The sequence below is a fragment of the Nonomuraea phyllanthi genome, from assembly GCF_006334985.2.
Lineage (GTDB): Bacteria > Actinomycetota > Actinomycetes > Streptosporangiales > Streptosporangiaceae > Nonomuraea > Nonomuraea phyllanthi.
The window spans coordinates 113,101-228,443 of record NZ_VDLX02000018.1 but is presented as its reverse complement, the minus strand read 5'-3'; the positions used below and the strand labels follow the sequence as shown (position 1 = coordinate 228,443).

99 protein-coding genes (2 of these 99 only partly in view) are annotated in these 115,343 nt (G+C 73.2%); 42 read left to right on the top strand and 57 right to left on the bottom strand.

Going from position 1 to position 115,343, the window contains the following annotated elements:
• Positions 1-422, bottom strand: the 5' portion of a protein-coding gene (locus FH608_RS38490) for a hypothetical protein (protein ID WP_139635317.1). Its footprint begins 337 nt before the window's first position; the window shows 422 of its 759 coding nt (coding positions 1-422); the start codon lies at positions 420-422; its stop codon lies off the left edge, out of view.
• Between the two features lie 288 nt (positions 423-710).
• Between FH608_RS38490 and FH608_RS38485 the strand changes: the two genes are divergently transcribed.
• The 4 genes from FH608_RS38485 (at position 711) to FH608_RS51890 (ending at position 3,870) form a co-directional block, all read left to right on the top strand.
• The gene (locus FH608_RS38485; RefSeq protein WP_139635316.1) at positions 711-1,274 is read left to right on the top strand and encodes a hypothetical protein; all 564 of its coding nucleotides are present in this window, start codon (positions 711-713) and stop codon (positions 1,272-1,274) included.
• 98 nt (positions 1,275-1,372) lie between these two features.
• Complete coding sequence (locus FH608_RS38480) at positions 1,373-1,990, top strand: copper resistance CopC family protein (protein ID WP_193318861.1); 618 nt, start codon at positions 1,373-1,375, stop codon at positions 1,988-1,990.
• Complete coding sequence (locus FH608_RS38475; protein ID WP_139635314.1) at positions 1,980-2,969, top strand: hypothetical protein; 990 nt, start codon at positions 1,980-1,982, stop codon at positions 2,967-2,969. The genes FH608_RS38480 and FH608_RS38475 overlap by 11 nt, the downstream gene beginning before the upstream one ends.
• A 259-nt stretch (positions 2,970-3,228) precedes the next feature.
• Complete coding sequence (locus tag FH608_RS51890; RefSeq protein WP_193318860.1) at positions 3,229-3,870, top strand: hypothetical protein; 642 nt, start codon at positions 3,229-3,231, stop codon at positions 3,868-3,870.
• Between the two features lie 42 nt (positions 3,871-3,912).
• Here the strand turns inward: FH608_RS51890 and FH608_RS38465 are convergent, their stop codons facing one another.
• From FH608_RS38465 to FH608_RS38425, 9 genes are all read right to left on the bottom strand, one after another.
• Positions 3,913-4,506 carry a pentapeptide repeat-containing protein gene (locus FH608_RS38465; protein WP_139635313.1) on the bottom strand — a complete coding sequence of 198 codons (594 nt, stop codon included), beginning with the start codon at positions 4,504-4,506 and terminating at the stop codon, positions 3,913-3,915.
• A 17-nt stretch (positions 4,507-4,523) separates the two neighbouring features.
• Entirely contained in the window at positions 4,524-5,684 is a 1,161-nt protein-coding gene (locus tag FH608_RS38460) for a cation:proton antiporter (RefSeq protein WP_139635312.1), read from the bottom strand.
• A gap of 8 nt (positions 5,685-5,692) precedes the next feature.
• On the bottom strand, positions 5,693-6,175 hold the full coding sequence (locus FH608_RS38455) for a cation:proton antiporter regulatory subunit (protein WP_139635311.1): 483 nt from the start codon (positions 6,173-6,175) through the stop codon (positions 5,693-5,695).
• A 33-nt stretch (positions 6,176-6,208) separates the two neighbouring features.
• Entirely contained in the window at positions 6,209-7,243 is a 1,035-nt protein-coding gene (locus FH608_RS38450) for a fatty acid desaturase family protein (protein ID WP_226900267.1), read from the bottom strand.
• A 118-nt stretch (positions 7,244-7,361) separates the two neighbouring features.
• Positions 7,362-8,495 carry an FAD-dependent monooxygenase gene (locus FH608_RS38445; protein ID WP_139635309.1) on the bottom strand — a complete coding sequence of 378 codons (1,134 nt, stop codon included), beginning with the start codon at positions 8,493-8,495 and terminating at the stop codon, positions 7,362-7,364.
• A 24-nt stretch (positions 8,496-8,519) separates the two neighbouring features.
• The gene (locus FH608_RS38440; protein WP_139635308.1) at positions 8,520-10,112 is read right to left on the bottom strand and encodes an MFS transporter; all 1,593 of its coding nucleotides are present in this window, start codon (positions 10,110-10,112) and stop codon (positions 8,520-8,522) included.
• A 59-nt stretch (positions 10,113-10,171) separates the two neighbouring features.
• Entirely contained in the window at positions 10,172-11,572 is a 1,401-nt protein-coding gene (locus FH608_RS38435) for an FAD-binding oxidoreductase (protein WP_139635307.1), read from the bottom strand.
• Between the two features lie 17 nt (positions 11,573-11,589).
• Positions 11,590-11,853, bottom strand: a complete 264-nt coding sequence (locus FH608_RS38430) for a hypothetical protein (protein ID WP_139635306.1) — start codon at positions 11,851-11,853, stop codon at positions 11,590-11,592.
• Positions 11,854-11,896: 43 nt separating this feature from the next.
• Positions 11,897-12,820 (bottom strand): hypothetical protein, encoded by a 924-nt coding sequence (locus tag FH608_RS38425; protein WP_139635305.1) that lies wholly within the window; start codon positions 12,818-12,820, stop codon positions 11,897-11,899.
• Positions 12,821-13,089: 269 nt separating this feature from the next.
• On the opposite strand from FH608_RS38425, the gene FH608_RS38420 reads away from it, so the two are divergent.
• Positions 13,090-14,760 (top strand): exo-alpha-sialidase, encoded by a 1,671-nt coding sequence (locus FH608_RS38420; protein ID WP_193318859.1) that lies wholly within the window; start codon positions 13,090-13,092, stop codon positions 14,758-14,760.
• Here the strand turns inward: FH608_RS38420 and FH608_RS38415 are convergent.
• Positions 14,751-15,392 (bottom strand): DUF4142 domain-containing protein, encoded by a 642-nt coding sequence (locus FH608_RS38415; RefSeq protein ID WP_139635303.1) that lies wholly within the window; start codon positions 15,390-15,392, stop codon positions 14,751-14,753. The genes FH608_RS38420 and FH608_RS38415 overlap by 10 nt on opposite strands.
• 194 nt (positions 15,393-15,586) lie before the next feature.
• Between FH608_RS38415 and FH608_RS38410 the strand changes: the two genes are divergently transcribed.
• Positions 15,587-16,567: an acetylxylan esterase gene (locus FH608_RS38410; RefSeq protein WP_139635302.1), complete on the top strand. Its 981-nt coding sequence runs from the start codon at positions 15,587-15,589 to the stop codon at positions 16,565-16,567.
• A gap of 57 nt (positions 16,568-16,624) precedes the next feature.
• On the opposite strand, the gene FH608_RS38405 is transcribed toward FH608_RS38410, so the two are convergent.
• Positions 16,625-16,912 carry a HesB/IscA family protein gene (locus FH608_RS38405; RefSeq protein ID WP_139635301.1) on the bottom strand — a complete coding sequence of 96 codons (288 nt, stop codon included), beginning with the start codon at positions 16,910-16,912 and terminating at the stop codon, positions 16,625-16,627.
• A 123-nt stretch (positions 16,913-17,035) separates the two neighbouring features.
• On the opposite strand from FH608_RS38405, the gene fxlM reads away from it, so the two are divergent.
• Positions 17,036-18,208, top strand: coding sequence for a methyltransferase, FxLD system (gene fxlM, locus FH608_RS38400; RefSeq protein WP_193318858.1), 1,173 nt, complete (start codon positions 17,036-17,038; stop codon positions 18,206-18,208).
• Positions 18,209-18,355: 147 nt separating this feature from the next.
• Entirely contained in the window at positions 18,356-18,631 is a 276-nt protein-coding gene (locus tag FH608_RS38395; protein ID WP_139635299.1) for a hypothetical protein, read from the top strand.
• A 15-nt stretch (positions 18,632-18,646) separates the two neighbouring features.
• On the opposite strand, the gene FH608_RS38390 is transcribed toward FH608_RS38395, so the two are convergent.
• Together FH608_RS38390 and FH608_RS38385 are read right to left on the bottom strand one after the other, a co-directional pair.
• Positions 18,647-22,672: a hypothetical protein gene (locus FH608_RS38390; RefSeq protein ID WP_139635298.1), complete on the bottom strand. Its 4,026-nt coding sequence runs from the start codon at positions 22,670-22,672 to the stop codon at positions 18,647-18,649.
• 112 nt (positions 22,673-22,784) lie between these two features.
• Entirely contained in the window at positions 22,785-23,291 is a 507-nt protein-coding gene (locus tag FH608_RS38385; protein WP_139635297.1) for a methyltransferase family protein, read from the bottom strand.
• 100 nt (positions 23,292-23,391) lie between these two features.
• Between FH608_RS38385 and FH608_RS38380 the strand changes: the two genes are divergently transcribed.
• Positions 23,392-24,342 carry a MerR family transcriptional regulator gene (locus FH608_RS38380; RefSeq protein ID WP_139635296.1) on the top strand — a complete coding sequence of 317 codons (951 nt, stop codon included), beginning with the start codon at positions 23,392-23,394 and terminating at the stop codon, positions 24,340-24,342.
• Between the two features lie 87 nt (positions 24,343-24,429).
• On the opposite strand, the gene FH608_RS38375 is transcribed toward FH608_RS38380, so the two are convergent.
• On the bottom strand, positions 24,430-24,621 hold the full coding sequence (locus FH608_RS38375; RefSeq protein ID WP_139635295.1) for a DUF1918 domain-containing protein: 192 nt from the start codon (positions 24,619-24,621) through the stop codon (positions 24,430-24,432).
• A 183-nt stretch (positions 24,622-24,804) separates the two neighbouring features.
• Between FH608_RS38375 and FH608_RS38370 the strand changes: the two genes are divergently transcribed.
• The 4 genes from FH608_RS38370 to FH608_RS38355 are packed head-to-tail and all read left to right on the top strand — an operon-like array spanning position 24,805 to position 27,898.
• Positions 24,805-25,896, top strand: a complete 1,092-nt coding sequence (locus FH608_RS38370) for a zinc-dependent alcohol dehydrogenase (protein WP_139635294.1) — start codon at positions 24,805-24,807, stop codon at positions 25,894-25,896.
• Between the two features lie 11 nt (positions 25,897-25,907).
• Positions 25,908-26,537, top strand: coding sequence for an HAD family hydrolase (locus tag FH608_RS38365; RefSeq protein ID WP_193318857.1), 630 nt, complete (start codon positions 25,908-25,910; stop codon positions 26,535-26,537).
• Between the two features lie 21 nt (positions 26,538-26,558).
• Complete coding sequence (locus tag FH608_RS38360) at positions 26,559-27,098, top strand: GNAT family N-acetyltransferase (protein ID WP_139635292.1); 540 nt, start codon at positions 26,559-26,561, stop codon at positions 27,096-27,098.
• Between the two features lie 38 nt (positions 27,099-27,136).
• A complete protein-coding gene (locus FH608_RS38355) occupies positions 27,137-27,898 on the top strand; it encodes an SDR family NAD(P)-dependent oxidoreductase (RefSeq protein ID WP_139635291.1) in 762 nt (253 codons plus the stop codon).
• Positions 27,899-27,989: 91 nt separating this feature from the next.
• Here the strand turns inward: FH608_RS38355 and FH608_RS38350 are convergent, their stop codons facing one another.
• The 8 genes from FH608_RS38350 to FH608_RS38315 are packed head-to-tail and all read right to left on the bottom strand — an operon-like array spanning position 27,990 to position 36,785.
• Positions 27,990-29,420: an aldehyde dehydrogenase family protein gene (locus FH608_RS38350; RefSeq protein WP_139635290.1), complete on the bottom strand. Its 1,431-nt coding sequence runs from the start codon at positions 29,418-29,420 to the stop codon at positions 27,990-27,992.
• Positions 29,417-30,640 (bottom strand): P1 family peptidase, encoded by a 1,224-nt coding sequence (locus FH608_RS38345; protein WP_139635289.1) that lies wholly within the window; start codon positions 30,638-30,640, stop codon positions 29,417-29,419. Before FH608_RS38345 ends, FH608_RS38350 begins: the two co-directional genes overlap by 4 nt.
• Entirely contained in the window at positions 30,640-31,812 is a 1,173-nt protein-coding gene (locus tag FH608_RS38340; RefSeq protein WP_139635288.1) for a M20 family metallopeptidase, read from the bottom strand. The genes FH608_RS38345 and FH608_RS38340 overlap by 1 nt, the downstream gene beginning before the upstream one ends.
• On the bottom strand, positions 31,809-32,633 hold the full coding sequence (locus FH608_RS38335) for an ATP-binding cassette domain-containing protein (protein WP_139635287.1): 825 nt from the start codon (positions 32,631-32,633) through the stop codon (positions 31,809-31,811). Before FH608_RS38335 ends, FH608_RS38340 begins: the two co-directional genes overlap by 4 nt.
• Positions 32,602-33,531, bottom strand: coding sequence for an ABC transporter ATP-binding protein (locus FH608_RS38330; protein ID WP_139635286.1), 930 nt, complete (start codon positions 33,529-33,531; stop codon positions 32,602-32,604). The genes FH608_RS38335 and FH608_RS38330 overlap by 32 nt, the downstream gene beginning before the upstream one ends.
• Complete coding sequence (locus FH608_RS38325; RefSeq protein ID WP_139635285.1) at positions 33,518-34,351, bottom strand: ABC transporter permease; 834 nt, start codon at positions 34,349-34,351, stop codon at positions 33,518-33,520. Before FH608_RS38325 ends, FH608_RS38330 begins: the two co-directional genes overlap by 14 nt.
• Positions 34,348-35,286, bottom strand: a complete 939-nt coding sequence (locus tag FH608_RS38320) for an ABC transporter permease (protein WP_139635284.1) — start codon at positions 35,284-35,286, stop codon at positions 34,348-34,350. Before FH608_RS38320 ends, FH608_RS38325 begins: the two co-directional genes overlap by 4 nt.
• Positions 35,283-36,785, bottom strand: coding sequence for an ABC transporter substrate-binding protein (locus tag FH608_RS38315; protein WP_139635283.1), 1,503 nt, complete (start codon positions 36,783-36,785; stop codon positions 35,283-35,285). Before FH608_RS38315 ends, FH608_RS38320 begins: the two co-directional genes overlap by 4 nt.
• Before the next feature lie 86 nt (positions 36,786-36,871).
• Here FH608_RS38315 and FH608_RS38310 point away from each other — a divergent pair, with 86 nt between their 5' ends.
• The 6 genes from FH608_RS38310 (at position 36,872) to FH608_RS38290 (ending at position 42,659) form a co-directional block, all read left to right on the top strand.
• A complete protein-coding gene (locus tag FH608_RS38310) occupies positions 36,872-37,624 on the top strand; it encodes a FadR/GntR family transcriptional regulator (RefSeq protein ID WP_139635282.1) in 753 nt (250 codons plus the stop codon).
• Between the two features lie 138 nt (positions 37,625-37,762).
• Entirely contained in the window at positions 37,763-38,728 is a 966-nt protein-coding gene (locus FH608_RS38305; protein WP_139635281.1) for an adenylate/guanylate cyclase domain-containing protein, read from the top strand.
• 114 nt (positions 38,729-38,842) lie between these two features.
• Positions 38,843-39,322, top strand: a complete 480-nt coding sequence (locus FH608_RS38300; protein WP_139635280.1) for a SigE family RNA polymerase sigma factor — start codon at positions 38,843-38,845, stop codon at positions 39,320-39,322.
• A complete protein-coding gene (locus tag FH608_RS51885) occupies positions 39,319-40,323 on the top strand; it encodes a hypothetical protein (RefSeq protein ID WP_193318856.1) in 1,005 nt (334 codons plus the stop codon). The genes FH608_RS38300 and FH608_RS51885 overlap by 4 nt, the downstream gene beginning before the upstream one ends.
• A 5-nt stretch (positions 40,324-40,328) precedes the next feature.
• Positions 40,329-41,084 carry an aminotransferase class IV gene (locus FH608_RS38295; RefSeq protein WP_193318855.1) on the top strand — a complete coding sequence of 252 codons (756 nt, stop codon included), beginning with the start codon at positions 40,329-40,331 and terminating at the stop codon, positions 41,082-41,084.
• 57 nt (positions 41,085-41,141) lie between these two features.
• A complete protein-coding gene (locus FH608_RS38290) occupies positions 41,142-42,659 on the top strand; it encodes an acyl-CoA synthetase (RefSeq protein WP_139635278.1) in 1,518 nt (505 codons plus the stop codon).
• Between the two features lie 9 nt (positions 42,660-42,668).
• Here the strand turns inward: FH608_RS38290 and FH608_RS38285 are convergent, their stop codons facing one another.
• The gene (locus tag FH608_RS38285) at positions 42,669-43,073 is read right to left on the bottom strand and encodes a hypothetical protein (RefSeq protein ID WP_193318854.1); all 405 of its coding nucleotides are present in this window, start codon (positions 43,071-43,073) and stop codon (positions 42,669-42,671) included.
• 2 nt (positions 43,074-43,075) lie between these two features.
• Positions 43,076-44,062 (bottom strand): LysR family transcriptional regulator, encoded by a 987-nt coding sequence (locus FH608_RS38280; RefSeq protein ID WP_264372938.1) that lies wholly within the window; start codon positions 44,060-44,062, stop codon positions 43,076-43,078.
• Between the two features lie 63 nt (positions 44,063-44,125).
• Here FH608_RS38280 and FH608_RS53230 point away from each other — a divergent pair, with 63 nt between their 5' ends.
• Complete coding sequence (locus FH608_RS53230; RefSeq protein WP_226900266.1) at positions 44,126-45,724, top strand: MFS transporter; 1,599 nt, start codon at positions 44,126-44,128, stop codon at positions 45,722-45,724.
• A 47-nt stretch (positions 45,725-45,771) separates the two neighbouring features.
• Here the strand turns inward: FH608_RS53230 and FH608_RS38265 are convergent, their stop codons facing one another.
• Positions 45,772-46,692, bottom strand: coding sequence for a MerR family transcriptional regulator (locus tag FH608_RS38265; protein ID WP_226900265.1), 921 nt, complete (start codon positions 46,690-46,692; stop codon positions 45,772-45,774).
• A 63-nt stretch (positions 46,693-46,755) separates the two neighbouring features.
• Between FH608_RS38265 and FH608_RS38260 the strand changes: the two genes are divergently transcribed.
• A complete protein-coding gene (locus FH608_RS38260; protein ID WP_139635276.1) occupies positions 46,756-47,541 on the top strand; it encodes a maleylpyruvate isomerase family mycothiol-dependent enzyme in 786 nt (261 codons plus the stop codon).
• Positions 47,542-47,588: 47 nt separating this feature from the next.
• Here FH608_RS38260 and FH608_RS38255 read toward each other — a convergent pair whose 3' ends face one another.
• From FH608_RS38255 to FH608_RS38240, 4 genes are read right to left on the bottom strand one after another with little or no spacing between them, the layout of a single operon-like run.
• Positions 47,589-48,329: an amino acid ABC transporter ATP-binding protein gene (locus FH608_RS38255; protein WP_139635346.1), complete on the bottom strand. Its 741-nt coding sequence runs from the start codon at positions 48,327-48,329 to the stop codon at positions 47,589-47,591.
• A gap of 29 nt (positions 48,330-48,358) precedes the next feature.
• Positions 48,359-49,267, bottom strand: coding sequence for an amino acid ABC transporter permease (locus FH608_RS38250; protein ID WP_139635275.1), 909 nt, complete (start codon positions 49,265-49,267; stop codon positions 48,359-48,361).
• Position 49,268: 1 nt separating this feature from the next.
• A complete protein-coding gene (locus FH608_RS38245) occupies positions 49,269-50,234 on the bottom strand; it encodes an ABC transporter substrate-binding protein (protein WP_226900264.1) in 966 nt (321 codons plus the stop codon).
• 13 nt (positions 50,235-50,247) lie between these two features.
• Positions 50,248-51,816, bottom strand: a complete 1,569-nt coding sequence (locus FH608_RS38240) for an amidohydrolase (RefSeq protein ID WP_139635274.1) — start codon at positions 51,814-51,816, stop codon at positions 50,248-50,250.
• A 113-nt stretch (positions 51,817-51,929) separates the two neighbouring features.
• On the opposite strand from FH608_RS38240, the gene FH608_RS38235 reads away from it, so the two are divergent.
• Complete coding sequence (locus tag FH608_RS38235) at positions 51,930-52,805, top strand: LysR family transcriptional regulator (protein WP_139635273.1); 876 nt, start codon at positions 51,930-51,932, stop codon at positions 52,803-52,805.
• A gap of 40 nt (positions 52,806-52,845) precedes the next feature.
• The gene (locus tag FH608_RS38230) at positions 52,846-54,021 is read left to right on the top strand and encodes an amidase (RefSeq protein ID WP_139635272.1); all 1,176 of its coding nucleotides are present in this window, start codon (positions 52,846-52,848) and stop codon (positions 54,019-54,021) included.
• Between the two features lie 11 nt (positions 54,022-54,032).
• Here the strand turns inward: FH608_RS38230 and FH608_RS38225 are convergent, their stop codons facing one another.
• Positions 54,033-55,061 (bottom strand): AsnC family transcriptional regulator, encoded by a 1,029-nt coding sequence (locus FH608_RS38225; RefSeq protein ID WP_139635271.1) that lies wholly within the window; start codon positions 55,059-55,061, stop codon positions 54,033-54,035.
• Between the two features lie 108 nt (positions 55,062-55,169).
• Between FH608_RS38225 and cuyB the strand changes: the two genes are divergently transcribed.
• Positions 55,170-55,886: a cysteate racemase gene (gene cuyB / locus FH608_RS38220; RefSeq protein ID WP_226900263.1), complete on the top strand. Its 717-nt coding sequence runs from the start codon at positions 55,170-55,172 to the stop codon at positions 55,884-55,886.
• Positions 55,887-55,908: 22 nt separating this feature from the next.
• On the opposite strand, the gene FH608_RS38215 is transcribed toward cuyB, so the two are convergent.
• The 8 genes from FH608_RS38215 to FH608_RS38180 all read right to left on the bottom strand — a co-directional run bounded on the left by FH608_RS38215 (position 55,909) and on the right by FH608_RS38180 (position 65,468).
• A complete protein-coding gene (locus FH608_RS38215) occupies positions 55,909-57,519 on the bottom strand; it encodes an RNA polymerase sigma factor (protein WP_226900262.1) in 1,611 nt (536 codons plus the stop codon).
• Positions 57,516-57,878 (bottom strand): YciI family protein, encoded by a 363-nt coding sequence (locus FH608_RS38210; protein WP_139635270.1) that lies wholly within the window; start codon positions 57,876-57,878, stop codon positions 57,516-57,518. The genes FH608_RS38215 and FH608_RS38210 overlap by 4 nt, the downstream gene beginning before the upstream one ends.
• Positions 57,879-57,942: 64 nt before the next feature.
• Positions 57,943-58,764, bottom strand: coding sequence for an aldo/keto reductase (locus FH608_RS38205; RefSeq protein ID WP_139635269.1), 822 nt, complete (start codon positions 58,762-58,764; stop codon positions 57,943-57,945).
• 162 nt (positions 58,765-58,926) lie between these two features.
• Positions 58,927-59,571 carry a response regulator gene (locus FH608_RS38200; RefSeq protein WP_139635268.1) on the bottom strand — a complete coding sequence of 215 codons (645 nt, stop codon included), beginning with the start codon at positions 59,569-59,571 and terminating at the stop codon, positions 58,927-58,929.
• Complete coding sequence (locus FH608_RS38195; protein WP_226900261.1) at positions 59,562-60,731, bottom strand: sensor histidine kinase; 1,170 nt, start codon at positions 60,729-60,731, stop codon at positions 59,562-59,564. Before FH608_RS38195 ends, FH608_RS38200 begins: the two co-directional genes overlap by 10 nt.
• A 133-nt stretch (positions 60,732-60,864) precedes the next feature.
• Entirely contained in the window at positions 60,865-61,656 is a 792-nt protein-coding gene (locus tag FH608_RS38190; RefSeq protein ID WP_139635267.1) for an ABC transporter permease subunit, read from the bottom strand.
• Positions 61,653-62,558: an ATP-binding cassette domain-containing protein gene (locus FH608_RS38185; protein ID WP_139635266.1), complete on the bottom strand. Its 906-nt coding sequence runs from the start codon at positions 62,556-62,558 to the stop codon at positions 61,653-61,655. The genes FH608_RS38190 and FH608_RS38185 overlap by 4 nt, the downstream gene beginning before the upstream one ends.
• An 84-nt stretch (positions 62,559-62,642) precedes the next feature.
• The gene (locus FH608_RS38180) at positions 62,643-65,468 is read right to left on the bottom strand and encodes a hybrid sensor histidine kinase/response regulator (RefSeq protein ID WP_139635265.1); all 2,826 of its coding nucleotides are present in this window, start codon (positions 65,466-65,468) and stop codon (positions 62,643-62,645) included.
• Positions 65,469-65,640: 172 nt separating this feature from the next.
• Here FH608_RS38180 and FH608_RS38175 point away from each other — a divergent pair, with 172 nt between their 5' ends.
• The 7 genes from FH608_RS38175 to FH608_RS38145 all read left to right on the top strand — a co-directional run bounded on the left by FH608_RS38175 (position 65,641) and on the right by FH608_RS38145 (position 71,774).
• Positions 65,641-66,327, top strand: a complete 687-nt coding sequence (locus FH608_RS38175) for a response regulator (RefSeq protein WP_139635264.1) — start codon at positions 65,641-65,643, stop codon at positions 66,325-66,327.
• Entirely contained in the window at positions 66,324-67,151 is an 828-nt protein-coding gene (locus FH608_RS38170) for a glutamate ABC transporter substrate-binding protein (RefSeq protein ID WP_226900260.1), read from the top strand. The genes FH608_RS38175 and FH608_RS38170 overlap by 4 nt, the downstream gene beginning before the upstream one ends.
• A gap of 109 nt (positions 67,152-67,260) precedes the next feature.
• Positions 67,261-68,004 (top strand): amino acid ABC transporter ATP-binding protein, encoded by a 744-nt coding sequence (locus tag FH608_RS38165; protein WP_193318853.1) that lies wholly within the window; start codon positions 67,261-67,263, stop codon positions 68,002-68,004.
• Positions 68,005-68,013: 9 nt separating this feature from the next.
• The gene (locus FH608_RS38160) at positions 68,014-68,847 is read left to right on the top strand and encodes a glutamate ABC transporter substrate-binding protein (protein ID WP_139635263.1); all 834 of its coding nucleotides are present in this window, start codon (positions 68,014-68,016) and stop codon (positions 68,845-68,847) included.
• Between the two features lie 4 nt (positions 68,848-68,851).
• Positions 68,852-69,520: an amino acid ABC transporter permease gene (locus tag FH608_RS38155; protein WP_139635262.1), complete on the top strand. Its 669-nt coding sequence runs from the start codon at positions 68,852-68,854 to the stop codon at positions 69,518-69,520.
• Complete coding sequence (locus FH608_RS38150; RefSeq protein WP_139635261.1) at positions 69,517-70,311, top strand: amino acid ABC transporter permease; 795 nt, start codon at positions 69,517-69,519, stop codon at positions 70,309-70,311. The genes FH608_RS38155 and FH608_RS38150 overlap by 4 nt, the downstream gene beginning before the upstream one ends.
• Positions 70,312-70,388: 77 nt before the next feature.
• A complete protein-coding gene (locus FH608_RS38145; RefSeq protein WP_139635260.1) occupies positions 70,389-71,774 on the top strand; it encodes an amidase in 1,386 nt (461 codons plus the stop codon).
• Here FH608_RS38145 and FH608_RS38140 read toward each other — a convergent pair.
• Both FH608_RS38140 and FH608_RS38135 read right to left on the bottom strand, forming a co-directional pair.
• Positions 71,717-73,069: a 6-phospho-beta-glucosidase gene (locus FH608_RS38140; RefSeq protein WP_139635259.1), complete on the bottom strand. Its 1,353-nt coding sequence runs from the start codon at positions 73,067-73,069 to the stop codon at positions 71,717-71,719. The genes FH608_RS38145 and FH608_RS38140 overlap by 58 nt on opposite strands.
• Positions 73,070-73,079: 10 nt before the next feature.
• Positions 73,080-73,838, bottom strand: coding sequence for a DeoR/GlpR family DNA-binding transcription regulator (locus tag FH608_RS38135; RefSeq protein WP_139635258.1), 759 nt, complete (start codon positions 73,836-73,838; stop codon positions 73,080-73,082).
• Between the two features lie 151 nt (positions 73,839-73,989).
• On the opposite strand from FH608_RS38135, the gene FH608_RS38130 reads away from it, so the two are divergent.
• The 6 genes from FH608_RS38130 to FH608_RS38105 all read left to right on the top strand — a co-directional run bounded on the left by FH608_RS38130 (position 73,990) and on the right by FH608_RS38105 (position 82,969).
• A complete protein-coding gene (locus FH608_RS38130) occupies positions 73,990-75,180 on the top strand; it encodes a carbohydrate kinase family protein (protein ID WP_139635339.1) in 1,191 nt (396 codons plus the stop codon).
• 5 nt (positions 75,181-75,185) lie between these two features.
• Positions 75,186-76,556: an ABC transporter substrate-binding protein gene (locus FH608_RS38125; protein ID WP_139635257.1), complete on the top strand. Its 1,371-nt coding sequence runs from the start codon at positions 75,186-75,188 to the stop codon at positions 76,554-76,556.
• Positions 76,557-76,558: 2 nt separating this feature from the next.
• Positions 76,559-77,449 (top strand): carbohydrate ABC transporter permease, encoded by an 891-nt coding sequence (locus tag FH608_RS38120; RefSeq protein WP_139635256.1) that lies wholly within the window; start codon positions 76,559-76,561, stop codon positions 77,447-77,449.
• Positions 77,446-78,246, top strand: a complete 801-nt coding sequence (locus FH608_RS38115) for a carbohydrate ABC transporter permease (RefSeq protein WP_139635255.1) — start codon at positions 77,446-77,448, stop codon at positions 78,244-78,246. Before FH608_RS38120 ends, FH608_RS38115 begins: the two co-directional genes overlap by 4 nt.
• Before the next feature lie 21 nt (positions 78,247-78,267).
• Positions 78,268-80,949, top strand: a complete 2,682-nt coding sequence (locus FH608_RS38110) for a sugar-binding protein (RefSeq protein WP_139635254.1) — start codon at positions 78,268-78,270, stop codon at positions 80,947-80,949.
• Between the two features lie 70 nt (positions 80,950-81,019).
• Entirely contained in the window at positions 81,020-82,969 is a 1,950-nt protein-coding gene (locus FH608_RS38105; protein ID WP_226900258.1) for an alpha-glucuronidase, read from the top strand.
• Here FH608_RS38105 and FH608_RS38100 read toward each other — a convergent pair.
• The 7 genes from FH608_RS38100 to FH608_RS38070 all read right to left on the bottom strand — a co-directional run bounded on the left by FH608_RS38100 (position 82,966) and on the right by FH608_RS38070 (position 92,001).
• Positions 82,966-83,652: a DUF624 domain-containing protein gene (locus tag FH608_RS38100; protein ID WP_139635253.1), complete on the bottom strand. Its 687-nt coding sequence runs from the start codon at positions 83,650-83,652 to the stop codon at positions 82,966-82,968. The genes FH608_RS38105 and FH608_RS38100 overlap by 4 nt on opposite strands.
• A complete protein-coding gene (locus tag FH608_RS38095) occupies positions 83,649-85,178 on the bottom strand; it encodes a GH39 family glycosyl hydrolase (protein WP_139635252.1) in 1,530 nt (509 codons plus the stop codon). The genes FH608_RS38100 and FH608_RS38095 overlap by 4 nt, the downstream gene beginning before the upstream one ends.
• A 3-nt stretch (positions 85,179-85,181) precedes the next feature.
• Complete coding sequence (locus FH608_RS38090) at positions 85,182-86,819, bottom strand: ABC transporter substrate-binding protein (RefSeq protein WP_139635251.1); 1,638 nt, start codon at positions 86,817-86,819, stop codon at positions 85,182-85,184.
• A gap of 41 nt (positions 86,820-86,860) precedes the next feature.
• Complete coding sequence (locus FH608_RS38085) at positions 86,861-87,730, bottom strand: carbohydrate ABC transporter permease (RefSeq protein WP_139635337.1); 870 nt, start codon at positions 87,728-87,730, stop codon at positions 86,861-86,863.
• A 2-nt stretch (positions 87,731-87,732) separates the two neighbouring features.
• On the bottom strand, positions 87,733-88,713 hold the full coding sequence (locus FH608_RS38080; protein WP_139635250.1) for an ABC transporter permease: 981 nt from the start codon (positions 88,711-88,713) through the stop codon (positions 87,733-87,735).
• Positions 88,710-91,028, bottom strand: coding sequence for a beta-xylosidase/alpha-l-arabinosidase (locus FH608_RS38075; protein ID WP_139635249.1), 2,319 nt, complete (start codon positions 91,026-91,028; stop codon positions 88,710-88,712). Before FH608_RS38075 ends, FH608_RS38080 begins: the two co-directional genes overlap by 4 nt.
• A gap of 211 nt (positions 91,029-91,239) precedes the next feature.
• A complete protein-coding gene (locus tag FH608_RS38070) occupies positions 91,240-92,001 on the bottom strand; it encodes an IclR family transcriptional regulator (RefSeq protein ID WP_139635248.1) in 762 nt (253 codons plus the stop codon).
• Positions 92,002-92,093: 92 nt separating this feature from the next.
• Here FH608_RS38070 and FH608_RS38065 point away from each other — a divergent pair, with 92 nt between their 5' ends.
• Both FH608_RS38065 and FH608_RS38060 read left to right on the top strand, forming a co-directional pair.
• The gene (locus FH608_RS38065; RefSeq protein WP_139635247.1) at positions 92,094-93,236 is read left to right on the top strand and encodes a pyridoxal-phosphate-dependent aminotransferase family protein; all 1,143 of its coding nucleotides are present in this window, start codon (positions 92,094-92,096) and stop codon (positions 93,234-93,236) included.
• The gene (locus tag FH608_RS38060) at positions 93,233-96,016 is read left to right on the top strand and encodes an FAD-binding and (Fe-S)-binding domain-containing protein (protein ID WP_226900257.1); all 2,784 of its coding nucleotides are present in this window, start codon (positions 93,233-93,235) and stop codon (positions 96,014-96,016) included. The genes FH608_RS38065 and FH608_RS38060 overlap by 4 nt, the downstream gene beginning before the upstream one ends.
• A gap of 37 nt (positions 96,017-96,053) precedes the next feature.
• On the opposite strand, the gene FH608_RS38055 is transcribed toward FH608_RS38060, so the two are convergent.
• Positions 96,054-96,881: a PIG-L family deacetylase gene (locus FH608_RS38055; protein ID WP_139635246.1), complete on the bottom strand. Its 828-nt coding sequence runs from the start codon at positions 96,879-96,881 to the stop codon at positions 96,054-96,056.
• Between the two features lie 161 nt (positions 96,882-97,042).
• Complete coding sequence (locus FH608_RS38050; RefSeq protein WP_139635245.1) at positions 97,043-98,044, bottom strand: helix-turn-helix transcriptional regulator; 1,002 nt, start codon at positions 98,042-98,044, stop codon at positions 97,043-97,045.
• A gap of 123 nt (positions 98,045-98,167) precedes the next feature.
• Here FH608_RS38050 and FH608_RS38045 point away from each other — a divergent pair, with 123 nt between their 5' ends.
• Positions 98,168-101,548 carry a S8 family serine peptidase gene (locus FH608_RS38045; RefSeq protein ID WP_139635244.1) on the top strand — a complete coding sequence of 1,127 codons (3,381 nt, stop codon included), beginning with the start codon at positions 98,168-98,170 and terminating at the stop codon, positions 101,546-101,548.
• Between the two features lie 3 nt (positions 101,549-101,551).
• Here the strand turns inward: FH608_RS38045 and FH608_RS38040 are convergent, their stop codons facing one another.
• Genes FH608_RS38040 through FH608_RS38025 form a run of 4 tightly spaced genes read right to left on the bottom strand, consistent with a single transcriptional unit; the run spans position 101,552 to position 105,364 of the window.
• Positions 101,552-102,562 (bottom strand): LacI family DNA-binding transcriptional regulator, encoded by a 1,011-nt coding sequence (locus FH608_RS38040; RefSeq protein WP_226900256.1) that lies wholly within the window; start codon positions 102,560-102,562, stop codon positions 101,552-101,554.
• A 24-nt stretch (positions 102,563-102,586) separates the two neighbouring features.
• Positions 102,587-103,414 (bottom strand): ATP-binding cassette domain-containing protein, encoded by an 828-nt coding sequence (locus FH608_RS38035; RefSeq protein WP_139635242.1) that lies wholly within the window; start codon positions 103,412-103,414, stop codon positions 102,587-102,589.
• Entirely contained in the window at positions 103,411-104,373 is a 963-nt protein-coding gene (locus tag FH608_RS38030) for an ABC transporter permease (protein ID WP_226900255.1), read from the bottom strand. Before FH608_RS38030 ends, FH608_RS38035 begins: the two co-directional genes overlap by 4 nt.
• A gap of 10 nt (positions 104,374-104,383) precedes the next feature.
• Positions 104,384-105,364, bottom strand: coding sequence for a sugar ABC transporter substrate-binding protein (locus tag FH608_RS38025; protein ID WP_139635240.1), 981 nt, complete (start codon positions 105,362-105,364; stop codon positions 104,384-104,386).
• A 148-nt stretch (positions 105,365-105,512) separates the two neighbouring features.
• Between FH608_RS38025 and FH608_RS38020 the strand changes: the two genes are divergently transcribed.
• Positions 105,513-106,496 (top strand): carbohydrate kinase family protein, encoded by a 984-nt coding sequence (locus FH608_RS38020; RefSeq protein ID WP_139635239.1) that lies wholly within the window; start codon positions 105,513-105,515, stop codon positions 106,494-106,496.
• A 43-nt stretch (positions 106,497-106,539) separates the two neighbouring features.
• Here FH608_RS38020 and FH608_RS38015 read toward each other — a convergent pair whose 3' ends face one another.
• From FH608_RS38015 to FH608_RS38005, 3 genes are read right to left on the bottom strand one after another with little or no spacing between them, the layout of a single operon-like run.
• Positions 106,540-110,970 carry a TIGR02680 family protein gene (locus tag FH608_RS38015; RefSeq protein WP_139635238.1) on the bottom strand — a complete coding sequence of 1,477 codons (4,431 nt, stop codon included), beginning with the start codon at positions 110,968-110,970 and terminating at the stop codon, positions 106,540-106,542.
• On the bottom strand, positions 110,967-112,166 hold the full coding sequence (locus FH608_RS38010; protein ID WP_139635237.1) for a TIGR02678 family protein: 1,200 nt from the start codon (positions 112,164-112,166) through the stop codon (positions 110,967-110,969). Before FH608_RS38010 ends, FH608_RS38015 begins: the two co-directional genes overlap by 4 nt.
• Positions 112,163-113,716 carry a TIGR02677 family protein gene (locus FH608_RS38005; protein WP_139635236.1) on the bottom strand — a complete coding sequence of 518 codons (1,554 nt, stop codon included), beginning with the start codon at positions 113,714-113,716 and terminating at the stop codon, positions 112,163-112,165. Before FH608_RS38005 ends, FH608_RS38010 begins: the two co-directional genes overlap by 4 nt.
• A gap of 292 nt (positions 113,717-114,008) precedes the next feature.
• Between FH608_RS38005 and FH608_RS38000 the strand changes: the two genes are divergently transcribed.
• Positions 114,009-115,343, top strand: partial view of a Na+/H+ antiporter subunit A gene (locus FH608_RS38000; RefSeq protein ID WP_139635235.1) — the start only. 1,416 nt of this gene lie beyond the right edge of the window; 1,335 of the gene's 2,751 nt are visible here — the first part of the coding sequence; the start codon lies at positions 114,009-114,011; its stop codon lies beyond the right edge, outside the window.

Here is a 115,343-nt window from a genome sequence, read left to right as displayed (position 1 = left end):
TCCAGGAAGGCGCGGATCTCGTGCTCCCTGGTCACCGAGACGGTCATGGTGCCGCCGGGGCCGTCGATGTAGCGGGTGCGGGGCAGGAAGAAGTTGCGCGGCGAGAGCCGGTGGACCTTGAAGAAGACGTGCGGGTTGCACCGGCCGGCCTCGTCCACGCCGTCCCTGAAGAGCTCGCCGACGAGGTCGCGCGTGCTGGGCTCCGGCGTGGCCGACTCGCTCGGAGCCGGGGTGGACGGTTCCGGGGTCGGCGTGGCGGAGGGCGTGGCTGACAGGGTCGGGGTCGGGGTGGGTGTCGGGGTGGGCGTGGCGGCCGGTGTGGCGGTGGGCCGCGCGCGCACGCCGTCCGGGCCGGCGGCCTCGTCCTCGCTCGCCGCCGGGATCAGGGTGGCGGCCAGGGCCAGGGAAACGGTGCCGTACATCGCCCTCTTCGTCGTGTGACGAGCCTTGGGCCGGATGGGAGTGGCTGGGGTCCGGGAGCCGGGCGTGAACATGTACCGTTCCTTTCTTCCTGCCGGCGAGCAGGTCGATCAAGATCAGTACCGATGCTCGCAGTCGCCACCAGCCAGTCCACAACGCCACGCCGCACCCGAATCTCCCGTGCGCGGAAAGAGCCGGTGAAAAAGGTCCCTCATCGGGCCATCTCCTCGACGGGGGCGGGGTCCTCCGGAAAGTGAGACTTCCTCCGGAGCATCGGGGAGAATGGCAGCGTGCCCTCCGCCTCGTCCGCGCTCCGCCTCGCGAGGGCCGTCGTGTTCGCGACGGTCTGCGGCGCCGTGTCGGCGGCCGGGCACGCGCTGGCGGGCGGCGGGCTCGTGCCGTTCGAGGTCTACCTGGCCGGCGTGCTGGCGGCGCTCGGGCTGGCCTACCTGATCGACGGGCGCGAACGCGGCCCCGCGGCGGTGCTGACGGCGACCGTGAGCACGCAGATGGTGCTGCACCAGCTCTTCGACCGGCTCGCGCCCGCCTCGGCACCTTCGATGGCGCACGGGCACGCCGCGGCCGCTCCCACCGCCGGCATGGCGCTGGTCCATCTCACGGCGGCGGCGCTGACGGCGTGGTGGCTGCACCGGGGCGAGCGCGCGCTGTGGCTCGTCATCCACCTGTACGGCGCGCCGCCGCCGCTCATCCCGCTCCCCGTCGCCGCCCCGATCGAGGTCGCCGCGCCGGGGCCGGCCCCGGCCGCCTTCACCGTCCCCGCGTACGCCGGGAGGTCCGTCCCCGGCGCGATCACCAGGCGAGGCCCGCCCGCCGGGCCAGGACATGCGGGCTGACGCCCGTGTCCTCCGGCCCGCCCTCCGGGGCGCGTACCCTCTGCCTGTGTCCGGACGGCGCCACGCGCGCCGCCCGGAAGATCGTTATGGAGACCACTATGGCTTTCTCGCCACGCCGCATTCTCGGGGCGGCCTTCGCCTGCGCCCTGTTCCTGCTGTTCACGGCCTCGCCCGCGCTCGCCCACGACTCGCTCAAGAGCAGCTCGCCCGCCAAGGACGCGCAGGTCGACTCGGTCCAGGAGATCGAGCTCGAATACTCCGCCAGCGTCAAGTTCCCGTTCGTCGTCCTGCACGACGCGGCCGGCCAGGAGATCCCGCTGGGCAAGCCGCGGCTCGCCGGTCCGAAGGTGCTCACCGACGTGCCCCAGCCGCTCGCGCCCGGTTCGTACGTCATCGCCTGGCGTGTCGTCTCGTCCGACGGGCATCCCATTGAGGGCGAAATCCCCTTCAGCGTGAAAGGATCAGCTTCTCCATCGGTCTCGTCCTCGTCCACCGGCGAGGGGCCGGCGGCGAACACCCCGCCCCAGGCGGCCGAGTCCGCCGCGGCGCCCACCGCGGCAGGGTCCGCCGCGGCGGCCGCGGAGCGGTCCGCGACGTCCGCGGGCGTTCCCGGCTGGATCTGGGGCGGGCTGGCGGTGCTTGTCGTGCTGGGCGCGCTCGTCCTGATCCGGACCGCGCGCCGCGGCCCGGATCGGGAGGAAGTGGATGCGGATTGAGCAGGCCAGGCAGATCGCCAGGCAGTGGGTGCGTGACGAGGGCGCCGCGCTGCCGGGTTTCCAGGGCGCGTTCCTGACCGGGTCGGCCCTGTGGGCCGACCCGGGCGCGGAGCTCGCCGCGACCTCCGACGTGGACGTCATGGTGGTCGCCGACCAGCCCGCCAACCTGGGCAAGTTCCGCTACGAGGGGATCTTGCTGGAGGTCTCCTCCCTCGCCAGGCTCGGCTCGACGCACGACGTGCTGAGCGACTACCACCTGGCCGGCAGCTTCCACCTCCCGTGCGTGCTGGCCGACCCGTCCGGGCGGCTGACCGAGATCCAGCGGGTGGTCTCGCGCGACTTCGCCGAGCGGCCCTGGATCCTGGCCCGGTGCACCGACGCCATGGACCGGGTGCGCGGGCTGATCAACGGCATCGACGAGCGCGCGCCGCTGCCCGACCAGGTCAACTCGTGGCTGTTCGGCACGGGGGTGACCACGCACGTGCTGCTGGTCGCCGCGCTGCGCAACCCCACGATCCGCCGCCGCTACGTGGCCGTGCGCGACCTGCTGGCCGAGCACGGGCGGCTCGACTTCCACGAGAGCCTGCTCGACCTGCTCGGCTGCGCCGACATGAGCGTCGCCCGGGTCGAGCGGCATCTGGCCGCCCTGGAGAAGGTGTTCGACGCGACGGCCGGCGTGCGGGTGCCGTCGTACCGCTTCGACTCCGACATCACCCCGCTCGCGCGGCCCGTCGCCATCGACGGCACCCGGGAGCTGATCGCCCGGGGGCTGCACAGGGAGGCGGTCTTCTGGCTGGTGGCCACCTACTCGCGCTGCCTGGCCAAGCGGGCGGCGGCCGGCGAGTCCGGCTACGAGGACGCCTTCCGCGAGTTGCTGGCCGACCTGGGCGCCGAGACGCGCAGGGACCGCCGCCGGCGGGGCGACCTCGTGCTGGCGGCGCTGCCGGGCGTCTGGCAGACGGCGATGGCACTGTGCTGAGCCGCCCTAAGGCGGGGGACGGCGATGGCGCTGTGCTGAGCCGCCCATGAGGCGGGCGACGGCGATGGCTCTGTGCTGAGCCGCCGTGAAGCGGGGGCCGCCGGGGGCGACGGTCAGCCGGGCGCCAAGAGATCGGCCGGCCGGGGTGCTGGGATCGCCCGGATGCGGCAAAGCCCGGCTTAACCCCTGCCCGGGGCGGCAAGTTTCTCCCTCGGCGTGGGCGCCGGGCCCTGCCCTGCGACACCGCCGAGGATGCACCGTGCACGACACACTCCGTTTCCGGTCCGTCAGCGCTCGCACCGCCGCGGCCCTGCTGGCCGTGACGCTGGTCACCGGCTGCGGCGGCGGCACGACCGCCGGCCTGACGCCCGCGAGCCAGGCGCCGGAGGCCGCCCAGGGCCCCGGCGACCAGCCGGCGCCCGCCCAGCCGACGCTAGCCCAGCCGACGCTAGCCCAGCCGACGCCGGGCGCCACGGGCGGCACAGCCTGCCCGACGGCGGGCAACACCAGGCGGTTCGCCAAGACCCGCTTCGCGCTGCACGCCGGTCTCGCGCTGGGCGCCTTCCACCGCTACATCTACAAGCCCCTGCGCAGCGGCGGCTTCCGGGAGGGGGCGGAGAAGCGCAAGCGGACGTTCGCCAAGGCGGCGGTGGCGGGTCTCTTCGCCCTGCACGAGCTGAAGGTCGCCAAGAACTTCGCCGAGGCCAACCCGACGCTGTGCAAGGGGGTCGCCGCGGTCAGCAACAGCTTCTCCGCCCTGACCGGCAAGCTGAAGGGCGGCAACGCCACGCCGGCCGACCTCAACGCCAGCAAGGCGGCCATGGACAACCTGCGGAACAGCGCGACGAAGAGCGGCTTCGGGTTCAAGGAGCAGAACGTCACCGTCCCCGGCGCCGGCTGACCGCCCCTTGCGCCGGCCGGCGGGACTAACCGGCCGGCGGGACTATTCGCGCACGTCCAGGCCCAGCGCCGTGGCCACGACCGTCGCCTGGAACGGGTCGATGACCGCGCCCTTGAGCGTGACGGCGTGCGGGTCGAGGGTGCTCAGGTCGCTGCCGCGCAGGTCGCACCGCGTCAGGTCGGCGCCGCGCAGCGACGCCCCCGACAGGTCGGCCCGGCGCAGCTCGGAGCCCTCCAGCCGGGCCCCCGCGAGGTCGGCCTCCCGTAGCCGGGTGCCGCGGAAGGCGCTGCCCCGCAGGTCGGCATGGCTCAGGCCGGTGTAGGACCAGTCGCCGCCCTCGACCTTGAGAAGCCCGTACGTGCAGCCGTCGAACACGCTGCCCGTCAGCTTGCACCCGTCGAACGTGGCGTCGAAGAACGAGCAGCGCGTGAACGTGCAGCCGAGGAAGCGGGCCCCCTCGTGCACCGACACGTTGAAGCGCACGTTGCTGAAGTGGCACTCCTCGAAGGAGCACCCGCGGTCGACCAGCTCGGTCATGTCCACGTCCTGGAACAGCACCCGGCGGTGGCTCTCGCCGGAGATCTCCGTGCTGTCCCAGTCGGTGGACCAGATCGTCTTCTCGGTGGGCTGTGCCATGCGAACAAGCTAGCGGATCAGGCCCGCTTCGCGATGGCCGTGATGAGCGGCTGCACCAGCTTGGCCGCCAGGGGCCCGAAAGCCGCCAGGATGAGCACGTACGCCGCGGCCAGCGCACCGAGGTCGGGATGGGCGCCCGCGCCCACCGCCAGCCCGGCGATGACGATGTTGAACTCGCCGCGCGGGATGAGCGCGATGCCCGCCCGCGCCTGGCCGGCCTTGGCGATGCCCGCCCTCCTGGCGGCGTACGCGCCGGTCAGGAGCTTGGTCACCATGCTGACCAGGGCCAGCAGCGCGGCCAGCCCGGCCACCGGCAGGATCTTGGCCGGGTCGGTCTGGAACCCGAAGAACACGAAGAACACCGCCGCGAACAGGTCACGCAGGGGCGCGAGCAGCGCGTGGGCGTCCTCGGCGAGCTGGCCGGACAGCGCGATCCCGACGAGGAACGCGCCGACCGCGGCCGACACCTGCAGCTGCTGGGCGAGGCCGGCCACCAGGGCGGCCAGCCCGACCACCTTGAGCAGCAGGACCTCGTTGTTCGGGCTGGAGACGAACGCCTCGATGAAGCGCCCGAACTTCAGGGCCACGACGAGCACCACGCTCACGGTCAGGAGCGCGACCCCTACCGCGATGGCCCCGTTCACCAGGCTCAGCCCGGCCAGGATGGTCGTGAGGATCGGCAGATAGACCGCCATCGTCAGGTCTTCGAACACCAGCAGCGACAGGACCGTCGGCGTCTCCCGGTTACCGATCCACCCCAGGTCGGACAGCACCTTGGCGGTGATGCCCGAGGAGGTGGCGTAGGTGACGCCCGCCATGGCCACCGCCGCCACCGGCCCCCAGCCGAGGAGTAATGCGCAGATCGCGCCGGGGGCGGCGTTGAGCACGAGGTCGACGATGCCGGCGCGGGCGTTGCTCGTGAGGCTGGTCACCAGCTCGTCGGCGTTGTACTCCAGGCCCAGCGTCAGCAGCAGCAGGACCACGCCGAGCTCCGCGCCTACGGAGATGAACTCCTCGCTGGTGGCGAGGGGGAGCACGCCGCCGGTCCCGAAAGCGAGGCCGGCGATCAGATAGAGGGGGATGGGCGAGATGCCGACGCGCAGCGCGAAAGCGCCCAGGACTCCAAGACCCAGGAGGACCGCACCGAATTCGAGAAAGAGGATCGCGGTATCGTGCACCCGCGGCCCTACCCGTCCGCCAGGATGCCGGCCACCTCGGCGGTGCTGTCCTCGCTGCCGACGACGACCACGATGTCGGCTTCCCTGAACACGAAGTCCGGCCCCGGGCTGGCGAAGACCTGCCCGGAGCGCACGACGGCGACGATGGAGGCGCTGGTACGGGTCCGCACGCGAGCGTCGCCCATGGGGCGTCCGGCGTAGGGGGAGCCCGCCGGGATGATCAGCTGCACGCTGACGAGGCCCTCGACCTGCTGGTGCAGCTGGTTGAGCCGCTGCACGATGCGGGGTGCGCCGAGGAGCTCGGCCAGCGCGTCGGCCTCCTCGTCGTTGAGCTTGACGACATGGCACACGGAGTCGGGATCCTCGGCGTCGTAGATCACCAGGTCCCGGCGGCCGGTGCGGTGTGAGACGACGCCGACCCGCTGTCCCTTGCGGGTGGTGAAGTCGTGTCTCAACCCGATCCCCGGCAGTGCTGTTTGTTCGACCTCCACCTATCCCACCCGTTCAGATGCAAATATTTCGCGTTAAACCCTACCAACGCGGAGCGGCCGTCCGACCTCGTGCAGATGGCGCATGGCCTGCGTCCACGAAGCGACCAGGCCGCATTCGGCGTAGTCCACGCCGATCGACTCGCAGTACTCGCGGACGATGGGCTGCGCCCTGCGCAGGTTCGCGGAGGGCATGCTGGGGAACAGGTGGTGCTCGATCTGATAGTTGAGGCCGCCCAGGGCGGTGTTGATCAGATGCCCGCCCCGCACGTTCCTGGAGGTCAGGACCTGGCGGCGGAGGTAGTCCAGCTCGTCTTCCGCGGTGAGCACCGGCATGCCCTTGTGGTTGGGCGCGAACGTGCAGCCCAGGTAGATGCCGTAACACGCCAGGTGCACGGCGAGGAACACCAGCGCCTTGCCCGGCGAGAGCACCAGGAACACCCCGCCCAGGTACGCCACGTTGTGCGCGACCAGCAGCAGCCCCTCGGCCTTCCGGTTCTTGAGCGACTCGCGACGCAGCCCTCGGAAGCTGGCCACCTTCAGGTTCAGCGCCTCCAGGGTGAGCAGCGGGAAGAACAGGAACGCCTGCCACCGCCCGATGAAGCGGGACAGCCCGCGAGCCGCGCCGGCCTGGTTGTCGGACCAGAGCAGCACCTCGGGCGAGACGTCGGGATCGTGGTCCTCGTGGTTGGGGTTCGCGTGGTGGCGGGTGTGCTTGTCCATCCACCAGCCGTAGCCGAGGCCGATCGCCAGGTTGCCCACCAGCAGCCCGGCGATCCGCGACGTGCGCCGCGAACGGCAGATCTGGCCGTGCGCCAGATCGTGGGCCAGCAGCGTCACCTGGGCGAACGCCACGGCGAGCAGCACCGCCACGAGCACCTGCCACCAGGAGTCGCCGACCGCGGCGAACAGCGCCCAGCTCCCGGCGAACAGGCCGGCGACGAGGCCGATCCTGGCCGTGTAATAGCCTGGGCGCTTGTCCAGCAGCCCCGCCTGGGCGACACGGCGCGACAACTTCGCGAAGTCGCTGCCCCGCTCTCCCGACGCCCGGGCTGTTTCCACCACAGTCACGATTTGTCTCCGATGCTGGTGAGTTCCGACGCGAATACCCATCAGCATCGCTGCGGCGGAGTCTATGCGAACTCCTGGAGCCACCCATCCCTGTGGTAGTGCTGGCCCTACCCCTCATTTACCGAGGAGCCGCCCACGCGGCCGGCGCGGCGGCGTCGCCGTAGATGTGCAGATCCGCGCGGAAGGCCGCGAGGTAGGCGTCCCGGTCGCGGAAGGTGGCGGCCAGGGCGTCGCCGTAGTCGATCAGCGCCCGGTGGGCCTCCCTGCGGGGCTCGTACCGGGCCGACAGCAGCCGGTCGAGCAGCTCGTCGTCGCCGCCCGCCGCGCAGATGACGTCGGCCAGGATCTCCGCGTCGTGCAGCGTGTAGCTCATCCCCATGCCGGTCATGGGGTGGCAGGCGAACGCGGCCGAGCCCAGCAGCGCCGCGTTGCCCTTGTGGTAGGCCTCCACCCGCAGCGAGGAGACCTTGATCCGCTGCCAGGCCGCCGGCTGGAGCGAGTCGAAGGCGTCGGAACTGTCGGTGACGAACTTCTTCAGCTCGTCCAGCAGCGCGGGGATGCCGTCCTGGAAGATCTCCTTGTCGTCCTCCGGCGGCAGGCCGACGAACACCCTGGCCTGCTCCGCGTTGATCGGGTAGAAGTAGGCCAGCCAGCCCTCCGAGCTGAAGTAGAGCCGGTTGAGCTGGGCGATGCTGGCGGTCAGCGGCACGGTGGCCACCCGCATCAGCAGCCGCTCGTACGGCATCGTGCGCTGCTCGATGGCGAGCGCCCGGCGCACGGCCGACTTCGTGCCGTCGGCGCCGATGACGACGCCGGCCCGCAGCCGCTGCCCGTTCGACAGCGCCAGCTCCTCGACGCGGTCCTCGCCCATCGTGATGTCGTCGATGCTCGCGTCGAAGCAGAACTCGACGCCCTCCATGGCGCAGCACGTGTAGATGAGCTCGACCAGCTCCTGGTAGGGGCGGATGAGGAAGCCGCCGTCCGGGAAGCGGCACTCCTGGATGGGGTCGCCGTCGTGGTAGTAGCGGATCAGGTCGCGCCTGAGGCCATGGCGCCCGACGAAGTCGGCCAGCCCGTGCCGGGCCAGCACGCGCAGCCCTGGAGGCTTGAGGAAGTCAGCGCCCGCGCTGGGGATCGAAGGTCCCTGCTCGATGACGACGACGCGCTGTCCGCGGCGGCCCAGCAGCAGGGCCAGGAAGCAGCCGCCGAGCCCGGCGCCGACGATGGCTACGTCGCACGATGTGGTTGCCATGACGAGAGCCTTTCCATGGTTGTTCTAGTTCGAGTGCCCGTGGGTGGAGGCGAGCGGACCCGGCTCGGCCGCCCTCGGCTGCGGCACGCTTCCCGTGGCGGGACTCATCCCGGGCCCCATGGGGGGCGTGCGGGTCTCGACGGGCAGCAGCGCGTCGGCCTCGGCCGCCACGGTGGCGAGGGTCATGCGCAGCTCCAGCAGCATCCGGCGCGGCACCTTCACCATGACGTCGCCCGGGTCGGTCTTCAGTCTGGTGATCTTGGTGAGGGCCAGGGCGCCCATCAGCACCGAGATGGCCACGCACAGCGCCAGCGCGCCGGCCAGTCCCGCGAACGGGCCGGTCATGAACGGGTGGTCGATGACGACCGACACGACGGCCACGCCGACGGCCCCGCCGACCATGCGGGCCATGGTGGCCGCGCCGACGGCGGAGGCGTACTGGTGGGGGCGGGCGGTCAGGGTGGTGGCGACCGAGGTGCCGGGCGCGAGCGCGCCGACGCCGACGCCGACCACGACGCTGGCGACCAGGCCCCACACGGTGGGCCCCACCTGGGTGAGCACGATCACGCAGGCGCCGCCGCACAGCAGCGAGCCGGCGTAGATCAGGCCGTACGCGCCGACCCGCTTGACCAGCCGGCCGGCCAGGAAGCTCGTCACGACGACCGCCACCGAGGTGGGCGTGAGCCACATGGCCACCTCCAGCATGGGGTAGCCGAGGTGGAGCAGGTAGAGCGGCTGCACGGTGAGCAGCCCGTACGACAGCGCTCCGAAGCCCCAGGTGGCCAGCCAGCCCCAGACGAACCTGGGGCGCCGCCACAGCGCCAGGTCGATGGCGGGCAGGCGGTGGTGCCTGGCCTGCGCGAGCGCGCCGCCCAGCAGGGCCAGCGCGGCCAGCGCCAGCCACACCACGTCCATGCCCCAGGCCATGGCCTTGGAGATGGCCAGCACGATGACGGCGATGCCGGCGGCGAGCAGCCAGGCGCCCAGCATGTCGGGCACTCCCTTCGTGCCGGCCCGCTTGCCGGACGGCAGCCCGGCGCAGGCGACCAGGAGCGCGACGCCGATCACGACGTCCGGGATGAACAGCGCCCGCCAGCCGACCGCGGCGGCCAGCCAGCCGCCGCCCGCCTGCATGAGCAGGCAGCCCAGCCCGGAGGCCGAGCTCCACAGCGCGATCGCGCCGCGCCGCTGCGACTCCGGCAGCTCTCCGAGCAGCAGCCCGAGGCTGGCCGGGATCATCGCCGCGGCGCCCGCGCCCTGCACGGCCCGCGCCGCCAGGACGTACGACCAGGAGTCCACCATGACGGTGGCGATCCCGCCCAGCACGAACACCACGAGCCCGACGGCCAGCACCCGGCGCCGGCCGCACAGGTCGGCCCAGCGGCCGGCGGTGGCCAGCAGCGCCGCGATCGGGATGAACGCCGCGCTGGTGAGCCAGACCAGGTCGCCGAGCGGCATGCCGGCGCCGGCGGGTGTGTACCGCAGGACGCCGACCGCCAGGGTGGTGGCCGTGGTGTCGGCCATCACCGTCAACATGACACCCGCCCCGACCAGCCGCAGCATCACGGCGTGCCGGCGGTCTACGGTGCTCGTCCCCCGCGCTGGTGACGAACGCACGTGGTCACCTCCAAGCTATGAGTTCAAGCCATCAGTTCTGGACCCGGAATGATCGGTTGTCAGGCGCCGTACCGGCCGGGAGAGAGCAGGCCGTCCGGGTCGAGGGCGGTCTTGAGCCGGTGCAGCATGCCGAGGCTGGCGGTGCTGGTCTCGGACCAGACGTCGGCGGCGGCGTGGTCGATGTCGGAGCGGTAGATGGCGCATCCGTGGCCGCGCAGCAGGCAGTTGCCGTCGTTGCGGAGCTGGTGGGCGCGGTGGACGGCGTCCGGCGCGTCCCGGTCGAAGAAGATCTGGATGACGCCGTTGGCCATGTGCCTGCTGACGAGGTTCCACTCGACCATGAGGGCGGTGGTGTGGGCGTCCACGGCCGTCTGGAGCGCGGCCAGGATCTGCTCGGTCCTGCGCGCGTGCAGGGGCATGAGCGGCATCAGCGCCAGGAAGCCGTGCCGGCCCGCGTCGATCTGCTCGCAGGAGGGCACGCCGAGCGCGTTGCGCACGCCGAGGCAGGTGGGGATGCCCTGGGCCATGAGCGCCCGGGGGTAGAGCGGGTCGCCGGCCGGCACCTCGGCCGCGTCGACCACGCGCAGCGCCTCGGCGCCCTCGACCTCGACGAGCGACTTGCGCAGCAGCTCCTCGGCCAGCTCGACGGTGGCGTCGCTGCCCATGAGCGGCCCGAGGACGGCGAACCGCGTCGGGTCGACGCCCGCCGGCAGGGTCCAGTCGCCGTGGTCCGGCACGAGCGACAGCTCGCGTACGCGCAGGAACCCGTCGGCCGGGTTGCCACGGCGCAGGAAGCCGGTCATGGCGCCGACCGTGCTGCCGACCTGGTCGCGAGGGAACCGGCCGTGCACCAGGGCGATGGTCTGCGGGCGCGGCACCAGCGCGACCGCCATGGCGGTGACGATGCCCAGGTTGTGCTGGACGAACGCGGGCGTCAGGTCGGGCCCCGCGACGCGGCCGTGGTAGCGCCCCGCCGGGTCGAGCCCGCCGGTGGTGACCACGCTGCCGTCGGCGAGCACGGCCTCGATCCCGGCCACGTCGTGGACGCGGGAGCGGACGCAGCCGTCGCCGCGGTCGAGCGCGTTGCCGACGACGGAGGTGTCGGCGCAGGAGGCGGTGACGTTCAGCATCCACGGGGTGTCGCGCAGCACCTCGGCCAGCTGGGCCTGGGTGACTCCGGGCTCGATGACCGCGTAGCCGCTGTCCAGGTCGAGGCTGCGGATGCGGTTCATGCCGCTCAGGTCAACGACCAGGTTGTCGTCGGTGACCGGCACGGCCGAGCCCATGCCCCAGTTCCTGCCGGTGCTGATCGGGTAGAGGCGGCGCCGGGAGGCGGTGGCCTGCCGGACGAGCGCGCGCACCTCGCCGAGGCTGCGCGGCGTGTCGACCCCGGCCACGGAGCGCGGGTGGTGGCCGCCGACGTCGTGCGACCTGAGCTCCAGTCTTTCAAGTTCCTGCATGTCTCTCCTCTTTCGACTTACGCGGTGTGCTGGAGCAGGTCGTCGATGGAGCCGATGGCCTGGTTGGACATCTCCCTGATGCCGAGCAGCCGCTGCTCGACGAACACGTCGGGCTCGTGGAGGTCGGCGGGGACGACGTCGGGGAGGTCGCGGGTCCCGCGCGGCGCCGCCTGCACGGGGACCTCGTGCCGGCCGTACGGGTGCCGGCGCGCTCTGGGGGTGTCGGCGGTGTCTCGGGGGTCACGCCTGGTTCTGGCGGGCAGGTGCGGGGGGGTTCGCATGACGGGGGCTCTCCTACCGGACTCGTACGGGGTTTTCTCCGGGCTACCGCTCGCCGTTGAGCGGATCTGGGATCAGCGCGCGCCCCTCCGCGTGGTCGAGGTGGTCGACCAGCGGAGCGACGGCCGCAGGGGTGGCCCGCGGCACGCCGTGGTTGATGACGCTCGCGGCGATGCGGCGCTCGGCCAGCCCCATGTGGGGACGGCCGTGACCGCCGGTGCTCGGCCGGGCGCCGGCCGAGCCGCGGATCATGGAGCTGGCGTGCACCCATCGGCGCGATTCCACCAGCACGTCCCGCCGGGCGCGGGACAGGTCGGAGTGGCGGGCGTACTGCTCGCAGACGGCTCTGGCGAGGACCCGCGCCATGACGAGGTGCTCCTCGCAGGCCGCCCTGACCTTGGCCTCCAGGCCGATCACCTGGGCGAGGAGCAGTTGCAGGTGCGCCAGGCCCGAGCTGCGCTCGAACCCGTCCAGCTCGGCCAGCCGCTGGGGCCAGCGCAGCCGGCGCTCGATGGAGGCGCACACGGTGGCCACCACCTGCGGGGCCGGCTGGTCCGGGCTCTGCCCGTCGAGCTGCACGGCCCGCTGCGCGGTCGCCTCGAAGTCGGTCAGCCTGCGCAGCCCGCTCTGGAGCAGGCGTACGCGGTTGTGCAGGCAGGCGGCGCTCCACCCGAGCACCAGCAGGCGGTCGGCGTCGGCCTCGCAGTGCCAGCCGACCAGGGCGACCTCGCGGGCCATGCGGTGGTACAGGACCCAGGACTCCTGCTCCCCCACCGGTGCCGGCGTGTCGATCCACACTTGCAGGCCGCCGGGCGGGACCTCGCCGACCCCGACGTCCACGCCGTCCGGCGCCACCCTGTCGCAGATCCGCTGGACCACCCGTTGCTGGGCGGCGCTCTCCGGCGCCAGGGGCACCGGACCCGGCAGCACTCGCTCTGGGGCGACTCTCGCCCTCGGCTCGATGCTCATCTTGGGCCACCTCCCGACCCAGGCCTTCTGCGGCCCTACGTAAATTGACACTTAATAGTGCCGCCCTGATAGTCGTCATGGAGGGCTTTTCTGTCAACTGTCACTTAACCAAGATGGCATGGATGGGTTCTCGCGCAGGTGGGAAGCGGCGACTTCCCGCCGGTGAAGGGCGTGTTACGGAGCGTCGATCAGCTAAAGGCCGTACGGTTCCGTTAGCGGGGGGCGATGGGGGGAGATACGGGACGATGCCGGTGACAAGATCCATGGTCATGGCCTTGTCGGTGGCCGCGGTGGCCCCCGCCTGGCCTGGCGCGGCGCGGGCCGAAACCGATTACTGCCGGCTACCGGATCAGTCCGACACGAGCGAGGCTAACCCGATCGATAGTGCTTCCTCACTGGACTGGATCCATCCCCTTCCCCCGCCGGCCGGCCGGGAGCCGACGGCGGCCGAACGGCTCGACTTCGCGGGCTTCCCCAACGTGGCGGTGCTCGACGTCGTGGGGCGGCGCGGCGCGCCGCGCCAGAAGGTGATCACCACCTACACCACGAACGTGGACGAGGTCGTCACCCTCACCAACGCGGCGGCGGTCTCCGGCGACGGCGGGCGCACGTTCGGCCCGGCGCGCCGGACGCCGCTGCGCGAGGCGCCCATCGAACTGCTCGACGGGCGCCTCTTCGCCACCGAGTACTACCTCCAGCGCACAGGGCCGCACACGGCCCGGCTCGGCGTGCTCACCACCCGATCGCCGGAGGACGGCGAGAGCTGGGTGCGCTCGGAGGCCACCCTGTCCACGCCGGGCGAGCTGCTGCCCGGCGGCGCCGCGCACGGGGTGCCGGTCCAGCTCGCCGACGGCACGATCCTCATCACGGTCTACGCCCGCTACGCCGATACGGGGACGTACCAGGCCGAGGTGTACGCCAGCCGGGACGGCGGCCGCACGTTCGAGCGGCGCGGCGTGATCGCGCGGCCCTCCGGGGAGTTCGTCTACAACGAGGCGGCCGTCGAGCAGACGCTGGACGGCAGCCTGCTGGCCGTGCTGCGCCGCGACGGCGGCCCGTTCTCCACGCTGCACCAGAGCCGCTCCCTCGACGGCGGGCGCACCTGGTCGCCGGTCGCCGACCTGCGCTTCGCGGGCCAGGACTGCGTGGTACGCGGCGTCGCGCCGCGGCTGCTGCTGACCCCCGGCGGCGTGCTGGTGCTCAGCGCCGGGCGACCGGACAACTGGCTCGCCGTCTCCCTCGACGGGCTCGGCGACGCGTGGGAGTGGCCGCAGGTGACCTACCACAACCGCGACGGCATCTGGGACACGCACGGCTCGTCCGGCTACACCGGCATCGCCGCCCTGGGCCCGCACACGCTGATCCAGGTGTTCGACAACTGCAAGCTGCCCGGCACCCGCCCCGACGGGCGGCTCAACGAGACGGCCTGCCCGGCGCACGGACGGTTCGAGAACGGCGGCTGGTACGCGGTCAAGCGCCGGCTCTTCACCATCGCCGGGCCGGGACCCGGCCTGCTGGACCTGGCCGCGATGCGCCGAAGCGGCAAGCTGCGCGTCGAGACCGACATGCGCTGGACCGGCCGGCCGCGATCGCGTCCCGCCGCGGCCTTCGACGGCAGCACCGGCTACTGGTCCAGCGCCGTCGCCACCGGCCGCGGCCACTACGTGCTGCACTTCGACCGGCCGCACGCCTTCACCCGCATCGGGCTCAGCCTGCGCCCGGGGCACGCGGCCGACGCCCGCGTGTACGTCTCCAAGGACGGCCGCACGTGGGGCGATCCGGTGGTCACGATCACCGGCAGGACGGACCACGCGCTGCGCTACACCGAGTTCAGCGCGACCGGCCGGCACGTCAAGATCGTCACGGAGCCGACCTCCGGGTGCGACGCGGAGATCGGCCGGAGGTGCAGCATGCTCAACGAGATCGAGCTCTACTCATGACCCGTCGGGGTCATCGGTGACATCGGCGACGTGGGCGGCGCGGGCGTCCGGGGCGCGGGCGACGTGGGCGTATGAGGCGCGGGCGACCCGCCCGGCGACGAGCCGGCCGCGCTCGCCTCCTCCAGCGCCGACAGGTGCCTCTCCAGCGCCGGCAGCGCCGCCTTGGCCAGCGCCAGCACCTGCGGCGACGAGCCGTTGGCCAGTTCCGCCTTCGTGGCGGCCACGGCCCGCTTGTGCGAGGTGGTCATGCTGCCGAGGAACTCCTGGTCGAAGTCCATGCCCGTCGCGTCCTGCAGCCGGAGCACCTGGGCGCGCTGCTCGGCGTTCGGGGAGCCCGGGAGCTGGATGCCGAGCTTCGTGGCCGTCCTGGTGACCTTGGTGTCGAGCTCGGTGTGGTCCACGACGAGCATCTTGCCGACCGCCCTGATCTGGGCGGTGCCGCCCTTGCCCTGCGCCAGCTGGCCCGCCTGCATCTCGGCCAGGTTGCCCTCGTGGATGGCCCGCATCCAGGCCCGGTCCTGCTCCGACGGCTGGGATCCGGTAGGCGGCGCGAGGGCTGCGGTGTCCGTGGGCGCGCCGGCGCAGCCCCCCAGGGCGGCGACGGCCACGGCGGCCAGCAAAAGTGTGCGCATGATTTTTTCCTATGACATAGTGGCACTTCTCCACTACTGAGGGTAATCGCAGCTCGCGCAGGCCCAGGCCATTGCGCAGTCGCAGGCGCGTCCAGGGCGCCGGAAGACGGATAGCGCTTTCCGACTCGATGCGATGAAATGGCTCCCAGTGTGACCCGATGAAATTGGGGCGTCCCCTACAGGCTGGAGTCTTCGTGCCACTGTTCGACCTGCCGCTCGACCAACTCCGCGGCTACCTCCCCGACCGCGACGAGCCCGCCGACTTCGACGAGTTCTGGACCCGCACCTTGGACGAGGCGCGGGCGGCCGACCTGCGTGCCGAGTACGTCCCGTACGACCTGCCCTTCGCCTCCGTGGACGTCTTCGACGTCTCGTTCACGGGCTGGGGCGGGCACCGGATCAACGGGTGGTTCCTGGTGCCGCGTGGCTTGGAGAGCCCCGTGCCGTGCGTGATGCACTACATCGGCTACAGCGGCGGGCGCGGCTTCCCCAAGGACCACCTGTTCTGGCCCGCCGCCGGATACGCGGTGTTCGTGATGGAGACGCGCGGCCACGGCGGCGCCAACCCCGGCAGCCCCGGCGCCACGGGCGACCCGCACGGCAGCGCGGGGCCGCAGGCGCCCGGCATGATGACCCGCGGCATCCTGGACCCGGACGACTACTACTACCGGCGGGTCTTCACCGACGCCGTCAGGGCCGTGGACGCCGCGCTCGCGCACCCGGCGGTCGACGCGAACCAGGTCGTCGTCTCGGGCGGCAGCCAGGGCGGCGGCATCGCGCAGGCCACGGCCGCGCTGCACCCGTCGGTCAAGGCCGCGCTCATCGACGTGCCGTTCCTGACCCACTTCCGGCGGGCCGTCGAGATCACCGGGCGGGACCCGTACCAGGAGCTGGTGCGGTTCCTGGCCACCCGAAGGGACAGCGCCGAGCAGGTGTTCCGCACGCTGTCCTACTTCGACGGCCTGAACTTCGCGGCCCGCGGCCGGGTGCCGGCGCTCTACTCCGTGGCGCTGATGGACGACATCTGCCCGCCGTCGACGGTGTTCGCCGCCTACAACCACTGGCAGGGGCCCAAGGAGATCAGCGTGTGGCCCTGGAACAACCACGAGGGCGGCGGCGGCTTCCAGTCGGAGGAGCAGCTGCGTTACCTGCACAAGCTGCTCGCCGAGGACTGAACGGAAGGGTGATGGGCGCGCCCGCCGTGCCGGAGGCCGGCACGGCGGGCGCCCCGCTCACGCGCTCTGCTCCGTGACCAGGAACGACACGCTCCCCTGGTCGTCGGCTCCGGCGTCGAGGGACTTGTCCTCCAGGACGGTGGCGGCCACCGGGTCGAGGTAGACCCGCGCCCCTTCCGTCTCGACCACCTCGTCCGCCGGCTCCGGCGCGGTGGCCAGGGTAAGGGTGAGCGAGCTCGAGCCCTCACCCTGGGACGAGATGCGGATCCCGCTCTGGGCAGGCTCGGGCGTGGCCGCGGTCAGATCGCGGATCGCCTGGGCTGCGTTGGCTGTCAGGGTGAGCACGACGGCTCCTCCTCACGGTCGACGTTCAGGAATTGCCTGCCCTTCCCGCTGATCCCGGGCTCAACCCTTCTTGGCGCCAACTTTCCCCAGATTTCCTCGTGGCGCGCGTGCAGAATGAGCGCCATGGACTTCGCGGAGCACAGGCAGGCCATGGTCGAGCTGCTGCGGCAGGGGCAGGAGATCAGCGACCCGGTGGCCGACGCGCTGCTCGCCGTGCCGCGCCACCTGTTCGTGCCGGACGTCGCCCCCGAGGACGCCTACCGCGACGAGCCCATCGTCGTCAAACGCGACGACGCGGGCCGGCCGATCAGCTCGTCGTCGCAGCCCGCGATCATGGCGGCCATGGTCGACCAGCTCGGCGTCGAGCCGGGGCAGCGGGTGCTGGAGATCGGGACGGGCACCGGCTACAACGCGGCGCTGCTGGCCCGCCTCGTGGGGCCGTCCGGGCGCGTGGTGAGCGTGGACCTCGACGAGGACCTCGTGGAGCGGGCCGGGCGGCACCTGTCCGAGGCGGGCCTGTCGCAGGTGGAGGTGGTGTGCGGTGACGGCGCCGAGGGGCATGCCGCGCGGGCCCCGTACGACCGGGTGATCGCCACGGTCGGCGTGTGGGAGCCGGCCCCGGCCTGGCTCACGCAGCTGTCGCCCGGCGGGCGGCTGGTGATGCCGCTCGATCTGTTGGGGCCGCAGGCGTCGGTGGCGATGGAGCGCGACGGCGACCACTGGGCGAGCCGGTCGGTGGTGCCGTGCGGGTTCATGCGGATGCGCGGGCCGTTCGCCGGGCCCGAGGAGGTCGTGGTGCTGCGCAGGGACCCCGACCTGATGCTGTCGCTGCCCGAGCGGCGTGAGATCGGCGACGTGCTGGCCGCGCTCGACAGCGTGCCGGTCGAGGTCGCCGTCGAGGGCATGGAGCCGCGGCACGCCGCGAGCGCGATGCTGTGGCTGGCGCTGCACGAGCCCCGGGCCTGCGCCCTGAGCGGGAAGCTCGGCCGCGGGTACGGCATGAGCATCGGCCTGGTGGACGGCGACGGCATCGCGCTGCTGGGGCCCGAGGGCTCGCACCTGGCACGCGGCCAGGACCCCTCCGGCCGGGGGCTGGCGGCCCAGGGGCACGGGACGGGCGGCGCCGAGCTGGCCGCCGCGCTGGCCGGGCACCTGCGGGCCTGGGACGAGGCCGGCCGGCCGGGCATGGACACTCTCCACGTGAAGGCCTATCCGGACCCCGACGTGGCAGCGGGTGAGGGAACGGTCATGCGGAGGCGCCACACCACACTGGTGGTGGACTTCGGCGCTCTCTAGCGATCAGGGCCGGGAGGATCGGGGGCGGCTGCCGGCACATCACCTGTGGCGCGCCGGTGGCACTGCTCGAAGGTCACCGGCAACCGCTCCCTGGGCAGGACCTGTCAGGCGCGAGCTGAGAGCGTCAGGACAGGGTAGGGACGCCGCATGAGCGAACACGTGATAGATGTCCCCTCCTCCCACCTCTATCCCGGCCTGGTGCTGGACGCGCCGGCGGGCGCCGCGGACTTCCTCGTGCTGTTCGGCGACGACTCGGAGTCTCGCGCGCAGCTGCTGCGCGACGACACGGGGCGGCCGGTGCTCCGGATGGGCGGCTACATGACCGCCCAGGGCACGGTGGTCGACGAGCGGGTGTGGACCCTGCGCGAGACCCTGCAGCACGGCGACCGCGTCCGCCTCCGGCTCGGCCCCTCCCTCCCCTGACCCCCGCCGCAGGGGTCAGCGGGAGTCCGGGCGGTGCGTGGGAGCGGCGGTGGTGTCCTGTTCGCAGGCGCCGGCCTCGGCGTTCGAGACCTTCCAGTCCGCCCCCGGGAACGGGCTCATGAAGTGCGTCAGCAGGTCCACCGCGTAGTCCGGCACCTGGCCTCCGGGATCCAGCAGCGACACCATCTGCGGCCCGTCGGCGCCGCGCAGCGTGATGGAGTTGGCCCGGGCCCCGGCGGCGAAGCCGGGTTTGGCGTCCACCGTCACGCAGGCCAAGCTGATCCCGGCCGCCTTGATCTCCTGCTTGGCCCCGATCCGCCGCATCCGCTGGTCGTAGCGGCGCAGGGCGAGCGCGTGGATGGGCTTGAGCCGTACCGTGTCGTGGAAGACGTCGTTGCCGACCTCCCGGCTCAGCCGCACGTCCAGGGAGACCTGGGGCCGCAGGTCCACGCCCTTGGCGGCGATCGTCAGCCGGCCGTAGTCGCCCTCGAAGCCGGGCGCGACGTAGCCGAGCGCGGGCGGCGCCTTCAGGCCGAACGGGATCTTGCCGGGCCGGATGCGCAGCCACGACACCCGCCGCAGCCGCAGCGACACGTCCTTCACCGCGCTCGGCCCGAGCCCGAACCGCCCGGTGACGTTGTAGCTGAGGAAGCCCTTGGTGTACGGGACCTCCTTGCTGACGGCGATGGGCTGGGCCGCGACCGCGTCCATCCTGAGCCCCGCGTGCAGCGAGACGGCGCCCGTGGGCACGGGACGGGAGACGAGGTCGAGCGACTGGTCCGGGTTGAGCCGGATGGTGGTGTCGGCGGCCAGGTTCCTGACGGCGAGCGACACGTCGCCGAGCCGGCCCTTGGGGTCGATCAGCCCTCCCTCGACGCCGAGATAGCCGTCGAGCGTGCTGACGTCCGACTTGTACGTGAGCGCCGGCACGCTGAGCCCGGCGGCCGAGGCGTCGGCGTCCACCCCGAACACGGCGGGCACGTCGGAGAAGCGCAGCTCGCCGGTGCCCTTGCCGGCCATGGTGACCTTGGCGTCCAGGCGCTTGACGGCCGCGGAGTTGTTCACGCGGATGCGGGTCTGGGCGCCGTACGTGCCCTGGACGGACACCGAGGCCGGCACGGGGTCGATCGCCACGTGGCCGCGCACGCCGCCCGACTCGGCCAGCAGGTCGAGCGAGCCGAGCGTGGCGGCGGGCTCGATGCGGTACGCGGCCTGCACCGCGTTGCCCTGGGAGACGCCGAACGGCCCCACCGACATGCTGGTGATCCTGGACGGCAGCCCGGTCAGGGTGGCCCTGGCCTTGATCGGCACCGGCGACAGGACGCTGCTCGCCAGGTACACGCCAAGCGTCCCGCGCCGCGGCCGGAAGCCGGAGAACGCCAGCGTCCGGCCGGTCAGGTCCACGGTGACCTGGTCGGGCAGCCCGGTCACGTCCACGTAGCCCTGCAGGCCGAAGCAGCCGCGGCCGGGGACGCAGAAGGCGCCCTGGGAGCAGCCGGGCGACCCGGCCGCGCACCCGCCGTCCACCAGCGAGATCCCGCCGGGCACGGCCGGCGCGGCGCGCATGCGGCCGAGCGCCGCGCTCTTGCCGAGCCAGGCGCGGGCCCGCACGTCGAGCCGGGAGCCCTGGTAGGTGAGCTTGCCGTCGGCGGCGGTGACGGCCAGGTGGCCGGGCACGGGGCCGAGGGTGCCGAGCAGGCCGAAGCGGGTGTCGCCCTGCGTCATGTCGGCGTCCACGGCGAGGGTCTGCCTGGCCGAGCGGAAGTCGGCGGTGAATCCCTGCCCCGACGGGCCGAACTCGACCTGCCTGAGCCCCTTGACCCGGACGCTGGCGTCGAGGTCGCCGGTGGCCTGGTCGTAGTGCGCCGACAGGTGCGGCCCCGTGGGTGACGTGGCGCCGTCGTGGTTGGTGAAGGCCAGCTCCGCCGACCCGACCGGCCCTGACAGGCCGCGGAAGCGGTACGCGGCCGGGTCCCAGGACGCGTCGAAGCGCGCCGGGACGCCGCTCACCTCGGCGGCGGCCCTGACCGCGCGGCCGCCGAGCCGGACCCTGGCCAGGGCGGAGACCGTGGCGACCGGCGCGTCGGAGCTCCAGGTGAGCGTCCTGGCCTTCGTGTCGGCGACCAGTTCGGCGCTCCTGCGCACTCCCTCGACGATGGCCTGCAGGTCCTCGCCGGAGCGGGTGGTCACGTACGCCTTGTTGGCGTACACCTGCACCTTCCGGAGCTTGGAGGACGTCGTGACCTTGACGGTCGAGCGCTCGCCCAGCTCCCACGACGCCTTCACGTCGTCGTGCACGCCCATGACGGTGCCGTCGATCGTCGGTCCCGACCGGAGGTCGGCGTAGGCGGCGCGGACCTCGCGGATGACGCCGCTGGCCTGGTAGACGGCCCGGCGGCCGGCGGGGTCGAGGGTGACGTCCACGGTGGAGGGGGTGTTCGAGATCTCCAGCCTGGCCAGGTGGACGCCGTCGATGCTGGCCGCGCCCACGAACGGGTGGCCGCCGGCGCGCGCGCTCAGGTGGGCGTGCGGCACGCCCCCGTACGTGACGTCGAACCCGGACAGACCCGACAGCACTCCCGAGACGCCCAGCGCGTCACCCTTTTTGATCATGGTGACGTGGCCGCCGCGCGGGGTGGAGACGGCTCCGCCGTTGCGCTGCAGCACCACGGCGAACCTGCCGACGGGCGAGCTGGACGACTGCCTGACGCGGTGCGCGGCCGGGTCGCTGACCAGGCGCAGCCTGGCCGGCAGGTCGCTCAGCTCCGCCTTGAGCACCGTCCTGGCCGCGGCGCGGTCGAAGTAGAGCAGCGTGGCGGCCCCCGCCCTGCTCTTCCCGGCGTCGACGGTCAGGGTCTGCTTGCCCTTGGCGGCGGCGTACCTGGCGGTCAGGGCCGGCGGCACCTTCCTGAGCTCGGCGCTCAGCACCTTGGCCAGCCTGCCGCCACGGTAGGTGAAGTGGTGCACCCGGGCCTGCGCGATCGTGGACGGGCTGGTGAAGGTGATCTGCCCGCCCGACAGCCGCACCCGGGCGCGGGACGGCATCCGGTCGAGCACGGCCTCGGTGAACTGCCGGCCCGTCACGGCCAGCGCCTCCACCCGGGCGGGCGCGGAGGCCGCGACGTCCAGGGAGGGCGAGTCGAGCGTGGCGGTCACCGTGAGCTTCTCGGTGGCGGGCGACTGGCGCAGGCTCATCGCGCTGCGGCCGGCCAGCCCCGCGATCACGGCCGCGGAACTCCCCGGTTCCGTACGCTTGACGCTCGCCTTGACCTGCCTGCCCGCCAGGTCGACGCTGAACGTCCCCCAGTCGAAGGCCGACAGCGACGCGCCGTGCCGCAGGCCGTCGAACCCGACCGACACCTTGCCGTCGTACTCCGCCCAGACCCGCGCGCTGAGGCTCTCGCGCGAGAGCCTCTTGACGCCGAACCCCAGCCCGGCCGCCCCCTGCGCGGGGTTGGCGGCGGGCACCAGGTCGGCGGCCAGGTCGGGCTTGCCGTCACCGGTGACGTCGGCGGCCACCGGCGTCCCGACCGGCTGCTGGATCGTGCAGGAGACCGGCACGGCCGCGCTCTCGACGCACAGCCGGTACGTCAGCCCCGGCAGGACCTTGCCCAGCCCGTCGAACGCCTTGAGGACGGAGGCCAGCGGCTTGATCGGCGCCAGCGTCGCGGCCCGCGCGGTGTCGGGCAGCACGGCGCGCACGTCCGGCGCCTGCCTGCCGAGGCCCTGCTCCTCCTGGATGGAGGCGGCCTCGGTGGTGATCTCGTTGACCAGTTGCGGCCCGGCGGGCGTGGTGACCTCGGGCTCCTCCGGCCCGACCCGCCCCGTGCCGGCCGGCCGGAGCGCGAGCGAGGGCCGCGTGGCGACGCTCACCGCGGCGGGCGGCGGCTCCTGCACGGCGGGCACGGGCCGGATCTTCACCGCCTGCTGGGCCAGGGCTCGCACCTGGGTCTCGGCCTGGGCGCTCGGCGGCACTGCCGCCAAGATCGTGACGCTTGCGATGGACGTCGAAGCGAGCACGCGCAGGAGGGCGTGCGGCATGAAGCGTTCTCCCCCGGACCGGTGTAATTCATACCTTCAGAAAACAATGGTCACGATGCGACCATATTTCCTCACTGGTAGTCAAACTTGTCCGAACATGGGACCCCAATTTTCACGAACGGTACGGATGCACCGTCGGCCACCAGCCGGGGACGCGCGCCAGGTACCGCTCGTAGTCGGCGCCGAACCGCCTGCGCAGGTGCGGCTCCTCGTACCAGTGGACGAACGAGTAGACGGGCACGGCCATCACGGCGGCGTAGAGGAGCAGCCACGGATCGCCGAAGATCAGGGCCTGGCCGATGACGGCGCTGAAGATCGCCACGTACATGGGGTTGCGCACGTACCGGTAGAGGCCGCCGACCACCAGCCTGTCGGGCGGCGCGACCGGGATGGGCGTCCCGAACCCCTCCACGACGAACCGGACGAACGCGTTGAGCAGCACGATCAGCCCGGCGAGCGCCAGGACCGCGCCGAGCGCCCTGAGCGGGAGCATGACCGGGTCGGGGAGCGGGTCCCGCACGCGCCACCCGCTGATCACGTACGGGACCAGGACGGCGACGGTGCCGGGACCGACGAGGAAGAAGGCGGAGCTGACGACGGCCGCAGGAGTCTTGTGCATGGTTCGCTCCTTAATTCACTACAAGATGAGTTTAAGAAGCGGTACGAATCACCGTCAACCCGGTTGAATCTCCACCAAGGGGAGGCAGAAAGGTGGGGGCATGGCGCACTACTCGATCGGCGAGCTGGCCCGGCGGACCGGGCTGACCGTCAAGACCATCCGGTTCTACTCCGATCAGGGAATCGTGCCGCCCGCCGACCGCAGTCCCGCCGGGCACCGCCGCTACGACGCCGACGCCGTCGCACGCCTGCGGCTCGTGCGCACGCTGCGCGACCTGGGGCTCGACCTGCCCACGATCCGCCGGGTCGTGGCGCGCGAGGTCTCGCTGCCCGAGGTCGCCGCCGCGCACGCCGAGGCGCTGGCCGTACGCATCCGCACGCTCCGCCTGCGGCGCGCGGTGCTCACGGCGGTGGCCAGGCGGGGCTCCAGCCCCGAGGAGATGGATCTCATGCACAGACTGGCCCGGCTCTCCGAGGACGAGCGCCGCCGCCTCGTCGCCGACTTCCTGGACGCCGCCTTCGGCGACCTGCGCGCCCTCCCGGGAGTCGCCGGGGTCATGGGCTCGATGACGCCCGAACTGCCGGACGACCCGTCGCCCGCGCAGGTGGAGGCGTGGGTGGAGCTGGCGGAGCTCGCCCAGGACGCGGACTTCCGCGCCGCCCTCCACCGGACGATCCGCCACCACGTCCCCGACCGGCCCGGCGTGCCGCGGCCCGGTCCCGCCGCCCTGGCCCGTGACCACGCCAGGGACGCTCTCGCGGCCGGGGTCGAGCCCGGCGCGCCCGAGGCCGAGCCGGTGGTGGCGGCGGTGGCGGCCCGGTACGCGCGCGACCGCGGCCGGACCGACTCCCCCGCACTCCGCCGCCGGTTGCTGGCCCGGCTGGAGAGCGCGGACGACCCGCGCAGGGAGCGCTACCTCGAGTTGCTGGCGGTGGTCAACGGCTGGCCAGCCCCCGAGAGCCTGGCCCCGGCCCTCGGCTGGTTCACCGCCGCCCTGCGCGCCCGCCTCCCCGAGAACGACCAGGACGAAGGCCTGCGCGCCCCCGCGTGACGACCGCCCCCCGGCTGCCGGAACCCGGCCGGGGGGACCACCGCCCCCGGCTGCCGGGACCGCGCCGGCTGGACCACCGCCCCTCGGCTACCGGGACCCGGCCGGCTGGACGACCGCGTCGGGGCCGGGGAAGACGATCTGCTCGTGCCCGTCGTCGTACCGGACCACGAACGGCGGCGTGCCGTTCTCCCCCCGGATCTCGATGATCTGGCCCTTCCTGTCCCGTTGCCCGACGACGTGTCCGTGGACGACCAGGAAGTCACCGACGTTCGCGTGCATGATGGGTTCCTCTCAGCTGATCAGCGGCAACGTTGAGGTTCCTTCCCACCTTGTACCAGGGGAGCCGCCCCGCAAAGGCATGCCTTCCCCATCTCTGGCCCCATCTCTGGCCCCATCTCCGGCCCCATCTCTGGGGCGCGGCCGGTCGACGCGGCCCTGGTGGCGCTGTTAACGTCTGCCGCCATGCGCGCCTTCGTCATCACCGGTCCAGGACGTGCGGAGGTCCAGGAGGTGGAGCCGCCCGAGCCGGGTGCGGGCGAGGTGGTGGTGGAGGTCGAGCGGGCCGGGGTGTGCGGCACGGACATGGAGTTCTACTCGGGCGCGATGTCGTACCTGCACACGGGCGAGGCCCGCTATCCCGTACGGATCGGGCACGAATGGGCCGGCACCGTGCGGGAGGTCGGCGACGGCGTGGACCCCGCCTGGCTGGGCCGCCGCGTCACGGGCGACACGATGCTGGGCTGCGGCCGGTGCGCCCGGTGCGGCGCGGGACGGCAGCACCTGTGCGCCGACCGGTACGAGATCGGCGTGCGGCGCGGCTGGCCCGGCGCGCTGGCGGAGCGCCTCCCGGTGCCCGTCCGCGCGCTCCAGCCGCTGCCCGCCTCGGTGGACGCCAGGCTCGGCGCGCTGGTGGAGCCGGGCGGGAACGCGCTCAGAGCGGTACGGGCCGCCGCCCTGTCGCCCGGGGAGCGCCTGCTGGTCATCGGGCCGGGCACGATCGGGCTGCTCGCGGCCCTCGTCGCCGAGGCGCAGGGGGTGGAGGTGCACCTGCTCGGCCTCACGGAGGGCTCCCTGGCCTTCGCCCGCTCCCTCGGCTTCTCCCGCACGTGGACCGCGCCCGGCGTGCCACCCGACGGACCACCCGATGGGCCACCGGACGGGCCGCGTGTCGGACCTCCCGGCGGGCCGCCCGTCCTGCCGCCGTTCGGGGGGCTGTTCGACGCGGTGATCGACGCCTCGACCGGCCCCGGCTCGCCCGCGCTCGCCGTCGAGGCCGTCGAGCCGGGCCGCCGCGTCGTGTTCATCGGCCTGTCGGCGGATCCCAGCCGGGCCGACACGCGCCGGCTCGTGCTCAAGGACGTGACGGCCGTCGGCGTCCTCAGCGCCTCCGGCGGCCTGGCCGGGACCACCGAGCTGTACGCGTCCGGCCGGGTCGATCCCCGCCCACTGGTCGCGGCCACCGTCCCGCTGGAGGAGGCGGCCGCGGTGCTGGCGGGGCGGCGCCGTCCTGAATGGGGCGGCGCTCCGAAGGTCCACATCGATCCGCGAACCTGAGGGCGAGGGGCATGAAGGCGGTCGTCTTCGACGCGATGGGCGTTCTGTACAGGGACGGGAACGTTCAGGGCCGGGTGCTGATCCCGTACCTGCGCGCTCAGGGGTGCTCGGCGCCGGAGGAGCGGATCCGCGCGGCGTACCGGGCGGCCACGCTGGGGAGCCTGAGCACGGACGGGTTCTGGTCGGCGGTCGGGCTGGCGGCGCGCGACGAGCACTACTGCCGGGAGCACGTGCTCACCGAGGGCACGCGCGAGGCGCTGGACGAGCTGGCCGGCGACGGGCTGGCGCTGGCGTGCCTGAGCAACGACACGGCCGCCTGGTCGGCGATCCTGCGCCGCCGATTCGGCCTGGACCGGCGCATCCGCCGCTGGTTCATCAGCTCGGACCTCGGCGCCCGCAAGCCCGACCCGGCCCCGTACGAGGCGGTGCTCGGCGCGCTGGGGCTGCCCGCGGCGGAGGTGCTGTTCGTCGACGACCGCCCCGCGAACCTGGCTCCCGCCCGCTCGCTCGGCATGCGCACCGTGCTGTTCCGCAGCGACGACAGCGGCCCCGACCCCGGGCCGGGCGTCGGGACGATGCCGGAGCTGGTCGCCGCCGTCCGCGCCATGACGGCGGGGGAAAACCGGTCGAGCACGCCGTGACCCGGTGGCTAGCGTGGGCCGGTGCACATCCATCTGGAGACCGAGCGGCTGATCCTGCGCCGCTTCACCGAGTCCGACGCCGACGACCTCTACGCCCTGCACAACGACCCCGAGGTCATGCGGTACCTCAACGGCGGCCGGCACACGCCGCGTGAGGTGATCGTCGGGGAGACGCTGCCGACGTTCATCGCGTCCGGCTACCTCGCGGCCCTGGAGAAGCCGTCCGGGGCGTTCCTGGGCTGGTTCCACCTGCGGGCGCCCCAGGGCGGGCCGGAGGACGAGCCAGAGCTGGGCTACCGGCTGCACAGGGCCGCCTGGGGCAGGGGATACGCGACGGAGGGCTCGCGCGCGCTGATCGACCAGGCCTTCCGTGAGCTGGGCGCGCGGCGGGTGTTCGCCCAGACGATGGCGGTGAACGCGCGCTCGCGGCGGGTCATGGAGCGGTGCGGGCTGCGGTTCGCCCGCACGTTCTTCATGGAGTTCGAGGATCCGCTGCCGGGCACCGAGGAGGGCGAGGTCGAGTACGAGCTGCTGCGTGCCGACTGGGAGGCCAGGACCTGACCTGGTGCACTGGTCGGACCAGTCGCTAGGGTGCCTTCATGGGATATGACGCGCTGTTCCGCCTGGATGGTCGGCGGGCCGTGGTGATCGGGGCAGGAAGCGGGATCGGCAGGGAGGCGGCGCTGGCGCTGGCCGCCCAGGGGGCTTCGGTGGTGTGCGCCGACCGCGACCTGGCCTCGGCTGAGGAGACGGCGGCCTCGTGCGGCGGCACCGCCCGGCTGCTCGACGTGCTGGACGCGGGCGAGGTACGCAGGGCCGCCGCGGAGGAACCGGCCGACGTACTGGTGTTCACGGCCGCCACGAACGTGCGCAAACGGCTGCTCGACTACTCCGGCGAGGAGTTCGACCGGGTGGTGGGACTCAACCTGCGGGCCTCGTTCGACGTGGTGCGGGCCTTCGGGGCGGGCATGGTGGAGCGGGGCCGCGGCTCGATCATCGGGTTCGCGTCGATCCGCGCGTCGGTGACCGAACCCGGCCAGGGCGTCTACTCCGCCACCAAGGCGGGCCTGGTGCAGCTGCTGCGCACGGCGGCGGCCGAGTTCGGCCCGCACGGGGTGCGGGTGAACGCGATCGCGCCGGGCGTCGTCGAGACGCCGCTGACCCGGCAGATCAAGGACAATCCCGACTGGTACGCCGCGTACGCCGCCAAGAGCGCGCTCGGCCGGTGGGCCACGGCGGAGGAGATGGCCGGGGCGGTGGTCTACCTGGCCGGCGACGCGGCGAGCTTCGTGACCGGCTCGGTGCTGTACGTCGACGGCGGCTGGACCGCCGTGGACGGCCGCTTCGACCCGCCCAACTGAGCACACAGACAGGCGCCCGACTGAGCGCCGGCCGCCCGGCTGAGCACGAACGCCACCGGGGCCCGCTCGGCCGGGCCCCGGGCGTCACCCGTCAGGACGGGCGGATGATCGCCATCCTCGTCACGGTCAGCTCCTCGATGGCGAAGCGCGGCCCCTCGCGCCCGATGCCCGAGTCCTTGACCCCGCCGTACGGCATGTTGTCGGCCCTGAACCCCGGCACGTCGTTGACCACCACTCCCCCGGCCTCGATCCGGTCGATGGCGGCGAAGGCCGTGGCCAGCGAGCGGGTGAAGACCGCCGCGTGCAGGCCGTACCGCGAGTTGTTGACGGCGGCGAAGGCGGCGTCGAGGTCGGGCACCGGGCGCACGCACACGACGGGCCCGAAGATCTCCTCGTCCCACGCGGCGGCGCCGTCGCCGACGCCCGTGAGCACGGTGGGGGCGATGGCCCTGCCGTCGCGGTGCCCGCCGACGACGGCCTCGCCGCCCGAGGCCGCGATCCACTCGAGGACGCGGTCGGTGGCGGCCGGGTCGATGAGCGGGGCGACGCGGGTCTCCGGCAGGCGGGGGTCGCCGACCGTGACGTCCTTGACGCGCTCGGCCAGCAGGGACACGAAGCGCTCGCGTACGGGCTCCTCGACGAGCACCCGCTGGACGGCGATGCACGCCTGGCCGGAGGCGTAGTAGCCGCCGCGCACGACGGCGTCGGCGGCGGCCTCCAGGTCGGCGTCGGCCGCCACGACGAGCGCCGCGTTCGAGCCCAGCTCCAGCAGCACCTTCGTGGGGGCGGCGGAGCGGGCGATGGTGTGCCCGGCGGCGGCCGAGCCGGTGAACGAGACGGCGCCGATCCGCCGGTCCTCCACCAGCGTCCTGCCGACCTCGACGTCCCCGGTGACGAGCTGCACGGCGGAAGGCGGCAGCGCGTTCGCCGACCGGATGAGGTGGACCAGCCAGAGCGTGGCGAGCGGGGTCGCGGGGGCCGGCTTGACGATCACCGGGCAGCCGGCGGCGACGGCCGGGGCGATCTTGTGGGCGGCCAGCAGCAGCGGGTAGTTGAAGCCGGTGATCCCGACGACCACCCCGATCGGGCGGCGCGTCCAGAAGCCGACGAGCCCCTCGCCCGAGGGGAGCAGGTCGAGCGGCACGGTCTCGCCGTGCAGCCGGGCGACCTCCTCGGCGGCGGTGGCCAGCGTGACGAGCGTTCTGGCGACCTCCACCCGGCAGTCGACCAGGGGCTTGCCGGTCTCGAGCACCAGCAGGCGCTCGAACTCCTCGCGGTTTGCGGCGAGGGCGTCGTGGGCCCGCATGAGCGCGGTGCGGCGGGCGTGCGACGGCAGCGCGGCCATGGCGGGCGCCACGGCCAGGGCCTCGTTCACGGCCTGTTCCGCGAGGGCTCTCGTGCCCCTGGGGGACCTGGCCACCAGGGAGCCGTCGTAGGGGAAGGTGATGTCGTCGGTCTCCGCCGTCTCCACCCATCCGTCCCCGATGGGCAGGCCGGACGGCCATGCGGTGTCGATGGTCATGCTCGCTTCCGTTGGGCGCTGGGGAACACGTCGAGGTACGCGGGTGCGTCCTCGCGGGTCGTGGCGGCGAGTACGGCGTGCGCGACCGCGCGGCTGAACACGTCGGCCGCCGCCGCCAGGACCTCCTGGAGGGTGTCGTGGCCCGGCTCCGGGCAGGCGCACGTGGCCAGGCCGAAGATGGTGTCGCCGTCGGTCATGGTGTGGGCCGGTCTGATCGCCCTGGCCAGGCCGTCGTGGGCGACCGCGGCCAGCTTGCCGCACTGGGCCTTGGTGAGGGTGAGGTCGGTGGCCACCACGCCGATGGTGGTGTTGAACGACGGGGCGTCGTCCGGGTGCCAGGCGTGGAGCTCCTCGGGGATCGGGGGGCGGAGGTGGTCGAACTCGCCGGGGAGGCCGTACCTGGCGCCCGCGACGGTGCCGTCGCGGGGGTCGAGGACGGAGCCGACGGGGTTGGCCACGACCAGGGCGGCCACGGTGGCGCCGCCGGGGAGCACGGCGCTCGCCGTCCCCACCCCGCCGGCCAGGCCGCCGGCCCTGGCGCCGGTGCCCGCTCCGACCGATCCGCCGGCCGCGCCGCTGTGCGTGACCACGGACGGCGGGATGGCGTCGTTCCCGCCGTCGGCGGCCTCCGCGTGGGCGGCGTCGTGGGCGGCGTCGTGGGCGGCGTCGTGGGCGGCGTCGTGGGCGGCGTCGTAGGCGGCGTCGTAGGCGGCGTCGTAGGCGGCGTCGTGGGCGGCGTCGTAGGCGGCGTCGTAGGCGGCGTCGTAGGCGGCGTCGTAGGCGGCGTCGTGGGCGGCGTCGTAGGCGGCGTCGTAGGCGGCGGTGCCGAAGGTCGCGTCAGGGACAGCGCGGAACGTGCCACCGCGCCCCAGGTCGAAGATGACCGCCGCCGGGACGATGGGCACCACGCCCCCCGCCACCGGGTATCCGACGCCGGCGTCCGCCAGCCGGTCCACCACGCCGCACGCCGCCGACAGCCCGTACGCGCTGCCCCCGGTGAGCACCACGGCGTGCACGCGCGAGACCAGGTTGCGCGGGTCCAGCAGCTCCGTCTCGCGCGTCCCCGGGGCGGCGCCCCGCACGTCGACGCCCGCCACGGCACCCGAGGGAGGGGCGAGGACGACGGTGGTGCCGGTGAGGTAGCCGCCGCCCGCCCGCTGGGCGTGCCCGACGCGGAGTCCGGCCACGTCCTCCAGCGAGTTGGTGGCCCCGGGGCGCATCACAGGTCCCGGGTGAGGAAGCGACGGGCCGCCTCGGCGAAGACGCGGGCGCACCGGACGATCTCGGCCACCTCCACGAACTCGTCCGCCTGGTGCGCGATCCACTTCCCGCCGGGCCCGTACACCACGGAGGGGATGCCACCCCAGTGGGTCAGCACGGTCCCGTCCGTTGAGCCGGGCACACCACCGTAGACGGGCTCCTCGCCGGTGACGGCGCGGTGGGCGGCGGCCAGCGCGGCCACCACGGGGTCGGACACGGGCACGTCCACCGGCGGGCGGTCCACCAGTACCGACACCTCGGCGGTGATCCCGTCGCCGGCGGCGAGCGCGGCCACCCGGTCGGCGACCGTCTTGTGCTCGACGCCGGGGATGGTCCGCACGTCCACGAACACCGACGCGACCGCCGGGATCACGTTCACCTGCTCCTCGGACCCGGCGCGCAGCACGGTCGGCGTGACGTACACCTCGCCCAGGTGCTCGTGGGCCGGGTGCCGCTCCTGCAGCTCCTCCTGCAGCGCCCGCAGCCCCACCAGCAGGGTGCCGACCGCCTGCAGCGGGTTGCGGCCGTGCTGGGGCATCGCGCCGTGCGCCATCTTGCCGGTCAGGTCGACCCGCAGCCGCAGCGCGCCCTTGGCGACCGCGCAGATCTCGCCCGCCTCGGGCTCGGCCACGATCGCGCCGTCCACGTCGGCCGCCAGCCCCTCGGAGACGAAGTGGTGCGCGCCGATCATGAGACCTTCCTCGTCGGCCAGCGCGCACACCTTGATCCGTCCAGGGAACGGTCCAGCCAGCTGCAGGGCCCGGGTGGCGTAGAGGGTGGCGGCCAGGCCGGACTTCATGTCGGCGCTGCCGCGCCCCCACAGCCGGCCGTCGCGGATCTCGCCGCCGAACGGGTCGACGGTCCAGGCCGACAGGTCTCCCTCGGTCACCACGTCGGTGTGGCCCTCGAACATCAGCGTCGGCCCGTCACCGCCGCCGCCCTCGACCACGGCCACCACGTTGGGCCGGTCGGGCTCCACCTCGTAGCGGACCGGGTCCCAGCCCCACTCCCGCATCCTGGCCTCCACCAGGTCGGCGGCGGCCCGCTCGCGCCGCCCCGGGTCGTTGGTGCTGGGAATGCGCACCAGCGCCTGGGTGAACTCCACCACTCCGTCGGCATCGACCTCGATCACAACAAACCCTTCAGAGTAGGTACGGCCCGCAGCAACGTACGCGTGTAGGGGTGGGCGGGCGCGGCCCAGATCTCGTCCACGGGACCGCTCTCCACGATCTCGCCCCGGCTCATGACCGCGACCGTCTCGCACACGTGCCGCACCACGGACAGGTCGTGCGAGACGAACACGAGCGTGAGCCCCAGCTCGTCGACGAGGTCGGCGAGCAGGTTGAGTATCTGCCCGCGTACGGACACGTCCAGCGCGCTGACCGGCTCGTCGGCGACCAGCACCTTCGGCCGGGGCGCGAGCGCGCGGGCGATCGCGATGCGCTGCCGCTGGCCGCCGGAGAACTGGTGCGGGTACCGGTCGGCTGCCGAGGCGGGCAGACCGACCGCGTCCAGCAGCTCGGCCACGCGGTCGCCGGCCGGCAGGCCGAGCCCGACGAGCGGCTCGGCGACGAGGTCGCGCACGCGCATGCGCGGGTCGAGCGAGCTCATCGGGTCCTGGAAGACGATCTGGAGGTTCTCGCGCAGGAAGCGCAGCCGCCGCTCCGGCCGGCCGGTGATCTCCTGCCCGTCGAACCGGATGGAGCCGCTGGTGGGCTGGTCGAGCGCGCAGAGCAGGCGCAGCAGCGTGGACTTGCCGGAGCCGGACTCGCCGACGATGCCGTACCGCTCGCCGCGCCGCACGGTCAGCGAGACGTCGTCGAGCGCCCGCACGGCGGCGCCCGGCTTGGTGAGCGAGGTGCGGGGCCGGTGGTAGACGCGGCTGACGTGCTCGGCCTCGATCAGCGCCTCGGCCGGCTCCTCAGTCTGCGGGGTGCCAGCATGCGTGGGCATGGCCGTCTCCTGTCAACGCCGGTACGTCCTCGCACGTGGGAGTGGCGTGCGGGCAGCGGTTGCGGAACACGCAGCCGCCGGGGAAGCGCCCGGCGGCCGGGACGCTGCCCTTGATGGTGGGCAGCCGGGTGCCGCGCGGGGTGAGCTTGGAGGCGGCCAGCAGGCCCTCGGTGTAGCGGTGGCGGGGCCTGGTGAACACCTCCCGGATGGGGCCGCTCTCGACGACGCGCCCCCCGTACATGACGAGGACTCGCTCGCAGACGGAGGCCACGACGGCGAGGTCGTGGGTGATGAACAGCAGCGCGGGCGCGACCTCGGCGATCAGCTCCAGCATCTGCTTCTGCACGGTGACGTCGAGCGCGGTCGTGGGCTCGTCGCAGATGAGCAGGCGGGGCTCGTTGGCCAGGGCGATGGCGAGCATGACGCGCTGGCGCTGGCCGCCGGAGAGCTGGTGCGGGTAGGCGCGGGCGATCTGCGCGGGCTCGGGCAGGCGTACGCGGTCGAGCAGGTCGAGCGCCCTGCGCCGGGCCTGCGGGCGGGGCGTGCCGTGCAGGGTCATGATCTCGGCGACCTGGGCGCCGATGCGCATGAGCGGGTTGAGCGCGGTCATCGGCTCCTGGAAGACCATGGAGACGTCGCGGCCGCGCAGCCGCTTCAGCCGGCTCTCCGGCACGCCGACCAGGTCGTCGCCGCCGCCGTCCGGGCCGTCCAGCGCGGCCCTGCCGGTGGCGGTGACGCCCTCGGGGAGCAGGCCCATGAGCGACAGCGCGGTCAGCGACTTGCCGGAGCCGGACTCGCCGATCAGCCCGACCCGCTCGCCGGGCGCGATGTCGAACGACACGTCGTGGACCAGCTCGACGTCGCCGGAGCGGACGGTCAGCCCCTCAACCTTCAGCACGGATCCTCCTGAGCTTCGGGTCGAGGTAGTCGCGCAGGCCGTCGCCGAGGAGGTTGAAGCCGAGCACGGCCAGCGCGATCGCGAGGCCGGGCCAGAGCGCCAGGCGCGGCGTCGAGAACAGCAGCTCCTGCGACTCCTGCAGCATCCGGCCCCACGAGGGGGTCGGCGGCCGGGTGCCGAAGCCGAGGAACGACAGCGCCGCCTCGGCCAGGATCGCGATCGCGAACGACACCGACGCCTGCACGATGAGCACGGAGCCGATGTTCGGCAGCACGTGCCGCACCGCGATGGCGGCCCGCCCGCGACCGGCGGCCCTGGCGGCGAGGACGTAGTCGGTGACCATGACCTGGAGCGTGGCGGCGCGCGCCACGCGGGCGAACGCGGGCACGGTGGCCACCCCGATCGCGATCATCGCGGTCAGCGTGCCGGCCCCGTAGACCGCTCCCAGCATGACGGCCAGCAGCAGCGCCGGGAAGGCGAACACCAGGTCGTTGACGCGCATGATCAGCTCGGAGAGCCAGCCGCGCGGCGTCATCCCGGCGGCCATGCCGAGCGGCGTGCCGAGCACGGCGGCGATGCCGACGGCCACGATGCCGACGTAGAGGGTGGTCCTGGCGCCGACCATGAGCTGGCTGAAGGTGTCGCGGCCGAACTTGTCGGCGCCCAGCAGGTAGCCGCCGCCGGGCTCCCGGAGCTTGCGCGCGGCGTCCACGAGGGTGGGGTCGTGCGGGGTCCAGAAGAACGACACCACGGCCGCCAGCACGACGAGGCCGACGAGCACGCCGCCGGCCACCAGCCCGGCGTTGATCCGCCCCCTCATCGCAGCCTCGGGTCGAGCAGGTGGTAGGCCACGTCCACCACGAAGTTGATCAGCAGGACGGCCGCCACCAGCACCATCACCACACCTTGGACGAGCAGCAGGTCGCGCCCGGCGACGCCGTTGAGCAGCAGGTCGCCGAGCCCGGGGATGACGAAGACCCGCTCGACCACGACCGCGCCGATCAGCAGCGTGGCCAGTTGCAGGCCGAGCACGGTGACGACGGGGATGGAGGCGTTGCGCAGGCCGTGCCGCCACAGGGCGCCGGTGCTGCCCCGTCCCTTGGCGCGGGCGGTGCGCAGGTAGTCCTCGCGCATCACGTCGAGCACGGCGCTGCGGACGTACCGGGTGAGCACGGCGCCCTGCACGAGCCCGAGCGACAGCCACGGCAGCAGCAGGCTGCGCAGCCACTCCCCCGGGCTGTCGGCGATCGGCACGTAGCCGCCGGACGGCAGCGCCTGCGCCTTCACCGCGAACACGAACACCAGCAGGATGCCCGCGAGGAACGCCGGGATCGCGATGCCGATCTGGCTGACCGCGCTGATGGCCGCTCCCAGGGGGTTGCGGTGGTGCACGGCGGCGAATGTGCCGAGCGGCACGGCGATGGCCACGGCCACCGCCATGCCGCCGAGCACCAGTACGGCCGTGACGCCGAGCCGGTCGCTGATCTGCGGGCCGATGGGGGCGCTGGTCACGTACGAGGTGCCGAAGTCGCCCTGGGCGAGCCCGCCGAACCAGTCGAGGAACTGCACCACCGGAGGCCGGTCGGTGCCGAACTGCTCGCGCAGCGCCGCCACCGCCTCGGGGGTGGCGTTGACGCCGAGCGCGATCTCGGCCGGGTCGCCGGGCAGCAGCGCCATGAAGGCGAAGACCACCACGCCGGCCACGGCGGTGCTCGCCACGAGCACCGCCAGGCGTTTGAGCAGGTACAGCGTCACTGTTGCTTCGCGAGCGCGGTGAAGTCGAAGGACTCGGAGATGGCGTTCTTGGGCAGCCCGGTGACGCCCTTCTTGGCCACGATGAGGTTCGGGAAGAGGAAGAGCCAGTCGGCCGCAGCGTCGTCGGACAGCAGCTTGGCGGCCGTCTTCAGGTCCTCGGTCTGCTCCTGCTCGGTGCCCGAGTCGGCGGAGGCGAGCAGCTTGCCGAACTCCGGGTTGTCGTAACGGAAGTAGTACGACTTATCGGCAAATATCCCCATGTCGCGGGGTTCGACGTGGTTGATGATGGACAGGTCGTAGTCGCCCTTGGTGAACACCTGGTCCAGCCAGCGGGCCGGGAACTCCAGGGGCTCGATGTCGGCGTTGATGCCCACTTGGGCCAGCTGCGACTTGACGACCTGGGCGCTCGCGACCGCGTACGGCAGGTTGGGGATGCGCATCTTGACGTTGAGCGTCTTGCCGCCGAGCAGCTCCTTGGCCTTGGCCGGGTCGTACGGGTAGTCGCCGGTGCGGTCCTCGTACCAGGGGTCGGTGGGCGGCACCATCGAGCCGATCAGCTGGCCGCGCCCGGCCCAGGCGGTCTCCAGCAGCGCCTTGTGGTCGATCGCGTAGCGGACGGCCTGCCTGGCCTTCTTGTCGTTGAACGGCGGGCGGCCGTTGTTCATCGACAGGACGACCTCGCCGTTGGTGGTGCCCTCGACCGTCTGGAAGCGGTTGGGGTCGGCGAACTGCTGCAGCGACTCGGGCGCCTGCACGCTGGAGATGACGTCGATGCCGCCGGTCAGCAGCGCGTTGTTCATCGCCGTGGCGTCCTTGAAGTACTTCAGCGTGATCGACGACAGCGCCGGCTTGGTGCCCCAGTAGGAGGGGTTCGCGGCGAGCTGGATGGAGTCGCCGCGCCGCCACGAGGCCAGGGTGTACGGGCCGGTGCCGACGGGCTTGTTGGCCAGGTCGGAGACGCCGGTCCGGCTGAACATCGCGCCGAGCCTGGTGGCCATCGAGTAGAGGAAGCCGTTGCTCGGCTTCTTGAGCGTGACGACGGCGGTCGTGTCGTCCTTCTTCTCCACCTTGTCGACGACGTCCAGCTGGGACTTGATCTTCAGCTTCCAGTCGGCCTTCACCCGGTCGAGCGAGAACACCACGTCGTCGGCCGTGAACGGCGCGCCGCTGCTGAACTTCACGTTGTCGTGCAGCGTGAACGTGTAGGTCTTGCGGTCGGGCGAGACCTCCCACTTCTCGGCCAGCAGCGGCACGATCTTGCCGTCCTGGTCGAGCTTGACCAGGCCCTCGTAGACGTTGACGAGCAGCGCCTGCGGGATGGCGGCGCCCTCGGTGGAGGTGAAGTCGAGGTTCGCGGGCTCGGCCACGAATCCGACGGACAACGTCTGGCTCTTGGGGGCGCCGGCGTCACCGCCGCCGCCTGAGGAGGAGCCACCGCCGCAGGCGGCCGTGGCCAGCAGGAGACCGCCGGTGGCGATCCAGATCCCGATTCGCCTCATGTCTTACAGCCTCCTGGCTAGTGCACTGGTCGGACCAGTAGGCTGCACATTGCCAGTCGACGACGGCTCGGGTCAAGGGGGCTTACATGGATGGTCCGCGTTTCGAGCCGGTGCGTGCCGTACGCGCCTACGAACGGGTGGTCGAGCAGGTCGAGGAGGCCATCGAGGGCGGCACCCTCTCGCCCGGCCAGCGGCTGCCGAGCGAGCGGGAGCTGATGGTGCAGTTCTCGGTCAGCCGGTCGACCGTGCGCGAGGCGCTGCGCGTGCTGCAGGCGCGCGGCCTGGTCCGCTCGCGGCCCGGCGACCCGAACGGGGCGGAGGTGCTGCCGTTCTCGCCCGCCGCCCTGCACAAGTCGATGACCACGCTGGCCCGGGTGGAGGAGCTGTCCCTGGCCGAGCTGGTGCAGTTCAGGATGGTGCTCGACTCCTCGGCCATCCTGCTGGCCGCGCGGCTGCGCACCGACGCCCAGCTCGCCGACATGGAGTCGGCCGTGGCCGGCATGCGGGCCGCCGTGGAGGCGGGCCACGACGCGTTCGGCGAGGCCGACGTGGCCTTCCACGACGTGGTGGCGCGGTCGAGCGGCAACAAGCTCATCCAGATCTGCATGGACGTGGTGCGCTCGATCGTGCTCAAGCTGATCGCCGAGAAGATCGCCGACGCGCCGGACCGGGAGGCGCTGATGCGGCAGAGCATCCGCCACCACGAGGAGGTGCTGGCCGCGATGCGCGCCGGCGACGGCCCGCTGGCCGCCCGGCTGTCCAGGAAGGCGATGTACGACTACTACGCGGGCTACGTACCGGCCGCCGAACGCTCCTCCCTGCGCGCCCTGCTGGACTGACCCGCCCCCACCACGACCCGGAAGGGCAACCCGGCTTCATCTCTCCCCAAAGGGACGGTAATACCGGGCGGCGGGGCCGGGGCGTGCGGCGGAAAACCGTACTCGCGTTCGGTCCCGAGGACCGGTTATCTTGCGTGCGTGGAGCGCGTGGACGGGGACGGCCTGCTTGAGGCCTTTATGCGCGAGCCGCGCCGATACACCAGCCACCAGGTCGCCGAGATGGCGGGAGTGCCGGTCTACCGCGCGCGGCGCTACTGGCGTGCCCTCGGGTTCGCGAACGTGGCCGACGACGCGGTCGAGTTCACCGACTCCGACGTGGAGGCTCTCGAGACGATGCTCGGCCTGGTCCGCTCGGGCATCTACGACGAGGAGCACATGCTGCTGGTGGCCCGCTCGCTCGGCAGCGCCACCGCCAGGCTGGCCGAGTCGCAGGCCGAGATGGGCGTCGAGGCGCTCGACCAGGCGGGCGTCCCGCTGGCGGAGCGCCCCCGCGCCTGGCGGCGGCGGGCCGCGCGGGTGGTGCCGGAGCTGGCCAGGCTGCTCGTCTACACCTGGCAGCGCCAGCTCGCCGCCGCCGCGGGCCGCATCGCCGAGCAGGACATGCGGGCGGTACGCCTGGCCGTCGGCTTCGCCGACCTGGTCGCGTTCACCCGGCTGAGCAGGCAGATCACGGGCACCGAGCTGGCCCGGCTGATCGACAGGTTCGAGGGGCGCTCGGCCGACATCGTCACCTCGACCGGCGGGCGGGTGGTCAAGACGCTCGGCGACTCGGTGCTGTTCGTGGCCGACCGGTCCCACATCGCCGCCGAGATCGCGCTGCGGCTGGTGGAGACGCACGCGCGGGTCAAGGACATGCCCGAGCTGCGGGTGGGCCTGGCGGCCGGGCCGGTGATCTGGCGGATGGGGGACGTGTTCGGCACCACGGTCAACCTCGCCAGCAGGCTCACGGCGCTGTCACTGCCCGGGACGATCCTGGCCGATCCGCAGCTGGCGGAGGAGCTGGAGGGCGACCGGGCCTTCCGGCTGCGGGCCGTCGAGCGGCTGTCGGTGCGCGGGCTGGGCGAGCTGGCTCCGTTCACGGTGACGCGCGCCGCCGCGCCCTGATCCCTGGCGGCCGGTTCCGGGCGGGCGGTCCGGGCGGTTTCGGGCGGGCGGGCAACCCCGGGTCGCGATCGATGCGTCAGTACCGTCGTCAGGCTTTGACGGGAGGCGCGCCAGGTGGCGGACAGGGCGATATTCGATGATTTCGTGGTGGCCAGGTCGGACCGGCTGTTACGGACCGCGTACCTGCTGACCCACGACTGGGCGGTGGCGGAGGACCTGCTGCAGGAGTCGCTGGCCAAGGCGTGGTTCGCGTGGCCGGGCATCGACGAGCCCGAGGCGTACGTGCGCCGGGTCCTCGTGACCACGTACACCTCGTGGTGGCGCCGCAGGTGGCGCTCGGAGCTGCCCGTCGGCGCCCTGCCCGACGAGCCGGCGCGGGACGAGGCGGGCCGGCGCGAGGAGCTGTGGCAGGCGGTGGGCCGGCTGCCCGCCAGGCAGCGGGCGGTGATCGTGCTGCGCTTCTACGAGGACCTGCCGGTGGCCGAGGTGGCCGGGATCCTCCGCTGCCAGGAGGGCACGGTCAAGAGCCAGACCGCCAAGGCGCTGGCCAAGCTGCGCGTGGACGAGTCGATCGTGAAGGAGCTGCACCGATGACCGCGCAAGACCTGCGTGACGTCCTGCGGGAGCGGGCCGAGGCCGCGTCGCCCGCCAACCCGTACCGGCACGAGCACGTCCGCGCCCGCATCCGGCGGACCCGGGTGCGCCGGCGCGCCGCGGCCGGGGCCACGGTGGCGGCGCTGGTGCTCGGCGCGTCGGTGGTCCCCGGCGTGACGGAGCAGCGGCAGCGCGAGACGACTGCCATCGCCGGGGCGGCGGCCGAGCTGCCCGAGCGGTTCACGGCGCACGACGGCACCGAGTACCGCCGCCTGGCCTCCGGCGTCCTCCGGGCGAAGGGCGAGGGCAAGGCGTCGTTCACGGTGCCGGTCTCCGGCAGGCCGCTGGACGTGGCGGTGGAGTGCGCGGGCGGCGGACCGGTCGGCCCCGTCCCGGACGTCACCGTCAACGGTAACCGCACCGACGGCCCGGCCTTCTGGTCCTGCTCGGACGGCATGAGCCTGCGCCCCGTGACCGTCCCCCCCGACGTCACCGAGGTCACCGTCACGCTGACCTACGAACCCGGCTGTGACGTGGTCGAACGGGACGGGCCGTGCCGGCCCACCGCCGCCGAACGGCCGGATCTGGACCTCGCGGTCTACGAGTGGACGCCGCCCGCCCAGCCGGTCGAACCCGCCCCCATCGGTGACGACGCCCCCGTGCGGTATCGCGACATGACGCCGGCCGGTTCGGCGACGGGCGTGTGGCCGCGCGACTCCTCCTTCACGTTCGAGGCCGAGAGCCGGACGGGGAAGGTGGCGGTCAACCAGGTCTGCAGGGGCGATCTGGCCGGCCGGATGTGGTTCAGGTACCTGGTCGGCGGCGAGGAGAAGACCCTGGCGGCGACCTGCCCCGACCGGGGCAGCGGCCGGTATCCCATGGCACCGGTCGAGTTCCTGGTCCCCAAGGGGAAGCGGGTGACGATCAACGGGCGGCTCGGGATGTGGGGGGAGCACACCAACCGGCCGGTCCGCTGGTCGTTGACCCTATACGTAGAGTAGATCGCGTGACGGAACGCGCGGCCCTCGAGGGCAGACTGGTCGACGCCGACGCGCGCCTGCTGTTCGGGGCGCGCTACGGCCATTTCACGTCCATGCAGGTCAGGGATCGCCGGGTGCGCGGGCTGGACCTGCACGTCGAGCGCCTCGAGGCGGCCAACGCGGAGCTGTTCGGCGTGCCGCTCGACCGCGCGGCGGTGCTCGCCTCCATCCGGGCCGCGCTCGGCGACGACGTGCGCGACGCGACCGTGCGCGTCTACGTCGTGGAGGACGGCCGGCCCCGCGTGGTCGCGGTCTGCGTCCCGCCCTGCGAGGCGCCCGCCCGGCCGCAGAGCGTCAAGCCGGTCGCCTACCAGCGCTTCCTGCCGCACATCAAGCAGGCGTCCGGCATGATGCAGGTCCACGTCAGGCGGCAGGTCCAGCGGGAGGGCTTCGACGAGGCGCTGCTCACCACCGGCGACGGCCTGATCAGCGAGGGCGCGATCACCAACCTGGGGGGCTTCGCCGGCGGCCGGCTGGTCTGGCCGGACGCGCCGATGCTCCATGGCACCACGATGCGGCTGCTGGAGCGGATGGACGTCCCGCAGGAGCGCCGGCCGCTGCGCCCCGCCGACCTGGCGGGCTTCGACCAGGTCTTCCTCTGCAACTCCTGGGGCGTGTGGCCGGTCGGCCGGGTCGGCGACGTGGCGCTGCCTCAGGACGGCGCGCTGATGGCCCGTCTGATCGACTACTACGACCGAATTGTGAGTGATCCTCTGGATTGAGCGGTTTATCGGGGTACGATCGCCCAAATCGTTCTGCGATCGCAAGGGAAATCCCGCATGACGACTCGCCGGCACGCCCTCGGTGATCTTCTTCGCCGCACCGCCGCCCGCCATCCCGCCAAGACCGCCGTCGTCTACGGCGGGCTGCGGCAGAGCTACGCCGACCTCGACCTCGCCGTGAACCGCACCGCCAACGCGCTGGCCGCGCGCGGCGTCGGCAAGGGCGACCGGTTCGCCGTCCTCAGCCACAACAACCACGCGTTCGTGGTGGCGTACTTCGCGCTGGCGCGGCTCGGCGCGATCTCCGTACCGATCAACTTCATGCTGGGACCCGGCGAGGTGGCGTACATCCTGGAGCATTCCGGCGCGACCGGGATGCTCGTGGAGGAGGCGCTGCTGCCGGTGGCCGAGGCCGCCGTGAGCCCCCAGGTCAGGGTGCGGGGCGTGATCGGCTCCGCGGACGGCTGGGAGTCGTTCGAGGACTGGACGGCGTCCGGCGACGCGTCGGAGCCGGAGGTGGACATCGCCGACGACGACCCGATCCAGCTCATGTACACCAGCGGCACCGAGTCACGCCCCAAGGGCGCCATGCTGTCGAGCCGCGGCCTGATCGCCCAGTACGTGACCTGCGTGGTCGACGGCGAGATGAGCCACCACGACGTCGAGGCGCACGCCCTGCCCCTCTATCACTGCGCCCAGCTCCACTGCTTCCTGACGCCCGGCATCTACCTCGGCGCCACCAACATCATCCTGCCCGCGCCCACCCCCGCCGCGATCCTGGCCACGATCGAGGGCGAGCGCGTCACCAAGCTGTTCTGCCCGCCCACCGTCTGGATCGGCCTGCTGCGCCACCCCGACTTCGACCGCCGCGACCTGTCGTCCCTGCGCAAGGGCTACTACGGCGCCTCGATCATGCCGGTGGAGGTGCTGAAGGAGCTGTCCGTACGGCTGCCCGACGTGCGGCTGTTCAACTTCTACGGCCAGACCGAGATGGCCCCGGTCGCCACCATCCTCGGCCCGGACGAGCAGCTCACCCGGCTCGGCTCGGCCGGCCGGGCCGCGCTCAACGTCGAGACCAGGATCGTCGACGACGAGGACCGCCCCGTGCCGCCCGGCGTGGTCGGGGAGATCGTCCACCGCAGCCCGCACGCCATGCTCGGCTACTGGAACGACCCCGCCAAGACCGCGGAGGCGTTCAGGGGCGGCTGGTTCCACAGCGGCGACCTCGGCGTCATGGACGCCGACGGCTACCTGTCCGTGGTGGACAGGAAGAAGGACATGATCAAGTCGGGCGGCGAGAACGTGGCCAGCCGCGAGGTGGAGGAGGCCGTCTACGAGCACCCCGCGGTCGCGGAGGCGGCCGTCTTCGGGGTGCCCGACGAGCGGTGGATCGAGGCGGTGACGGCCGCCGTGGTCCTGCGTGAAGGGGCGAAGCTGACCGAGGGCGAGCTGATCGCGTTCCTGCGGGAGCGGCTGGCGGCCTTCAAGACGCCCAAGCGGGTGGCGTTCGTGTCCGCCCTGCCGAAGAACGCCTCGGGCAAGGTGCTCAAGCGGGAGCTCCGCGACGCGTTCTGACCCCGTCTCTCACCGGCGCGCCGCTCCAGGCGGCGGCGAAGAGGCCGACCCGTTCGGGGGCGTCGCGCATGCGCCCCCGGGCGCGGGCGGGCGGCGGTCGAGGGCCTGGCACCACTTGACCGCGACGGCCGCCACCTGGATCAGCTCGGCGCGCAACCGCTCAGGGTCCGTCTCGGCGAACGCCTCCAGCACCTCCTCCGCCAGGACGTGCCGCCAGGTGAGCGCCCCGTCCCTGGCCGCCGCCTCCGTCTCGCACCTGGCCCGGTCGGACTCGGCCACGGTCCCCTCTCCGCCGGTGCCGTCGGGCAGGATCTGCATGCCCCACCTCGCGTCCTGCGCCGCCCGCTCGGCCGCCACGTCGCCGAGCACCCTCGCCAGCGACCCCGCCACGCCCGCATCGCCATCGTCTGTCATGGTCACCAGTCTGACGCCGTCCGGGGCCCCTCAGGTGCGGCGGTGGGGCGGAAGCCGGGGCCGAGGTCGGTGGTGCCCGAGCAGGCGTGCTCCCTGAAGGCCCGTACGGCCGGCGTCAGGCGTGCCCCCGCGCACCAGCTCACCCCGATCGTCCGGAACACCGGCGGGGACAGCGGGATCTCCACCACCCCGGACGCGGGCCCGGAGGGCGCCGTAGGGAGACCGGACCTGGGCAGGATCGCCACGCCGAGCCCCGCCGCCACGAGCCCCCGCACGGTCTCCGACTCCTGCCCCTCGAAGGCGATCCTCGGCTCGAACCCCGCCGCCGCGCACAGGTCGTCGGTGATCTGGCGCAGCCCGTACCCGGGCTCCAGCGTCACCAGCTCCTCCCCCGCCAGCTCCCCTGCCCGGATCCGGGCCCGTGCGGCGAAGCGGTGGGAGGGCGGCACCGACAGCACCAGTTCCTGGTCGGCCAGCGCGGTGCCGGCGAGTCCCGGGTCGTCCAGCGGCATGGGCGCCACGAACACCAGGTCGACCGCGCCCTCGCGCAGCGCCGCGAGCATGTCCTGGCGCGAGCCCTGGACCAGGGTGAAGCGCACGCCGGGGTGGCTCCGGCGGAAGCCGCGGATGAGGGACGGCACGAGCGTGCGGCCCAGGAGGTGGAGGAAGCCGAGGACGACGCGGCCGGTGGCGGGATCGATCTCCTCGCGCACCTCGCGGGCGGCGGCGGCCAGGTGGGTGAGGGCGTGGGTGGAGGCGGCGGCCAGCGTACGGCCGGCCCTGGTGAGGCGGATGCCGCGGCCTGAGGGGACGACGAGGGGCGCGCCCACCAGGTCCGCCAGTGCGGCGAGGCGGCGGCTGGCCGTGGGCTGGGGGACGCCGAGCAGTTCGGCGGCGCGCGTCACGTGGCCGGTCTCGCCCACGGCGGCCAGGAGTGCCAGGGCGGGAGCCAGGCGCGCGGCCAGCTCTTCATCCGATTCATCCACCACAGTATGAATTATCGCCCATATCCGCATTAGACGTATTTATTAGCCTTGCTTAGCGTTGCCGGTGTGGTGGTCATCGACGCTCCTCCGGTCCGGGACACGCGGCGGGTCAGTGCGGCCGTGGCGGCGGCGGGGGTGTCGTCGTTCGCACTCCTGTACGTGCCCCAGCCCCTCCTCCCCCAGCTCGCCGCGGCCTTCCGGCTGGATCCCGGCAGCGCTTCGCTCGCCATCGGGGTGGCGACGGGCGCGCTGGCCGTGGCCGTGCTGCCGGTCGCCTGGCTGGCCGGCCGGGTGGGGCGGCGGCGCGTGATCCTCTGGTCCGTGGTGCTCTCCGCGGTGATCGGGCTGCTGCTGCCGCTGGCGCCGTCCTTTCCCGTCCTGCTCGTGATGCGGGCGGTCCAGGGCGTGGCGATCGCGGGGTTCGCCGGGGTGGCGGCGGCGTACCTGGCGGACGCGGTCGGTACGGCGCGGCTCACCGGCGCGGTGGGGGCCATGATCGCGGGCAACTCGGTGGGCGGGATGCTGGGGCGGCTCGGCGCCGGTTTCGCCGCCGAGCCGATGGGGTGGCACGGGGCGCTGCTGGTGGTCGCCGGGGTGTCGGCCCTGTGCGCCCTCTTCACGGCCCTGACCCTCCCGCGCACCACGGGCCGCCCGCACGGCACCCAGGCCCGCGACCCGAACGCACCCGACCTCGACACCACACGCCCGACCCACTCGTCGGAGCACGACGCCGACGCCGAGAGCCGGTCACACGCGCCGAAGCACGACATCGACGCCATGCACCCAACCCACCCGGCGAAGCGCGACATCGACGCCATGCGCCGGTCCTACGCGCCGGAGCACGCTGCCGACGCTGAGGGTCGGCAGCACCCGCTGAAGCGCGATATCGACGCCGTGCACCGGACCCACCCGGCGAAGCGCGATGCCGACGTCATGGGCCGGTCGCACCCGGCGAGGCACGAGGTCGACGCCACGACGAGCCAGGTGCGCGGCCGCGCACCGGAGGCCGGCGCTTCCGGCCGCCAGGTGAGCGGGAGCGGCGGCGGGGAGGCGCGCCACGGGGAGGCGGCGGCGCGGCGGACGGCCGGGCTGGTCGCGCCCTTCGCGGTGGGCGCGCTCGCCATGGGGGCGTTCGTCGCGCTCTACAACGCCGCCGGCTTCCGCCTGACCGCCCCGCCCCTCGACCTCACCCCGGCCGCCGCCTCCCTGGTCTTCCTCGCCTACGCCATGGGCACCGCGTCGTCGGCCGCCGCCGGTCGCGTGGCGGGCCGCCTGGGGCGTACGAAGGCGCTGGTCGCGGCGCTGCTGGTGACGGCGGCGGGCTCCGTGCTCACCGTCCACCCGTCGCTCCCCATGGTGGCGGCCGGGTTCGCCGTGCTGACCGCGGGGTTCTTCGCCGCGCACGCCATCGCCAACGCCTGGGTCACCGCCGAGGCGGCCCCGCGCGTCCGCGGGCGCGCCGCCGGCGTCTACACGCTCTGCTACTACCTGGGCAGCGGGGTGGGCGGCACGGCGGGCAGCGTCGTGTACGGGCACGCGGGCTGGACCTGGCTCATCGCGCTCACCTCGGCCTGGCTGCTGCTGGCGGTCGCCGCCGTCCTCCTGACCGGCCGGAGCGTCATACCGCGCCGGGTGACGGCTCCGGCCACCGTGCTCCACCGCTGACGGAGGCCGGGAGGAGGCCGGGGAGGGACGAAGGCCAGGAGGATGGCTCACAGGCCGGCGTGAAGGGCGTGTTCGAGGGAGTCGGCCAGCCACAGGTGGGTCGCGCCCAGCGTGGCCGTCTCGCCGCTCACCTCCCCCACGAGCCGCCAGTACCGCCGCATGCGCGGATCGCGGTCAGGCGCCACGTTCGCCAGCAGCTCCCGCCGGAACTCCACGGTGTCCCCGCTCCCCCGTACCGAGGCGTGCGCCGCCACGAACCGGTCCAGCTCCGGCCCGTCGCGGGGCGGCGCCCCGGCCACCACCATCGGGCCGGCCAGCTCGCACGCCTCCCCCACCCCGAGCATCAGCTCGTTCTCGTCGGAGATCAGCTCCACGTTGACGCGCGCCCGGTCCAGCAGGCGGCGCAGCAGGGACCGGTCCGCGACCAGGGTGACGAGCTCGGCGTACGCGACCACCTGCCGCGGCGACGGGTCGGCCGGCGGCTGGGGCACGGCCATGGCGACGAACCTGGCGAACATCTCTTCAGCCACCGGCGCCACCCCCACGCGGCGCCAGAAGTCGATCAGCGCGTCGCGGGCCGCGTGCCCGCCCTCCACGGCGGCCAGCAGGTCGAGCCGGGCGGCCCGCTCGGCGGGGTCGGCCTCCTCGACCGCCCGCAGCGAGGCGCGCCGCCACGCCAGGTCGGCGAGCCGTACGTCGAGCGCGGCCCGCTCGGCGGCGACGGCCTCGGCCATGGAACGCTCACCGTTCAGCACGGCGGTGATGGCGGGCAGGCCGAGCCCGAGCCCGCGCAGCCGCTTGACCAGCCCGAGCCGCTCCACCGCCGCCCCGGTGAACCTGCGGTGACCGCCCGCGCTGCGCACCGACTCGATGATGCCCTCGTCGCAGTAGAAGCGGATGGTACGCACGGCAACGCCTGTCAGGCCGGCCAGCTCGCCGATCCCGAGCGTCTCGTCACGCAGGACCACTTGAACCTCCAGTGGACTGGAGTTCTTACGGTACCGGCGTACGACATCGAAAGGGGATTTGTCATGGCGTCGACCGATATCGCACGGCTGTCCGGGTGGCTGCGGGAGCAGGCGGCGGGGCTGGCCCGCGCGGCCGCCGGAGGGGATCCGGACGCCCAGGTGCCGACCTGCCCGGAATGGTCGCTCCGGACGGTCGTGGGGCACCTCGGGCAGACGTACCGGTGGACCGCCGAGCTGCTGCGCGACGGCGTCCCGCTGCCCGCGCCGGACGCCCGGCAGGCCGATCCCGGCGCGCCGGACGCGTGGGAGCGATGGCTGGGCGACGGTGCCGAGGAGCTGATCGGCGCGCTCGGGCGGGTCGGCGCGGGCACCGAGGTGTGGACGTTCACGGGGCGGCGGCCGGCGTGGTTCTGGCTGCGCAGGATGGTGGGCGACACCACCATCCATCACTATGACGCGGCGGTCACCACGGGGGCCGCGTTCAAGGTCGACGACGACCTCGCCGCCGACGTGATCACCGAGGGCATGGAGCTGCTGGCCGCTCCGGGCGCGGAGGGGCTCAACCCGGCCATGGCCGAGCTGCGCGGCGACGGCGAGCGGCTCGGGGTGCTGCCGGACTCGGGCGACGGCTGGATCCTCACCCGGCTGCCCGAGGGACTGCGGTGGGAACGCGGCCCGGTCGAGCTGCCCGGAGCCCGGAAAGGCGAGGGCGTGGACGTGGTGGTGTCGGGGGCCGTCGCGGATCTCATGCTGGTGTGCACGCGCCGCCTCCCCCTCGACGACCGCCGGGTGACGGTGAGCGGGGACCGCGCGCTGCTGGAGCACTGGCTGGCCCGCATGGCGTTCTAGCTCCAGGCGAGCCGCTCCTCCAGGAGCGCCTGCTGACCCGCGCGAGCCTAACCGCCGGGGCCGCGCACGCTGGACAGGAACGCCCTGGTGCGCTCGTTCGCCGGGTTGGCCAGGAGCTCGGCGGGGTGGCCCTGTTCGACGACCACGCCGTCGGCGAAGAAGGTGAGCCGGTCGCCGACCTCGCGGGCGAAGGCGATCTCGTGGGTCACCACGACCATGGTCATCCCGTCGGCGGCCAGGTCGCGCATGACCTCCAGCACCTCGTCGACCAGTTCGGGGTCCAGCGCGGAGGTGGGCTCGTCGAAGAGCATCAGGGCCGGGTTCATGGCCAGCGCGCGGGCGATGGCGACGCGCTGCTGCTGGCCGCCGGAGAGCTGGTGGGGCCGCTTGTGCGCGTGGTCGGCCAGGCCGACCCGGTCGAGGAGCTCCATCGCCCGCGTGTTCGCCTCGTCCTTCGGCGTGCCCAGGACGTGGACGGGCCCGCAGGCGACGTTCTCCATCGCGCTGTGGTGGGCGAACAGGTTGAAGCGCTGGAACACCATGCCGATGTTCTTGCGGAAGGCCGCGTACTCCTTGGGCGACCAGGGCTGGTACCTGCCGCCGCGCAGCGAGTGGCCGACCTCCTCGCCCAGGACGCGCAGGCTGCCGCCGAGCACCGGCTCCAGCCCGTTGACGCAGCGCAGGAACGTCGACTTGCCCGAGCCCGACGGTCCGATGACGCAGCTCACCTCGCCGGCGGCGACCTCGAAGTCCACGCCGTTGAGCACCTGGACGTCCCCGTACGCCATCCGCACGCCCGTGGCGCGCACGACCGGGCTCACGCGGGGACCTTGGGCAGGACCTTGGCGGCCACGCCGCCGCGGCGGACCAGCCGGACGGCGTCGGACCCGAAGCGGCGCTCCAGCCTGCCCTGCAGGAAGGTGGCCACGGTGGTCAGGAGCAGGTACCAGAGGCTCGCCACGATCAGCAGCTCCATGATCATGTTGTTGGACTTGTAGATCTGGCTCGCGTTGGTCATCAGGTCGTGCCCGGCGACGACGTACACGAGCGAGGTGGTCTTCAGCATGGAGATGAACTCGTTGCCCGTCGGCGGGATGATGATGCGCAGCGCCTGGGGCAGCACGATCACCCGCATGCGCTTGGCCGGGGTCATGCCGAGCGCGTAGGCCGCCTCGGTCTGGCCGTGGTCGACGGCCTGGATGCCGGCGCGCACGGTCTCGGCGAAGTAGGCGGCCAGGTTGAGGCCGAGGCCCAGCATGGCGGCGGTGAACCCGGTCATCACCTGGTTGGTGTCCCACATCAGGCCGATCGAGGTGAACGGGATCTTGATCACCAGGGCCGGGAACAGGAACGCCAGGTTGTACCAGAAGATGAGCTGGACCAGCACCGGAGTGCCGCGGAAGAACCAGATGTAGAACGTCGCCAGCCCGCTCAGCACCGGGTTGTGCGCCAGCCGCATCACCGCGACGAGCACGCCGAGCACCAGGCCGAGGACCGTGGCCAGCACCGACAGCTCGATGGTGACCCAGACGCCCGCCAGGATCCGCTCGTTGAACAGGTACGTGGCCACCGCGCCCCAGTCGAGGCGCGGGTTGACGACGATCAGGAAGACCAGCCAGCCGAAGATCGCCAGCGCGGCCACGGCGGAGAGCACGCGGCCCCAGTGGCGGGTGCGGGCGACGGGGACGAGCGCCCCCGACGGGTCGGCGATCGGTTCGGTGCGCACGCTACTTCCCGCCGTTGACGACGGCCGACTCGACCGCGAGCTTGTCCAGGTTCCAGGCCGCGAGGATCTTGCCGTACTCGCCGCTCTTGATCAGGGAGTCGAGCGCGCCCTTGACCGATTCGATGAGCGCGGTGTTGTCCGGCTTCATCCCGATGCCCCACGGGCTCTCGGTGCCTTCGAGCGCGATGGCCTCGACCTCGACCTTGGGGTCGGCGGCCTTGTAGGCGGCCACCACGTAGTCGGTGATGGTGGCCTGGGCACGGCCGTTGATGACCTGGAGCATGGCTTCGGTGTCGCCGGGGAACTTCAGGATGTTCAGCGCCTGCTTGCCGCCGGACTTGCAGTCGGCGTCGTACTTCTCGGCGAGCTCCAGCGACGAGCCGTTGTCGACGACGGAGACGGTCTTGCCGCAGAGGTCGGCGGGGCCGCTGACGCCGGCCGGGTTGCCCTTCTTGACGAGCATGCCGGAGCCGGCCCTCACGTAGTCGACGAAGGTGATCTTCGCCTGGCGTTCGGCGTTGTCGGTCATGGACGAGATCACGAAGTCGTAGCGGCCGGTGAGCACGCCGGGGATCTGGGAGTTGAACTCCTCGTCGGTGAGCGTGTACGTCACGCCGAGCTTCCTGGCGATGGCCCTGGCCAGCGCGGGGTCGAAGCCGATCGCCGTCTTGCCGTCGCCGGCCCACAGCTCCATGGGCGGGTAGCCGATGGAGGAGACGACCTTCAGGCCCTCGGCCTTGACGTCCGCGGGCACCTTGGCCGCGAGCTCCTTGTCGGGGGTGATGGCGTTGATGACGTCGGCCGCCTTCTCCTCGGCGGGAGCCTGGTCGAGGACCACCTCCGCCGCGGGCTCGGCGTCGCCTCCGGCCGCGGCGTCGAGGCTCTTGGCGCCGCAGGCGGCGGTGGCGGCCAGCAGGGCGCCGGCGGTGAGGCCGCTGATGAGAAGGGTGGGGATACGGGTCTTCACGGGGGGTGCTCCTTCAGGATCGCTGCCAGCGGACCTCGCCGCCGACAACGGTGGTCATGACCTTGGTGCGCAGCACCGCGTCCGGCGACTCCAGGTAGGGGTCGGTGTCCACCGCGATGAAGTCGGCGAGCATGCCGGGGGCGAGGACGCCCTTGCGGTCCTGCTCCCCGGCCGCGTAGGCCGCGCCGAGGGTGTGCGCGGTGATCGCTTCGGACATGCTCAGCCGCTGCTCCGGCTGCCACCCGCCGGCGGGGGTGCCGTCCTGGCGGGTACGGGTCACCGCGGCGTACAGCGCGGCGAAGGGATCGGGGTGCTCGACGGGGGCGTCCGAGCCGAACGCCAGCGCGACGCCGGCGTTCAGCATGCCGCGCCAGGCGTACGAGGCCAGGTCGTGCCCGGCGAGCAGCGAGTCGACCAGGTCGATGTCGGTCGTACAGTGGACGGGCTGCATGGAGGCGACGACGCCGAGCCTGGCCATCCTGGTCAGGTCGGCCGGGCGCAGGTGCTGGGCGTGCTCGATCCGGTGGCGCAGCCCGGGGGTGGCGCCGATGGCCTCGTACGCGTCCAGCACCAGGTGGTTGGCCTGGTCGCCGATGGCGTGCGTGGCGACCGCGATGCCGGCGTCCGCCGCGGTCCTGAACAGCTTGACCAGGTCGTCGTACGGGGTGACCGCGATGCCCAGGTTGCCCGCGTCGCCGGCGAACGCCTCGCTCATGTGGCAGCTGTGCGAGCCGAGCGCGCCGTCGCTGAAGATCTTCACGGGGCCGGTGCGGATCCAGTCGTCGCCCTGCCCGGTGCGGCGGCCCTCGGCGATGGCCGCCTCCAGGTGGGCGGCCGGGATCGCCTTGTGCACCCGGATCTTGAGCCGGCCCGCGTCGCGCAGCCGCAGGTAGGCGTCCCGGCAGTCCTCGCCGTCGATGTCGTGCACGCTGGTGAGGCCGAGGGAGAGCAGTTCGTCCTGCGCCAGGAGCAGCTTGTCGCTCAGGTCGCCCGAGACCATGAGGGCGCGCAGCGGGTAGGAGGCCGCCTCGCGCAGGATGCCGGTGGGCTCGCCGCCGGCGTCCCTGACGATCTCGCCGCCGACCGGGTCGGGGGTCGAGGCGTCGATGCCGGCCAGGCGCAGGGCCGCGGAGTTGGCCCACACGGTGTGGCCGTCGACGTTCGGCAGGGCGACCGGCAGGTCGCCGGTGACGGAGTCGAGCGCGTGCCTGTCCGGCTGGGCCGGGGGGTTCCAGGTGTTGCTGTTCCACCGGCCGCCGAACAGCCAGCCGCCGGGCCGCAGCCGGGCGACGTGTTCGCCGATCATGGCCAGCGCGGCGGCCAGCGAGCGGACGTCGCGCAGGTCGATCGCGCCGAGGCTGTGGGCGTACTGCGCGGTGTGGATGTGGGCGTCGTAGAGGCCGGGCAGGACGGCGGCGCCCTCCAGGTCGGCGATGTCGGCGCCGTGGCCCGCGGCCTCGCGGACCTCGGCCTCGGTGCCGACGGCCACGAGGTGCTCGCCGTCCACGGCCATGGCCTGGGCCGGCGGGCGGCCTTCCACTCCGGTGTGGATGGCGGCGTTGCGGTACACACGGATGCTCAAAAGTGACTCTCAAGGGTGCTGGAGTGACAGTGAGCATCACTGTAGGAGTAGCTAAAAGAACGCGGAAGCGCTATAAACACGACATTTAGCAAGCCTGAGAACAAGGAACGCTTATGCTGAAGCCGGAACACCTCCGCACTCTGCGTGAGGTCATCCAGCTGGGCTCCTTCGCCGCCGCGGCAAATCGGCTCGGCTACACCTCCTCGGCGGTCTCCCAGCAGATGGCCGCGCTGGAGAAGAAGATCGGCGTGCGGCTGTTCGAGCGCTCGGCGCACAGCGTGCTGCCGACCAGCGCGGCCGAGGTGCTGGCCAGGCATGCCGAGATCGTCCTGGTCGACATCGAGCGCATGATCGCCTCGGTGCAGGCCGTGCACCGGGGCAGCGAGCGGCAGATCAGGCTCGGGGTGTTCCCCAGCTTCGCCGACCGGCTGGCCGAGGTCCTGCGGCGGCTGGAGCCGGCCGACCTCGCCGGGGTGCGGATCTCGGTCGCCGAGCCCTCCCAGCTCATCCCCCATCTGGGCGCGGGCGGCGAGCTGGACGCCGCGATCGTCTACCAGGTGGGCAACTCGGGGCTGTCCTGGCCCTCGGCGCTGAGCAGGCGGTGGATCGCCGAGGACCGCTACAAGCTGGTGCTGCCCGCGAGCTGGCCCGACCTGTCGCCGTACCGGGCCGAGCAGCTCGTCGACCTGCCGTGGATCGTGCACCATCCGGCCAGCAGCGACGCCTCGTTCTTCGACAGCGTGTTCGCCCGCTGGGACCTGCACCCCCGGGTGGCCTGCCACTCCGACGACTTCAAGATCACTATGTCGCTGATCGAGGCGGGGGTGGGCGCGGGGTTCGTCGCCGACCTGGCCCTGGCCGGGCACGGCCCCGGCGTGGTGGTCGCCGACGTGCCGTGGCTGAACACCAGCCGCAGCGTCTTCGCCCTGGTCAGGCCGGACCGCGAGACCGCCAGGCTGCGGGCGCTGCTGGACGCCCTGGAGGTCTGACCGCTATCAATGCCGCACCGGCACCTTCGACAGGAGATCCATGGACCACGCGGCGGCGATCGCCAGTTCGGCCGAGGCCATCAAGCGGCACGGCGACCACAACATCCTCATCGAGGCCGGCCGGACTCCCGTCATCGACCGGCTCGCCACGCTCGCCGGCCGGCCGCGCGGCGGGCCGCTCGACGGCTGGACGTTCGTGGCCAAGGACATGATCGACGTCGCCGGCCTGCCCACCACCCGGGGCTCGGCCCTGTACGGCACGGAGGAGGCGCTGACCACCGCGCCGTGCGTCGAGGCGCTGGAGTCGGCCGGTGCGCTGCTGGTCGGCAAGGCCAACCAGCACGAGTTCGCCTGGGGCGTCACCAGCGAGAACCCGCACTGGGGCGACGTGCGCAACCCGCGCCACGCCCACCTCTCGCCCGGCGGCTCCAGCGGCGGCACCGCCGCCGCGCTGGCGGCCGGCATCGCCCGGTTCGGCCTCGGCACCGACACCGGCGGGTCGGTGCGGATCCCGGCGTCCTGTTGCGGCGTGGTCGGGCTGCGCCCGAGCGCGGGCGCGGTGTCCGGCGCGGGCGTCGCGCCGCTCGCGCCGATGTTCGACGTGGTCGGGCCGATGGCCACCTCGGTCGCGGACCTCACCCGGGTGTGGGAGGCGCTCTCCGGCACCCGCGCCGGCCTGGCCGGGCCGATCGCCGGGTGGAGGGTCGGCGTCGCCGAGGGCTGCGCGCAGGCGGCCTCCTTCGCCGCGCTGGGCTGCGAGCTGCACGAGATCGCGCTCCCGTACGACGTCCTCGGCCCCTACTGGACGATCGTCGGTGCGCAGGCACGGCGCACCCACGAGGCGACCTACCCGAGGAACGCCGCCGGCTACAGCGACGGCGTGCACCGCAAGCTCGGCGACGCCGGGCGGATCAGCCAGGCGGACCACGCGGCGGCGGTCGCGAGGCTGGCCACGGCGCGAGCCGGGTTCGCGACCCGGACGGCCGGGCTCGACCTGATGATCATGCCCACGCTCGGCGGGCCCGCGCCCCGGGTGGGCTGCGACGAGGCCGCCGTACGCGGCGAGGTCGGCCGGATCACCTCGGTGGTGTCCGCGCTCGGCCTGCCCGCGCTGGCGATCGGCGACCTGCAGCTGGTCGGCGGATCCGAGCGGGCGGTGCTGCGGGCGGGGCTGGCGTGGGAGGCGCGCGGCGAGGAGATCCCGCGACCCCGCTGAGCCGGGGCCGGTCACCCGGGCGCCGTCAGGCTCCACGGATCGACGGGCACGACGCCGGTGCAGCGCCCGGCGGGGTCGAGCAGCCTGCCGTACAACTTGGTCTGGCGCAGGACCACCTGCCGGTCGGCGACGGTCACGTGCGGGAACTTCCGCTCCAGCCGCATCACCAGCGGATGCAGGTCGGTGACGGCGTGCAGGCCGACGGTGAGCAGCATGTTGCTGCTCCCGGCGAGGGCGGCGCAGGTGCGGGTCTCCGGCCAGCCGAGCAACGCCGTGCCGGTCTCCTCCAGCAGCCGGTCGGGCATGCGCAGCCACAGCACGGCGGAGGAGTGCCAGCCGGCGCGCGAGCGGGCCAGGTCGCAGCGGAAGTCGATGTCCTCGGTCGCGACGAGCCTGGAGAGCCTGCGCTGCACGGTCCGCTCGGAGGTGCCGACGAGCTCGGCCAGCTCGGCGTACCCGGCCCTGCCGTCGGCCAGCAGGGCGTGGAAGAGCCGCCGGTCGATCTCGTCCATCCGCCTGGCCGACTCGGGCGGCCCGCTCCGCCTGGCCAGCCCGGCCGCCGCGTCCCGCGGGAGCACCCGCAGCCGCCAGCGGCACGACGCCTCGAAGACGCGCGTCGCGAGGTGGGTGCGCACCTTCGCGACGCCGGGCACCCTTGGCAGGTCGGTGAGCAGGTAGTCGGCCAGCGCCGGCATCGACGCGGCGGCGGCGATCACGAACAGGTCGTGCCCGGCGGCGACGTGCTGCACGGTGATCAGGTGCCCGGCTCCGGCCAGCACCGCCGCGACCTCGACCGCCGCACCCGCGGCGCAGTCGATCTCCAGGAACGCCATGCTCATCTCGCGCATTTGCCGCCTGCCGAGGGCGACGGTGGTCCATGCCTCGCCCGAGCCGGTCAGCCGCTGCCAGCGCCGCGCGGCGGTGACCGGGTCCGAGCCGGTGGCCTGCCCGATGTCGACCCAGCTCGCCCGAGGGTTGAGCTGCAGGGCGTCGATCAGCTCCAGCTCGGCCTCGGACAGCAGGCTGCCGGATTCCTGCATTTGTTCATCCTTGATGGCGGATTACAGCATTTTTCGGGCTGAGTCACCTTATCCGGTGATCCTGTTGCCCGCGGCTGTCAGAGCGAGCCGCTGAGAGGACGCATCCCCGTGACCCGGTTCCCCGACCGGCCAGGCCGTCCGCCGCGCCTGGTCGGCGTCCTGGGCGGCATGGGCCCCGCCGCCACCGCCGACTTCTACGGCAAGCTCGTCGAGGAGACCCCGGCCACCGGCGACCAGAGCCACGTGCCGGTCGTCATCTGGGCCGACCCGCGCATCCCCGACCGCTCGCTGAGCCTGCTCGGCCTCGGCGAGGATCCGACCCCGCAGCTCCGGCACGGCATCCGCGCGCTCAAGCGCGCCGGATGCGAGGTGCTGGCGGTGCCGTGCAACACCGCGCACGCCTTCGTCCCTCGCCTCGCCGACGAGGCCGGCCTCGAACTGGTCAGCATCGTGGAGGTCACCGCCGACGCGCTCACCGCCGCCGGCGTCACCGCCGCCGGCCTGCTCGCCACCTCCGGCACCCTGCACTCCGGGCTGTACGCCGACGCGCTGCGCAAGCGGGGCATCGCGCCGCTCGAACCGTCCACCGGCGAGCAGCGGCAGGTGTCGGCGGCGATCGCCGCGGCCAAGGCCGGCGCCGTCACCGCCGCGCACCGCCACGCCCTGGCCGGGGTCGCGCGGGCCCTCGCAGAACGCGGCGCCGAGCGGGTGGTGGCGGCCTGCACCGAGATCGTCCTGGCCCTGGACAGCCGCCGGGTGCCCGTCCCCCTCCTGGACCCGGCCCGCCTCCTGGCCCGCAGAGTCGCCACCGTCTCCCTGGGCTGACCGCCCTGGCGGGACGGCGGTTCTAGCTCCAGGTGAGCCGCTCCTCCAGGAGCGCCTGCTGGGCCGGGTTGGCGGTGAGCGCGAGGGCCCGCCGGTCGGCCTCCCGCGCCTCCTCGCGGCGGCCCAGCGCGCGCAGCAGCTCCGCGCGGGTGGCGTGGAGCAGCGGGTAGCGGTCGAGGGCCTCGTCGAGGCTCTTCAGCTCGGCCAGCGCCGCCTCGGCGCCGTCCACGTAACGGACGGCGACGGCCCTGTTGAGGCGCGCGACGGGCGACGGGGCGAGCCGCAGCAGCATGTCGTACAGCACCACGATCTGCCGCCAGTCGGTCTCGGCCCACGACCCCGCCTCCGCGTGGCACGCCGCGATGGCCGCCTGCAGCTGGTACGGGCCGGGCCGGCGGTGCCTGCGCGCCGCCCCGGTCAGCAGCTGGATCGCCAGGTCGATGGCCGTACGGTCCCAGAGCGAGCGGTCCTGGTCGGCCAGCAGCACCAGCCGCCCGTCCTGGCCGAAGCGGGCGGCGCCGCGGGCGCGGTGCAGCCGGATGAGCGCCAGCAACCCCGCCACCTCCGGCTCGTCCGGCACCAGCCCGGCCAGCAGCGAGGCCAGCCACTCGGCGTCGTCCACCAGGTCGCGCGCCTGCGCCCGCTCCAGCGTGCTGGACAGGTACCCCTCGTTGAACAGCAGGTAGATGACGGTCAGCACCTCCCTCAGCCGGCCGGACAGCTCGTCGGCGGCGGGCACCCGGTAGGGGATGCCCGCTTCGGCGATCTTCCGTTTGGCGCGGGTGATGCGCTGGGCCACCGTGCTCTCGCTCGCCAGAAACGCGGCGGCGATCTGCGCGGTCGTCAGCCCGCACACCACGCGCAGCGTGAGCGCGATCTGCGCCTGGCGGGGCAGCGCCGGGTGGCAGCAGATGAAGATCAGCCGCAGCCGGTCGTCCGGCTCGTCCCGCTCGGGAACGCTCAGCCGGGCGAGCTTGTCGCGGTAGTTCGACTCGCGGCGCAGCAGGTCGAGACCGCGGCGGCGGGCCACCGTGAACAGCCACGCCTCCGGCCGCTCCGGCACGCCGTCCACCGGCCAGCGCACCAGCGCCGTCTCGACCGCGTCCTGGACGAGGTCCTCGGCGGCGGAGAAGTCGCCGAGCAGCGACACCAGGGAGGTGGCCAGCCGGCCCGCGTGCTCGCGCACCACCCGGGCCAGCTCGTCCCCCGTCGCCCGCCGCACCGGATCGTCCCCGCCCGGCGGAACCCCGACCGCCGCACCCCGCCCCCGGCCGTCCTCCCCGGCCCCTGCCTGGGCGTCTCCACCGGACGGCGCCCGGTCGTCACCACCGGACGCCGTCCCGGACGCCGTGCGATGGCCACGATCCGCGCCGGGACGGTCGTGTCCGGCGTGCGGCGCGCCAGGGCGGTCGGGCGCGGCATGCGGCGCATCGGGCCCTGTGTGCAGCACGCCGGAACCGGCAGGCGGGACGTCGGGACCGGGGTGCGGGACGTCAGGACGGCCGCGACCGGCAGGCGGATCGCCAGGGCGATCGCGGTCGGCACGCGGCGCGTCGGGGCCGCCGTGCGGCGCGTCGGGACCGGCCGGCGGATCGCCAGGGTGGTCGGGGGCGGCGTCCCGGGGGTCGGTCATCGTCCTGGGGGCATGGTCTGGACGGGACGGATCTCGACCGTGGGGCAGGCCGGCCAGGTGCGCACCATGCGCAGCGCCTCGTCCAGGTCCGCCACCTCGATCTCGCAGAACCCGCTGACCACCTCCTTGCCCTCGACGAACGGCCCGTCGGTGATCACCGGCTCGCCCCCGTCACGCGGGAGCCGGACCGTGGTGGCGGTGTCGGGTGACTGCAGCTTGCTGCCCGCCCCGATCTTGTCGGCGTGGTCGGCGAACCACTGCTCCACCTGCCGGATGGCCCGCGCCCGCTCCTCGTCGGTCATGGCCGCCATCTCTTTCTGGAATTCCTCGGTGTCGACGAACATCAGCACGTATTTCATGTCGCCCATCTCCTTCGCTCTTCACCATCAAGACGATCGGCGACCGGCCCCATTCGACAGAACGTCAGAATTCGACGTGAGTTTCCGGGTCGCCGCCCATGCGGCCGTCGCCGTCGAGCGTGCCCATCCTGGCCATCTCCTCGTCCGACAGGCTGAAGTCGAACACCTCGAGGTTCTGCCGCATGCGCTCGGTGTCGGACGACTTGGGGATCGGCACCGCGCCCAGCTGCAGGTGCCAGCGCAGCACGACCTGGGCGGGGGTACGGCCGTGCGCGGCGGCCAGGTCGGTGACGACCGGCTCGTCGAGGAGCTTGACGGCGCGTCCCAGCGGGCTCCACGACTCGGTGACGATGTCGTGCTCGGCGTGCCAGGCGCGCAGCGCGCGCTGGGAGAAGCCGGGGTGCAGCTCGATCTGGTTGACGGCCGGCCAGACGCCGGTCTCCTCGGCGATCCGGGCGATCTGCTCCGGCGTGAAGTTGGAGACGCCGATGGAGCGGGCCAGGCCCTGCTCGCGCAGGTGGACGAAGGCGCGCCAGGTGTCGACGTAGAGGCCGCGGTCGGGCAGCGGCCAGTGGATGAGGTAGAGGTCGACGTAGTCGAGGCCGAGCCGGGCCCTGCTCTCCTCGAAGCCGCGCAGGGCGGCGTCGTAGCCGTGCTGGGAGCCGCGCAGCTTGGTGGTGACGAACAGATCCTCGCGGGCCACGCCGGCGCCCGCGACCGCCGCGCCGACGCCGGCCTCGTTGCCGTAGCTGGCGGCGGTGTCGATGAGCCGGTAGCCGAGCGAGACGGCGTGCGTCACCGCCTGGCAGGCCTGGTCGTCGTTCATGGGCCAGGTGCCCAGGCCGAGGCGCGGCATCGGGCGTCCGTCGCGAAGCTTGATGGTCATGGGTGTGGTCCTGCCCCGGCGCCGCGCGGGCCAACCTCCGCCCCGGAGACGCGACGCCCCCCTCCGACGCCCCCTCCAGAGGGTGGGCGCCGGGTGCGTCCCTCCAAGAGCCTTGGTGTGGACGAGGCGGACGCCGCCGCACTTCCGGGCAGGGGCGGCCCGTCAGGTTTCCAGGTAGCGCAGGATCGCCAGGACGCGGCGGTTGTAGTCGGGGTCGCGCGGCAGGTCCAGCTTGTCGACGAGGGCGTTGACGTGCTTCTCGACCGTGCTGAGCGAGACATGCAGGCGCTCGGCGATGGCCGCGTTGACGAAACCCTGGGCGAGGTGGCGCAGCACCTCGCCCTCGCGCGGGCTCAGCCTGCTCAGCGGGTCGGCGTGGGTGGTGCGGGCCAGAAGCTGCCGCACCACCTCGGGGTCGAACGCGGTGCCGCCCGCGCGTACGCGTTCGAGGGAGTCGAGGAAGTCGGCCACCTCCGAGACCCGGTCCTTGAGCAGGTAGCCGAGCCCTCGCGGGGAACCGGCCAGGAGCCTGGCCGCGTAGTGCTGCTCGACGTACTGGGACAGGACGAGCACGCCGACGCCGGGGAGGCGGTCGCGGATCTCCAGAGCCGCCCGCAGCCCGTCGTCCTTGTGGCCGGGCGGCATGCGCACGTCGATCACGGCCACGTCGGGGCGGTGCCGCTCGACGGCGGCGAGCAGCGCGGGCGCGTCGCCGACGGCGGCGACGACCTCGTGGCCCGCGTCGTCGAGGAGCCGGGTGAGCCCTTCGCGCAGCAGCACGGAGTCGTCGGCCAGGATCACCCGCACGAGCCGGCCCCGTCCTCGCCGGGCGGCGTCTTCGGGAGGGTGGCGGCGATCTTGGTGGGGCCGCCCGGCGGGCTGTCGACGGTGAACGTGCCGTCCAGGGCCAGCACGCGCCTGGCGAGCCCCGCCAGCCCGCCTCCCGACGGGTCGGCCCCGCCCCCGCCGTCGTCCGAGATCGCCACGCTCACCGCCCGCTCGTCCTCCGTCAGCACGACCAGGATGTCACGCGCGCCGGCGTGCTTGATCGCGTTGGTGATCGCCTCGCGGGCCACGAAGTAGAGCGCGGTCTCCACCTCGGACGCGGGCCGCCCGGCGAGGCCGTAGTGCACGGTGACCGGCACGCCCGACCGTTCGGCGACGCCGGTGAGCGCGGCGCGCAGCCCCAGCTCGTCGAGAGCGGTCGGGTAGACGCGCCAGGCGACGCTGCGCAGCTCGTCGAGGAGCCGCCGCGACTCGGCGTGGGCCTGGGCGACCAGCTCGGCGGTCCTGTCGTGGTCGGCGCTGTGCCGGGCGCGGCCGAGCAGCATGGCGAGCGCGACGCCGCGCTGCTGGACGCCGTCGTGCAGGTCGCGCTCGATCCTGCGGCGCTCGTCGTCCACGGCCCTGACGATGCCGGAGCGGGTGGCGGTCAGCTCGGCGATCCGCCTGCGCATCAGCTCGTGGTCGCCGGGGCCGAGGAAGCGCTCGGCCAGCCGCCGTTCGAGGGAGCCGATGGCCAGGGTCAGCAGGACGACCAGGGCGAGCAGGACGGCACCGCCGGTGAGGCCGAGCACGCCGCTGTCGGTGATGATCCTGACGCCGGGCAGGCTGACGGGCACCGGGTGCGCCCGGCCCCAGGCCAGCGCCCACAGGCCGCCGAGCAGCAGCAGGCCGGCGAGGAAGAGGCCCGCCACGCACGCGTAACCGGCGAGGACGCCCAGGGCGGCGCGTACCAGGAGGAAGCCGTAGCCGCCGTCCCGCCGTGGCGCGTCGTGCCCCAGCCACCTGGACAGCCGGGCCCGTTCGAGCGCCATCAGGCCGCCGAGCCCCCGCGCGGCGGCGGGCCGGGCGGCCGGGATCAGCCGTGCCGGCCACGCCACGGCCAGGAAGGCCAGCTCGACCAGGCCGAGCGCCATCCCCAGCACGACCCCGGCCAGCACCCGGGCGACCCTGTTGCCTGACACGGGCGTGAAGTCTAGGCGTCCCTGTCCGGGCGCGGCCTCCCGGCGTCCGTGTCCGGGCACGGTTTCCGGGCGTCCCTGTCCGGGCACGGCCTCCCGGCGTCCCTGTCCAGGCGCGTCCGCAGGGCCCATCCGGCTAGGCGTCACGGCGGCGCAGCACCGCGTAGCCCGCCGCCAGCGCCGCCGCGGTCCAGGCGAGGAGCCACGCCAGCCCTTCACCGGCCGAGTACGGGATCGGCCCCCCGGTCAGGTTGTCGGTGCTGCCCATGAACGCCAGCCCGGCGAACATCGGCATCCGCATCGAGACGTCCAGCGCCACCTGGCTCCCCGTCATCAGCAACATCAGCGGCAGCCCCATGAGCAGCATGAACACCACGGTCAGCGTGCCCGCCGCGCTGCGCATCGCGGCTCCCACGCCGAGCGTCATCACCGACACCAGCGCGGCGAACACCCCCACCCCCAGCAGGTCCGCCACGACCTCGCCGATCGGCAGCACCACGAGCCCGCCGAACAGGTCACCGGACAGCACGGCGAAGACGAGGCCGGTCGCCACGGCTCCCGACAGCACGCCGACGCCGAACATCACCGGCCCCACCACCAGCGCCTTGCCCGCCAGCATCGCTCCCCGCACCGGCGTGGCCTGCAAGGTGACCCGGATGCTCCCGGACGAGTACTCCGAGGTGATCACCAGCATCGCCAGCGCCACCAGGACGAACTGGACGAACGACGTCGAGGAGACGACCGGCTCGCTCGCCGCCACCCGCACCCCGGTCCGGCCGTCGCGCAGGGCGTCGGTGGCGCTCGCGCCGCCCAGTGTCAGCGCGGTCACCACCATGAGGACCGGCGCGAAGGCCAGGCACCACCAGGTCGATCTGACAGACCACAGCTTCGCCCACTCCGCCAGGACCGCCTGCCACAGTGTGCTCATGCGCCCGCCCCGTACTCGACGCTGCCCGCCGTCAGCTCCTGGTAGGCCTGTTCCAGCGAGGCCTCCTTGGCGCGCAGCTCGTGCAGCCGGATCCCCGCCTCGTACGCCAGGTCGCCGACCGTCTCCAGGGCGGCGCCGGTGGCTTCGAGCTCGTTCTCGCCGTACCGGTCGACCGTGATGCCGGCGGCGCGCAACCGTACGGCGAGGTCCCCGGCGTGCGGGGTGCGGACGAGCACGGACGTCAGGGAGCTGCCCGCGATGACGTCGGCGAGCGGCGCGTCGGCGATGAGCCGGCCCTTGCCGATGACGACGAGGTGGTCGGCGGTGAGCTGCATCTCGCTCATGAGGTGGCTGGAGACGAACACGGTCCTGCCCTCGGCGGCCAGCGACCGCATGAGCCCGCGCACCCAGCGCACGCCGTCCGGGTCGAGCCCGTTGACGGGTTCGTCGAACATCAGCACCTGGGGATCCCCCAGCAGCGCCGCGGCGATCCCGAGCCGCTGGCTCATGCCGAGCGACAGCGCCCCGGCCCGCTTGCGGGCCGCGCCCGCCATCCCGACCGTCTCCAGCACCTCCGTCACGCGCCGCCGGGGGACGCCGTTGCTGCGGGCCAGCGCCACCAGGTGGGCGTGGCCGCTGCGTCCCGGGTGCAGGGCGCGCGCGTCGAGGAGCGCGCCGACCGTGCGCAGCGGGTTCCTGATCCGGTGGTACGGCACGCCGCCGATGAGCGCGGTGCCGGAGGACGGGCGGTCGAGGCCGAGGATCAGGCGCATGGTCGTGGTCTTGCCCGCGCCGTTCGGGCCGAGGAAGCCGGTCACCGTGCCCGGTCTCAGCTCCAGCGTCAGGCCGTCGACCGCCGGGCGGTCGCCGTAGCGTTTGGTCAAACCGTTCAGACTGATCACGTCGCCCCACGCTAGGCAGCGGGCGGCACGGCGGGTATGGGGGCGGGCCGCCGACCTCGATGGCGGAAACCCGTAAACCGGCGGCTACGAGGCGTCGATCCAGGAGGGCGTCGCCTTGAGCAGCTCGCCCAGCTCGCCGAGCGAGTCCCCGTCGATGCCGCCCGTACGCGCCAGGTCCTCGACCCGCCGGCACAGCTCGGCCTCGCGCACGGCGCCCACGGTGGCGCAGCTGCCCTTGAGCCGGTGGGCGAGCGCCGCCACCTGCGACGCGTCGCCGGCCTCGGCCGCGCGCCGCAGCTCCTCGAAGGTGCGCGGGGTGGTGGTGAGGTACGCCCCGGCCACGTCCGCGAGCTCCTCCGGCGACAGGCCCGCCAGCTCGGGCGGCAGCCCGGACCATGCCGCCCACTCCGGGACCCTGGCCAGCACGCGCGCCCAGTCCACGGGCTTGGCCAGGTGGTCGTCCATCCCGGCCGCCAGGCAGCGCACGCGGTCCTCGGGCATCGCCGCCGCCGTCATGGCGATGATCGGGGTGCGCGTGTCCTCGCGCCGCCTGATCTCCTCGGTGGCGGCCAGGCCGTCGAGCACGGGCAGCTGGCAGTCCATGAAGACCAGGTCGTAGCCGCCGTCCAGCACGGCCCGCACGGCCTGCCGGCCGTCGTCCACGACGTCCACCTCGTGCCCGGCCCGGCGCAGCGTGAGCATCGCGACCTGGCGGCTGACCTCGTCGTCCTCGGCCACCAGGATCCGGGCGCCGCCCTCCTTCCCGGCGATCTCCACCGGCTCGCGCGGCTCGCCCTGGCACTCGGCGGGGGCCAGGGCGTTCTCCACGGCGGCGAGCAGCCGGCGGCGGCTGAGCGGCCGGGTGATCGACTGCACGGCGCGCTCGCCGGCGGCGCCCGGCCAGGCGAAGCCGGAGCGGCCCGGCGTGACGACCACGATGACGCTGGTGGCCTGGAGCAGCGGGTCGGTCAGGATGACGTGCGCGATGGACTCGGCGCCGTCGCCCAGGTCGAGGGCCACGACCGCCAGCTCGTACGGGCGCTCGTCCTCCTCGGCGGCGCGCAGCAGCGCCAGGGCCGACGCGCCGTCCGCGGTCTCCTCGACCTGGAGCCCCGCGCCCGCCAGCGACCGCACGGCCATCGCGCGGTCCTCGGGCCGGGGGTCGGCGACCAGCGCGCGCCGCCCCTGCAGTGCCTCGACCGACGGCTCCGACCAGGTCAGGACGTCGAGCGGGAGCCGCACCCAGAACCGGCTGCCGACGCCCTCGACGCTGTCCAGCCCGATCTCGCCGCCCATGAGCTCGGTGAGCTGCCGCCCGATGGCCAGCCCGAGGCCGCTGCCGCCGGTCCTGCGCGTAATCGGCGAGTCGACCTGGCGGAAGACGCCGAACACCTTCTCCCGGTCGTCCTGACCCACCCCGATCCCGGTGTCGGCGACGGCGAACCTGAGCACCGCGCGGGGGTCGCCGCGCGTCCCCTCCTCCAGGGTGACGTGCAGGTCGACGCCGCCCTGGACGGTGAACTTCAGCGCGTTGCCGACCAGGTTGGTGAGGATCTGGCGCAGCCGCGCCGGGTCGCCCGACACCTGCCGGGGCACGTCCTCGTCGAGCCGCAGCGTGAGCCAGAGCCCCTGCTCGTACGCGTGCGGCGCGAACGGCGCGACCACCTCGTCGCAGAGCCTGGGCAGGTCGAACGGAGTCGCCTCCACCTGCAGGTGGCCCGCCTCGATCCTGGACAGGTCGAGGAAGTCGTCGAGCAGGCGCAGCACGTTCTGGGCCGAGCCCTGGGCGGTGGTGGCGTAGTGGCGCTGCTCGTCGTCCAGGCGGGTGCCGAGGAGCAGGGAGTTCATGCCGAGCACGCCGTTGATGGGGGTGCGGATCTCGTGGCTGATCTTGGCGAGGAACTCGGACTTGGCGCTGGAGGCGCTGACCGCCACATCCCTGGCGGCGGCCAGCTCGGAGGCGTACCTGGCCAGCGTGGCCTGCGCGCGGCGGCGGCCCCGGGTGGTGTGGATCTGCAGGCCCATGCCGATGAGGATGAGCAGGGCGAGCAGGGCCGCGACGGTCAGCACGTTGGCCCGCAGCTGCTCGGCGGAGGCCAGCGCCTCGGCGGCGGAGACCTCGGCGGTGACGGTCCAGCCGATGCCGGGGATCGGCTCGGAGGCCGACAGCACGGAGCCCTCCATGCCGCGGAACATGCCGTTCCAGGTGCGCCCGGCGAGCGCGGCGTCCACCCGGGGATCCTCGCGAAGGGAGGTCAGCGCGAGCAGCTTCCTGCCGGGGTCGGCGACGAGCACCCCGGCCCGGTCGGTGATCAGCAGCCGGATGTCCTGCGCCTCGGCGGCCTCCCTGGCGAAGTCCTGGATGGCGTCCAGGCTGTAGACGACGGCGAGGATGCCGAGCATGCCGCGGCCGTCGGCGCTCGGGACCGGCGCGGCCACCGCGACGGCCCTGGACACGTCCTCCATCGTGGGGGTGTAGGCCTGGGAGACGTGGGCGGCGCGGCGGTCACGGACGGCGCGGTACCAGTCGGTGCTGCTGATGTCCTGCGGCAGCGCGGTGTTCGGCTCGGCGCCCAGCATGCGGCCGTCGGAGGAGACGAGGAGCAGCCCGCTGACGCCGTCGCGCATGCGCTTCAGCTCGGCGAGGTGGTCGCGCATGGCGGCGGCGGTGGTGTGCTCGACGGCGTCGCGGACGCTCGCCCGTTGCGCGAACGCGGTGACGAGCTGCTGGAGCGAGCCCATCTGCTGCTCCACCACGACCCGGCTCACCGAGGCGGTGGTCTTGACCCGGTCGGTGACCTCGTCCTTCACGGCGTCCTCCGACAGGGAGATGCTGGAGGAGGTCAGCAGCGCCAGGGGCAACAGGCCGAGCAGCGTCCACAGGGCCGTGACCGCGAGCAGCCATCTCACCGGCGTCCGTCCTCCCCTGTCGGCCGTGTCGGCTCGGGTACAGAGTAGGAGGGAAAGGGCACCTCCGGCGGATCATGGTGAGCAGAATGCACAAAACTCGATCTTTTGTCACAAAACCCGCTTAAGCTCTCTGTAAGTTTGTGACAACTGGACCTGGACGAGGAGTTGTCCGGTGACGGAGCCTCGCGACATCACCGTTCTGATCGTGGACGACGATCCTGTCGTCACCGCGGCGCTGCACGCTCAGGTGAACAGGGTACTCGGGTTCAGGGTGGTGGGGATCGCGCACACCGGCCAGGCGGCGCTCGCCGCCGCGGGCCGCTTCGCGCCCCGGCTCGTGCTGCTCGACCTGCACCTGCCGGACCTGCCGGGGCTGGAGGTCGCGCACCGGCTGCGCCGGCCGGACCTGCCGCCCACCGACGTCATCGTGATCTCCGGGCGCAAGGAGTCGGCGACGGTGCGCGCCGCCATCCAGCGCGGCGCCCTGTACTACCTGGTCAAGCCGACCAGGGCGGGCACGCTGGAGCAGACCCTGCTGCGCTACGCGGCCACGGCCGAGCAACTGGAGTCGGGCGAGCGGTTCGTCGAGCAGCAGGAGATCGACCGCATCTTCCGCTCCTTCCACCTCGACCAGGGCCCCCGGCACAAGAGCATCTCGCCCGCGACCGAGCAGGCGGTGCTCGACGCGCTGTCGGCCGTCGCGGAGGACGCCTCGGCGCACGAGCTGGCCGGGATGATCGGCGTCAGCCGCGCCACCGCCCGCCGCTACCTGGAGCACCTGGCCGAGCGCGGGCTGGTCGAGGGCCGCCCGAGGTACGGGCCGACCGGGCGCCCGCAGCACCGGTACCGCGTCCGGTGACGCCCTTAAGGGCACTGCTCGCCGTCCTCCTCTGCGTGGTGCTCGCGGGCTGCGGCGACGACAACCCCTTCCCCGAGGGCTCCACGATGTGGCGGATCAGGGAGCGCGGCGTCCTCGTCGTGGGCACCAAGTTCGACCAGCCCATGTTCGGCTACAAGGACCCGGTCAGCGGGCGGATCACCGGCTTCGACGCGGAGATGGCCCGGCTCATCGCCAAGGACCTCACCGGCAGCGAGAGCAACATCCGCTTCGTCGAGACGGTCACGCGCGAGCGCGAGAACTTCATCGCCCAGGGCGTGGTGGACCTCGTCATCGCCACCTACTCGATCACGCCCACCCGCGCCCGGCTCGTCACCTTCACCGACCCGTACTACTACGCCGGGCAGGACCTGCTCGTCAGGATCGCCGACACCACCATCAACGACCTGTCGGACCTGGACGGCAAGACCGTGTGCACGGCCAAGGGCTCCACCTCCAGCGACCGGCTGAGAGCCGAGGCGCCCGGCGCCGCCCTGGAGATCGTCGACGCCTACAGCATCTGCGTGCCCGCGCTGATGGCCGGGCGGGTCGACGCCATCAGCACCGACGACACGATCCTGCTCGGCCTGCTGGACCAGCATCCGGACATGTTCCGGCTGGTGCGCAAGCCGTTCGGGCGCGAGCCGTACGGGATCGGCGTGCGCCGCGAGGACACCGGCTTCCGCGACTATCTCAACGGGCTGATCGCCCGCTGGCTGCGCGACGGGCAGTGGGACCGCGCCTTCAAGGACACCATCGGGGTCTCCGGCGCGACGTCCGAGGAGTCCAGGCCCGCCAATCGCTGAGCAGAACGCACATAAGTGCGATCTCTGAGCAGAACGCGCACAAGCCTTCACGCGCCGCACGCGGCTCCTACGGTTACGCCATCGGTGACCGGAACAAGGAGCGTGACACATGTCCGAAGCCGACCTGATCGTGCTGGACCAGGTCAACAAGCGCTACGGCGATCACCACGTGCTCAGGGACATCAGCCTGAGCGTCAGGCAGGGCGAGGTCGTCGTGGTCATCGGCCCGTCGGGGGCGGGCAAGTCGACCCTGTGCCGGGCGATCAACCGGCTGGAGACCATCGACTCCGGCACGATCAGCCTGGACGGCACGCCGCTGCCGGCCGAGGGCCGCGCCCTGGCCAGGCTCCGCGCCGAAGTCGGGATGGTCTTCCAGTCCTTCAACCTCTTCGCGCACAAGACCGTCCTGGACAACGTCGTCCTCGGGCAGGTCCACGTGCTGAAGCGGCCGAAGGCGGAGGCCGAGCGCAAGGCCAGGGAGCTGCTCGACCGGGTCGGCATCGGCGGCCAGGCCGCCAAGTTCCCCGCCCAGCTCTCGGGCGGCCAGCAGCAGCGGGTGGCGATCGCCCGCGCGCTGGCCATGGACCCGAAGGCCATCCTCTTCGACGAGCCCACCTCGGCGCTCGACCCCGAGATGGTCAACGAGGTGCTCGACGTGATGACCGCGCTCGCCCGCGAGGGCATGACGATGGTCGTCGTCACCCACGAGATGGGCTTCGCCCGGCGGGCCGCCGACCGGGTCGTCTTCATGGCCGACGGCGAGATCGTCGAGCAGAACACCCCCGGCGCGTTCTTCGGCTCCCCGGACAGCGAGCGCGCCCAGTCCTTCCTCGCCAAGATCCTCACGCACTAAGGAGCCGCCATGTTCGGCCGATCCCTTCACGTCACCTTCACCGTGATCGCGCTCGCCGCCGCCGCCACGGCCTGCGGCGGCCAGGACGACTACGCCTCCGTCGTGGACAAGGCCAAGACCGCCAAGAAGCTGGTGATCGGCGTCAAGGCCGACCAGCCGGGGCTGGGGCTGCGCACGCCCGACGGCACGTTCACCGGCTTCGACATCGAGGTCGCCAGGTACGTGGCCAAGCAGCTCGGCGTCGAGGCCAAGGACATCACGTTCAAGGAGACCGTGTCGGCCAACCGCGAGGCGTTCATCGAGCAGGGCCAGGTGGACATGGTGGTGGCCACCTACTCGATCACCGACGCCAGGAAGCAGAAGGTCTCCTTCGCCGGGCCGTACTTCGTGGCCGGGCAGGACCTGCTCATCCGGGCCGGCGACACGGCGCTGACCGGGCCCGAGGCGCTGAACGGCAAGAAGCTCTGCTCGGTCGCCGGCTCGACCCCGGCGCAGAAGGTCAAGTCGGAGTACGCCAAGGAGGTGCAGCTGCAGGAGGAGCGCACCTACTCGGCCTGCGTGGACCGGGTGCTCGGCGGCCAGCTCGACGCCATCACCACCGACGACGTCATCCTCGCCGGCTACGCCGCGCAGCACGGCGGCGAGCTGAAGGTGGTCGGCAAGCCGTTCAGCACCGAGAAGTACGGCATCGGCCTGAAGAAGGACGACAAGGCCGGGCGCGACGCGGTCAACGACGCGCTGGAGAAGATGTTCGCGGACGGCAGCTGGACGAAGGCGCTGCAGGCCAGCGTCGGCGCGTCCGGCTTCGCACTCCCGCAGGCCCCGAAGCTGGAGCGCTACTGATCCCATGGACGCGCTGCTGATCGAACGCGAGACGATCCTCGCCGCGTTCTGGATGACGATACGGCTGACGGCGGTCAGCGCGCTCGGCTCCCTGGTGCTGGGGACGCTGCTGACCGCCATGCGGGTGGCCCCGCTGGCCTCCCTGCGCGCCGCCGCGAGCTGCTACGTGTCGGTGGCCCGCAACACGCCGCTCACCCTGGTGCTGCTGTTCACCGGCCTCGGCGTCGGGGCCAACCTCGGGGTGGAGCTGTCCGACGACCTCGCGACCAACAACTTCTGGCTCGCCTGCATCGGCCTGACCGCCTACACCTCGGCGTTCGTCTGCGAGGCGCTGCGCTCGGGACTCAACACGGTGCCGGTCGGGCAGGCGGAGGCGGCCCGCTCGCTGGGGCTGGGCTTCGTCAAGACGCTGGGGCTGATCACGCTGCCGCAGGCGTTCCGCGCCGTGGTGGCGCCGCTGGGCAGCATCCTCATCGCGCTGACCAAGAACACCACGATCGCGCTCGTGGTCGGCGTGAGCGAGGCGTCCGTGCGGATGCGGGAGATGATCGAGACGTACGGAGACCAGGTGATCGAGATCTTCCTCGGGTTCGCCGCCGGGTTCCTGCTGCTGTGCCTGCCGATGGGGCTGCTGTTCGGCTGGCTGTCGCGGCGGATGGCGGTGGCGCGATGACGTACGCGAACCTCTACGAGCGGCCGGGGCCGCGCGGCGTGCGGCGCAACCGGGCGCTGGCGGCGCTCGTCGCGCTCGCGCTGCTGGCCCTGGCGTACGTGGTCTACCTGCGCTTCGACGCCAGGGACCAGTGGGCGGCGGAGAAGTGGACGCCGCTGCTGCGCGGCGACGTGTGGGCCACGTTCATCCTGCCGGGGCTGGCCGGGACGCTCGGCGCGGCGGTGACGGGGGTGATCCTCGCGGGGCTGTTCGGGCTGGTGTTCGCGACCGCCCGGCTGTCGGAGCACCGGTGGATCCGGATGCCCGCCGCCGCGGTCGTCGAGTTCTTCCGGTCCGTCCCGCTGCTGCTGCTGATCTTCTTCGCCTTCTTCGGCTCGTACATGCTCATCGGCGTGAACATCTCGGCCTTCGCCGCCGTCGTGTTCGGCCTCACCCTCTACAACGGCTCGGTGATCGCGGAGATCGTCCGGGCCGGGGTGCTGAGCCTGCCGCGCGGCCAGTCCGAGGCGGCCTACGCGACCGGCATGCGCAAGGGGCAGGTGATGCGGCTCGTCCTGCTGCCACAGGCGTTCCGCGCCATGATGCCCGCCATCGTCAGCCAGTTCGTGGTGCTGCTGAAGGACTCGGCCCTGGGGCTCATCGTCGGCTACGACGAGCTGGTGGACCGGGGGCTGAACGGCATCGCCGCCAACTTCTCGAACGTCATCCCTGCGGCGATCCTCATCGCGGCCATCTTCATCGTGATCAACCTCTCGCTCGACCGCCTCGCCCACCGGCTCGGCGCCCGCTGACAGATGGGGCCGGGCTCGTACGAACCGGGCGCGTGGTGTTCAGTGGGACCGTCACCCCCGCATGACGGAAGGACCCCATGGCCATCACCCCCGGCCCCTTCACCGGCCACACCCTCGACGGCCTCGCGCAGGACCTGCGCGAGGGACGGACCACCTCCACCCGGCTCGTCAGGCAGGCGCTCGAAGCCGTCGCCGAGCGGAACCCCGAGCTCAACGCGTTCGTCACCGTGGACGCCGACGGGGCGCTCGCGGCGGCCCGTCGGGCGGACGCCGAGCTGGCCGCCGGCACCGACCGGGGCCCGCTGCACGGCCTGCCGGTCGCCGTCAAGGACCTGATCATGGTGGCGGGGCAGCCCGCCACGATGGGCTCGCGGCACTTCAGCGGATACGTCCCCGACACCGACGCCGAGTGCGTGACCCGGCTGCGCCGCGCCGGCGCGGTGGTCGTGGGCAAGACCACCACCCACGAGTTCGCCTACGGCCCCACCGGCGACCGCTCGGCCAACGGCCCCTCGCGCAACCCGCACGACCCGGCGCGCATGTCCGGCGGCTCCAGCGGCGGCAGCGCGGCGGCCGTGGCGGCGGGCCTGGTGCCCCTCGCGCTCGGCACCGACACGGGAGGTTCCGTCCGCATCCCGGCGGCTCTGTGCGGGATCGCCGGGTTCAAGCCCGCGTACGGGGCGATCCCGGCGGACGGCGTCTTCCCGCTGTCGCAGAGCCTCGACCATGTCGGCGTGCTGGCCGGCGACGCGCGCGACTGCCTGCTCGCCTACCGCTGCCTGGCCATCGTGAGCGGCGGCGCCCAGCTGCGCGAGGACGCCGGCCCCGCCCGCGTGGCCTGGCTCGACCCGGCCGGGCTGTTCGACGGCGATCCGCGCGTGACGGACGCCGTGCGCGGCTTCGCGGGCGACGTGGCCGAGGTGCGGCTGCGGCCGGGGCTCGGCGCGGAGTTCCGGGAGACGTACACGGTGATCCAGAGCTGCGAGACCGCGGCCGTGCACGCCGAGCGGCTGGCGGACGCGCCCGAGCTGTTCGACCCCGAGGTGCTCGAACGCCTGAGCGCCGCGGCAGGGACCCCCGGCTGGCGGTACGTGCGGGCCATGGCCGCGCGCTCCGGCCTGGCCGGGGAGGTGGGGGCGCTGTTCGAGCGGCACGACGTGCTGGCGCTGCCCGCCGTGCCGATCACCGCCCCGCCGCTCGGGGCGCGCGAGACGCGGGTGGACGGCCGGGCCGTCGCCGTGCGGCCCGCGCTGCTGGCCATGACGAGCCCGTGGAACGTGCTGGGGCTGCCCGCGCTCACCGTCCCGGCCGGGACGGTGGACGGGCTGCCGGTGGGACTGCAGCTGGTCTGCCGGCCGGGCCGCGAGCTCCACCTCTTCCGCACGGCCGGCCGGCTCGCCGCCGGTCAGGCCTCGGAGGAGCCGGGGATGACGGAGGCCAGCTCGGGGATCCGCGCCCGGTAGCCGTCGAGCAGCCGGCGCGCCGTCGTCACCGAGTCGACCAGCGGGTGCAGGGCGAACGCCTCGACGGCCAGCCGGGCCGAGCCGGTCATGGCGGCCTCGATGGCGGTCTGCTCCACCGCCTTCACCTGCTGCACGAGACCCAGGAACCGGCCGGGGAGCGGGCGGGTGGCCAGCGGCCGCACGCCCGCCCCGTCGACCGCGCACGGGATCTCCACCACCGCGTCGGCGGGCAGGCCCGGCACGGCGGCGCCGTTGCGCACGTTGAGGATCATGGAGGTGGGCTCGCCGCGGGCGATGGCCGCCATCAGGGCCAGCGCGATGCCCTCGTAGCCGCCCGCCTCCAGGTCGGCGGCGTCGCGCTCGCCGGCCTCGGCGGTGTCGCGGGCCTCGGCCATGTACGTCTCGTCGCGCTGCCTGCGCGCGCTGACCCACGCGTCGAGCGCCTGGCCGGGGCGGGCGTGGACGGCGGCGTAGAAGTCGTCCTGCTGGCTCAGCAGCGACTCTCCGCGGGTCCTGCCGGAGGTCGCGGCCACCGCCTCGCGGGTGAAGTAGTAGTAGTACAGGTACTCGTTGGGCAGCGCGCCCAGCGTGCGCACCCAGTCGTGCCCGAAGACCCGCGCCTCCTCCACCCGCCGCAGCGCGGCGTCGTCGGCCAGCAGCTCGGGCAGCACGTCGCGCCCGTCGTGGCCGAGGCCGCGCAGCCAGCCCAGGTGGTTGAGCCCCACGTAGTCGGGCGTGACGCGGGCCGGGTCGAGCCCGAGCGCGGCGGCGGCCCGCCGGATCAGCCCGATCGGGGAGTCGCAGATGCCGATCACGCGGTCGCCGAGCACGTGCCGCATCGCCTCGGTGATCATGCCGGCCGGGTTGGTGAAGTTGATGACCCACGCCCGGGGCGCGAGCGCGGCCACCCGCTCCGCGACGCGCACGGCGACCGGGACCGTGCGCAGGCCGTAGGAGATGCCGCCGGGGCCCGTCGTCTCCTGGCCGAGCAGCCCCAGGTCGAGCGCGACCCGCTCGTCGGCGGTGCGGCCGGCCAGCCCGCCGACGCGGATGGCGGAGAAGACGAACGCGGCGTCGCGCAGCGCGGTGTCCAGGTCGGTCGTGGTCACGACCTCGGGCGGGTCGTCGTGCCCGTCGGCCTGCCGGCGCAGCACGTGCCGGATCGCCTCCAGCCGCTCCTCCGACACGTCATGAAGCACCACCTGCTCCACGCGCGGTTTCGCGGTGTCGCGCAGCAGCGCGCCGTACACGAGCGGCACCCGGAAGCCGCCGCCCCCGAGAACGGCCAGTTTCATTGTGTTCCCTTCACGCCAGCAGGACCTCGGCGCCGGCCGCCGCGCAGGTGCGCAGCGTCGCCTCGTCGGCGCCCTCATTGGTGACGATCACATCGACGTCCTCGGGCCCGCACACCCGCAGCGCGCCGGTGCCCGGGAACTTGTGCCGGTCGGCGAGCAGCACGACCTGCCCCGCCGCCGCGATCATGGCCCGCTTCAGCGGCACCTCGGCCAGCGTGGTGTCGACGAGCTGGCCGTCCGGCCGCACGCCGCTGACGCCCAGGAACACCCGGTCGGCGACCACCTGGCTGAGCGCCGCCTCGGTCAGCACCCCCACCAGCGAGTGGTACGGCCGGCGCACCATGCCGCCGAGCAGCAGCAGCTCCACCTCGGTGTCGGCGCGCAGCACGTCGAGCACGGCGAGGCTGGAGGTGACCACGGTGACGCGGCGCCGGCGCAGCCACCTGGCCAGGCGCATGGTGGTCGTGCCGATGTCGAGCAGCAGCACCTCGCCGTCGTTCACCAGTTGCGCGGCGCGGGCCGCCACCGCCTCCTTGTCCTGCTCGTCCACGGCCGCCACCTCGGCGAACGGCCGGTCGGTGTCGGGGTCGGCGGCGAGCAGGGCGCCGCCGCGGACGCGGCGCAGGGTGCCGTCACGGTCGAGCACCTCGAGGTCCCTGCGGATGGTGGACGGGCTCACGCCGAGCTGGCTGGCGAGATCGCGAACGCTGGTGGCGCCGGAGAGCCGGACGCGGCGCATGATCTCGGCATGCCTGAGGCGCTGAAGCACGGCGCGAGTGTATCAGTCAGATTCGCGCAGAAGCATGCAGCTTTGACCAGAAACTCCCAGGAGGACTTGCGGTGTGCGAGCAAACGTGCAAGATTGCGCACATCGTACGTGTCGAGGAGGATCCAGCTCCGTGTCCAGGCAGCCCGAGTCCATGCAGGCGTACGACCCGCTCGCCGGCGAGCGCACCCCGGGCGGGCCGCAGTTCGACGTCTTCCTGGCCGGCACCGTCTTTCTCGACATCATCTTCACCGGGCTGCCCGCGATGCCCGCGGCCGGCACCGAGATCTGGGCCGAGGGCATGGGCTCGTGCCCCGGCGGCATCGCCAACCTCGCGATCGCGACCAGCCGGCTGGGCCTGCGCACCTCGCTGGCGGCCGCGTTCGGCGACGACGACTACGGCGACTTCTGCTGGCGCACGCTCGCGGAGCAGGAGTCGGTCGACCTGTCCAGGTCGCGGCGCTTCGAGCACTGGCACTCGCCGGTGACGGTCTCCATGGCGGTCGACCGCGACCGCAGCATGGTCACGCACGGGCACCCGTCGCCCATGCCCACCTCCGAGATGATCGGCAAGCCGCCCTGCTCCAAGGCGGTGATCGTGCCGCTGTCGACCGAGGAGCCGCTCGACTCGCCCGACAGCCCGTGCAACTGGGCCGAGCTGGCGCGCCGCGACGGCTCGCTCATCTTCGCCGACGTGGGCTGGGACCCCTCGGGCGCGTGGTCGCGCTCGCTGCTGGACCAGCTCTCGCTCTGCCACGCCTTCATGCCCAACGCGATCGAGGCGATGGCCTACACCGGCTCCGACAGCCCGCGCGACGCCCTCTACGCGATCGCCGACAAGGTCACCGTGGCGGTGGTGACCGACGGCGCCAACGGCGCCATGGCCATCGACTCGGAGACCGGCGAGGAGGCGTTCGTGCCCGCTCCGCGGGTGACGGCGCTCGACCCGACCGGCGCGGGCGACGTCTTCGGCGCCGGCTTCGTGCTGGGCACGCTCTCGCACTGGCCGCTGGCCGACCGGCTGGCGTTCGCGCAGCTCTGCGCGGCGCTGGCGGTGCAGCAGTTCGGCGGGTCGCTGGCCGCGCCCGGCTGGGGCGACATCGCCGACTGGTGGCACGAGGTCCGCGACTCGGCCGGCCACACCGGCGCCTACGGCAACTCGCTGGCCCGCCGCTACGCCTTCCTCGACCGGCTGGTGCCCGCCGTCCCGGTGGGCGCCGTGCGGCGCGCCGCCGCCACCATCGCCCGGTACGCCGACGTCGGCCCCAAGACCCCCGCGACACGGCCGGACCGGCCCGAGGGCGAGGACCCCGACTCGCCTCGCCTGCCCGCGCAGAAGGAGTAACACGCATGAACCCCCCGCTCCGAGCGATCGCCGCACTCGCCGCCGGAGTCCTTGCCCTCGCGGCGTGCGCCCCCGGCTCCTCGGCCCCGCCCGCCGGCACCGGCACCTCGGCGCAGCCGAGCGCCTCGGCGGTCCGCACCGACGCCGCGCAACTCGGCGACGTCACGCTCACCGTCTGGGACCAGGAGGTACGCGGCGGGCAGGCCGCCCAGATGAAGCAGCTGAACGACGCCTTCCAGGCCAAATACCCCAACATCAAGCTCAACCGGGTCTCGCGCTCCTTCGACGACCTCAACACGACCCTGCGCCTGGCGCTGAGCGGCAACGAGCCGCCCGACGTCGTCGAGGCCAACAACGGCCGCTCCTCCATGGGCGCGTTCGTCAAGGCGGGGCAGCTGCGCCCGCTGGACGCCTACGCCGAGGCGTACGGCTGGAAGGAGCGCTACCCGCAGTCGGTGCTGCGCTATTCCAGCTACAGCCCCGATGGCAAGGTCTTCGGCGAGGGCAACCTGTACGGCCTGCCGCAGGTCGGCGAGGTCGTCGGCATCTTCTACAACAAGGCCAAGCTGGGCAAGCTCGGCCTTGAGCCGCCCGCGACGTGGGCCGACTTCGGCGCCGCGCTCGACAAGGCCAAGGCGGCGGGCGAGGTGCCGATGCAGCTCGGCAACCTGGACAAGTGGCCCGCCATCCACGTCTTCGGCACCGTGCAGAGCCGCAGCGTGCCCGCCGACCAGATCAGCACGCTGGCCTTCGGCCGCAAGGGCGGCTCCTGGAACTCCCCGGAGAACGTCAAGGCCGCCGAGGAACTGGTCGGCTGGGTCGACAAGGGCTACTTCAACAAGGGCTTCAACGGGCAGGGCTACGACCCTGCCTGGCAGGCGTTCGGCAAGGGCGAGGGCGTCTTCCTGATCGCGGGCACCTGGCTGCTGGCCGACCTGCAGAAGGCGCTCGGCGACGACCTGGGCTTCATGCTGCCGCCGGGGGCCACGGCGGACGCGCCGCCCGTCGCGACCGGCGGCACCGGGCTGCCGTTCGCGATCACCGCCAAGAGCCCCCACCCCGACGCGGCGGCGGCGTACATCGACTTCATCACCAACGCCGACGCGATGAAGGTGCTCACCTCCACCGGCAACCTGCCGGTCGCCGACACGGCGCAGCAGAGCGTGCCGGCGGGGCCGCAGAAGGACGTCTTCACCGCGTTCGGCACGGTGACGTCCAAGGACGGGCTGGTGCCCTACCTCGACTACGCCACGCCGACGTTCGCCGACACACTCGGCGCGGCGCTGCAGGACCTGCTGGCCAAGAAGCAGACGCCGCAGGAGTTCCTGGCCACGCTGGAGAAGGACTACAAGACGTTCGCCGAGAGCAACGGCTGAGCATGGCGGGAAGGAGCGCGGGGCCTCCCGGAGAGCCCCGCCGCGTCGCCTACCTCTACCTGCTTCCCGCGTTCGCCGTCTACGCGGCGTTCCTGCTCTACCCGATCGGGCGCGCGGTGCAGCTGTCGCTGTACGACTGGGACGGGCTGTCGCTGGGCCGCTGGGTGGGGCTGGACAACTACGTCGCGATCGTCGCCGACGAGGGGCTGCGGGCGGCGTTCGGGCACGCGCTGGTCCTGATCGTGTTCTACTCGGGCGGGCCGCTGGTCATCGGGCTGGGGCTGGCCGCGATCCTCAACCACGCCAAGGTGCGCGGGCTCGGCTTCTTCCGCACGGTCGTGTTCCTGCCGCAGGTGGTGGCCATGGTCGTGGTGGCGGTGGCCTGGCGGCGGGTCTACGCGCCCGACGGCACGCTCAACACGCTGCTCGGCGCGCTGGGGCTCGACTCGCTGACGCGGGGCTGGCTGGGCGACTACACGTTCGCGCTGCCCGCGGTCGGGGTGGTCGGCACGTGGTTCGAGACCGGGCTGGTGACGGTGCTGCTGCTGGCCGGGATGAGCCGGATCCCGGGCGAGCTGTACGAGGCCGCGCGGCTGGACGGCGCCGGCGCGGTCAGGGAGTTCTTCGCGGTCACGCTGCCGTCGGTGCGCGGGGAGATCGCGGTCGCGCTGACGCTGACCGTGATCGCCGCGCTGCGCACGTTCGACCTGGTGTACATCACCACGAAGGGCGGCCCGGGCGACTCCACGTCGGTGCCGTCGTACGAGGTCTACCACCGGGCCTTCGGGCTCAGCCAGGTCGGCTCGGCCGCCGCCATCGGCGTCACGCTCACCGTGGTCATCTTCGTGATCTCGTTCGGGATCAACCGGTTCGCCGACAGGAGGGTCTCGTGATCTCGCGCGGTGAGCGGGTGGCCAACTACGTCATCCTGTCGGTGTTCGCCGCGTTCGCGCTCTTCCCCATCGTGACGATCCTGTCGGCCGCGCTCGGCCCGGCCGACAGCGGCGAGACGTCCGGGCTGGGCAACTTCGCCGCGGCCTGGGAGGTCGGGCACTTCGGCACCTACCTGCGCAGCAGCCTGGCGGTTTCGGCGTTCGTCGTGGTCGTGAGCGTGGTGCTGTCCATCATGAGCGGGTACGCGTTCGGCACCATGCGCTTTCGCGGCCAGTCGGTGCTGTTCTACCTGTTCATGCTCGGGATCATGATGCCGAGCGAGGCCGTCGCGGTGCCGCTCTACTTCGACCTGCGCTCGCTCGGGCTGATCGACACGTTCTGGTCGGTGGCGCTGCCGCAGGTGGCGCTGTCGGTGGCGTTCGGCACGTTCTGGATGCGGGCCTACTTCCGCGCCTCCAGCCGGGCCATCGTCGAGGCGGCCCGCATCGACGGCGCCTCGACCTGGCGCATCCTGTGGCGGGTGCTGGTGCCACCGGCCCGGCCCGCGGTCGTCACGCTGACCGTGCTGGTCTTCATGTGGACGTGGAACGAGTTCCTCATCCCGCTGATCATGGTGACCAGCGAGTCGCTGCGGACGGCGCCGCTCGGGCTGGCCTTCTTCCAGGGCCAGTACACCTCCGGCTTCACCCTGCTGGCCGCCGGCTCGGTCATCGTCGCGACCCCGGTGGTGGTCTTTTACCTGTTCCTTCAGCGCCACTTCGTCCGCGGGCTGCTCCAGGGGGCAGTTCGCGAGTAGCCGTACCCTTCCGGAGGTCCCATGCGTAAACGCCTGTCGCTGGTGCTGGCCGCCACGGTCGCGCTGGCCGTCTTACCCGCCACCCCCTCCTCCGCCGCGCCCTCCCCGACCGGCCCCGCCGGCACCGGCTCGCCCGTGGACCTCGACGCCCTCTTCGTCGGCGCGCACCCCGACGACGAGGCGTTCACGCTGTCCACGCTCGGCCAGTGGAACGAGGAGCACGACGTGCGCACCGGCGTCGTCACCGTCACCCGGGGCGAGGGCGGCGGCAACGCGGTCGGCCCGGAGGAGGGCCCGGCGCTCGGGCTGCTGCGCGAGGCCGAGGAGCGCACGGCGGTCGGCAGGGCCGGGGTGCGGGAGGTGTTCAACCTCGACGACGTCGACTTCTACTACACGGTCAGCGCCCCGCTGACCGACCAGATCTGGGGCGCCGACACCCTGGAGAAGGTCGTGCGGGTGGTCCGGCAGACCCGGCCCGAGCTGATCCTGACCATGGACCCGGCGCCCTCCCCCGGCAACCACGGCAACCACCAGCAGGCGGCCCGGCTGGCCGTCCAGGCGTTCTACGCGGCGGCCGACCCCGACGCGTTCCCCGAGCAGATCACCCGCGAGGGGCTCAAGCCGTTCGCGCCCGCCCGGCTGCTGCTCGGCGGCGGGCGCGGCACCTCCCAGAACGGACCGTCGTGCGCCTCGACGTTCCGGCCCGTCAACCCGGCGCAGAACGTGTACGGCGTGTGGAGCGGGCGGCCCTCCCAGGCCCAGGGCAAGACGTGGGCCGCCGTCGAGCGCGAGGCGCAGCGCTCGTACGCCTCGCAGGGCTGGGCGGTCTTCCCCGACGTGCCGTCCGATCCGAACCAGCTGGGCTGCGACTTCTTCACGCAGGTCGACGCGCGGGTGCCGTTCCCCGAGCCGGGCAGCGCGGCGGCGGCCGCGCCCACGGCCATCCTCGACGGCGCGCTGACCAGGGCGAGCGGCGCGGTCCCGCTGGGCACCTCGCTCTCCCTGCGCACCAGCGCGTTCGACGTGCGGCCCGGCACGCCCTTCACCGTCGAGGTCACCGCGACCGCGCCCGCCCGCCGGCCGCTCGGCCGCTCGTCGGTGCGGCTCGGCGTGCCCGGCGGCTGGCGGGTCAGCGGCTCGGGCGACCTCGGCCGCCTGTCCCCCGGGCGCACCGGGACGGCGACGTTCACGGTCACTCCCGCCGAAGGCACCGGGCGGGCGCGCGTCTCGGCCACGCTGACCACCGAGCACGGCAGCGGCTACACCGACCGGCAGGTCGAGCTCAGCCCCGCCGTACGCGCCACGCAGCAGCTCCTCCCCCAGGTCGCCCAGTACGAGAAGTGGACCGCCGAGGTCGGCGTGCCGCAGCTGAACGGCCTGGTCACGCCCGTGCTCACGCTGCCGTCCGGCGGCTCCAGGAAGATCGGCGTCGTGGTGAGCAACGTCAGCGACGCCGCCAGGTCGGGCACCGTGCGCATCGAGCTGCCCGACGGGTTCACCGCGGACCGCGTGGAGGCGCCCTACACCGACCTCGCCGCCGGAGACTCGGCGACGGTGCCGTTCACCGTCACCAACTCCGACCCCGCGCTGAAGACGTCCAACGAGGGCGGCGACTACGCCTACACCATCAGCGTGGACGGCGCGGTCGCGAGCCGGCCGGCGCTCGAACTGGTGCCCGCGACGGCCGTCCCGCAGGCCGAACCGGCCGTGGACGGCGCCGAGGGCGACGGCGAGTACCCGGGGACCGCGCTCGACCTGTCCCGCGTGTGGGAGGGCAGCGCGTGCGCGTCGCCGGCCGACTGCTCGGCCACGGCGCGGCTCGCCTGGCACGACGACGACCTCTACGTGCTGGTCCACGTGAAGGACGACGTGCTGGGCACGCGGCTGGCCGCCGCCGACTGCAAGCGGCACTGGCGCACCGACGCGGTGGAGGTGGCCATCGACCCGCGCGGCACGTCCGAGAACACCTCGACCACGTTCAAGGCCGCGGTGCTGCCCGTCACGCAGGAGGGGCCGCCGTGCTTCGAGCGCGACGCCGACAACCGCCAGGGTCCGGGCGAGGAGACCGCGCCCGGCATGCGGATCGCCTCGAAGGTCGCCTCGGACGGATACACGGTCGAGATGTCCATCCCGATGGAGCTGCTGCCGGGCTCGGTGGACCCCGACCACCTGGGCGTCAACCTCCTGGTGTACGACTCCGACACCCAGGACAAGACCGGCCAGACCCGGATCGGCTGGTCCACGTGGGGCGGCGTGCAGGGCGACCCGTACCGGTGGGGCGTCGCCACGCTGACCGGCTTCGAGCCGCCCGCCGACCGGCCCGTCCCCGACCCGGTGATCCCCGACACCGCGCTGTCCAGCCTGGACTCGCCGCAGACGCTGGAGCAGGCCGTACGGGTCCACGTCCCGCTCGCGGGCGGGCCCGCGGCCGAGCGGGAGGAGAGCGGCCAGGTCACCTCCGCCTCGACCACGCGTGACGGGGTGAAGGTGACGATCCGCGCGAGCGCGGCCGGCACGGCGCACGTGTTCGTCCGCGACGAGCAGGGCACGGCGGGCAGCCGCGTCGTCCCGGTGCCGCGCCGGGGCACCACGACCGTCACCGTGCCGCTGTCGCGCGCCCTCGCCGGCCGGCCCTCGGTCGTGGCGGGCTGGGAGGCGTCCGGCGGCGGGACGGCGGCCTCGCAGGTCACGGTCCGCGGCTGACACCCTGATCGCTCCTGTCGGGCGCCGTTTCGGTAGATTCATCCCGTCGGCGCCCGACCTAAGGAGCTTCGTGTCCATTCCCGAACTGACCGACGTCCACCCGGCCTGGCTGCCGCCCGAGGCGTTCCAGGCGGTCGGCTCCCGCCGCGTCCTCGTGCGGGCGGACGGGCCGCTGGCCGAGACCGTGCGGGAGGAGGTCGCGCGGGCCGGAGCCCAGTACGGCGCCACGAACAGTGGCGGCCTCACGGACGAGGGGCCGGCCGACCTCGTGCTGACCCTGTCGGAGTCCGAGGGCGCGGACGGTTACGCGATCTCGCGACGTGACGGCGTGACCACCGTGGCCGGCGGCGACCCCGCCGGGCTGCTCTACGGCTTCTTCCACGTCGTACGGCTGGGCGAGGGCGCGTTCGAGGGCGACCGGGAGATCGAGCACCACCGGCCGGCGATGCGGCGCCGCATGCTCGACCACTGGGACAACATCGACGTGCACCCGGTGATGGGCCAGGTCGAGCGCGGTTACTCGGGCGGGTCGATCTTCTGGGAGGACGGCGCGCCGCGCCCCGGCCTGAGCCGGGTGCGGGCCTACGGGCGGCTGCTGGCCGCGACCGGGATCAACGCGGTCGCGATCAACAACGTCAACGTGCACGCCACCGAGGCGCGCCTGCTGACGGACCGGCTCGGCGAGGTGGCCGCCATCGCCGACGAGCTGCGCCCGTACGGGATCCGCGTGCACCTGTCGGTCAACTTCGCCTCCCCCATGGCGCTCGGCGGCCTGCCCACGGCCGACCCGCTGGACGAGGACGTGCGGGCGTGGTGGGCGGCCACCACCGAGCACGTCTACGCGACAATTCCTGACTTTGGCGGATATGTCGTGAAAGCTGACTCCGAGGGGCAGCCGGGCCCGTTCGCGTACGCGCGCACCCACGCCGACGGCGCCAACATGCTCGCCGAGGCGCTCGCCCCGCACGGCGGAGTCGTGCACTGGCGGGCCTTCGTCTACAACCACCGGCAGGACTGGCGCGACCGCTCGACCGACCGCGCCCGCGCGGCCTACGACCACTTCGCCCCGCTCGACGGCCGGTTCATGGACAACGCGATCCTGCAGGTCAAGCACGGCCCCATGGACTTCCAGACCCGCGAGCCGGTCTCCCCGGTGATCCTCGCCATGCGGCGCACCCGCCTGGCCGTGGAGCTGCAGGTGACGCAGGAGTACACCGGGCAGCAGCGGCACGTCTGCTACCTGGCCCCGATGTGGAGCGAGATCCTCGCGTTCGAGAACGTCGCCGGGGCGGGCGACCTGGTCGCGGTCTCCAACGTGGGCGCCGACCGCTTCTGGACCGGCCACCCGCTCGCCCAGGCCAACCTGTACGCCTTCGGCCGCCTGGCCTGGGACCCGGCCCTCGACCCCGCCACCGTCCTCGACGAGTGGATGGACATGACCTTCATCCGGCCGGGCGAGCCGCTGCGGCGCGCGCTGCACGCCGTGATGGACGGGTCGTGGCGCACCTACGAGCGATACACCGCGCCGCTCGGCGTCGGCTTCATGGTCCGGCCCGGCCACCACTACGGCCCCGACGTGGACGGGTACGAGTACACGCCGTGGGGCACGTACCACTTCGCCGACCGCGACGGCGTGGGCGTCGACCGCACGCGCGCCACCGGCACCGGCTTCACCGGCCAGTACCCGCAGCCGTGGTCGGACGTCTACGAGTCGCTGGAGCGCTGCCCCGACGAGCTGCTGCTCTTCTTCCACCACGTCCCGTACGACCACGTGCTGCACAGCGGCTCGACGGTCATCCAGCACATCTACGACACCCACTTCGCCGGAGCGGAGGAGGTGGCCGAGATGCGGGCACAGTGGGCGAAGGTCGGCGACCTGGTGGCCCCCGACGTGCACGCCCGCGTCACGGAGCTGCTCGACGAGCAGCTCCGCTGCGCCGAGGAGTGGCGCGACCAGGTCAACACCTACTTCTTCCGCAAGTCGGGCGTGCCCGACGAACGCGGCAGGCGCATCTTCTAGGCGATGAACCTGTCGTGGACCTCGGCGATCATCGGGCGGCTGTTCCACAGCAGCGCCGCGGCGAACGCCGAGGCCAGCAGGGTGGGCGCCAGCTCGGTGGCGACCAGGGTGACGCCGCCCGCCACGACGAGCAGGCAGGCGTTGCCCAGTGCGGCCTTCGGGTGGCGCATGAGGAAGTACGCGGCCAGCCGCGCCACGTCCACCGCCCGGAACTCGAACAGCGACGTGATGACCAGGGCGTTGGCGGCCCACAGCATCGCCGCCAGCGCGACGAGCACCAGCAGCACCGCCCACCATCCCGGCACGCCGGCGGCGGCGAAGTTCGCCAGGTTCGTCCCGACGACGGCCAGCACCGCCAGCCACGGCACCCAGATCTTCAGCACGCCGCGCACGTTGGCGCGGTAGCCGCGCCAGAACGCCGCCGCCGGGCGCAGGTCCGTCAGGTCCCTGCTGCGGCGGCGCAACGCGTAGAGGGCGGCCGACAGCGCGGGACCGAGCGGCAGCGCGCACAGGGCGGCAAGCGGCACGTTGCCGGCGTCGCCGCCGAGCAGGGTCAGCGCGACCAGGCCCGGCGCGGTCGTGAGCAGGAACAGGCCCTCGACCACCAGCAGGCTGTAGACCAGGGCGGAGCCGCGCGAGAGCGGCCCCTCCCCGAACCGCCGCTGCGCCGTCACCTCGCTCATCGCCCCTCCCCTCCCGGGCCCGGCTCCAGGCCGAGCAGCCGCCGCTCGTCCCACCAGGGCGGCGTCTCGTCCACCACCGGTGTGAGCTCGACCAGCGTAACCTCATGCCGGCCCAGGGTCAGATCCAGGTCGGCGCGGCCCCCGAAAACCGGCACGCCGCGGTGGGTGCGCGCCGGCTCGGCGGCCTCGCGCAGCACGTCGAGCTGCCCGGACCGGGGGGAGAGCGGGCGGCCCATCTCGCACCAGGCCGCCCAGGCGTTGCCGTGCTCCTCGCTCACCGACGAGCGCAGCTCGAAGGCCGAGGACGCGTTCCCGATGGGGACGGACAGCCGCACGGTGTGCCCGTCCACGGCGGGGCCGCCGGTCACGTCGGCCGGCGCCCAGGCCAGCACGGTGACCCGGCCGGCGGCGTCCCGGGTGACGAGGTGGTCCTCGCCCCGGGCCAGCAGGTCCTCGCCCATCCTGGCCATGAACGCGTACAGGTGGTAGGTCGGCTTCTTGATCTGCCGGTGGGTCAGCAGCCCGAAGCCGCCGTGGAACGGCGCGGCCGGGATGCCGACCTCCTCGAACACGTCGCAGAAGGTCCAGTAGGAGAAGGAGTCGGCCAGCTCTCCCCCGGCGGCCAGCACCGGAGCCAGGTACGCGGCGTGGAAGGCCGTGTCGTGGATCGGGTTGTCGGGCCGGTAGGAGGAGTTGAACTCGGTGATGTGCACCGGCACGTCCGCCAGCGGCGTGCCGGCCAGCTGCCTCCGGGGCGTGGCGAACTGCTCCAGCAGCCCCGACGCCGGCGCCAGCGTCTGGTGGACGCCGAACGGCACGTGCTGGGCCGGGCCCGAGGTGTAGGCGTGCCGGCTGACGAAGTCCACCGGCACGCCGCGCTCGACGGCGAACTCGGCGAAGCGGACCATCCACTCGTCGGAGCCGGGCGAGATGGCCGGGCCGCCGACCTGCAGCCCGGCGTCGACCTCCTTGACCGCGTACGCGCTGACCTCGTACAGGCGGTGGTAGGCGTCGCGGTCGGCGTCCTGCCAGAAGTCCTTGAGGTTGGGCTCGTTCCACACCTCGATCGGCCAGGTGCGCACCTCGTCGAGCCCGTACCGGTCGACGAGGTGCGCCACGGTGGCCCGCACCAGTTCGGCCCACTCCCGCCAGGAGGCGGGCGGGGTGACGTTGCCCTGCCACCAGAACACGGTCTGGTCGCCGGAGGCCAGGCCGGAGGGCATGAAGCCGAGCTCCACGAAGGGGCGGATGCCCAGGTCGAGGTAGGCGTCGATCACCTGGTCGACGTACGTGAACGAGTGGCGCACGCGCCGCGCACCCCCGTGCTCGTACGGGCGGTGCACGCCCGCCCCGTCGCTGAGCAGCCCGTGGCCCCGGATGTGCCGGAAGCCGATCTCGCGCTGGACCAGCGCCAGCGAATCCTGGTAGTCACGCCGCAGGGCGAGATCGAAGCGGCCGGTGCCGACGCAGAAGCGCCAGGCCTCCGGCAGCCGCCCCGACGGCCCGTCCGGAACCACGGTACGCATGGATCAGCCGTGGTCCTTCTTGAACCGCTCGTAGGCGCCGTTGACCAGGTTCATGTAGGAGGTCATGTTCTTGCCCTCCAGCTCCTTGACGTAGGCGTCCCACTCGCTCAGGTCGCGCTCGCCGAGGATGAACTTGAGCGTCTGCTGGGTGACGTAGTCCTTCAGCGGCGTCTCCCACAGCGTGGCCTGCTCGCGCTCCTCGTCGCTGAACGGGTGCGGCGGCTCCAGCGGCCACGCCTTCCTGGCGTTCATCACCTTCTGGAACTCCAGCTCCTCCTCGGAGAAGGTGGACTCCAGCAGCTTGGTGGTGCCGCCGTAGGCGAACACGCCGTTGGAGAAGCCGAAGTCCTTCTGCAGGTGCTTGGACGCGTCGGGGTTGAGCCCCACGAAGTCGACGTCATCGGCGATCTTGTAGTTGCCGGAGGCGTCCTTGCTGAACGTCGTGCCCTCGACGCCCCACTTGGCGAACTCCTCGCCCGCGTCGGAGTACCAGAGCCAGTCGACGAACTGCATCATGGCGACGAAGTTCTTGTTCTCCAGCGCCTTCTTGGAGATCATGACGCCGTTCTCCAGCCGGGTGCCGATCTTGTAGTCCCCGATCGGGCCCATGGGCACCGGGATCTTGGCGATCTTCGCCTTGGGGACGAGCTTGCTCAGCGTCGGCCGGTAGTCGTTGATCAGCGTCTGCGCGTTGGTGCTGATGACGAACGACTTGCCGGAGTTGAACTTCTGCTTGGCCTGCTCGTCCTGCTGGGTGAAGCTCTCCGGGTCGAGGAGCTTCTCCTTCACCAGCTTGTTCAGGTACTCGAGCATCTGCTTGTACTGCGGCATCGCACCGGTGTAGGCGAACTTGCCGGCGGCGGCGTCCCAGGTCGCGTGCTGGTACTCCCAGCCGCCCTTGGTGCCGTACGCCTGGGCGACAAGCTTGAGCAGGTTGCCGCCCGGCGTGGGCACGCCCCACCGGTCGGTCATCGGGTAGAGGTCGGGGTACTCCTGCTTCATCGCCTTGAGCACGGTGTAGAGCTCTTCCCAGGTCGTGGGGACCTCCAGGTTGAGCTTCTCCAGGATGTCGGTCCGCACCGCGAGGGTGTAGTCGACCCAGACCTCCTCGTGCAGGCCGGGCAGCAGGTAGTAGCGGCCGTCGGCCACGCGCAGCGTGTCCAGGTCCGGCTCCATCTGCCACTTGGCGACCTTGTCCTTGAAGTTCGGCATCAGGTCGACGTAGTCGCTGATCGGCAGGATGGCGCCGGAGGCGACGAACGCCTCCTCCTGCGGGTGGTAGGTCTTCGGGATGATGAGCGGGGCCTGGCCGGAGCCCACCAGCAGGCCGCGCTTCTTCTCGTAGTCGCTGAGCGGCACCGCCACCGGCTTGAGCGTGACGTTGGTCCGCTTGGTCAGCTCCTGCCAGAACAGCCAGTCGTCCTTGAGCGGGTAGAACGGGTGGTTGTTGTAGAGCACGTCGAACGAGACCGGCTCGGTGGCCTTGAACTGCTGGCCGGCGGCGTAGTTCGCCATGGCGCCCGCCTTGTTCGCGGAGGTCTCGGCGGCCTTCTTGGGGGCCTCGTCCTCGCCGCAACCGGCGAGCACGAGGGTGAACGCACCCAGTCCGATGATCGCCTGACGCCGTGAGAGTTCGCGCATTGGGGGATTCCTTTGCCTGATCCGAGGGGGGTTGGGGAGGACTAGCCTTTGACCGCGCCGAGCATGACTCCGGAGACGAAGTACCTCTGGACGAAGGGGTAGACCGCCAGGATGGGAAGGACGGTGAGCATGATCGTCACCGACTGGATGTTGGAGGCCGCCTGCGACACGTCGGCGATCGCCGCGCCGGCCGACTCGGCGCCGGTGGCTCCGGCGATGAGGTTGCGCAGGTAGATGGTCACCGGGAACAGGTCCTGCTCGTTGAGGTAGAGGAACGCCGTGAACCAGGAGTTCCAGAACGAGACCGCGTAGAACAGCACCATCGTGGCGATGACCGCCTTCGACAGCGGCAGCACGACGCGCCACAGGATGCCGTACGTGTTGAGGCCGTCGATGGCGGCGGCCTCCTCCAGCTCCTGCGGCAGGCCCTCGAAGAACGCCTTCATCACCAGCAGGTTGAACACGCTGATCGCGTTGGGCAGGACGATGGCCCAGATGGAGTTCGTCAGCCCGAGGCTGTTGACCAGCACGTAGTTGGGGATCAGGCCGCCGGAGAAGATCATGGTGAAGACGGCGACCCAGATGAGGAACGTGCGCCCCTTCAGGTGCTTCTTGGACAGCACGTACGCGTAACACGTGGTCAGCAGCATCGCGATCGCCGTGGCGACCACGGTGTAGAGCACGGTGTTGGCGTAGTTGGTCCAGAACATCGAGTCCGAGACCACGATCTTGTACGTCGTGAGGTTGAACCCGCGCGGCAGGACGCTGACCTCGCCGTTGACGATGTAGCGCTCCTCGCTGAAGGAGCGGGCGATGATGTTGACGAACGGGTAGAGCGTCACGAACACGACGCCGGTCAGGATGACGGCGTTGATCACCTGGAAGACGCGGTAGCCGCGGCTCCTGTCCATCGTCACCACAGGCTCGTCCCTACTGTGCGGCGGGAGATCACGTTCGCGGACGAGATCAGCACCACGCCGATCAGCGCCTCGAACAGGCCGATCGCGGCGGCGTAGCTCAGGTTGCTGGACTCCACGCCCATGCGGTACAGGTACGTCGAGATCACGTCGGCGGTCGGATAGGTCAGGGGGTTGTACAACAGCAGGACCTTCTCGAAGCCCACGGCCATGAAGGTGCCGATGTTGAGGATCAGCAGCGTGATGGCCGTCGGCCGGATGCCGGGCAGCGTGACGTGCCAGATCTGCCGCCACCGGCCGGCCCCGTCCATCCGGGCCGCCTCGTAGAGCTGCTGGTCGATGGTGGTCAGCGCGGCCAGGTAGAGGATGGTGCCCCAGCCGACGGTCTGCCAGACCTCCGACGAGACGAAGATCGCACGGAACCACTCCGGCTTCTGCATGAACACCGTGGGCTGGCCGCCGAGCGCCTTGACCAGCTGGTTGATCGGGCCGTCGATGGCCAGCATCTGCATGACGATGGCGGCCACGATGACCATCGACAGGAAGTGCGGCAGGTACGACACCGACTGCAGGAACCGCTTCATCCGCCGGTTGCGCACCTCGTTGAGCAGCAGCGCCAGCACGATCGGCAGGGGGAAGCAGAACAGCAGGGTCAGCCCGCCGAGGATGAGCGTGTTGGTGAACACGTTCCAGAACGTCGGGTCGTCCAGGAACATCTTCACGTAGCGCAGGCCCACCCACCGCTCGCCGAAGATGTTGCCGCCGGGCTCGAACTTGCGGAAGGCGATCACGTTGCCGAGCATCGGGGCGTACCGGAAGATCGCGAAGAACAGCAGCGGCAGGATCGCCAGCGAGTACAGCTGCCAGTCGCGGCGCAGCGCGTGCCGCCACGTGCCCGGCCTGGCCCGCTTGTGCCGGCCGGGCTGGGCCCCGGCGGGCCGGGTGTCGCGTGGCGGATTGTCCAGCGTGGTGCTCATCCCGCGCCCTCCGGTGTGATCCGGGCCGTGACCAGCAGCCGCCGGTCGTAGCCGACCTCGCGCTCGGCGCCGGTCAGGCGCAGCGGCACCGCCGCCACCACGTCGGAGCTGGAGCGGCCCAGCCGCAGCTCGACGTCGCCGGGCTCCACGATGCGGGTGCCGCGCACCCCGGTGAACGAGGTCACGTCCGCCGGGACCTCGAACGTGACGCGCGCCGACGCGCCCGCCTCCAGCTCGACGCGGGCGTAGCCGACCAGCCGGACCACCGGCCGGGTCGTCTGCGCGACCGGGTCGTGCAGGTAGAGCTGGACGACCTCCACGCCGGAGCGCGGCCCGGTGTTGCGGACCGTGACGCCGACGCTCACCTCGCCGTCCACCGGCCAGTCGGCCCTGTCGGCGTGGACGCCGTCCCATGCGAAGGTGGTGTAGCCGAGCCCGTGCCCGAACGGGTAGGCGGGCGTCGTGTCCACGGACGACACCTCGGAGCGCCGGCCCAGCGGCGGCGACAGGTACGTCGAGGGCAGGCCGCCCGCGTCGCGCGGCACGCTGACCGGCAGCCGCCCGGACGGGTTCACGGCTCCGGTGAGCACCTCCGCCAGCGCCTGGCCGCCCCGCTGGCCGGGGAAGAAGCCGTGGACGACGGCGGCGGCCGCGTCGAACTCCGGCCCCAGCGCGTACGGCCGGCCGGCGAGCATGACCAGCACCACGGGGGTGCCGGTCGCGAGCACGGCCCTGACCAGCTCGGCCTGCACGCCCGGCAGCCGCAGGTCGGCGGCGTCGCAGCCCTCACCGGAGGTGCCGCGCCCGAACAGCCCGGCCCGGTCGCCGACGGCGAGCACGCACACGTCGCTCCGCGCGGCCGCGGCGACCGCCGCCGCGATGCCGGAGGTGTCGTCGCCGGTGATGTCGCAGCCCCGCTCGTAGTCGAGGTCGACGGAGAGCGCGCCGAGCGCCTCGCGCAGCGACGGCAGCTCGACGCCGAGCCCCTGCTCCGGGTGCGGGCCGACGTGGGCGGGGAAGGCGTAGCAGCCGAGCATCGCCATCGGGTCGTCGGCGACCGGGCCGACGAGCGCGACCCGGCGGCCGGGGGCGAGCGGCAGGACGGCGCCGGTGTTCCGCACCAGGACGACGGACTCTCGCGCCAGGGCCAGGGCCAGCCCGCGGCTTTCGTCGTCGTCGAGCCGGACGTCCTCGGGGTCGCCGGGCAGCGGGCGCCAGTCCTCGTCGAGCAGTCCCAGCTCGGCCTTCTGCGCCAGCACGCGGGCGAGCGCGCGGTCGACGAGCGCCTCGCTGACCTGGCCCGACTTCACCGCCTCGACCAGGGGCGCGCCGAACGTGTCCACCGTGGGCAGCTCGACGTCGATCCCGGCCCGCAGGGCGAGCCCGGCGGCGCCCGCCGCGTCGCCCGCCACGCCGTGCAGCCGCTCCAGGAAGCGGACCGCGAAGTAGTCGGAGACCACCGTGCCCGTGAAGCCCCATTCGTCCCGCAGCAGGCCGGTCAGCAGGCTCTCGTCGGCCGCCACGGGAACGCCGTCGATCTCGGCGTACGAGTTCATCACCGAGCGCGCGCCGCCCAGGCGCAGGGCCATCTCGAACGGGGGCAGGATCACGTCGGCGACCTCCCTGCTCCCCATGTGCGCGGGCGCCAGGTTGCGGCCGCCGCGCGAGGCGGAGTAGCCCGCGAAGTGCTTCAGCGTGGCGACGACGCCCTCGCCCTCGATCCCGCGCACGTAGGCGGCGCCGATCGTGCCGACCAGGTAGGGGTCCTCGCCGATGGTCTCCTCGGTACGGCCCCAGCGGTAGTCGCGGGTCACGTCCACGACCGGGGCCAGCCCCTGGTGGATCCCGGCGGCCCGCATGGACCGGGCGATCTTCGCCGCCACCGCCTCGATCAGCTCGGGGTGGAAGGACGCGCCCCAGCTCAGCGGCGCCGGGTAGACGGTCGCACGCCAGGCGGCGAACCCGGTCAGGCACTCCTCGTGGACCTGCGCCGGGATCCCGAACCTGCTCGCCGCCACGATCTGCGCCTGGGAGGAGGCCAGCGACCGCGCCCCGGCGGCCGGGTCGACGGGCCCGGTCCCGAACGGGCGGGTCAGCTGGCCCAGGCCGTTGGCGATGACGTCACCCCACTCGACGCCCTTCATCTCCGCCTGGTGCGGGGCGACGCCTCCCCCCGAGTCGTCGGCGCCGACCCAGACCCCGACCAGCTGGGCGATCTTCTCTTCCAGCGTCATGAGCGGGATGAGCGCCTCGGCCCGCTCGGCGGGCGACCGCCGCGTGTCCCGCCACGTTTCCAATGGTTCCTGGCCCCTCATGCCATCCTTTCGGCCCGCTGCCCGGCATGACGCCGAAACTTTCGAGGAATTCCCGTTAATATTGCGGCAACTTAAAGGGCACGGTTCTGCCTGTCAAGAGGGCGTCCGGTGCTATATTCGGGCTGATCACGGCGGGATTGACCCAACATTCGACGCTAAGTTTCCAGAAAGTTTCCGGATGCTCAGCAGACAAGTTGCCGCTCGTGCGGAGTCAGGCCAGAAACTCCGCCAGCGTGCGGGCCGCCTGCGTGACGAGCGCGCCGTACTCCACGCGAAGATCCTCCGGCATCCGGCTGGCCGGGGTGGAAATGCTGAGGCCGGCGACCGGTCCGTCCGGACCGAGCACGGCCGCGGCGACGGCGGCGATGTCGGGGCGCCACTCGCCGCGGTTGTCCGCGTAACCCCGCGCGCGGACCTCCTCCAGCTCGGCGCGGAGCGCCTCGGGGTCGGTGATCGTGCTCTCGGTGTACCGCGCGAGCGCGCCAGGGACACCGGCCGGATGGTTCCCGGGCACCGGCCCGCCCTCCGGCGCGAACAGGGCGCCGGGGCGGTGGGCGAGGACGGCCTTGCCGTTGGCGGAGGCGTGCAGCGGCAGCCTGATGCCGAGCGGCAGCACGATGCGCAGCGCCTTGTCCGTCTCCAGGCGCTCGATCAGCACGACCGCATCGCCCTCCGGCACCATGAGGTGGACCGTCTCCCCCGTGCGCTGCCGCAGCCCCTCCATGACCGGCATCGCCGCGTCCCGCAGCCCGAGCTCGGCGCGCCGGCCCACCTGGAGCGCCTTGCCGGTCACCTGCCAGCGCGTGACCTCGCCCGCGGCCGGCCTGATCCACCCGGCGTCGTGCAGGGTGCGCAGCGAGCGCTGCACCGTGCTCTTGGGCAGCCCGAGCACCCGTGACAGCTCGCCGACCCCGGCCGGCTGGCGGCCGGCGACCTCTTCGAGCACCCGGAGGGCGTTGATCACGTTCTGCATCGTTGACTCCCTCCGCGGGGTGATCTTACCGTGGACGAACCGCGACACGGCACACCGTGCTGCCACACGGCACGCAAGGAGCAGCAGACGACGTGGGCCGCCATTTCCTGCAGATCCCAGGACCGACCGACGTTCCCGACCGGGTGCTGCGCGCCATCGCCCGGCCCACCATCGACCACCGCGGCCCCGCCTTCGCCCGGCTGGCGGGCGAGGTGCTGGAGAGACTGCAGGCCGTCTTCCGGACCCGCCACCCCGTGATCGTCTACCCGTCGTCGGGGACGGGCGCCTGGGAGGCCGCCCTGGTCAACACGCTCTCCCCCGGCGACCGGGTGCTGGCGTTCGAGACCGGCCACTTCTCGGCGCTGTGGTGCGCGATGGCCGCCCGGCTCGGGCTGGTCGTCGACCTCGTGCCGGGCGACTGGCGGCACGGCGCCGACCCCGGCGCGATCGCCGAGCGCCTCACCGCCGCCCACGCCGCCGTCATGGTGGTCCACAACGAGACCTCCACCGGGGTGCGCAGCCGGATCCCGGAGATCCGCGCCGCCGTCGACCGCACCGGCCACTCCCCTCTGCTGCTGGTGGACACCATCTCGTCGCTGGGCTCGATGGACTACCGCCACGACGAGTGGGGGGTGGACGTGTCGGTCGGCTGCTCGCAGAAGGGGCTCATGCTGCCGCCCGGGATCGGGCTCAACGCCGTCAGCCCCAAGGCGCTCGCGCACCGGGGGCGGCTGCCCCGCTCGTACTGGGACTGGGAGCCGGTCATCGCCGCCAACCGCGACGGCTTCTTCCCGTACACGCCGCCCACCAACCTGCTGTACGGGCTGCGCGAGTCGCTCGTCATGCTGCTGGAGGAGGAGGGCCTGAGCGAGGTGTTCCGGCGGCACGACCGGCACGCCGAGGCCACGCGGCGCGCCGTGCGGGCGTGGGGCCTGGAGGTGGTCTGCGCCGACGAGCGGGAGCACTCCAGCTCGCTCACGGCGGTGCTGACGCCGGACGGGCACGACGCCGACGCGGTCAGGAGGCTCGTCCTGGAGCGGTACGACATGTCGCTCGGCACCGGGCTGGGCCGGCTGGCCGGACGCGCGTTCCGGATCGGCCATCTCGGGCATTTCAATGACCTGACCCTGGCGGGCACGCTGAGCGGGGTGGAGATGGGGCTGCGCGCGGCCGGGGTGCCGATCGAGGAGGTCGGGGTCCGCGCCGCGCTGGCCCGCCTGGAGGAGAGCGCGTGAACCTGGCACGGACCTTGTCGCCGCTGATCGAGGGCGACGTGCGGGACGACCCGTACACCAGGCACCTCTACTCCTCCGACGCGAGCATGTACGCCATGGAGCCGCTCGCCGTGGCCTTCCCCCGGCACACCGACGACGTGCGGGCGCTGGTCATCGCGTGCGGCGAGCTGGAGGTGCCGCTGCTGCCGCGCGGGGCCGGCACCAGCCTGGCCGGGCAGACGGTCGGGGCCGCGGTGATCGTCGACTTCTCCCGGCACATGAACCGGATCCTGGAGATCGACGGCCGGAGCGCCCGCGTGCAGCCCGGCGTCGTGCAGGACCAGCTCAACCGGGCGGCCCGCAGGCACGGGCTGATGTTCGGCCCCGACACCTCGACCAGCAACCGGGCCACCATCGGCGGGATGATCGGCAACAACTCGGCCGGCAGCCACTCCATCCTGTACGGCTCCACCGTCGACCACGTGCAGGCGCTGCGGGTGGTGCTGGCCGACGGCGGCACGCCCGACCTCGCCTCCGACGCCCGGCTGAGCGCGGCCGTGGCCGAGGCGCTGCGCGGCGTGGACCTGTCGGGCTTCCCGCGCTTCTGGCGGCACTCCGGCGGCTACCGCCTCGACCTCGCCGCCCGCCACCTGCCCGACCTGACCCCGCTGGTCGTCGGCTCGGAGGGCACGCTCGCCGTCGTCACCGAGGCCACGGTCAGGCTGGTGGACCTTCCGCGCGCCAAGGCCATCGCCGTCGGCCACTTCACCTCCACCCCGGCCGCCATCGCGGCCACCGCGGACGCCCTGTCCTTCGGCGCCGCCTCCGTCGAGCTGATCGACAGGGCCATCCTCGACCTGTCCCGGCAGCGGGTGGACTACGCCGGGCTCGGCGGCATCCTGTCCGGCGACCCCGAGGCGCTGCTGTTCGTGGAGTTCTTCGGCGACAGCGCCGACGAGGTGGCCGGTCTGGCCGGCGAGCTCGCCTCCAGGTGGAAGGCGAACAGCCACGGCTACCACACCCTGCGCGCGGTCACCGCCGAACAGCAGGCGGCGGTGCTCAAGGTGCGCAAGGCGGGGCTCGGGCTGCTGATGGCCTCCAGCGTGGGCAGCCGCAGGCCGCTCGCGTTCGTGGAGGACACCGCCGTGCCGCCCGAGCGGCTGCTGCCGTACGTCGAGGAGTTCGCGCGGATCCTCGACCGGCACGGGCTCAAGGCCGGGTTCTACGGCCACTGCTCGGTCGGCTGCCTGCACGTACGCCCGTTCGTCGACCTGCGCGCGCCCGGCGAGATCGCCACCATGCGCGCGGTCGCCGAGGAGATCGCCGAGCTGGCCGCCCGGCACGGCGGCGTCAACTCCAGCGAGCACGGCGACGGGCTGGCCCGCTCCGAGTTCAACCGGCGGCTGTTCGGCGAGCCCGTCTACGAGGCGATGCGGCGGGTCAAGCAGATCTTCGACCCGCGCGGCCTGCTCAACCCCGGCAAGATCGTGGACGCCCCGCCCATGACCGAGCACCTGCGCGACCCCGCGATGCCCGCGCCGCGCCCCCTCCGCACCGCCCTGGCGTTCGCGGGCGGCATGCACGCCGCCGCCGACCGGTGCATGAACATCGGCGTCTGCCGCAAGGACGACACCGGCGTCATGTGCCCGTCGTACATGGCCACCCGCGAGGAGGAGCACTCCACCCGCGGCCGGGCCAACGCCCTGGTCAAGGCGCTGACGTCGGACGACCCCCGGCGGGCGCTCGGCGACGAGCGGGTGCACGGCATCCTCGACCTGTGCCTGGAGTGCAAGGCGTGCCAGTCGGAGTGCCCGCTCGGGGTGGACATGGCGGCCATGAAGAGCGAGTTCCTCCACCAGTACCAGGAGCTCCACGGCGTGCCGCCGCGCTCGCGGCTGTTCGCTGCCATCAGGACGCTCAACCGGCTCGGCTCGGCCACCGCGCCGCTGTCGAACTGGCTGGCCGCTCCCCTGCGCGGCCCGCTCGGGCTGAGCACCCGCCGGCCGCTGCCCCGCTTCCGCCGCGACCACCTGCTGCGCTGGTTCGGCCGCAGGCCGGTCAGTGCGGCCGGGCGGCCTGGCGGGAGGGAGGTGATCCTGCTCGCCGACTCCTTCACCACCTACACCGAGCCCGGCATCGGGCGGGCCGCCGTCGAACTGCTCGAACGCGCCGGCTACCGGGTGCGCCTCGAATCCGCCGGCTGCTGCGGCCGCGCCTCCATCTCCAAGGGGCTGCTGGAGCGCGCCCGCGCGATGGCCGAGGCCATGGTCGGCCGGCTCGCCGGCTCGGACGCGCCGATCGTCGGGCTGGAGCCGTCGTGCCTGCTCACCCTGAAGGACGAGTACGCGGCGCTGCTGCCCGGCGACCCCCGGGTCGCGGCGGTGGCGGCCCGCGCCCGGCTCGTCCCCGAACTGCTGACCCGGGCCGTCGACGACGGCTCGCTGCCCCTGGGCGACGGGCTGAGCGGGAGCACGATCCTCCTGCACGGCCACTGCCACGAGAAGGCCGTCGTGGGCACCGCGGCCACCCGCGACCTGCTGTCGAGGATCCCGGGAGCGACGGTGGAGGAGATCGACGCCGGGTGCTGCGGCATGGCGGGGTCGTTCGGCTTCGAGCGGGAGCACTACGACCTGTCCATGAAGATCGGCGGCCTCCGGCTCTTCCCGGCGATCGCCGCGGCCCCGCCCGCCACCCTGCTCGCGGCCACGGGCGTCTCCTGCCGCCAGCAGATCGCCCACGGCACGGGACGCGCCGCCCACCACCCGGTCGAGCTCCTGCACCAGGTGGCCGCCCTGCCCTGACCCGCGAGAGACGGGCAGGAGCGGCATTCACGGCACGCTAGGCGTCGCGCAGGCCGGCGAAGAGGTCGTCCTCGTGGTCGGGGGCGGTCACCTTGCACAGCTTGCGCTCGAACGCCTCGTGCGAGAACACCTGCTGCTGCACCTCCTCCGGCATGCGCAGCAGGAAGATGTTGTCGCCCTGGCTCTCGTGCGCCCGCAGCGCCTTCAGCTTGCGCTCCACGTAGGGCGTGACGTCGACGACGCTGGTGACCCGCTCGTCGGGCGTGCCGAAGTCGTCGGACGGTTCGAAGTCGCCGAGATCCATCCCGCTGTCGCGCATCGTCTCGAACATCTGCTTGATGCCCGCCCGGGGGATGGCGGTGTAGTAGAGCTTGTCGGGGATGCCGGTCAGCTCGGTGGCCGCCACCGCGACCCGGTGGGTCTGGACGTGGTCGGGATGGCCGTAACCGCCGCCGCCCGTCTCGTCGTAGGTCACCACGACCTGGGGCCGGTAGTGCTCCATCAGCGCGGCCAGCTTGGCGGCGGCCGTCTCGACGGGCACGTTGGCGAACGCGTCGGGGTGGGCGTTGGTCTCCCACCCCTCCATGCCGGAGTCGCGGTAGCCGAGCAGCTCCAGGTGGTCGATGCCCAGGTGGGCCACCGACTCGCGCAGCTCGGCAAGCCGCCGCTCGGCCACCGCCGCGGCGTCGTGGCCGGCGTCTCCCGGCTTGGCCCCGCCCCGGTCGTCGCCCTGCTCGCCGTTGGTGCAGGTGACGAGGACGGTGCGGATGCCCTCGTCGGTGTAGCGGGCCAGGACGCCGCCCGTGCTCAGGCACTCGTCGTCGGGGTGGGCGTGCACGACCATGAGGGTGAGTTGCCGATCCATGGGTCGCACACTACCCGGCTGCCCCGACAGTTCCCGGGGCCGTCCGCCGCAGCCACCCGCCGCAGCCACCCGCCGCAGCCGCCCGCCGCAGCCGCCCGCCACGGCTGAGCTCCGTGCGCCGAGCTGCGTGCGCCGAGCTCGTCAGGTGACGGCGCGGAGGGCTAGATCCAGCCGCGGCGCGTCGCCTCCATGGCGACCTGGAAGCGGGTGCGCGCGCCGAGCCGGCGCATCAGCTTCGTGATGTGCCGCTGCACGGTCCGCTCGCTCCACCCCAGCGCCCGCCCCGCCGCCTTGTCGGTGGCGCCGGATGCCAGCAGGGTGAGCAGGCGCTCCTCGTCCCGCGTCAGCTCGCCGCCCGTCGTCGGCTCGCTCCCCGTCGCCGGGTCGCCGCCCGCCGCGGTGAGGCGTACCGGGACGCTGCGTTCCCACAGCGCCTCGAACAGCGCCACCAGCGCGTCCAGCAGCGGCGAGGGATGGATCAGGTACGAGGCGGTGACCACGCTGTCGCCGGCCCGCAGCAGCGGGATGATGGCCAGGCGGTCGTCGGAGACGGCCAGCTTCATGGGCAGGTCGGCGTGGATGCGCGCCTGCTCCCCGTGCCGCATCCCGGCAGTGACGTCCTCCAGCCAGCCGGGCAGGTCGAGCACGCTGGTGTCGTAGATGACACGATATTTCACGCCCCGGCGGAGCATGTGCAGCTCGATGGGGTTGGACTCGGCGTGCTGCCGGGGCGCGGCGTACGGCGGGCGGTCGAAGCCGCGCATCTGCCCGCGCGTGTCCTGCTGCATCTGCACCCACCGGTGGTTGACCTCGTCGCGGCCGGAGACGACCTCGATCAGCTCGCCGGGGTGCGCGAAGCGGGTGTTGGCGCGGTAGACGTCCATGAGGGCGCGGATGTGGGTGCGCACGCCGTCCAGTTCGCGTTCGCGCTCGCGCAGGAGGGCCTCCAGGCCGCTGTCGGGCGAGACGGCGACGTAGCGGGTGGGGCGGCCGGTCGAGCGGGTGGCCAGGCCGAGGCCGACGAGCGACTGGAGGGTGCGCCGGGCGGCCGTGGCCGGCAGGTGGCAGTCGTGTGTGATCTCCGCCACCGTCGCCTGCGCCCTGCGCACGAGCGCGTGGTAAACCTCCTGGTCCTGGGCCCCTAGCCCGACCGACTCCAGCATCCCCCGTCCCTTCCGCGCCTGTCGGGTTCACGTCACCTGACGGAAACTCGCCAGCTATCGATCTTGTCAGGAAACGGCGAAGGATGTCAGCGTTCCTGTGGCTTATGTGAACTAAGGAGTGTTATGCCGTCTTCCTCGCGCGGATCCCGGAAGCGACGTCTGTTCTCCGTCTTCTTACCGGCCGCACTCCTCCTCGGAACGCTCGCGGCGGCACCGGCGGCGGCGGAGACCGCGCCGGGCCCTGACCCGAAGGTCGACCCGGCGCTGGTCCAGCAGCTCAGGAGCGGCAAGGTCGAGGCCGCGGTCGTGCTGCGCGCCCCGCGGGACCTGCCCGCCGTGACCTCCCGCGCCGAGGCGCGGGCCGCGCTCGCCGAGAGCGCCGAGCCCGTGCAGGACCCGGTGGTCCGGCTGGTCAAGGAGCGCGGCGACGAGGTGGTCAACACCTTCTGGCTCAAGAACATGGTCCTGGTACGGGTGGCGCCGGCCACCCTCGACGCCCTGGCGGACCTGGACGCCGTCGAGCGGATCATCCCCAACGTCACCCTCAAGGCGCCCGAGGAGCAGCCCGGCCGCAGGCAGGCCACGGCCGCGCCCGGCGACGCCTGGGGCATCGCCAAGATCGGCGCGGACAAGGCGCAGAGCGCCGGGTTCACCGGCAAGGGCGTGCGCGTGGCCGTGCTCGACACCGGCATCGACGCCACGCACCCCGACCTGGCGGGCAAGCTGGCCACCGACGACCCCTCCGACCCGAAGCACCCGGGCGGCTGGATGGAGTTCGACGCGGACGGCAGGCCGGTCGCCTCGGAGCCGCACGACAGCAGCTTCCACGGCACCCACGTGGCGGGCACGATCGCGGGCGGCAGCGCCTCCGGCGCGCCGATCGGGGTGGCGCCCGGCGCCGAGCTGATGGCCGGCCTGGTCATCCCCGGCGGCAGCGGCACGCTGGCGCAGGTGGTCGCCGGCATGCAGTGGGCGCTGGCGCCGTTCGCGGCCGACGGCAGCCCGGCGGGCGAGCCGGCCGACATCGTGAGCATGTCGCTGGGCGGCGAGGGCTACTCCGACGAGCTGATCGAGCCGGCGAGGAACATCTGGTTCGCCGGCGCGTTCCCCGCCTTCGCCATCGGCAACGACTGCTCGCCCGGCCAGTCCTCCAGCCCCGGCAACGTGTACGAGGCCGTGGCCGTGGGCGCGACCGACGCCGACGACGCCGTGCCGGACTTCTCCTGCGGCGGCGTGGTGAACAGGAGCGACTGGATCGACGCCCCGCCCGAGTGGCCCGACTCGTACGTCGTGCCGGACGTGTCGGCGCCCGGCGTGGACGTGCTGTCGGCGTGGCCGGGCGGCGGCTACCAGACGCTGAGCGGCACCTCGATGGCCACCCCGCACGTGGCCGGCACGGTCGCGCTCATGCTGCAGGCGCGCTCCGACCTGACCGTCGACGCCGCGCTGGAGATCCTGCAGGGCACGTCGGTCTCCGACGACCGCTACGGCCCGCGCCCGAACCCCCGCTACGGCAGCGGCCGCATCGACGCCTTCGCCGCCGTCACCGAGGCGGGGCTGAAGAGCGGCGTGCGCGGCGTCGTCACCGACGAGCGCACCCGCCGGCCGCTGGCCGGGGTCGAGATCGCCCGGCAGGACGGCCGCAAGGTCGAGACCGGCGCGGACGGCCGCTTCGAGCTGCGGCTGCCCGAGGGCCGGCACGAGCTGACGCTGTCCAGGTTCGGGTACGAGACCGCGCACGAGAGCGTCCGGGTCCGGGCCGACCGGCTCACCGACCTGCCGGTACGCCTGGAGCGGACCCGCTGGGGCACGATCTCCGGGCGGGTGACGTACGGGCCGACCGGCACGGCGGTGCCCGGCGCCACGGTCACCGTGCTCGACGTGCCGGACACCCTGGCGGCGACGACCGACGGGAACGGCCGGTACACGATCAGGGACGTCCCCGAGGGCGACTACCGCGTCTCCGCCAACGCGCCGGGCATCTCCAGGTCCGACCCGGTCGAGGCCGGGATGGGCGCGCGCCACGCCGACGTGAACCTGCCCCGGCCGCCGGACACCGACCGGGTCTCCCTTGGGGCCGACGGGCGGCAGGGCAACCACGAGGCCTGGTGGCCGGAGCTGAGCGGCGACGGCAGCGTGGTGGTCTTCGCCAGCCCGGCGTCCAACCTCGACGGCGAGGACACCAACGGCGAGCTGGACATCTTCGCCACCGACCTGCGCACCCGCGCCACCCGCCGGGTGTCGGTGCCGTCCGGCGGCGGCCTGGCGGACTCGTTCTCGGTGTCGCCCACGGTCAGCAGGGACGGGCGTCTCGTCGGGTTCGGCAGCGGGGCGACCAACCTCGTACCGGACGACACGAACGGCCAGACGGACGCGTTCGTCCACGACCGGCAGACCGGCACGACGGAGCTGCTCTCGGTGTCGTCCGAGGGCGTGCGGGCGGACGGCCTGTCGGGCGCGCCGCGGTTCGGCGCCGACGGCCGGTACGCCGTGTTCGACAGCGACGCCACCACCCTGGTGCCGGGCGACACGAACGGGCGTACCGACATCTTCCTGCGTGACCGGCAGACCGGCACGACCGAGCGCGTCTCCGTCGCGCAGGACGGCTCGCAGGCCGCCGGGAGCTCGCGCGAGCCGACGATCAGCGCCGACGGCCGGTACATCGCGTTCCGCAGCGACGCCGCCAACCTGGTGCCGGGCGACGACAACGGCGTGATCGACACGTTCGTCCGCGACCGGGAGACCGGGACCGTCAGGCGGATCACCGGGCCGGAGCCGGACACCGAGACCACCGGGCCGGTGATCAGCGCCGACGGGACGGCGATCGCGTTCAGCAACGGACCGGGGCTCGGGCAGCTGTACGTCCAGGACCTGGCCACCGGCCGGTCCACGCTGGTGTCGGCGACCACGGACGGCGGCCCGACCAAGGGCATGCCGTTCGCTCCCTCGCTCAGCGCCGACGGCAGGCTGGTCGCGTTCTACAGCGACGGCGACGACCTGGTCGAGGGCGACGCCAACCGGCGCGACGACGTGTTCGTCAGGGACGTCGCGGCCGGCACCACCGAGCGGATCTCCGCCGCGCCCGACGGCGTGGAGGGGGACGGCCGGGCGGACCTGCCGTCGATCAGCGAGGACGGGCGGTACGTCGCGTTCGAGAGCACCTCGGCCAACCTGGTCGAGGGCGACACGAACAGGCGCTCCGACGTGTTCGTGCACGACCGGGTGACCGGGCCGGAGGCGCTGTTCGCGCTGAGCGACCTCGAGGTCACGCCGTCCGTGTCGCGTTCCGGGCGGGTGCAGGTCTCGGCCCGGGTGACGGACGTGGGCGAGCTGGCGGGCTCGTACGAGGCCGTGCTGCGCGTGAACGGGCAGGTGGAAGGGAGCGAGAGCGTCGAGCTGCGACCGGGCCGCGACGCGAAGGTCCGCTTCGGCCTGCGCCACCGCGAGCCGGGGACGTACACCGTCCAGCTCGGGCACCTGACCGCGCGGTTCACCGTCAGATAGGTGTCACCGGGGCGCGGGCAGCTCGCCCGAGCCCCGGACGACCAGGCGGGTGGGCACCAGCGTCCTGCGGGCCCTGGATCTGTCGCCGTCCAGGCGCGCCAGCACCAGCTCCGCGGCCGTGGCGCCCATCCGCGCCGGATCCTGGGCCACCACCGTCAGCGGCGGGTCCAGGCACTCGGCCAGCGGCAGGTCGTCGAAGCCCACCAGCGCGACGTCCTTGCGGCGGGCCCGCGACAGCGCCACCACCGCGCCCATCGAGGCGAGGTTGTTGCCCGCGAACAGGGCCGTCGGCGGATCGTCCAGCGCCAACAGGCGCATCGTGGCACCCGCCGCGGCCTCCTGGTCGTGGCCGGTCTCCACCAGGGACCGGTCGAACGGCAGGCCCGCCGCCTCCAGGGCGTCGCGGTAGCCCTGGAACCGCTCGCGGCGGGTGTAGAGGGCGGCGGGCACGTCGCCGACGAAGCCGACCCGGCGGTGACCGTGGGCGATCAGGTGGGCGACGCCCTCCCTGGCGCCCTCCCGGTTGGCGCTGACCACGCTGTCGGCGGTCAGCCCGACCGCCGGGCGGTCGAGGAAGACGATCGGCAGCCCGGCCACCCGCTCGCCGCGCAGGTGGCGGTGGTCGCCGGCCGCCGACGGCACGACCATGAGCGCGCTCACCCTGCGGGCCAGGAACGTCGCGATCAGCGACTGCTCCAGCTCGGCCGTCTCGCTGGAGTTGCCGACGATGAGGGTGAGCCCGCGGGCGCGCACGGCGCTCTCGACACCGCCCGCGACCGTGCCGAAGAACGGGTTGCCCATCTCGGGGATGACCAGGCCGATCGCGGCGTCCCGCGCGCCGACCCGCATGTTGCGGGCCATCAGGTTGGGCTGGTAGCCCAGCTTCCTGACCGCCTCCATGACCCGCTCGCGGGTTTCCACGGCGACCGGGCCGTCGCCGTTGAGCACCCGCGAGACCGTCTTCGCCGTGACCCCGACCTCGCGGGCCACATCTGTCATCGTCGGACGCCGCATTGCGCACATGTTAGTGGCCGCTCATCAGGACAACCCGATCGCCTCCGCCGCGTCCTGGTCGGCCACCACGGCCTTGCCCTCCGAGACCTGGAGCGCGCCGGTCATGATGGCCACCACCTCGGCCATGTCGTGGTCGCCCGGCTTGATCTGGGCGACGCGGCGGCCGAGGCGCTGGATGTGGACGCGGTCGGCGATCTCGAACACGTGCGGCATGTTGTGGCTGATCAGCACCACCGGCGTGCCCCCGTCGCGGACCCGTTTGATCATGTCGAGCACCTGGCCGGACTCCTTGACGCCGAGCGCGGCCGTGGGCTCGTCCATGACCACGACGTGGGTGGCCCACGCCACCGCCCTGGCCACGGCCACGCCCTGCCGCTGACCGCCCGACAGCGACTCGACGGGCTGGGTGAGCGAGCGCAGGCCGATCTTGAGGTCGGCCATGTGCCTGGCCGACTCCTCGCGCATGCGCTTCTTGTCCAGCAGCCGGAAGACGCTGCCGAGGATCCCGGGCTTGCGCAGCTCGCGGCCGAGGAACATGTTCGTGGCGATGTCGAGCGAGGCGGCGACCGCCAGGTCCTGGTAGACGGTCTCGATGCCGTGGCGGCGCGCGTCGATCGGGGAGCGGAAGCGCACCGGGCTCCCGTCGAGCAGGATCTCGCCGGCGTCGGGCTGGAGGGCGCCCGTCAGCGCCTTGATGAGGCTGCTCTTGCCGGCGCCGTTGTCGCCGATGACGGCCAGCACCTCGCCGGGCATCAGGTCGAAGTCGGCGCCGTCCAGCGCCGTCACGTGGCCGTACTTCTTGACCAGGCCCCGGGCCTGGAGCACGGGTGTCGCGGAGGCGGGGGTCGTCATCGGTTCCTCCTGCGGGAGAGCTGGTCGACGGCGACGGCGAGGATCACCAGGACGCCGGTGATGAGCGTCTGATAGATCGACGGTACGCCCATCAGCTGCAGGCCGTTGCGGAACACCCCGACGATGAGCGCGCCGACCAGCGTGCCGATCACCAGGCCGCGCCCGCCGAACAGGCTCGTGCCGCCGAGCACGACCGCGGTGATGCTGTCCAGGTTGTCGGTCTGCCCGGCCTGCGGGTCGCCCACCCCGGTACGCGAGATCAGCAGCAGGGCGGCGATGCCGTACACGAGGCCGGCCACCGTGTAGACGCCGACGGTCAGGCGGCGCGTCCTGATGCCGGTCAGCCGGGCCACCTCGGGACTGTTGCCCAGCGCGTACACGTGCTTGCCCCACGCCGTGGAGCCCAGCATGTACGCGAACAGCACGAACAGCAGGATCGTCAGCAGCGAGCCGTAGGTGACGTTGGTCTGGCCGACCTGGAACGTCTGGCCCAGCACCGTCAGCAGCGGCGGCAGGCCCGTGACCGTCTGCTCGCCGGAGTAGATGTGGGTCAGGGCGAAGACCACGTTCAGCATGCCGAGCGTCACGATGAACGGCGGCAGCGAGATCCGCGTCACCAGCAGCCCGTTGACCAGCCCGAACGCCGAGCACACCGCGAGCCCGGCGGCGATCGCGAGCAGCGGCGGCAGGCCGCCGGTCACGGCCAGCTTGGTCATCACGATGCCGCCGAACGCCATGATGGCGCCGTTCGACAGGTCGATGCCCGCGGTGAGGATGATCAGCGTCTGCCCGATGGCCAGCGTGCCGACCACCATGACCTGCTGGATGATGAGCGAGAAGTTGGGGCCGGTGAAGAACTGGCCGGTGTTGAGCCCGAAGAACAGGCAGGCCAGCACCAGCGCGGCCAGCGGGCCCGCGACGGGCGTGGTGATCAGGCGGCGCGGCAGCGTCGCTTCCATCACGGCCATGTCAGCCCCAGCAGTTGTCCAGGCCGAAGGCCGTGTCCTTGGCCTCGACGCCCTGGACGGGCTTGTCGGTGATCAGGGTGACGCCGGTGTCGGTGTAGCCGGACGTCTTCTTGCCGCTCTTGGCGAACTCGGACACCGCCTTGACGCCGTCCTCGGCCATCTTCAGCGGGTACTGCTGGCTGGTGGCGGCGATCTGTCCCGACTGCACGGCCTTGACGCCGGTGCAGCCGCCGTCCACGGAGACGATCAGCACGTCCTTCTCGCGGCCCTTGGCCTTCAGCGCGGTGTACGCGCCCAGCGCGGCCGGCTCGTTGATGGTGTAGACGAGGTTGATGTCGGGGGCCTTCTGCAGGCAGTTCTCCATGGCGGTCTGGCCCTTGGCCTGGTCGCCCCTGGTGTCCTGGGAGCAGACCACGGACGGGTCGCCCTCCTGGATGCCGAACCCCTTGAGGAAGCCGTCGTGTCTGAGCTGCCCGACCGTGATGCCGGGGGCGAGGTCCAGCGTGGCGATCTTGGCGGGCTTGCCGGCCATGGCGGCCTTGGCGTACTGGCCGATCAGCTCGCCGGCCTTGAGGTTGTCGGTGGCGAACAGCGCGTCGGTGGCCTCCTGCGGCTCCGTCGGGGTGTCGAGCGCGATGACCATCACCCCCGCGTCACGCGCCTTCTTGATCGACGGGACGATGGCCTTGGTGTCGCTCGGGGTGATGAGGATGCCCTTCACGCCCGCGGCGACCATGTTCTCGATGGCCGTGACCTGGGAGGCGTTGTCGCCGTCGAACTTCCCGGCGGCGCTCATCAGCTCCATGCCGTTCTCCTGGGCGGCCTTCTGCGCGCCCTCCTTCATCTTGACGAAGAACGGGTTGGTCTCGGTCTTGGTGATCAGGCCGACCTTGGGGGCGGACGAGGAGGAGGTCTGGCCGCTGCCGCAGCCGGCGACGAAGAGGGCGGTGACCAGGATTCCGGCTGAAAGCTTTGCAATCATGGGCGGTTCCTATCAGGGGGGATTCGGTGTCATCGTTGACATATGTCAACGTTGACATCCGCCGTGTTGCGATGATGGACTCCGATCCGACAAACGTCAATGCCTCCGCGCCGTAACAACTCGGCAACGCGCCTGAAAGGCGGACCCGATGATCGCTGTCCTCGGTGAGTGCGTCGCCGACGGCTTCACCACCCGCTCCCCCGGCGCCATCGGCCACCCGACCCCCGAGCCCGGACCCAGCGGGCAGGGACCCAGCGAGCCCGGATCCGGCGGGGAGGAGCTGGCGTTACAGGTGCTCCCCGGAGGAGGGCCCGCCAACACGGCCGTGGCCCTGGCCCGGCTCGGCACGCCCGCGCGCTTCCTCGGCCGCGTCTCCGGCGACGTGTTCGGCGAGATGTTCCGCCGGCGCCTCGCCGCGTCCGGCGTCGACCTGTCGGCCTGCGTCGAGGCGGCGGAGCCGAGCACGCTCTCCGTCGCCGCCCTCGACCCCGGCGGGCGCGCCGCCTACACCTTCTACGCCGGCGGCACCGCCGACTGGCAGTGGACCCCGGCCGAGCTGGGGCCGGACCGCCTCGGCACGGCCAACTGCCTGCACACCGGCTCGATCGCGCTGGTCAAGGAGCCGGGGCGGGCGGCGGTGGAGGAGTTCGCGAGGAAGGCCGCCGCGCGGGCCACGGTCTCGGTCGACCCGAACGTGCGCCCCAGCCTGGCCGGCCGCGCCGACTACCCGGTGTCGCGCTGGTGCGAGTGGGCCGACATCCTGAAGCTCAGCGACGACGACCTGGAGTTCCTGCTGCCCGGCGTGCCGCTGGAACGCGCCTGCGACACCTGGCACGAGGCCGGGGCCCGCCTGATCGTCGTCACCAGGGGCGCGGCGGGCGCGCTGGTGTCCCTGGACGGGGAGCGCGCGCACGTACCGGCGCCGGAGGTGAACGTGGTGGACACGGTCGGCGCGGGCGACTCCTTCACGGCCGGGCTGCTGCACGGCCTGGACGCCGAGGGCCTGCTCGGCGGCCGGCTGGACGGCCTGGACCTGGGCACGGCGGTGGCGGCGGCGGAGCTCGCGGTCCGGGTGGCCGCGCTGACGTGCGCGGTCGCGGGCCCCAACCCGCCCTGGGCCACCGCCCTCTGACGGATGCCGCCGGGGCCGGTCGCGGTGTCGCCGCCCGGGCCGGTCATTCCGCCGGAACGGTGCGGTAGCCGTTCCAGACGAACCGGGCGGTCGTCACCGCGTCGTCCCCGTCGCCCGTGATGAGCTGGTGGATCGCGATGCCGTCCAGCTCGCGGTACTCGCACCACTCGTGGTCCGAGGTGAGCACGAGGTCCAGCCTCAGATCCACCAGCAGGTCGAACACCTGCCCCCGGTTCGTCTTGTCCACGCCCACGAACACCTCGTCCAGCAGGATGAACCGCGGGCAGCTCGGATCGGTCTGGTAGTGCGCCGCCACCGCGGCGAACAACGGCAGGTGCAGCGCGATCGCCTTCTCCCCGCCCGACAGCGCGCCGTGCAGCTTCCTGGTCAGCTCCTGCCAGCCGTGCCCGTCGCCGCGGTCCAGCTTGACCACGAACCGGTGCCAGGCGGTGTAGTCGAGCACCTTCATGAGCTGGTCCTCCCAGCTCGCCGACGAGTCGCCGGCCCGCGCCTCCTCCACGCGGTCCATGAAGAAGTCGTACAGGGCCTCCCTGTCGGCCTCGCTCAGCCCGGCCGGGTCGCGCAGCAGCAGGTCGCGGGCGGCGCGCGTGCCGGGCGGCTGGGTGGGGTCGACCTGCCAGACCAGGCGGACGGCCACCCTGGAGGCGGTGCGGACCCGTTCCAGGCGCTGGTTCATGCCCTCCACCAGCGCGCTCGCCTGCCTGATCCGGTCGGCGAGGTGCCGCCGCGTGTCGCCGGCCAGCGTCCGGTCGAACAGGTCCCGCTCCGCCTCCGTGATGGCCGAGCGCCGCTGGTCGCGCTCCCCGCGCAGCGCGTCCGCGAGCGCCGCCGCCCCCGCCCGGACGCCGCCTGTGGTGGCGGTGAGCACCTGCACGTCCCCGTCGGGCGCCAGCTCCAGGTCCGCCCGCCCGGCCAGGGTCTCCCTGGCGTGGTGGAAGGCGTCCTGCAGCCGCGCCTCCGCCTCCTTGACGCTCTTCTGCTCGTACGGCACCGCCGCCAGCTCCCCGGCGACGGCCCCGGCCGACTCCAGCACGGCCCGCACCCCGGCGTCGCGCGGCAGCTCCACCGCCACCCCGGCGTCCGCCGGCAGGTGTCCGGCCGCCAGGCGGCGGAAGCGCTCGGACACCTCGTCGCGCGCCCGGCCCGCCTCGGCGAGCTTCTCCTCGGCCGTGCCGAGCTCGCCCCCGAGCCGGCCGAGCCGCGCGTTGAGCCCGGCCAGGTCGTCGTTGATCGAGCGGATCAGGCGGCGGCACGCCTGGTGGGCCAGCTGCGTCTCCTGGAGCCGGTCCAGCACGCGCGCCTGCTCGGCCCCGGCCGTGGACTCGACGGCCGCCAGCCGCTCCGCCAGCACGACGGCCGCCGCCGCGGCCTCCTCGGCACGCTCGACGGCCCGGACGGCTAGGTCCTGGTATTCGGCGGCGGCCTCGGCGGCGTGCCGGGCGCGCTCGCCGGCGGCGCGGGCCTCGGCGCGGCGGTCGTGCCAGGCGGAGCCGGCCGACTCGGCGGTGCGCAGCGCCTCCTCCAGGTGGTCCAGCGCGGCGGGCACGGTCGGCAGGGCGTGGCGCGCGGCCAGCTCGGTGAGCCGCCGCGACGAGCGGGCGACCTCCTGCTCGCGCTCGCGCAGCCCTTCCTCGCACGCCCGCAGCCGGTCCTCCAGCAGCGCGACCTTCCTGACCGCGCCGTCGAGCGCCTCCACCGCGGCGGCGTACTGCTGCCTGCCGGGGCGGCGCCGCAGCTCGGCGGCGAGCGTGTCGCGGTCGGCGTCCACCACGGCGAGCAGGTGGTCGCACTCGGCGATCGTGCCCGCGAGCTCGCCGAGCCGGTCGTCCAGCTCGGCCGCGCGGCGGCGCCTGGCGCGCTCGCGGGCGGTGGCGCCGATGTAGGACGGCTCGGGCTTGACCCAGCGGCCCGCCGCCGGCCCGAGCCGCCAGGTGCCGTCGGCGCCCACGACCGCCGGGTGGTCGACGCCGATGGCGCTCGGCGCGAACGCGATGCCCGCCAGCACCGTGTCCGCCCGCACCGGGGCGTCCGCCTCGGTGAGCAGCACGTGGGCCAGGCTGTAGCCGGGCGCGGGCTTCGCCAGCGCGGCCACCGCGAACGCGTCGTGCTCGCCCGCGTCGAACCCGCCGTCCGGGCGCAGCCACAGGTTCAGCAGGCCCGACGCCTCCAGCGCCGCCTCCACGCCCGCCTGCGCGACCGGGTCGAGGCCCGACCTGAACGCCACGGCCCGCCACAGCGGGGCGCCCGGCCTGCCCTTCCTGGCGTTGGTGTCGCGGGTGTGCGGGTTCGGCGGCTCGACGACGGCGCGGGCGTCGAGGCGCTCGCGTTCGCGGGTCAGCTCGGCGCGCTCGGCCAGCAGCTTGTCGCGCAGGCCCGTCAGGTGCTGGTCGCGGGCGGCCAGCTTGACCGACGCCGCGGCGCGGGCGGCGGCCACCGGCTCGTCGGCCCGCTCAGGCCGTTCCGCCGTGGCGGCCAGCTCCTCGTCGTCGAGCTTCAGCTGCGCGCAGCCGGTCGCCCAGTCGGCCAGGGCGGCGGCCAGGTCGCGGGCCCGCTCGTCGCGCAGGCGCTCGGCCTGCTCGCTCGCCGCCTGCGCGGCGGCCAGCTCGTCGCGGGCGCGGTCGCGGTCCCGCTCGGCGGCGGTGCGGCGGTCGATCGCCTCCTGGTGCGCGACGGCGCCGGCCCGTACCTCGCGGATCTGCGCGGCGCGGCTGGTGACGGCGGCTCGCAGCAGTTCCCTCGCCCGCCGTACCGCCTCCTCCCACTCGCCCCCGAGCCCGGACGCGCTCCCGGCGCCCGGCCGCCCTCCCCCGGCGGGTGCGGTCGCACCGCCCGGGACCTGCCCGCCCTGAGGCACGGTCCCGGCGCCCGGCAGGGCTCCCCCGGCGTCGGCGACCGCACCATCCGGGGTCTGCCCGCTCTGGGACGCGGTCCTGCCCTCGGGCACGGGCACATCGGCGGACGCGGCTGCTCCGGAGGTCCCCGGGGCGGCGGCTCGTGCAGTGTCGGTTGCGGGGCCGGTCGCGGGGCCGGTCGCGGGGCCGGTCGCGGTGCCGGTCGCGGTGCCGGGCGCGGTGCCGGGCGCGGCGTCGTCGGATCCGGCGGGCGCGAGGCCGGGTGTGCGGGCGTCCGTCAGAACGGCACCCTCGGGACGGGCGCCGTCACCGGGAGGCGGGGAGCCGGCGCGTTCGGATTCCTCGTGGGCGGCGAGCAGGCCGGCGCGTTCGGCGGCGTGCCGGGCCTCCGTGGCGGCGCGGGCGGAGCGGGCGGCGGCGGCGCGGGCGGCCGCGTCGGCGGCGGCCGACAGCTCCTGCCGCGCCGCGACCGAGCGGGCCGCGACGCCCGCCTGGTCGCGCAGCCGGGCGGCCGCGTCGTGGGCGGCCTGCGCCTGGGTGCGGAGCCGGTGCAGCTCGGCCCCCGACCGGTACGCCTCGCTCTCCTTGAGCCCGTCGATCTGCGCCGCCAGCGCCAGCTCCCGCGCCTCCTCCTCCCCCAGCCGCGCGGTCGTGGCGGCCAGCTCGCCCTCGGCCTGCTTGAGCGCCTGCCGCTTGGCCTTGACCTCGGCCGCGAGCGTGTCCAGGGCCCGCCCGGCCGACGTCACCGCGGCGGCGGCGGCCCGCAGGACGCGCTGGGCGTAGCCGCGCTGCCGGCCGGCGAGCCGGTCGGCCTCCTCCACGTCGCGGTCGAGCAGCCGCAGCTCCTCGCGCTGCCGGTCGAGCCGCTCGAACCCGTCGGCGATCTCGTGGATCTCCCCCTCCCCCAGCGGCGGCAGGGCGCTCGACAGCAGCTCCGACAGCAGCCCGGGATCGAGGCGTTCGGACAGCTTGGGGGTGCGCAGCTGGCGCAGCGCCGTGAGCAGGGAGTCGTAGCGCTGCCCGTTGAGCGCCGGGTAGAGCGTCCGGCGCACGACGTCGCGGTAGGCGTCGGCGGACTCGTGGACCGTGCCGTACGTGCCGAGCTCCTCGACGAGCTGGCTCCTGGTCAGGGGCTGGCCGCCGTCGCCGGTGAGCCGGACGCCGTCAGGGGTGCCGACGCGGGCGTCGGTGGTGAAGTAGGCGGCGGTGACGTTCTTGGTGTGGACGGTGGCCTGCAGCCGGGCGCCGCAGGTGAACCAGCGGCCGTCGGCGTGCCGGAACTCCAGCCACACGTAGCCGACGCGGGTGGTGCCGCCGGCTCCGTCGCCCATCAGGTTCCAGTGCATGGTGCGCTCGGTGCCGCCGAACGTGGACAGCCGGCTCGGCTTGAGGCTGGCGTCCAGCACGTACGGGAACAGCAGCTCCAGCACCTTGGACTTGCCGCTGCCGTTGGGCCCGCGCAGCAGCAGCCTGCCCCGGTGGAACTCGAACACCTCGTCGTAGTAGCGCCACACGTTGAGGATCCCGGCGCGTACGGGCACCCAGCGGGCGTCCAGCCCGTGCGCGGCCCGGGTGGCGGCGGTGAGCTCGGTGACTGTCAAGACTCCTCCTGGACGTCCGTGCCGCGCTCGACCCGGTAGCGAGCGGCGGCGGGCAGGGCGGCGACCCGGTCACCCGTACGCCAGGCCAGCCCGAACATGGTGAGCACCTCCAGCGCGTCGGCGGCCAGCCGCGGCCCGCCCCCGTCGGACTGGTACGCCCTGGCCCACTGCGGGAAGCGGCGCAGCAGCTCCTTCGCCTCCGCGTCCAGCCGCGCGGCCGGGACGGGGCCGGTGGAGACGAGCAGGTCGAGCAGGAGCAGGGCGGCCACCTTGGCGTGGCTGCCGTCGTCGGGGAACCTGGTGTCCGTGGCGGTGCCGTCGGCGTCGACGAGCAGCAGGCCCTCGGCGCGCTCCTCCAGCACGAACCCGGCCTCCTCGGCGGCGCGGCGGATGAGCCGGCGGCCGGTGAGCGAGGCCGCGTAGTCGGCCTGCGCGGGGGTCAGCTCGTCGCGGTAGACGACGGGCTCGTCGAGCAGGCGGCGCAGCAGCGAGTGCCGGGCCCGCAGGGTGCGCTGGGTCTCGGTCGGCTCGTCCCCGCCGTACCGTGGCTCGGCGGTGAGCGCGGCGGGCACGCCGTCGCGATCATCAGTCGTGATCCGGGACGGCGGCACCGGGGCGGCGAGGAGCCTGATGACGCGGGTGGTGTCGACGCGGTAGAGCACCTTGGCCGCCTCGTCGCCGAGGTAGGACTCGGTCGCGCCGTCCATGGCGGTGACGGCGCCGTAGTGTTCGAGCAGCTTGAGCGCGTCCACGAACGCGGCCCGCTCCTCGGCCCTGACCGGGTCGAAGCCGGGCACCTCCGCCTCCACCGCGGCGGCCTGGGCGACCCGGCGGGCCAGCATGCCGATCGTGGTGACGGGCGAGGCGAGCAGCTCGGCCGCGCACAGGCACAGCAGCGTGTAGCGGCGGCGGTCGAACGGGGCCCTGGTGGCGCGGCGGCGCCGGGCGGGCCTGGTGGCGCTCGCCTCGGAGCTGACCTTGGCCAGGCGGGCGTACCCCTGGCGCGGCTCGACGATCAGCCGCCAGCCGCAGAAGTAGTCGAACCACTGGATGAGCGGCTGCCGCCGCTTCCTGATGAGGTCGAACGCGGCGGGGTCGTCGTGCCGGGACACGAGCGGCCTGCCGAGCAGGGTCCTGATCGCCCGCGCGATCTCCTCCTTCTCGGCCCTGACGAGCTGGTTGGCCAGGCTGCTCATGCGCCCTCCGCCTGCCCGCGCGGGACCTCGCCACCGTCGTGGGAGTCGCCGGGCGCGCGTACGTCGATGAGGTAGTCGGGGCCCCGGAACCAGCCCTGCGAGGTACGCAGCACCGCCACCGCCCCGTCGTCGGGCGCCCGCAGCAGGATCTCCACCTGCCCGTCGGAGGTCACCGCCCGCCGGAGACCCGTCGAGTCGGGCCGCTCGGCCAGGGCCCTCCCGAGCAGGTCGAGCAGCCGCTCGAACGTCTCGTGATCGAGCTCCTCCATGCGCGAGAGCCGCACGGCCCCCGAGGTGGCCAGCGCCGACCAGGCGGCCTCCAGCTCGGCCCGTTCCTTCTCGGCCCGCGCCCTGCGCTCGGCCCGCAGCGACTCCACGTCGCGGACCCGGCCCGTGCGCCCCATCCGCTCGGTACGCCCGCGCGAGCGCAGCAGCGCCGACACCTCCACGGGCTCGGCCTCCCGCCAGGACACCCCGGCCGGGATCAGCTCGGCGTCGGTGTGGCCCAGGTGCGCGTGCCGGGCCGAGCCGAGCCCGAAGGCGGCGTCCCACAGCCGGTGCGCGTCGTCCTCACCGGCCGCGCCCGCGAACCAGCGCGCCAGCGTACGGAAGTCGGCGGCGGCGCTGGAGGAGCGGCGGCGGGTCTCGGTGATGCGGTCGAGCACCTGGAGCAGCGACACGATGGCCTGCCGCGCCACGTCGTGCAGCCGCCGCACCCCACCGTCAGCCGGGCCGAACCAGCGGAGCAGCACCTCCCACCTGGCCGCCCGCTCCGCCAGCCACGGCGTGACGGCATCCGTGCCGGGCACCTCCGGCAGGCCGGCCCCGTCGAGCGCCCGCGCGTGCAGCGCGCCGGGACCGTGCCCGGCCACCGCGCGCAGGGCGGCGGCGACGGCGTCGGCCCGCTGCTCCAGCTCCCCCACGAACTCCTGCAGATACGCCACCGTGGCGCTCTTGACCTCGTGGAACGCGCTCAGGTCCGCCCCTTCGGCGCGCAGCAGCCGCTGCAGCTCGCCGTTGAAGCGCCTGGCGTCCTCGCGCAGCCCGTCGAGGTGGCACTCCAGCTCGTGCAGCGCGGCGAAGATGCGGCGGTTGCGCCCGGGGTCGGGGTCGCGCAGCAGCGCGTCCAGCTCGCGCAGCCGGTCGGCGATCGCGTCGAGCACCGCGGTCCGCAGCGCGCCGCCCGACGAGAGCGCCGCCGTCGCGTGCCGCACCCCGGCCAGGGCCGCCTCGCCGCGCCGGGTGAGCGCGTAGTGCAGGTTCCTGCGCTCGTACTCCTCGGCGGTGGCGAACGTGCCCGCGTGGTTGAAGACCACCTCGAGCAGCCCCCACCCCGTCAGTTGCTTCAGCGCCCCGGCCAGTTCCTGCTCACCGACCGGGGCGTACCAGCCGACCGCCCGCAGCCGCTCGCGCACGTCGCCCGCCGCGAGCGTGGTCTCCAGCCGCTCGCCGGCCTCGCCGAAGGCGTGCAGGACCGCCGTGTGCAGGTCGGCCCGCTCGGTGGTGGCGAACCGGAACATCTCCGGCGGCACCCGTGGCGGCTCAGCCATCGCCCCGCTCCCCTCGCCGCACGATCTCCACGCTCTCCCCGCGCCATCCATCACGCGCCCTTGGCTCACGCAGCGTAGCGGGAAGCCCACGTATCGCGGTCCTGGTTTGCCCGCAGATCACGCGCGGACGGCGCGCGCATGGGAACGCGGGCGGGGATGGCACGCTTTAGTCCCACTCGCCGGTGTGGTGCTGGTGTCGTTCGGGTCAAAGCCCGGCCGTGCCTGCGCCGCGGCGGCGCTCTGACGGGAGAGATTGGGCGGACGTAGTCTGACATGCCCGCCCGGGGAGCCCATGGAGTCGCTGCTGATCCTGCACGCGGTGGCGGCGGTTTGCGCTCCCTGGCTGGTCAGACGCGCGTCCCTGGCGGTGCTGGCGCTGCCGCCCGCCGCGGCCTTCGCCGTGACGGTGCTGGGGCTGCTCCCCGGACGGTGGAGCACGGCCTGGGCTCCGGCGATCAACCTGGAGCTGGCCTTCCGCCTCGACGCCCTGGCCGTGCTCATGGCGTGCCTGGTGACCGGCGTGGGGGCGCTGGTCATGGTCTACAGCTCCCGCTACTTCGCGAGGGACGACGAGGGGAACGGCCGCTACGGCGGCTTCATGACCGCCTTCGCCGGGTCGATGCTGGGCCTGGTCACCGCCGACAACCTCCTCCTCCTGTACGTGTTCTGGGAGCTGACGACCGTCTTCTCCTACCTGCTCATCGGCTACGACCCGGAGAGCAGGCTGAGCCGGCAGGCGGCGATGAAGGCGCTGATGGTGACCACGTTCGGCGGCCTCGCCATGCTGGCCGGGTTCGTGCTGCTCGGGCAGGCCGCGGGCACGTACCGGATCTCCGAGATCGTCGCGCACCCGCCGCGCGCGGGCCTCGCCGCCGTCGTGCTGATCCTGGCGGGCGCGCTGACGAAGTCGGCGGTCGTCCCGTTCAGCACGTGGCTGCCGGCCGCGATGGCCGCCCCGACCCCGGTCTCCGCGTACCTGCACGCGGCCGCCATGGTGAAGGCGGGCGTGTACCTGCTGGCCCGGCTCGGCCCAGCGCTCGGGGACCAGGTGCCGTGGCGGGAGCTGGCCGCGCCGCTCGGCGTGGTGACGATGCTGCTGGCCGGGTGGCGGGCGCTGCGCGAGACGGATCTCAAGCGGCTGCTCGCGTACGGCACGGTCGCCCAGCTCGGCCTGCTGACGGTGCTGTTCGGCTCGGGGAACGGCGGCGCGGCGCTGGCCGGGGCGGGCATGCTGCTGGGGCACGCGCTGTTCAAGGCCGCGCTGTTCCTGGTGGTCGGCATCGTCGATCACGCGGCGGGCACCCGTGACCTGCGCGCGCTCAGCGGGGCCGGCCGGTCGATGCCGTGGGTGTGCGGGGTCGCGGTGCTGGCCGGGGCGTCGATGATGGGGCTGCCGCCGCTGGCGGGGTTCGCCGGCAAGGAGGCGGCGCTGGAGGCGCTGCTGGGCAGGCCGCTCGTGCTGGCGGGGGTGGTGGCGGGGTCGGCGTTCACGGCGGCGTACACGCTGCGCTTCCTGTGGGGCGCCTTCTGGGACAAGCCGGGGGTGGCGGCGCGGGAGACGCACCGGGTGCCCGCGGCCATGTTCGGGCCCGCGGCGCTGCTGTCGGTGCTGGGGCTGGCGCTGGCG

Bases quoted from the DNA above. Each gene is read 5' to 3' on its own strand.
- FH608_RS38480 (WP_193318861.1), top strand. From the start codon at position 1,373: ATGGCTTTCTCGCCACGCCGCATTCTCGGGGCGGCCTTCGCCTGCGCC.
- FH608_RS38475 (WP_139635314.1), top strand. From the start codon at position 1,980: ATGCGGATTGAGCAGGCCAGGCAGATCGCCAGGCAGTGGGTGCGTGAC.
- FH608_RS38465 (WP_139635313.1), bottom strand. From the start codon at position 4,506: ATGGCACAGCCCACCGAGAAGACGATCTGGTCCACCGACTGGGACAGC.
- FH608_RS38445 (WP_139635309.1), bottom strand. From the start codon at position 8,495: ATGGCAACCACATCGTGCGACGTAGCCATCGTCGGCGCCGGGCTCGGC.
- FH608_RS38435 (WP_139635307.1), bottom strand. From the start codon at position 11,572: ATGCAGGAACTTGAAAGACTGGAGCTCAGGTCGCACGACGTCGGCGGC.
- FH608_RS38430 (WP_139635306.1), bottom strand. From the start codon at position 11,853: ATGCGAACCCCCCCGCACCTGCCCGCCAGAACCAGGCGTGACCCCCGA.
- FH608_RS38425 (WP_139635305.1), bottom strand. From the start codon at position 12,820: ATGAGCATCGAGCCGAGGGCGAGAGTCGCCCCAGAGCGAGTGCTGCCG.
- FH608_RS38420 (WP_193318859.1), top strand. From the start codon at position 13,090: ATGGCCTTGTCGGTGGCCGCGGTGGCCCCCGCCTGGCCTGGCGCGGCG.
- FH608_RS38415 (WP_139635303.1), bottom strand. From the start codon at position 15,392: ATGCGCACACTTTTGCTGGCCGCCGTGGCCGTCGCCGCCCTGGGGGGC.
- fxlM (WP_193318858.1), top strand. From the start codon at position 17,036: ATGGACTTCGCGGAGCACAGGCAGGCCATGGTCGAGCTGCTGCGGCAG.
- FH608_RS38395 (WP_139635299.1), top strand. From the start codon at position 18,356: ATGAGCGAACACGTGATAGATGTCCCCTCCTCCCACCTCTATCCCGGC.
- FH608_RS38390 (WP_139635298.1), bottom strand. From the start codon at position 22,672: ATGCCGCACGCCCTCCTGCGCGTGCTCGCTTCGACGTCCATCGCAAGC.
- FH608_RS38385 (WP_139635297.1), bottom strand. From the start codon at position 23,291: ATGCACAAGACTCCTGCGGCCGTCGTCAGCTCCGCCTTCTTCCTCGTC.
- FH608_RS38380 (WP_139635296.1), top strand. From the start codon at position 23,392: ATGGCGCACTACTCGATCGGCGAGCTGGCCCGGCGGACCGGGCTGACC.
- FH608_RS38375 (WP_139635295.1), bottom strand. From the start codon at position 24,621: ATGCACGCGAACGTCGGTGACTTCCTGGTCGTCCACGGACACGTCGTC.
- FH608_RS38370 (WP_139635294.1), top strand. From the start codon at position 24,805: ATGCGCGCCTTCGTCATCACCGGTCCAGGACGTGCGGAGGTCCAGGAG.
- FH608_RS38365 (WP_193318857.1), top strand. From the start codon at position 25,908: ATGAAGGCGGTCGTCTTCGACGCGATGGGCGTTCTGTACAGGGACGGG.
- FH608_RS38355 (WP_139635291.1), top strand. From the start codon at position 27,137: ATGGGATATGACGCGCTGTTCCGCCTGGATGGTCGGCGGGCCGTGGTG.
- FH608_RS38350 (WP_139635290.1), bottom strand. From the start codon at position 29,420: ATGACCATCGACACCGCATGGCCGTCCGGCCTGCCCATCGGGGACGGA.
- FH608_RS38345 (WP_139635289.1), bottom strand. From the start codon at position 30,640: ATGCGCCCCGGGGCCACCAACTCGCTGGAGGACGTGGCCGGACTCCGC.
- FH608_RS38335 (WP_139635287.1), bottom strand. From the start codon at position 32,633: ATGCCCACGCATGCTGGCACCCCGCAGACTGAGGAGCCGGCCGAGGCG.
- FH608_RS38325 (WP_139635285.1), bottom strand. From the start codon at position 34,351: ATGAGGGGGCGGATCAACGCCGGGCTGGTGGCCGGCGGCGTGCTCGTC.
- FH608_RS38315 (WP_139635283.1), bottom strand. From the start codon at position 36,785: ATGAGGCGAATCGGGATCTGGATCGCCACCGGCGGTCTCCTGCTGGCC.
- FH608_RS38310 (WP_139635282.1), top strand. From the start codon at position 36,872: ATGGATGGTCCGCGTTTCGAGCCGGTGCGTGCCGTACGCGCCTACGAA.
- FH608_RS51885 (WP_193318856.1), top strand. From the start codon at position 39,319: ATGACCGCGCAAGACCTGCGTGACGTCCTGCGGGAGCGGGCCGAGGCC.
- FH608_RS38290 (WP_139635278.1), top strand. From the start codon at position 41,142: ATGACGACTCGCCGGCACGCCCTCGGTGATCTTCTTCGCCGCACCGCC.
- FH608_RS38285 (WP_193318854.1), bottom strand. From the start codon at position 43,073: ATGACAGACGATGGCGATGCGGGCGTGGCGGGGTCGCTGGCGAGGGTG.
- FH608_RS38260 (WP_139635276.1), top strand. From the start codon at position 46,756: ATGGCGTCGACCGATATCGCACGGCTGTCCGGGTGGCTGCGGGAGCAG.
- FH608_RS38255 (WP_139635346.1), bottom strand. From the start codon at position 48,329: ATGGCGTACGGGGACGTCCAGGTGCTCAACGGCGTGGACTTCGAGGTC.
- FH608_RS38235 (WP_139635273.1), top strand. From the start codon at position 51,930: ATGCTGAAGCCGGAACACCTCCGCACTCTGCGTGAGGTCATCCAGCTG.
- FH608_RS38230 (WP_139635272.1), top strand. From the start codon at position 52,846: ATGGACCACGCGGCGGCGATCGCCAGTTCGGCCGAGGCCATCAAGCGG.
- FH608_RS38225 (WP_139635271.1), bottom strand. From the start codon at position 55,061: ATGCAGGAATCCGGCAGCCTGCTGTCCGAGGCCGAGCTGGAGCTGATC.
- FH608_RS38215 (WP_226900262.1), bottom strand. From the start codon at position 57,519: ATGACCGACCCCCGGGACGCCGCCCCCGACCACCCTGGCGATCCGCCG.
- FH608_RS38210 (WP_139635270.1), bottom strand. From the start codon at position 57,878: ATGAAATACGTGCTGATGTTCGTCGACACCGAGGAATTCCAGAAAGAG.
- FH608_RS38205 (WP_139635269.1), bottom strand. From the start codon at position 58,764: ATGACCATCAAGCTTCGCGACGGACGCCCGATGCCGCGCCTCGGCCTG.
- FH608_RS38190 (WP_139635267.1), bottom strand. From the start codon at position 61,656: ATGAGCACACTGTGGCAGGCGGTCCTGGCGGAGTGGGCGAAGCTGTGG.
- FH608_RS38165 (WP_193318853.1), top strand. From the start codon at position 67,261: ATGTCCGAAGCCGACCTGATCGTGCTGGACCAGGTCAACAAGCGCTAC.
- FH608_RS38160 (WP_139635263.1), top strand. From the start codon at position 68,014: ATGTTCGGCCGATCCCTTCACGTCACCTTCACCGTGATCGCGCTCGCC.
- FH608_RS38155 (WP_139635262.1), top strand. From the start codon at position 68,852: ATGGACGCGCTGCTGATCGAACGCGAGACGATCCTCGCCGCGTTCTGG.
- FH608_RS38150 (WP_139635261.1), top strand. From the start codon at position 69,517: ATGACGTACGCGAACCTCTACGAGCGGCCGGGGCCGCGCGGCGTGCGG.
- FH608_RS38145 (WP_139635260.1), top strand. From the start codon at position 70,389: ATGGCCATCACCCCCGGCCCCTTCACCGGCCACACCCTCGACGGCCTC.
- FH608_RS38140 (WP_139635259.1), bottom strand. From the start codon at position 73,069: ATGAAACTGGCCGTTCTCGGGGGCGGCGGCTTCCGGGTGCCGCTCGTG.
- FH608_RS38130 (WP_139635339.1), top strand. From the start codon at position 73,990: ATGCAGGCGTACGACCCGCTCGCCGGCGAGCGCACCCCGGGCGGGCCG.
- FH608_RS38125 (WP_139635257.1), top strand. From the start codon at position 75,186: ATGAACCCCCCGCTCCGAGCGATCGCCGCACTCGCCGCCGGAGTCCTT.
- FH608_RS38120 (WP_139635256.1), top strand. From the start codon at position 76,559: ATGGCGGGAAGGAGCGCGGGGCCTCCCGGAGAGCCCCGCCGCGTCGCC.
- FH608_RS38110 (WP_139635254.1), top strand. From the start codon at position 78,268: ATGCGTAAACGCCTGTCGCTGGTGCTGGCCGCCACGGTCGCGCTGGCC.
- FH608_RS38100 (WP_139635253.1), bottom strand. From the start codon at position 83,652: ATGAGCGAGGTGACGGCGCAGCGGCGGTTCGGGGAGGGGCCGCTCTCG.
- FH608_RS38095 (WP_139635252.1), bottom strand. From the start codon at position 85,178: ATGCGTACCGTGGTTCCGGACGGGCCGTCGGGGCGGCTGCCGGAGGCC.
- FH608_RS38090 (WP_139635251.1), bottom strand. From the start codon at position 86,819: ATGCGCGAACTCTCACGGCGTCAGGCGATCATCGGACTGGGTGCGTTC.
- FH608_RS38085 (WP_139635337.1), bottom strand. From the start codon at position 87,730: ATGGACAGGAGCCGCGGCTACCGCGTCTTCCAGGTGATCAACGCCGTC.
- FH608_RS38080 (WP_139635250.1), bottom strand. From the start codon at position 88,713: ATGAGCACCACGCTGGACAATCCGCCACGCGACACCCGGCCCGCCGGG.
- FH608_RS38075 (WP_139635249.1), bottom strand. From the start codon at position 91,028: ATGAGGGGCCAGGAACCATTGGAAACGTGGCGGGACACGCGGCGGTCG.
- FH608_RS38070 (WP_139635248.1), bottom strand. From the start codon at position 92,001: ATGCAGAACGTGATCAACGCCCTCCGGGTGCTCGAAGAGGTCGCCGGC.
- FH608_RS38055 (WP_139635246.1), bottom strand. From the start codon at position 96,881: ATGGATCGGCAACTCACCCTCATGGTCGTGCACGCCCACCCCGACGAC.
- FH608_RS38050 (WP_139635245.1), bottom strand. From the start codon at position 98,044: ATGCTGGAGTCGGTCGGGCTAGGGGCCCAGGACCAGGAGGTTTACCAC.
- FH608_RS38045 (WP_139635244.1), top strand. From the start codon at position 98,168: ATGCCGTCTTCCTCGCGCGGATCCCGGAAGCGACGTCTGTTCTCCGTC.
- FH608_RS38040 (WP_226900256.1), bottom strand. From the start codon at position 102,562: ATGCGGCGTCCGACGATGACAGATGTGGCCCGCGAGGTCGGGGTCACG.
- FH608_RS38035 (WP_139635242.1), bottom strand. From the start codon at position 103,414: ATGACGACCCCCGCCTCCGCGACACCCGTGCTCCAGGCCCGGGGCCTG.
- FH608_RS38030 (WP_226900255.1), bottom strand. From the start codon at position 104,373: ATGGAAGCGACGCTGCCGCGCCGCCTGATCACCACGCCCGTCGCGGGC.
- FH608_RS38025 (WP_139635240.1), bottom strand. From the start codon at position 105,364: ATGATTGCAAAGCTTTCAGCCGGAATCCTGGTCACCGCCCTCTTCGTC.
- FH608_RS38020 (WP_139635239.1), top strand. From the start codon at position 105,513: ATGATCGCTGTCCTCGGTGAGTGCGTCGCCGACGGCTTCACCACCCGC.
- FH608_RS38010 (WP_139635237.1), bottom strand. From the start codon at position 112,166: ATGAGCAGCCTGGCCAACCAGCTCGTCAGGGCCGAGAAGGAGGAGATC.
- FH608_RS38005 (WP_139635236.1), bottom strand. From the start codon at position 113,716: ATGGCTGAGCCGCCACGGGTGCCGCCGGAGATGTTCCGGTTCGCCACC.